This window comes from Mycolicibacterium frederiksbergense, from assembly GCF_012223425.1.
Classification (GTDB): domain Bacteria; phylum Actinomycetota; class Actinomycetes; order Mycobacteriales; family Mycobacteriaceae; genus Mycobacterium; species Mycobacterium frederiksbergense.
Genome location: NZ_CP038799.1, coordinates 4,912,390 through 5,027,732 on the forward strand (window position 1 = coordinate 4,912,390; position 115,343 = coordinate 5,027,732).

Consider the following 115,343-nt stretch of genomic DNA (forward strand, 5'->3'; position numbering starts at 1 on the left):
GCCAGTAGTAGGACACGACGATCGCCGCGGTCGCCTGCGCAGGCGTGAACTTGGACAGCCTGGTGCGGATGAGCAAGAAGATGAAGGCGACCAGACCGCCGATGACGTGCAGTCCGTGGAAGCCGGTGGCCAGATAGAACACCGACCCGTAGGCACTGCCCGGGATGGTGGTGCCGTGCTCGACGAGGTGGACGTACTCGTAAGCCTGGCCGAGGACGAAGAACAGTCCCATCAGGAAGGTGATGACGTACCACCGGCGCAGGCCGAACACGTCGCCCCGCTCGGCGGCGAACACGCCCATCTGACAGGTGAAGGAGGAGGCGATCAGCACCGCGGTCACCGGTACCGCGAGCCACAAGTTCAGCTCGGTCGGCTCGGGCGGCCAGGCCCCTTGGGCCTGCGCACGCGCGGTGAAGTACATCGCGAACAGACCAGCAAAGAACATCAGCTCACTGGAAAGCCACACAATGGTGCCGACACTGACCATGTTCGGTCTGTTCAGCGAATGTACGCGGGAGGTAATCGCGGTCCCCGAGGTCCCAACAGCGCTCGTCACAGGTGCAAGTATGACGCTTTGTAGTTGATCAACACCACCCGGGTTCGTAATTGAGTTGAAACGTGTCTTGGTATGCAGTCGTGACAGGCTCCGGACGGTGGGTGTGCGGGCGATAGCATCACGGCGTGTCATCCGCTCAGAGCGCATCCGAGAGTCCGTTCACCTGGCCGCTGATCCTCGGCCGTCTGACCACCCACCGGGATCTGGAGCGTGGTCAATCGGCGTGGGCCATGGACCAGATCATGACCGGTTCGGCGACGCCGGCGCAGATCTCCGGCTTCGCGGTGGCGATGCGGATGAAGCGCCCGACGTCGGCGGAGGTCACCGAGCTCGCCGACACCATGCTCAAACACGCCCGCCGGATTCCCGACAGTGCGGTCGGCGCCGACGCCGTCGACATCGTGGGAACCGGGGGCGACGGGTCCAACACGGTGAACCTGTCGACGATGGCCTCGATCGTCACCGCGGCGGCCGGGGTGCCGGTGTTCAAGCACGGCAACCGGGCGGCGTCCTCGCTGTCCGGCGGAGCGGACACCCTGGAGGCGCTCGGGGTGCGCATCGATCTCGGGCCCGAGGAGGTTGCGCGCAGTGTCGCCGAGGTCGGTATCGCCTTTGCGTTCGCGCCGCAGTTCCATCCCTCCTACCGGCACGCCTCGGTGGTCCGTCGCGAGATCGGCGTGCCGACCGTGTTCAACCTGCTCGGTCCGCTGACCAATCCGGCGGCACCGCGGGCCGGTCTGTTCGGCTGTGCCTGGGGGGATCTGGCCGAGGTGATGGCCGGGGTGTTCGCCGCCCGCGGCGCCAGCGCCCTGGTGGTGCACGGTGACGACGGTCTGGACGAACTCACCACCACGACCACCAGCACCATCTGGCGGGTGCAGGCCGGCACGGTCGAGCGCCTCACCCTCGATCCCGCGGCCTTCGGGTTCCGGCGGGCCGATCTGAGCGAACTCGTCGGCGGTGACGCCGAGGCCAACGCCGCCTCGGTGCGGGCGGTGCTCAGCGGCGCCAAGGGGCCGGTGCGGGACGCGGTGGTACTCAACGCCGCCGGCGCGATGGTCGCCCATGCCGGACTCTCCGGTGACGCGCAGTGGGTGCCCGCGTGGCAGTCCGGTCTGGCGCGTGCGGTCGAGGCCATCGATTCCGGTGCCGCAGAACGACTTCTGGCGAACTGGGTGCGGTTCACCCAGAAGGCTGCCGGCTGACTCAGACAGCTCTGGCGTGGGCGCGCCGGGGTTTGTGCACGCCGTACCGATCGTCCAGATCATCTGTGTGGGTGTCTGGCTGCGCGGCGGCCAGGCGCGCCGAACGCGCGGTGGCGGCCCAGTCGGACCACCGGGCCGCCGACCCGATCGGGCTGGCGTACCCGCTGGGGCAACTCACCACCCGGACGCCGGGCCCGGCCAGCCACCGGGTGATCAACGCCGTCTCCTCCACCAGGGCGCCGCCGAGTGGGGCCGTTTGCGGCAGGATCGACTGTGCCGCAAGGGTTATGGCGTCGACGACGGGCATGGGCGGCACCCCGCGGCGTGCGCACCCGGCCGAGGCCAGCTGTCCGTGCCGGATCACGGCCAGCTCCCAGCCGCCGAGCCCGTCGGGCCGCGCCGCGATCAGCTCGTCGACCGCGGCCAGCGCTTGGAGCCGCTGACCACGCCACGTCGTCTCCACGGCGGCCGCGGCGTGATCGCGCAGCCGGGCGGCGGTCTCATAACGGTGCAGGCTCGCCAACGCCTCGATCTGGCTCAGCACGGTGCCGAACGCGGCGCTGTCCACACCGTCGAGCAGATCGGCCGCCCGCTGCGCTGCGCCCGCGTACTGGGCCATATCGGCGCCACGGGTCGCCGGGCATCCGGAGAGCTCGCGTTCCTCGCAGGCGTGGCGCGCGCTGCGGGCCAGCCGCGTGCTGCAGGTTCGTACGCCGGTGCCGCGGGCCAGCACGTCGACGGTCGTGACGGCGTCCGCGCGGGAGGTGAACGGTCCGATCGCGCGCGGACTGCGCGGGGACCGCACCACCGAGAAGCGCGGGAACGCCTCCTCGGTGAGGGTGATCCACCACCACCGGCGCGGGAACTTGGACCGGCGGTTGTACGGCGGGGCATGCGCGGCCAGCAGCCGCAATTCGCGCACCCCGGCCTCCAGCTCGTGCGCACACTCGACATGGTCGACCCGGGTGGCCAGCGCCACCATCTCCTTCATCCGGGTGCGTGGGTCGGCCCCGGTGAAGTACTGGCCGACCCGGCGGCGCAGATTCACCGCGGTGCCGATGTAGAGCACCTCATCGGCGGGTCCGCGGAACAGGTACACGCCCGGCCGGGACGGCACACCGTCGGCCAGGTGGCGCTTGCGACGCTGCGGGGCGGTGGCGTCGGGCAGGTAGGCGCGCAACTCGGGATAGGTGCGCACCCCCTGGTTCCCGACGCGCTCGATGAGCCCGTGCAGCACATCGACGGTCGCGCGGGCGTCGTCGAGTGCCCGGTGGTTCGGGGTGGTGGTGGCCGAGAACAACCGCGCCAGGGCCGAGAGCTTCACGCTGGGCGCCTCGTCACGGGTCAGCACCCGCCGTGCCAGCCGCACCGTGCACAGCACCGGTGGGCGCGGCCAGGTGATGCCCAGTCGCTGCGCCGCGGCCCGCAGGAACCCGATGTCGAATCCCGCATTGTGGGCGACCAGCACCGCGCCCCGGGAGAACTCCAGGAACGCGGGCAGCACGGCGTCGATGCGCGGTGCGTCATGGACCATCGCCGAGGTGATGCCGGTCAGCGAGACGATCTGCGGCGGAATGCTGCGGCCCGGATCGACGAGGGTGGCCAGTTCGCCGAGCACCTCACCGCCGCGGATCTTGACCGCGCCGATCTCGGTGATTGCATCATGGTCGTCGCCGCCGGGAGTGCTGGCGGTGGCGCGGCCGCCGGTGGTCTCCAGGTCCACCACCACGAAGGTGGTGTCGGCCAGCAGCAGATCGGCCATCGGATCCACATCGGCAAAGCTGAGCTGCTGCACACCGGTGACGGTAGGCCCCGACCCTGACAAGCCGGGCCAGCGTGTCGTCGCTCGGCGGGCGTGTCGGTACCCGTCGTTACGGTGCGAAACATGAATCAAGGCCCGATGAACGAACGTGCGATGGAAGAGCCCGATCACGCGCTGGACACCGGCTCGGTGGTGATCGACTGTGATGACTGCGCGGTGCGCGGTCCGGGCTGCCAGGATTGCGTGGTGAGTGTTCTGCTCGGCGTGCCGGAGACTTTGCTGGACGACGAGCGTGAAGCACTCGCGGTGCTCGCCGAGGTCGGGCTGGCGCCCCGGTTACGGCTCGTTCCGATCCATCGGCATGAGCGCCCGGATGGTAGAACTGGTGTGGCGTGAGGACACGCGAGTGACCTCCGGCAACGCCGGTAAGTCCGAATTTAATCCCGGTCGCCTGTTAGGTTCACGTCTTCCGTTGGACAAGCCCGATGCCGTTTCGTAACCTATTCGAGACCTAACAGAAGTTCGTCGCGGCTGAATCGCAGTTGTAAGGACGCAATATCTTGAGGCCTGATCGCACACACCGACGTAAGAGTGGCGTCCGGCGACCCCTGATCGGTGCGTTAGCGGCCCTGACCGTGTTCGGCGGGATCCTCGCCTCCGGCGTGCAGGCCGACCCGGCCGACGATGCACTGGCAAAGCTGAACGAGTTGTCGCATCAGGCCGAGATCGCCACCGAGAACATGCACGCCGCCCAGCTCGATCTCGACACCAAGCTGGTCGCGCAGCGTGCCGCCGAAGAAAAGCACGCCGCCGATATCGCGGCGGTCGAGGCGGCCAAGGCCGATCTCGCAAAATTCCAGACCTCCGTCGACAAGATCGCCGCCGCCCAGTACATGGGCGGCCGCACCGATGGCCTGGATTCCATGCTCACCGCGAGCTCGCCGCAGGTGCTGATCGATCAGCTGGCCGTGCAGCGCGTGATGGCTACCGAGATGTCGGCGCAGATGCAGAACTTCCGGAACACCAACGTGCGGGCCGCGCAGGCCGAATCGGCCTCGGCCCAGTCCGCCGCCAACGCCAAGACCGCCGCCGAGCAGGCCGCCGCGGTGCGTGCGGACCTGCAATCCAAGCAAAGCAAGCTGCAGGTCGAGATCGCCGTCGTCAAGTCGCAGTACGAGGTGCTGACCCCGGCCCAGCGCGAGGCGCTGGCCGCCATCCCGCCGGTGCCGGCTTCGGTCCCGGTGCCGGCTCCGGAGGCTTTGCCGAACAACGACCCCGGCGTGCTGGCCGCCCCGCCCGCAGGTATCCCGCCGGGCGATGTCGCGCCGCCGCCCGCCGCCGCACCCGGCTCGGGCCCGGCCGTGGTGGCCGTGCAGGCCGCACTGACCCGGATCGGTTCGCCCTATTCGTGGGGTGCCGAAGGCCCCGGCGCGTTCGACTGCTCCGGTCTGGTGAAGTGGGCCTTCCAGCAGGCCGGTGTCTCGCTGCCGCACTCCAGCTACGCGCAGGCCGCCGGTGGCCAGGCGGTCTCGACCGATCAGATGCAGCCCGGCGACGTCGTGTCCTACTACTCGGACGCCTCGCACGTCGGCATCTACATCGGTGACGGCATGATGGTGCACGCCTCCACCTTCGGCAAGCCCGTGGTGGTGGCCCCGGTCAACAACGCACCGATCTACAACGTGCGTCGGTACTGAGACACGCACTGTGCGGCGCGCTGACCGCCGCGGTCCTGTTGTCCGGGTGCCAGGCTGAATCACCGCCTGCGCCGCCGGAACCGAGTCCGACGTCGAGTACTGCCGCGACGACCAGCATCTCGCTGCCCGACGGGCGCACCGCGCAGTTGCGCGGGCTCGGCGGTGTGCGCAGCGCGCCGATGATCGAGCGGATCGGCGCCGAACTGCCCGGCGCGGCCGCCGCCGTCACCGCGTTCTGGGGCCCGGACTGGCCGCGCGAGATCGTGGTCGTGGTGACCGAATCCGACGAACAGTTCCGGGTACTGGCCCACGGCAGCCCCGATATCGCCGCGGCCACCACCGCCGACGGCATGGTATTCGCGCCGGGCGCGGCAGCCATGAGTGACACCGCGCTACGGATCGTGGTGCGCCACGAACTGTTCCACTACGCGGCCCGCCCGCACACGGTCGCCGATGCGCCGCTCTGGGTCACCGAGGGTGTCGCCGACTACGTCGGCCGGCCGGCGCCGGGCCCACCCGGGCCCGCACAGGCCGATCTGCTCGCCCGGTTGCCCGAGGACGCCGACCTGCAGACCGAGGGACCGGCACGCTCGCTGGCCTACGACCGGGCCTGGTGGTTCAGCCGCTACGTGGCGCAGCGGTACGGCCCTCAGACATTGCGTGCGCTGTATCTGCGGGCATGCGGTCCCGGCCATCCCGACCCGGCCACCGCCGTTCGCGAGACACTGCACGCGGACCTCGATGAGGTGCTGGCGCAGTGGCGCCGGTGGATGACCGGATAGCGTTGCCGGTCGGTATCGGCGGTGCCGGTAGTGAGGAGAACGATGACACGGGTGTTGTTGGTGACCAACGACTTCCCCCCGCGCCGCGGCGGCATCCAGTCGTACCTGGAGGCCTTCGTCGGGGAACTGACCGCGACGGGTGGCCACGAGCTGACCGTGTACGCGCCCTCGTGGAAGGGCGCCGCTGATTACGACAAGGCGGCCGCCGAGGCATCTGGCTACCGGGTGGTGCGACACCACAGCACCCTGATGGTGCCCGAGCCGACGGTCGCGGGCCGGATGCGCGCCCTGATCGCCGAGCACGGCATCGAGACGGTGTGGTTCGGCGCGGCCGCCCCGCTGGCGTTGCTGTCACCGCTGGCCCGGCGTGCCGGGGCGACCCGGGTGGTGGCCAGCACGCACGGCCATGAGGTCGGCTGGTCGATGTTGCCGCTGGCGCGCAATGCGCTGCGCCGCATCGGCGACGACGCCGACGTCGTCACCTATGTCAGCGGCTATACCCGGGGCCGGTTCGCATCGGCATTCGGCCCGCGGGCGCGCCTGGAGCGACTGTCACCCGGGGTCGACATCGACCGCTTCGCGCCCGATACCGTCTCGCGTGCGCAACTACGCGCCCGCTACGGGCTGGGGGACCGGCCGGTGGTGTTGTGCCTGTCCCGGCTGGTACCGCGCAAGGGCCAGGACATGTTGATCCGCGCGTTCGGCCGGATCCGGCGGCGGGTGCCCGGCGCGGCCCTGGTGATCGTAGGCGGTGGACCGTATCGGGAGAACCTGGAGAAGCTCGCGCAGCGTTCGGGCGTCGCCGACGATGTGCTGTTCACCGGCGCCGTCCCCGGCGCGGAGCTACCGGCCCACCACGCCATGGCCGATGTCTTCGCCATGCCATGCCGCACCCGCGGCGCGGGTCTGGACGTCGAGGGCCTGGGCATCGTGTTCCTGGAGGCCTCGGCATCCGGCGTGCCGGTGGTGGCGGGCCGCTCCGGCGGCGCCCCGGAGACGGTGCGAGACGGTGAGACCGGTTGGGTGGTCGACGGCACCGATGTCGACGCCATCGCCACGGCGGTCAGCGATCTGCTCGCCGACCCCGCCACCGCCACCCGGATGGGGGCGGCGGGGCGGGACTGGGTCGTGCAGAACTGGCAGTGGCGTACCCAGGGCACGCGACTGCAGCGACTGCTGACACCCTGATGCCAGGGGATCAGGCGTAGATCGCCGCGATCTGGTCGGCGAACTTCTCGGCGACCACCTTGCGCTTGACCTTCAGCGTCGGCGTCAGCTCACCGGTGTCCTCGGTGAAGTCGACCGGCAGGATCCGGAACGTGCGGATCGCCTCGGCCTTGGACACCGCCTGGTTGGCCTCCTTGACCGCCAGCTCGACCTCGCCCTTCAGCTCCGGGTCTTCGGTCAGATCCGCCACCGACGCCGACTCGGCCTTGCCGTTGCGCTGTTTCCAGCCGACGAAGGCCTCGGGGTCGATGGTGATCAGCGCGGCGATGAACGGCTGAGCGTCGCCGACCGCCATCGCCTGGCTGATCAGCGGATGCGCGCGCAGCCGGTCCTCCAGCACGGCCGGGGCGACGTTCTTGCCGCCCGCGGTGACGATGATCTCCTTCTTGCGGCCGATGATCGTCAGGAAACCGTCGGCATCGATCGCGCCGAGGTCGCCGGTGTGGAACCAACCGTCGGTGAACGCATCCGCGGTGGCCTGTTCGTTGCGCCAGTAGCCGCCGAACACCACACCGCCGCGCAGCAGCAGCTCATCATCATCGGCGAGCCGCATGCTGTTGCCGGGCAACAACTTTCCGACCGAACCGACCTTGACCGCGCCCACCTGGTTGGCGGTGACGGCGGCGCTGCTCTCGGTCAGTCCGTAGCCCTCGTAGATGGTCAGTCCGACCCCGCGGTAGAAGTGCCCGAGCCGGGCACCCAGCGGTGCGCCACCGGAGATCGCGGCACGGCAGTTGCCGCCGAGCGCGGCCCGCAGCTTGCCATAGACCAGCTTGTCGAACAGCGCGTGCTTGAGCTTCAGGACCAGACCGGGGCCGTTCCCGTCCTGAGCCTTGCTGAACTCGATGGCGGTGTCGGCGGCGATCTCGAAGATGCGGCCCTTGCCGTCGTTGCGCGCGTTCTGCTCGGCGGTGTTGTACACCTTCTCGAAGACCCGCGGCACCGACACCACCAGCGTCGGTTTGAACACCCCGAGGGCGGGCACCAGGTTCTTGATGTCGCTGGTGAAGCCGAGGGTGACCTTGTTGGCGAACGCGCCGATGGTGATCGCCCGGGCCAGCACGTGCGCCAGGGGCAGAAACACCAGCAGCCGCTCACCCTTGCGCAGCAGCGTCGGGAAGGCCGCCTTGGCGCCGCGGATCTCGTAGAGCAGGTTGGAATGGGTGAGCTGGCAGCCCTTGGGCAGGCCGGTGGTGCCCGAGGTGTAGATCAGCGTCGCGGGATCGGTCGACTTGATGGCCCCGACCCGGGCTTCGAGGGCAGCGGCGTCCTTGGTCTGCCCGGCCTTGGCCAGCACGTCGAGGGCGGGCTCGGCAGTGCTGCTCTCGATGCGCAGCACCGCACGCACGTCGGGCAGCTGGTCGGTCAGTTGTTCGACCCGGTCGGCGTGGGCATCGGTCTCGGCGATCACCAGGACCGCGCCCGAATCGTTGAGCACGTGCCGGATCTGCTCGGGGGCCGATGTCTCGTAGATCGGGACGGTGACGGCGCCGATAGACAGGATCGCGAAGTCGAAGATCGGCCATTCGTAGCGGGTTGCCGACAGGAGGGCGACCCGGTCGCCGGCCTGAACGCCGTGGGCGATCAAACCCAAAGCCGCCGAACGGATCTGGGCTGCCGCCTGGGCGCAGGTGACATCGGTCCAGGCGCCGTCGACCAGACGCTGGAAGATCACCTGGTCGGGATCCTCGCGTTCATGTGCATAGACCGAGCTGACGACGGTGTCATACTCGGCGATCTCGAACGATGCCGGAACGGTGAACTCACGCACGATCTTGGCCCCTCGGGTCCTGGTTACGGGTTACTGGCGAGTAAGCCTAATAGGCCGCACGTCGGCCAGGTCACAGTGTTGCCTTTCGGATGTGTGAAGCTATTGGGCGATGAACAGCGTGCAGATCGCCGATGAGACCTTTGTGTGCGCCGACCCGGCCGATGTCGGGCGGGCTGTCGCCGACCCGGCCAGCTGGCGGCGCTGGTGGCCTGATCTGCGGCTCACGGTGGTCGAGGATCGGGGTCCGGCAGGCCAGCGCTGGACCGTGGCGGGCGGTGTGACCGGCACCATGGAGGTGTGGCTGGAGACGATGATGGACGGCGTCATCCTGCACTACTTCCTGCATGCCGAGCCGTCCGGTGGCCGCGCGCAGCTCGATCTGGCAAAGCTCAACCACAGCCGCCGGGTGGCGGGCAAGAGGATGGCCTTCGAGATCAAGACCCGCCTGGAGGCGCAGCGCCCCGTGGGGGTCTCCCGCCTGGCCTGATGCGATCGGCGTGCGACGGGGAGCCGGGCCTGGTGCGGTGAGGGTAGATTTCTGGGCGTGGCGGAGAAGACGGCGCAGACGATTTACATCGAGGCTGATCCCTCGACGGTGATGGACGTGATCGCCGATATCGGCTCTTACCCGGAATGGGTGGCCGAATACAAGGAAACCGAGGTGCTCGACACCGACGGCGCGGGGAACCCGAAGACGGCCCGGCTGGTGCTGGACGCCGCGGTGCTCAAGGACACGATGGTGCTGTCCTATGTCTGGCCCGCCGACCGTCAGTCCGTCACCTGGACTCTGGTCTCCAGTTCTCTGTTGAAGGCGCTGCAGGGCGCGTATCGGTTGTCGCCCAAGGGTTCCGGTACTGATGTGACCTATGAACTCTCCGTCGACCTGGTCATCCCGATGATCGGGCTGCTCAAGCGCAAGGCGGAACGCCGGCTCACCGACACCGCGCTGAAGGATCTCAAGAAGCGAGTCGAGGTGCAGTGATCTGAGTGCGGAGAATTCACCCGCGCCCGCCCGGGTCAGCCTGTTCGTCGGCAAGGGTGGGGTAGGCAAGTCCACGTTGGCCACCGCCACCGCTGTGCGTCATGCGCGCAGCGGTCTGCGGGTGCTCATCGTGTCCACCGACCAGGCCCATTCCACCGGCGATGTGCTGGGTGTCAGCATCGTCCCGACGGGGCGGCGCGAGCCGACCAGGGTGCTGGCCGACCTGGACACCGGGACCGGCGACGGCGGGGGCGGTTTCCTGGACGCGCTGGCCCTGGACACCCTGGCGCTGCTGGAGACACGCTGGCGTGACATCGCCGGTGTCTTGGAGCAGAAGTACCCGCTGTCAGATCTGGGAACCGTTGCTCCTGAAGAGCTTTCGGCGCTACCCGGCGTCCAGGAGGTGCTCGGGCTGCATGAGGTCGGCGAGCTCGCAGACTCCGGCCAATGGGACCACGTGGTGGTGGACTGCGCCTCTACCGCCGATGCGTTGCGGATGCTCACCCTGCCCGCGACCTTCGGCCTCTACCTGGAGCGGGCCTGGCCGCGGCACCGCCGCCTCGCGCAGCCGGCCGCCGACCCGGCCTCGGCCGCCGCGGTGATGTGGGTGGAGCGGATCGCCGACGGCACCGAGAGCCTGTCGGCGCTGCTTGCCGACGCCTCGCGGGTGAGCGCGCATCTGGTGCTCACGGCCGAGCGGGTGGTCGCCGCCGAGGCGGCCCGTACCCTCGGCTCGCTGGCGCTGATGGGCGTGCCCGTCGCCGAGCTGCTGGTCAACCAGATTCTGGTGCAGGACGATTCATTCGAGTATCGGAACCTGCCGGCCCACCCGGCATTCGACTGGTATTCCGAGCGGATCGCCGAGCAGCAGGCAGTGCTCGACGAGCTGGACGCGGCCATCGGCGATGTGAAGCTGGTGCTGGTGCCGCATCTGGCGGGAGAGCCGATCGGACCCAAGGCGCTCGGGGAACTCCTGGATGCCGCCCGGCTGCGGGACGGATCGCCGCCGCCCGGGCCACTGCGCCCGGTGGTGGATCGCGAATCCGGAACCGGCCTCGATACGGTGTACCGGATGCGGATAGAGTTGCCGCAGGTCGACCCCGGTGCGTTGACACTCGGCCGGGTCGACGATGACCTCATCATCGGCTCCGGCGGCATGCGGCGGCGGGTTCGATTGGCCTCGGTGCTGCGCCGCTGCAGCGTGATCGGCGCGCAGTTCCGGGGCGGGGAGTTGACGGTACGTTTCAGACCGAATCCGGAGGTGTGGCCGAAGTGAGCGGGCAACACTCCGACATCCCGCCGGAACTGCGGCAACTGGCCCAGGCGATCCTGGACAAGCTCGATCCGGCGGTGCGGCTGGCGGCCGCACGTGCCGGCGCCGAGGGTGCCGGGCCCGGGCCGTGTCAGCAGGTGTGGTGCCCGGTCTGCGCGCTGGCCGCGCTGGTGAACGGCGAACAGCATCCGCTGCTGTCGGTGATCGCCGAGCACAGCGTGGCGCTGCTGACGGTGGTCCGCGCGATGGTCGGCGATCCGGAGCCGCCCCCACCACCTCCGCCGCCGCCCGCCGAGGGCGATCGGCCGCCCAACGGATTCAGCCGCTACGAGCAGATCCCGGTGACGTTGGACGACTGACGGATCACGTGTGGTCGCACTCACGCAGCCTGGGTACAGTTGTCCCCGTCCGGCCCGGTCTCGGAACCGGGCGACGTTGCAGGAGGGTCCATGTGGTTCTGGTTCTACAAGTACATCTTGATGGGCCCGTTGCTGTCGCTGCTGGGTCGGCCGAAAGTGCAAGGGCTGGAATATGTTCCGGATTCCGGTGCGGTGATCCTGGCCAGTAATCACCTGGCCGTCGCGGACAGCTTCTATTTGCCGCTGGTGCTCAAGCGCCGCATCACCTTCCTGGCTAAGGCCGAGTACTTCACCGGCACCGGCCTCAAGGGCAAGCTGACCAAGTTCTTCTACTCCTCGACCGGCCAGGTGCCGATCGACCGCACCGATGCCGACTCCGCGCTCGCTGCGCTGACGACGGCACAGCGAATTCTCGGCGAGGGCAAATTGCTCGGGATGTACCCCGAGGGAACCCGTTCGCCGGACGGCCGGCTGTACAAGGGCAAGACCGGCCTGGCCCGGGTCGCCCTGGAGAGCGGTGTCCCGGTGATTCCCGTCGCGATGATCGGGACCAACGTCGTCAACCCGCCCGGCAGCAAGATGTGGCATTTCGGCCGCGTCGAGGTCCGTTTCGGCAAGCCGATGGATTTCAGCCGGTTCGAGGGATTGGCCGGTAACCGGTTCATCGAGCGCGCCGTCATCGACGAGGTGATGTACGAGCTGATGCGTCTCGGTGGTCAGGAGTACGTCGACCTGTACGCCGCCGATCTCAAGCTGGCGGCCGAAGAGGCCAAGGCCCCGGCCGCGGTCACCGCGAAGGCCGGTTAGGGCGTCTTCGCCGCGGGCAGCGGGTCAGCGGGTTGGTCGCCCTCGACGGCGGCCGCCGCCGCGGGCACGGTGCCCGCCGCGATGATCACCGCGAGCGCCCACCACAGGTACGAGCCGCCGGCCAGTCGGCGCCACAGTGCGGCCGCGGTCTCCTGATGCTCGGGCATCAGGGTGATCGGCGTCCAGATCGTCAGCGCCAGACCCGCCAGGCCGGCCAGCTCCAGCACCAGATGGTGACGGCGCAGTCCCACCACCACGGTCACCACCACGGTGGGCAGCGCCCATACCCAGTGATGTGACCACGACACCGGGGACACCACGAGGCCGAACATCGCCACGCAGATCACCGCCAGCACCGCCTCGTCGCTCTCGGGGCCGGCGCGCAGCAGTCGCAGCACCGCCCAGACGGTGAGCCCCAGCACCGCGAAGCACAACACGACCCACAGCCCGAAGCGGGCGTCCTCACCGGCGCCGAGCCGGGCCAGCATGCCGGAGATGTTCTGGTTGGTGTTCAGGGTGGCGGACCCGATGCGGTCGGTGTCGCGCAACGTCTCGAACCAGTACACCCAGGAGTCGCGCCAGGCCAGGGCGAACCCGAGCAGGGTGGCTGCCAGCGCCGAGGCCGTGGTCACCAGCAGCGCCCGCACATCGCGGCGCAGCAGGAAATACAGCAGGAAGACCGCCGGTGTCAGCTTGACGGCGATGGCCAGGCCCAGCAGCAGGCCGCGCGGCCACGGTGTGCGGCGCGGCACGCAGTCGGCGATCACCAGGGTCATCAGCACCACGTTGATCTGGCCGAACTCGAAGTTGGCCCGGATCGGTTCCACGAAGATCACCGCGGGGGCCACCAGCGCGGCGGCCAGCCAGCCGCGGCGCGCCCAGGCCGGCGTCCGCAACGACGACGTGTCCCACACCCGCAGCCGGGTCAGCACGATGTGCGTCGAGACGATGAGCAGCACCAGGGTGGTCAGGGTGATCGCGGCGCCGGCCGCGGGCAGTGACAGCCAGGCGAACGGGGCGAACGCGACGGCGGCCAGCGGGGGATAGGTGAACGGCAGGTCCAGCCCGGCCTGGGTCTGGAAGACGGTGGCGTCGTTGTAGAGTTCCGTGCCGTCCAGCCAGGCGCGTCCACCCATCCGGTACACGTCGATATCGATGCGATAGATGGCGTGGCCGAGCAGTCGCCACCCCGCCCAGGCCAGCAAGCCCAGCGTGGCCAGCTGGAACAGCCGCCACAGCAGCACATGGCCGGGCCCGGCCCGCCCGATGGCAGATGGCCCAGCCGGCCCGTCGGGCGTCCACCGAATCCTCATTTCGCCGACCAGCCTATCGGGGGCCGGCGACGCGATGGACGGCACACGGCGGCCGATGCCGCAGAGCCGGTACCGACCGGCGTATCTTCTCGACCGTGCATCTGAACGTCCAGCTGGACTTCATCACCGGGGACCGCCTACCACTACTGTGCTGCCTGATCGCTTTCATCCTGACGTTCTTCGTGACCCGTCTGATCGTCCGCTACATCCGCAGCCACCCCGGCACCGACGCGCCGCGCAAATGGTGGCAACCGCGCAACATGTCCGTCGGCGGCGGCGTTCACCTGCACCATGTGGTGATCGGCGTCGTGCTGGTGATGGTGTCCGGGGTGGCCATGGTGACGCTGGCGGTCAGCGGAGGGGTCGCGGAGTTCACGGTCGCCGCAATCTTTTTCGGTATCGGGGCGGCATTGGTGCTCGACGAGTTCGCGCTGATCCTGCACCTGCAGGACGTGTATTGGGCCGAGGACGGCCGGACCTCGGTGGACGCGGTGTTCGTGGCGATCGCCGTGGCGGGCCTGCTCATCCTCGGGTTCAACCCGCTGTCCTTCTTCGATATCAACATCTGGCGGGCCGATGACACCCTGGCGGCCCGAGCGCTGGTCATCGTGCTGGCGGTGCTGACGCTGGCGCTGGCGGTGGTGGTGCTGCTCAAGGGCAAGGTGTGGACCGGTCTGGTGGGGATGTTCATCACCCCGTTGCTGTTCATCGGCGCGCTGCGGCTGTCCCGGCCGCACGCGCCGTGGGCCCGCTGGCGCTACACGACGCGACCCCGCAAGATGCACACGGCGCTGGAACGGGAACGCAGGTTGCGCCGGCCGGTGGTGCAGGCGAAGTTATGGGTGCAGCACGTGGTCGCCGGCGAACCGCACTTCCCGGACGATGCCAAGGTCAACGAGGAACTGGACCGCGAGATCCATGCCGCGCCGGCACCGCCCGCCCCCAGCCAGGGAGTTGCTTGATCCATGCGCTTTTTCTATGACACCGAATTCATCGACAACGGTCGCACCATCGAGCTCATCTCGATCGGGGTGGCCGCCGAGGACGGCCGCGAGTATTACGCGGTGTCCAACGAATTCCCGCCGGAGCAGGCGGGCAAGTGGGTCCGCACCCATGTGCTGCCGAAACTCCCGCCGCCGTCATCGCAACTGTGGCGCTCACGCAGGCAGATCCGGGAGGACCTGGAGGAGTTCTTCGGCATCGACGGTGACGAGGCGATCGAACTGTGGGCCTGGGTGGCGGCCTATGACCATGTGGTGCTGTGCCAACTGTGGGGGCCGATGACCAGCCTGCCGCCGCAGATCCCCCGGTTCACCCGGGAGCTGCGGCAGTACTGGGAGGAGCGCGGCAGCCCGCGGATGCCGCCGCGCCCCCGCGACACCCACGACGCACTCGTCGACGCCAAGCACAACCTGCGGCGCTTCCAGATCATGACCGAGAACGACGACGACTACGCCCGGTGGGCCGCCGGTCGCTGATGGCTACCATGGAGCGGTGAACTGGACCGTCGACGTGCCCATCGACCAGCTGCCCGCGCTCCCGCCACTGCCCGAGGACCTGCGCCAGCGCCTCGATTCCGCACTGGCCAAGCCGGCGCTGCAGCAGCCCAGCTGGGATGCCGGTCAGGCCAAGGCGATGCGCACGGTGCTGGAGAGCGTCCCGCCGGTGACGGTGCCCTCGGAGGTCGAGAAGCTCAAGACCCAGCTCGCCGCCGTCGCCCGGGGTGAGGCGTTCCTGCTGCAGGGCGGCGACTGCGCCGAGACGTTCGTGGACAACACCGAACCGCATATCCGCGCCAACATCCGGACCCTGCTGCAGATGGCCGTGGTGCTGACCTACGGCGCCAGCATGCCGGTGGTCAAGGTGGCCCGGATCGCGGGCCAGTACGCCAAGCCACGCTCCTCGGACACCGACGCGCTGGGCCTGAAGTCCTACCGCGGCGACATGATCAACGGGTTCGCCCCCGACGACGCCGTCCGCCAGCACGACCCGTCCCGATTGGTACGTGCGTACGCGAATGCCAGTGCCGCGATGAACCTCGTTCGTGCGCTGACCTCCTCGGGGATGGCGTCGCTGCAGGCGGTGCACGACTGGAATCGCGAGTTCGTGCGTACCTCGCCCGCCGGGGCCCGGTACGAGGCGCTGGCCGGTGAGATCGACCGCGGGCTGCGCTTCATGACGGCGTGCGGGGTCAACGACCGCAACCTGGACACCGCCGAGATCTACGCCAGCCACGAGGCGCTGGTGCTCGACTACGAGCGCGCGATGCTGCGGATGGACTCCGGTGCCGCGCCGGACTCGACCGACGAGCCCAAGCTCTACGACCTGTCCGCGCACTACCTGTGGATCGGTGAGCGCACCCGGCAGATCGACGGCGCCCATGTGGCGCTGGCCGAGGTGATCTCCAACCCGATCGGTATCAAGATCGGCCCGACCACCTCGCCGGAGCTGGCCGTCGAATACGTGGAACGGCTGGACCCCCGCAACGAACCGGGCCGGCTGACCCTGATCAGCCGGATGGGCAACGGCAAGGTGCGCGACGTGCTGCCGGCCATCATCGAGAAGGTGCAGGCCTCCGGGCATCAGGTGATCTGGCAGTGCGACCCGATGCACGGCAACACCCACGAGTCCTCGACCGGCTACAAGACCCGGCACTTCGACCGCATCGTCGACGAGGTGCAGGGATTCTTCGAGGTGCACCACGCGCTGGGCACCCACCCGGGCGGTATCCATGTCGAGATCACCGGTGAGAACGTCACCGAATGTCTCGGTGGCGCACAGGACATCTCCGATTCCGATCTGGCCGGCCGCTACGAGACGGCCTGCGATCCGCGGCTGAACACCCAGCAGTCCCTGGAGCTGGCGTTCCTGGTCGCGGAGATGCTGCGCGGTTAGTCAGATCGGATCCGGCGGGCCGGCGCGGAGCGACCCGGGGTCAGATGAGGTTGGGCAGATTGTTGCCCAGCGTCCAGGCGCCCATCGCCAGCAGTCCGGCCAGGATGAGCACGATGACCACCCAGGCCGCCAGCACCCGCTTGCTGCGCTGCCGGGCCCAGTGGAAATGCTCGAGTTCTATATCGGCGAATTGGCCTGTGACGGAGTGATATTCGGCTTCGTCTCGCAGGGGGTCGGCCGGCATCGGTAGTTCGGCCGGCGTGAACACCCTGGTGTCGCGGCGCGGGTCCGGCTGGCGGACCGTCTCGGTGCTGCGGTCCTGCAGCATCCGGCTGTGGAATTCGGTGGCGGCGCGGTGCTGGGCCGACTGGTTCGGTGCCGGAACCCGGAATGCGGGCAGCCCGAGTTCGTCGATCACCTCGCCCAGCGCATCGCCCAGTTCCGCGGCGTCGGCGAACCGGGCGGCCGGGTCGCGTTCGGTGGCCCGGCGGATCAGTTCGTCGAACTGTGCGGGCACCCCGGCGATGGCCGAACTCGGCGGCGGCACATCGTTGTCCATCCGCTGGTAGGCCACCGACAGCGCGGTGTCCCCGGTGAACGGGGTGCGCCCGGTGAGCAGTTCGTAGGCCAGGATGCCCACCGCGTACACATCGCTGCGGGGGTCCGCATCGCCGGAGCCGACCTGCTCGGGGGACAGGTACGCGGCGGTGCCGAGAATGACGCTGGTAGAGGTGATTCCGGCCTCGGCGACGGCCCGCACCAGGCCGAAATCGGCGATCTTGACCTCGCCGTCATCGGAGATCAGCACGTTCTCCGGTTTCACATCGCGGTGCACCAGCCCCGCGGCGTGTGCGACGGCCAGCCCCTTGCAGATCGGCGTCATCACCGCGGCGACCGCGTGCGGCGGCATCGGCCCGCGTTCGCGCAGCAGCTCACGCAGGGTGCCCCCATCGACCAGTTCCATCACCAGAAACGGCGGCTCGTCGCCGGGGGCTCCGCCGCCCTGGTCGTACACCGCCACCAGGCCGTCACCCTTGAGCCGCGCCACCGCCTTGGCCTCGCGCTGGAACCGGGTGAGGAACTGGACATCCCCGGAATAGCGCGAGTCCATCACCTTGAGCGCGACCGGCCGGTCCAGCCGGGTGTCCAGGCCGCGGTACACCGTGGACATCCCGCCGGTGGCGATCACGGCGTCGACCCGGTAGCGCCCTTCCAGCGCGGCGCCGATGAGCGGGTCGGCTCGCTGGTAGGTCTCCATCGAAGTCATGGTACGGATCTCGATGACTCCGCTTAGAATCTGTGCGGTGAGCATCCCGGCGGCCAAAGACATCCTCGACCCCGACGAAATCGTCCTCGAACTGGCCGAGGTGTCGAAGCTTCTCGGCGTCTCGGTCACCAAGGTGCATCAGCATCTGCGCGACGGTCACCTGATGGCGGTGCGCCGCAATGGCTCCCTCGTCGTGCCGAAGGTGTTCTTCGACGAGAAGGGCGCCGTGGTCAAGCCCCTTGCGGGTCTGCTCGTGGTCCTCAAGGACGGCGGTTTCGACGTCACCGAGGCGATGCGCTGGTTGTTCACCCCGGATCCATCGTTGACGCTGAGCCGGGACGGCAGCACCGAACGCCTGGAGAACGCCAGGCCGGTGGACGCGTTGCGTTCCCATCAGGCCCGCGAGGTGCTGCGGCGCGCGCAGGCTATGGCCTACTGACCGGGCACCGGTCGTGGCCTACTGACCGGATGCCGGTCGCTACTGACCGGATGCCGGTCGCTACTGACCGCAGGTTCCTCGGGGGCCCGCGACAGCGAGTACCAGGCCGCCACCGCACACGCCGTGGCCAGCGCCACGTGAATCCACGAGTACATGCCGTGCGAGCCGTCGGGTTTGAAGATCACCATGATCCATGTCGAGAAGCCGGCGATCAGCGCGATCGCGGCGCGGCTCTGCCACAGCGTCGAGAGCACCGCCAGCGGCCAGGTGTAGTACCAGGGCAGCGCGGCGGGTACGAACAGCACCACCACGCCGAGCGCCAGGGTGATACCGGTCAGCGCATCGCGGTCGGTGTGCCGGAAACGCCACCACAACAACGGAAGTGAGATCGCGATGATCGCGATTCCGATGATGCGGGTGACTTCGAGCACCGCGTAGAAATTGACCGGCATGACCAGTCCGCCGACGGCGTTGATCAGGTTGGCCGTCGCGGTGGGCAGGGTGAGCCAGTTGATGATCTTCACCGAACCGGCCAGTGCGGTCAGCCAACCCAGGCCGACCCCGGCCAGCAGGGACAGCACGGCGAACACCGCCCCGAAGATCGCCACCGACGCCGCGGTCGCGAAGGCGAAGGCCGGCACCGGACGGTACCCGCGGGTGTCGCGCAGTCGCCGCATCCAGACCCACACCATGAACGGTAGGGCGATACCCGCGGTCGCCTTGACCGCGACCGCGGTGGCGATGAAACCCACCCCGATGATCGGTCTTCCACCGAAGGTCAGCGCGATGGCGGCCATCATCAGCCCGACCATCAGCATCTCGTTGTGCACGCCCCCCATGAGGTGGATGATCACCAGCGGATTCAGCACGCAGATCCATAGGGCCGCAGCCGAGTTGGCGCCGATATGGCGAGCGATCCGGGGCGTCGCCCAGATCAGCAGGGCCAGCCCCGGCAGCATGCACAGCCGCAGCAGCATGGTGCCCTCGACGACATTGTTGCCGACGATCATCGTGACGAACTTCGCCACCAGGATGAACGCCGGTCCGTACGGGGCGGTGGTGGTGGTCCAGATCGGGCTCACATCGTCGAGCAGCGAGTTCTGGTTCTCGATCGGGCCCACGACGTAGGGGTCGAAACCGTCCCGTAGCAGTGCGCCCTGGGCCAGATAGGAATAGGTGTCGCGGCTGAAGACCGGCGCGCTCAGCAGCAGCGGCGCCAACCAGAAGCCGGTGGTCGCCAGCATCGTGTACTGGCTCGCGGTGCCATCGACGACGCGCCGGCCCAGCCACATCCAGGCCAGCAGCATCAGCGCGACACCGCCCCACAGCAGGACCGAGGACAGCACCAGGCCGTGGCCGAATCGCAGCCAGGACATGTGCAGGGACTCCAGCAGCGGATCGTGCAGGCGGGTGCTGCCCGCGCCGAGACCGCCGGCGGTGATCAGCGCGGCGCCGAGAAAACCCAGCCGGGCCGGCCGCGCCTCGGGCGATGCGGCGAAGACCAGCAGGCGGGAAAGCTGCGTGCGCAGACCACGTCTCGTGGACTCGACCGATGCCGGGGTGGTCATCTCCTCAGGCGGACCGGTTCGACGCCAGACTGGCCAGCTCGGCGAGGCCGATCTTGGCCTGCGGATCGATCTGGGCCTCGTTGAGCGTCTCGATGGCGCGGCGGTTCAGCATTTCGATGCGGCTCTCCACGGCGGCCAGCGCACCGACCGATTCGATGGCCATGCACACCTCTTTGACGGCCACGTCGGTCAACTCGGTGCCGATCGACTCGCGCAGCAGCTTCGCCGCCGCCGGGTCGCTGCGTTCGGCGAGTTCGACCGCCTCGGCCAACAACACCGTGCGCTTGCCGGAACGCAGGTCGTCACCGGACGGCTTCCCGGTGACCTGCGGATCGCCGAAAACGCCGAGCACGTCATCGCGCAGCTGGAAGGCGACGCCGAGGTCGGTGCCGATCTGGTGGAACACGGCCTGCACATCGGGCCGGTCGGCCGCGGCGGCCGCTCCGAGCTGCAGTGGGCGCGAGACCGTGTAGGAGGCGGTCTTGTAGGTGTTGACGTTCATCGCCGACGCCACCGAGTCCGCACCGCTGGATTCCGCCACGATGTCGAGGTATTGCCCGCCCAGGACCTCGGTGCGGATATCGGCCCACACCTTGTGCACCCGGACGTGTGCGTCGGCGGGCAGGTCGGCGGTCGCGACGATGTCATCGGCCCACACCAGGGACAGGTCACCGAGCAGGATCGCGGCCGACAGGCCGAACTGCTCGGACGAGCCGAGCCAGCTGTTGGTGCGGTGCCGGTCGGCGAAATGCCGGTGCACGGTCGGAAGTCCGCGGCGGGTCGCCGAGGCATCGATGACGTCGTCGTGGGCCAGCGCGCAGGCGTGCAGCAGTTCCAGCGCGGAGAAGAGCCGCAGGGCCTGTGCGTCGGACTGCCTGTCTTCGCCGGCCACCGCGCGCCAGCCCCAGTAGGCGAAGGCGGGTCGCACGCGTTTGCCGCCGCGGAGGACGAATTCTTCGAGGGCCGCCGTCAGCTCGGCGTACTCGGGACCGATGTAGGCGGAATCGCGTCGGCGTTCGGCCAGATACTGCCGAAGCTGCTCGACGACGGCGTTCACCAACTCGGCGGCCGACGGTGCCGCTGTGTACACGCTCAGCGGTCGCCCCTTTCTGATCCCGATTTGCTCCCCCGAGCGTCTTCAGCGTAGAGCGTCGCCGGTGCCCCATGGCAGTCAGGCACGCCTACAACCACGCAATTATGCGGTCGTCAGGCCAAATGTGCGCGGTGGCCCGTGTCAGTCGGCGCCGATCTTCGGGGACTGGTCGCGGCTCACCCAGGCGACCGAGGCGAGGATGCCCGCCACGATCAGCGATCCGACGCCCAGCCAGATCGCCGCACCGGTGAACGATCGCGCGCTGGGATCGGTATAGCGGGCCTGGGCGTTCATCGTGGTCACGACGCCGGGCTTGAGCTTCCATTCGACGACGTCGCTGGATATCTGGTCGCCATTGGTGGAGGTCACCTCGCCGGGAAAGGAAACACTCAGCGAGACGTCGGCCTCGGGGTCGCTCACCGAGGTGAGGTCCACCCGTCCCTCCAGGATCACCAGGTTGCCGGCGCGCCGCAGGGAGATGTCCACCCCGGCGGCGTCACGGTTCATGTTCGCCAGCTGCGGCAACTCGGCGAAGGTCAGGTCGGAGAACACCGCCTGGGAGCCGACGTAATCGCCGCGCTCGTACCGCGAGACCGCCACCTTGTTGCTGAACGGCAAGGAGTTCAGCAACTGCGGCCCCTTGTCATCGTCGTCGCGCGGGATGGCGGCGGCGACGATCTGACCGGACACCCGGTCATCGGGGGACACCGTGATCGAGGCGCGTACCCGGACACATCCGACGGCCAGCGGGACGAGGATCAACAGCAGCAGGACCAGGGCGGGAAGCCGGTGGCGGCGGGGGCGCGCATGCACCTGGCAATCGTGCCAGACCCGGTCAGTCCAGGGGCAGCGACCGGCCAAGGATGGCGAAGGCCCGGGGGTCGCCGGCGAAGTGGTAGTCGCGGATCACATCGCCGAACCCGAGTCTGCGGTACAGCCGCCAGGCCCGGTTGGCCTCACCGTTGATCTCCGGTGTGGACAGCAGCACGTGTGCCTCGGTGCGCCCGGCGAGCAGCCGGCGGGCCAGCGCCTCACCGAGGCCGTGCCCCTGGGCGCGTGGGTGGATGTGCAGTTCGGTGAGCTCGAAATAGTCTCCGAGCAGCGCCTCTGCCCGCTCCGGATCGGTGCCGATGCGGCGCAGGCCATGCACGACCTGTTGTTGCCACCATTGATCGGGTGCCCCGCTGTAGCCGTAAGCGACGCCGAGCAGTTCGGCGCCGTCGAGCGCTGCGACGGCTTTCCAGCCCACCCTGCGCGTGTGCTCCAGCCACATCGACGCACGCTGCTCTTCGGTGCCGCGCGGATAGTGCATCGCCTCGACGTAGACGCTCAGCGCCTCGGGTAGCCGCCGGCGCATCACATCGGCCGAGAGATCCACCAGATATGTCGGCAACGGGTGTCCTTCGCGGTCTTGTTCGGTGCGCACGGTCGGGGTTCATTATCGGGCCCCGGATCGGGGTTGTGGTCGCGCGGGTGAGGTGATGACCGACTTTGGTGCCGTACGTCATACAATCGTGTACCAAGTAGGTGGTACGGCTCAGATTGACCTCGTATCATGGACATCAGACGTCCGTGATCGCGGGCGCACCACACACGTTGATGACACGGTTCCGGATTCACCGGGCCAGGGCGCGGACAAGGAGGGACGGATGCCACTCTCCGATCATGAGCAGCGCATGCTCGACCAGATCGAAAGCGCGCTCTATGCCGAGGACCCCAAATTCGCTTCCAGCGTTCGGGGCGGCAATCTGCGGGCCCCCTCGGCGCGGCGTCGGTTACAGGGTGTCGCACTCTTCATCGTCGGCCTGGCGATGCTGGTGTCCGGTGTCGCCATCAATGCGACCTGGATCGGTGGTCTGCCGATCCTCTCCGTCATCGGCTTCATCGTGATGTTCGGTGGCGTGGTGTTCGCGATCACCGGCTCGCGGGCGTCGGGTTCGGCCGACAAGTCGGCGCCGTCCCCGGGTGCGGCACGGCCGAAGCGCGGTAAGAGCACCGGCGGATCGTTCACCAGTCGCATGGAGGACCGCTTCCGTCGTCGGTTCGACGAGTAGCGGCCCACCCACTTCTCCCCACCGGGGTAGCTCCGTCTCGGAGCTGCCCCGTTTTTTTGTGCTCGTGGGCGCCCGGAAACATCGGCGTGTCGGACCGGGCAGGGCGCTGTACCCACAATCTCCCCACCGCTCCCGACCTGTGGCCACGCCGCCGGTGGGTGCGCATTGAGCTGCGGTTTCACAGTCTTCGGCGGGTGCCGTACCGATCCGAGGGGTGGGGCAGGAGGTGACTTCTGATCCGTAAGTGGGGCGTGGGGATAACTGGGTGGCAGCAAATGGAGCTAAGTGGGGGATTGTGGGGTAAAGTGGCGGACAACGGAGCAACCGGAGCTCCGCCAAGCGGGCAGAAGCGACTCGGGATCCAGCCGAGTGGTGGGAGGTGGCGAGATGTTTCTCGGTACCTACACGCCCAAGCTCGACGACAAGGGGCGGCTCACACTGCCCGCCAAGTTCCGCGATGCACTGGCAGGAGGGTTGATGGTCACCAAAAGTCAAGATCACAGCCTGGCCGTGTACCCACGGACGGAGTTCGAAAAGCTGGCTGAAAAGGCGATGCTGGCATCGCGCAGCGACCCTCAGGCCCGCGCTTATGTGCGGAACCTGGCGGCCGGTGCCGATGAGCAACATCCCGATGCGCAGGGCCGGATCACCCTGTCGGCCGAACACCGCCGGTACGCCAACCTGTCCAAGGAATGCGTGGTGACGGGTTCACTCGGTCACCTGGAGATCTGGGACGCCCAGGCTTGGCAGCAGTACCAGGAGACCCACGAAGAGACCTTCTCCGCGGCCAGCGATGACACTCTTCGCGACATCATCTGACCATCCTGTCCGTGCAACGCGGCCTCTGTCCGAACCGGCCCTGGCGTACTTCCCCGACGCCAGGTCCGCACCCTCGGACAGGGACCCCGTTGCAGGGGCGCCCCTTCGTAACAGGGGAGCCGCAGTGCCAGACGATCCCGATCATGGCCACGTCCCCGTCCTCCTCGACCGCTGCGTCGAGCTACTGAGGCCGGCGCTGACCCGTCACCACCCTGACGGCACCGGAGCCGTCCTGGTCGATGCGACCCTGGGCGCCGGCGGGCACACCGAACGCTTCCTCACCGAACTGCCCGGGCTGCATGTCGTCGGTCTGGACCGCGACCCCGATGCGTTGCGCATCGCCACCGAACGGCTGGCGCCCTTCGGCGACCGCTTCCGGTTCGTCCGCACCCGCTACGACGGCTACTGGGCCGACCGGGACGAGAACGCCATCGACGGAGTGCTTTTCGATCTCGGTGTCTCCTCGATGCAACTGGACCTGATCGATCGGGGCTTCTCCTACGCACACGACGCCCCGCTGGATATGCGGATGGATCCCGACGCCGAGCTCACCGCGGCCGACATCCTCAACACCTATGACGAGCGGGCGCTCACCAGGGTGCTCCGTGAGTACGGTGAAGAACGGTTCGCCAGCCGGATCGCCTCCCGCGTTGTCAAACGTCGTGCGCGCCAACCGCTGAACAGCACCGCCGAACTGGTGGAGCTGCTCTACGAGGCGATTCCGGCCGCCACCCGGCGAACCGGTGGACACCCGGCCAAGCGCACCTTCCAGGCGCTGCGGATCGCGGTCAACGCCGAACTCGATTCGCTGCGCGACGCCTTGCCGGCCTCGCTGGCGGCGTTGTCCGGCGGTGGGCGCATCGTCGTGATGGCCTACCAGTCCCTGGAGGACAAGATCGTCAAGGGCCTGTTCGCGGCCGCCACCGCATCGCGCACGCCGCCCGGGCTTCCGGTCGAATTACCTGGGTATGAGGCCGAATTCGTAACACTGACCCGCGGTGCCGAACAGGCCGACGCCGACGAGATCGAGCGGAACCCGCGAAGCGCCTCGGTGCGGTTGCGGGCATTGGAAAAGGTTGCCGGAAAGGATGACTCATGAAGGGTAAGCGACCCGCACCGGTGCCCCGCGCCGACGAGCGTCGACGCGGCAACCCCCAGCGTGCCCGGGCCCGGCAGGCAGAAGCGCCGGCACGTAAGCGCCGCGGCGCACCCGAACAACGTCCGCAGCGGCCGGCGCCGAAGAGCACCCCGATGCGGCGTCCCGTCGACGCGCCCGCACGGCCCAAGAACGCCAGCCAGGCCAAGGCCCGCGCCAAGGCGCGGAAGGCCAAGGCCCCCAAAGTCATCCGTCCGCCACTGCGCGAACGGCTGATCACCCGGCTGTCCGAGATCGAGTTCAACCCACGGACCCTCGCGGCGCGGGTGCCGTTCGTGGTGCTGGTCATCGGTGCACTCGGTATCGGGCTCGGCGTCACGCTGTGGCTGTCCACCGATGCCGCCGAACGCTCCTATCAGCTGGGGCACGCACGCCAGCTGAACCAGGCGCTGGCCCAGCAGAAAGAGGCCCTGGAACGCGACGTGCTGGAGGCGCAGGCCCCGCCGGCGCTGGCCGAGGCCGCCCGCGAACTGGGCATGATCCCGTCCCGTGACACCGCGCACCTTGTGCAGGACCAGACCGGCGCGTGGATGGTGGTGGGCACACCCAAGCCGGCCGAAGGCGTACCGCCCCCACCACTGAACTCCCCGTTGCCGGACGAGACCCCGGTGACCGAACGGCCGGCGCGTCCCGCCGCCGACGCACCGCCGGCGCCCCGGGTCGTGGATCCGCGTGAGGTTGTGGTGCGGGTACCGCCGCGGGAGCAGACTCCGGTCCCCGCGACGCCGCTGACCGCACCGGTCGCGCCGCTGGCCGCACCGGTCGCGCCGCTGGCCGCCCCGGCTGATCCTGCGGTGCTGCCGCCGGCCGCCGTCCTGCCACCCGCTGCGCCGCCCGTGGACGGTCTTCCGCACCTGGCCGCTCCGGCACAGCCGGCTCAGCCCGGTCCGGTTGGCGGCATCGAAAACGTCGGGCCCGCACCGGTTGAGGCCCCGGCCCCGGTCGAGGTCCCGCTGGTACCCGAAGTTCCCGTCGCATGAGCCGCAAGTCGCAGGAACACGCCGCCACCGACCGGCGTATCCGTCGCCCCGAGCCCCAGACCGGTGTGCGCAGTTCGTCCTTCGTGTTCCGGCACCGGGCGGGCAACGTCGTCATCTTTCTGGTCCTCGTGGTCGCCGCGGCGCAGCTGTTCAACCTGCAGATCTCCAATGCCGCCGGATTGCGCGCGGAGGCCGCCAGTCAGCTCAAGGTGACCGATGTGCAGAAAGCGGTGCGCGGCAGCATCGTCGACCGCAACGACGACAAGCTCGCCTTCACCATCGAGGCGCGGGCGCTGACCTTCCAGCCCGTCAAGGTGCGCAAGCAGCTGGAGGAGGAGAAGGCCAAGGATCCTGACGAGCCGGATCCGGACACCCGGCTGCGGGAGATCGCCACCGAGATCGCGACCCGGCTGAATAACCGGCCCGACGTGTCGACCCTGCTGAAGAAGCTCAAGAGCAAGGAATCCTTCACCTATCTGGCCCGCGCCGTGGACCCGGCCGTCGCCGAGGCCATCATGGCCAAGTTCCCCGAGGTGGGCTCCGAACGTCAGGACATCCGCCAGTACCCGGGCGGTTCGCTGGCCGCCAACATCGTCGGCGGAATCGATTGGGACGGACACGGTCTGCTGGGGCTGGAAGACTCGATGGACGCCAAACTGGCCGGCACCGACGGCTCAGTCACCTATGACCGCGGTTCCGACGGCGTGATGATCCCGGGCAGCATGCGCAACCGCCACGAGGCGGTCGACGGTTCCACCGTGCAGCTCACTCTCGACGACGACATCCAGTTCTACGTCCAGCAGCAGGTCCAGCAGGCCAAGGACGTCTCGGGCGCGGGAAATGTCTCCGCCGTGGTCCTGGACGCCAAAACCGGTAAGGTGCTGGCGATGTCGAACGACAACACGTTCGACCCCTCGCAGGACATCGGCAGGCAGGGCACCCGGCAGATGGGCAACCCCGCCGTCGCCTCACCCTTCGAGCCGGGCTCGGTGAACAAGATCGTCACCGCCGCAACGGCCATCGAGATGGGACTGACCAATCCCGACGAGGTGCTGTCCGTCCCGGGCTCCATCGACATGGGCGGGGTGACCGTCAAGGACGCCTGGAACCACGGCGTCGACCAGTACACCACCACCGGCGTCTTCGGGAAGTCCTCCAACGTCGGCACCCTGATGCTGGCACAGCGCGTCGGGCCCGAGAAGTTCGCCGAGATGCTCACCAAGTTCGGTCTGGGCGAGCGCACCGGCGTCGGGTTGCCGGGGGAGAGCGCCGGACTGGTGCCACCGATCGATCAGTGGTCGGGCAGCTCGTTCGCCAACCTGCCCATCGGGCAGGGTCTGTCGATGACCCTGCTGCAGATGGCGGGGATGTACCAGGCCATCGCCAACGACGGTGTGCGCATCCCGCCGCGGGTCGTCAAGGCCATCGTCGCCGCCGACGGCACCCGTACCCCCGAGGAAGCGCCGGAAGGCATCCGGGTGGTCTCCCCGGAGACCGCGGTGGCGGTGCGCAACATGCTGCGCGCCACCGTGCAGCGCGACCCGCGCGGCGTGCAGCAGGGCACCGGCTGGCAGGCGGCCGTCGAGGGCTACCAGATCGCCGGGAAGACCGGAACCGCCCAGCAGATCAACCCCAACTGCGGCTGCTACTACGACGACCACTACTGGATCACGTTCGCCGGGCTGGCTCCCTCGGATGATCCGCGCTACGTGATCGGCATCATGGCCGACAATCCGCGCCGCACCGCCGACGGACAGCCGGGCACCACCGTGGCCCCGCTGTTCCACAACATCGCGGCCTGGTTGCTGCAGCGCGAGAACGTGCCGCTGTCCGCCGATCCCGGTCCGCCGCTCACGCTGCAGGCCACCTGAGCGGCGTCCCAGGCCTCGACAGGCAGCCCGGTACTGTGTCAACGCCATGAAACTGCGTCCCTCCCAACCTCTCGGTGAGCTGCTCGGACCGCTGGCCGAGCGGATCGGGGTGCCCATCCATTGCCGGACGGGGGTCAGCGCGCACACCCGGGTCACCGGTGTGACGCTGCGCAGTCAGGACGTCCGGCCCGGGGATCTGTTCGCCGCGCTGCCGGGTGCGTCCGCGCACGGAGCCCGGTTCGCCGCCGACGCCGTGGCCGCCGGCGCGCTGGCCGTGCTGACCGATCCGGCCGGCGCCGACCAGCTGCCCGCCGATCTGGACGCGGCCGTGCTGGTGCATCCCGAACCGCGCGCGGTGCTCGGCGCGCTGGCCGCCCACGTCTACGGCCATCCGTCCCGGACGCTGCGCGTCATCGGTGTCACCGGCACGTCCGGCAAGACGACCACCACGTATCTGATCGAGGCGGGCCTGCGGGCCGCGGGCCGGACCGCGGGGCTGATCGGCACCGTCGGCATCCGCATCGACGGACGTGACGAGCCCAGCTCGCTGACCACCCCGGAGGCCCCCGATCTGCAGGCGCTGCTGGCGGTGATGGTGGAGCTCGGGGTGGACACCGTGGTGATGGAGGTGTCCAGCCATGCACTGACGCTGGGGCGGGTGGACGGGACGGTCTTCGAGGCCGGCGGATTCACCAATCTCTCCCGTGACCACCTCGACTTCCATCCGACGATGGAGGACTATCTGGACGCCAAGGCCCGGCTGTTCGAACCGGATTCGCCCACCCATGCCGCACGCGCGGTGGTCTGCGTCGACGACGACTGGGGCCGCCGGATCGCGGAGCGGTCCACCTCGCCGGTGCGGGTCAGCGCGGGCGGTGCGGACGCCGACTGGGGGATCGACGCGGTGCGCGCGGTCGGGCGGGGCGGCCAGGAGTTCGTCGCCGTCGACCCCGCCGGGGTCCACCACACGCTGCAGATCGGGCTGCCGGGGCGCTACAACATCGCCAACGCGCTGCTCGCGGTCGCGCTGCTCGACGTGGTCGGGGTGTCACCGGAGCAGGGCGCGCCCGGTCTGCGTGGCGCCGCGGTGCCGGGCCGGCTGGAGACCATCGACCGCGGTCAGGATTTCCTGGCGCTCGTCGACTACGCCCACAAGCCGGGCGCGCTGGAAGCGGTGCTGCAGACACTGCGGGATCAGGAGTCCGGCGCCCGTATCGCCGTCGTGATCGGCGCCGGCGGTAACCGCGACGTCGGCAAACGGGAACCGATGGGCCGGGTCGCCGCTGCACTGGCCGACCTCGTCGTCGTCACCGATGACAATCCGCGTGACGAGGACCCGGCGGCGATCCGCGCCGCCGTGCTGGCCGGGGCGGCCGGGCAGGTCGGGGAGGTGGTCGAGATCGGGGATCGCCGCGCCGCCATCGACTACGCCGTGGCCTGGGCACGCACCGGGGATGTGGTGTTGATCGCCGGGAAGGGGCACGAGTCGGGGCAGACCAGCCGTGGCGTCACCCGCCCGTTCGACGACCGGGTGGAGCTCGCCGACGCACTGACCGCCCGCGGGCGCACCCGATGATCGCGCTGACGCTGGCCCGGGTTGCCGAGATCGTCGGTGGGGAACTGACCGATATCACCCCCGCAGAGGCCGCAACGGTCCGCATCACCGGCACCGTCGAGTTCGACTCGCGGGCGGTGACCCCCGGTGGGCTGTTCCTGGCCCTGCCGGGCGCCCGCTCCGATGGCCACGACTTCGCGGCCGGGGCCATCGCTTCGGGGGCGGTGGCCGTGCTGGCCGCGCGCCCGGTCGGCGTGCCCGCGATCGTGGTGCCCGCGGTCGCGGCCGCCGATACCGCGTCGGGCGCGCTGGAACACGATGACGCCGCAGGGTCCGGTGCCGCGGTGCTGGCCGCGCTGGCCAAGCTCGCCGCCGCGGTGGCCGCCGAGTTGGTGGCCGGGGGCCTGCGCATCATCGGGGTCACCGGGTCGTCGGGCAAGACCTCGACCAAGGATCTGCTGGCCGCGGTGCTGGCACCGCTCGGCGAGGTGGTGGCCCCGCCGGGTTCGTTCAACAATGAGCTCGGCCACCCGTGGACCGTGTTGCGGTGCACCACCGACACCGACTTCCTGATCCTGGAGATGTCGGCGCGCCATCCCGGCAACATCGCTGCACTGGCCTCCATCGCGACCCCGTCCATCGGTGTGGTGCTCAACGTCGGCACCGCCCATCTCGGTGAGTTCGGCTCACGGGAGATCATCGCGGCCACCAAATCGGAGCTGCCGCAAGCCGTTCCGTCCTCCGGCGTGGTGGTGCTGAACGCGGATGATTCGGCGGTCGCCGCGATGGCCGACAAGACCGCGGCGCGGGTGGTGCGGGTATCACGCAGCAGCGGTGCCGACGTCTGGTCGGCCGACGAGCGTCTCGACGAGCTGGCGCGCCCGCGCTTCACGTTGCATGCCGGCGACGGTGCGGTCGACATCGCGCTGGCGGTGCACGGCGAACATCAGGTGTCCAATGCGCTGTGCGCCGCGGCGGTCGCGCTCGAATGCGGGGCGACGCTGCAGCAGGTGGCCGACGCGCTGGCCGCGGCCGGTCCGGTGTCGGCGCGCCGGATGCATGTCAGCACCCGCGCCGACGGCGTCACCATCATCAACGACGCCTACAACGCCAACCCGGATTCGATGATGGCCGGGCTGAAGGCGCTGGCCTGGATGGCGCGTGAGTCCGTCGCGAGGACAGGCCGGAAACGCCGTAGCTGGGCCGTCCTGGGTGAGATGGGCGAGCTCGGGGATGACGCGATATCCGAACACGATCGCATCGGCAGGTTCGCCGTGCGCTTAGATGTGTCTCGTCTGGTTGTCGTGGGAACCGGGAGACCGATGAGCGCCATGCTCCAGGGGGCGGTGATGGAAGGCTCGTGGGGCAGTGAAGCGGTGCTGGTTCCCGACGCCGACGCCGCGCTGGATGTGCTGAGGGCCGAACTGGCCGAGGGAGACGTTGTACTTGTGAAGGCCTCGAACGCCGCCGGACTCGGTGCGCTCGCCGATCTGCTCGCCGGGCAGGGGGATCGGTAGCGGTGAAGCAGGTCCTGTTCGCGGTCGCGATCGCGCTGGCGGTCTCGATCATCCTGACGCCCGTGCTGATCCGGCTGTTCACCAAGCAGGGGTTCGGCCAGGAGATCCGTGAGGACGGCCCGCCCAGTCACCAGAAGAAACGCGGCACGCCGTCGATGGGCGGCGTCGCGATCATCACCGGCATCTGGGCGGGATACCTGGGCACCCACCTGGTGGGACTGGCGTTCAACGGTGAGGGTCCGTCCGCGTCCGGCCTGCTGGTTCTCGGGCTGGCGACCGCGCTGGCGATCGTCGGCTTCATCGACGACTCGATCAAGATCCGCCGGTCCCGCAACCTGGGCCTGAACAAGACCGCCAAGACCGTCGGACAGCTGACCGCGGCGGTGCTGTTCGGCGTACTCGTGCTGCAGTTCAGCAATGCCGAGGGGCTGACGCCGGGCAGCGCCCAGCTGTCCTACGTGCGCGAGATCGCCACCGTCACGCTGGCCCCCCTGGTGTTCGTGCTGTTCGTGGTCGTGCTCGTCAGCGCGTGGTCCAACGCGGTCAATCTCACCGACGGACTGGACGGCCTTGCTGCCGGCGCGATGGCGATGGTCAGCGCCGCCTACGTGCTCATCACGTTCTGGCAGTACCGCAACGCGTGCGCGACCAGCCCCGGACTCGGCTGCTACAACGTGCGTGATCCGCTGGATCTGGCGTTGGTGGCCGCCGCGACCGCGGGTGCCTGCATCGGCTTTCTGTGGTGGAACGCGGCCCCGGCCAAGATCTTCATGGGCGATACCGGATCGTTGGCGCTGGGCGGCATCATCGCCGGCCTGTCGGTGACCAGCCGCACCGAGATCCTGGCTGTGGTGCTGGGTGCCCTCTTCGTCGCCGAGGTGACCTCGGTGGTGGTGCAGATCCTGGCTTTCCGCACGACCGGGCGTCGGGTGTTCAGGATGGCGCCGTTCCATCACCACTTCGAGTTGGTGGGCTGGGCGGAGACCACGGTGATCATCCGGTTCTGGCTGCTCACCGCGATCGCGTGTGGTCTGGGCGTCGCACTGTTCTATGGCGAGTGGCTTTCCATCGTCGGCGCTTAGGCGTCTCGTCGGCGCGTAGGCGCCGCGGCGGCGTTTCGCCGAGACCCGCGCAATGGCTGCTTTTGTGGCCGTCACAGCGACCGCTTTGCGTTTCTCGGATTAGCTGACCACCGTCGATCGGACCGTTACCGCGACACGCCCCAGATATCCGCGCCGTCCGGCGCGGGACGGGGGAGGATTCTGGGGTGCAGGGGACTAGTGGGGCTGGCGTGACGCCTGTGACTCTTGTGAGCGGCGGGTGAACAATCTTCTGACCGCGGCGCGGTCGCGGTTGCGCCGTCCCGGCAAGTCCGGTGCCGATGAGGCCGCCGCCAAGAAACCCGCCACCATCGCGGCGACCGAACAGCCACGCAGCCGCTTCGGTGTCTGGCTCAGCCGGCCGATGACATCGTTCCACCTGATCATCGCGGTGGCATCCATCCTGGTGACGCTCGGACTGATCATGGTGCTCTCCGCATCGGGGGTCTACTCCTATGACGCCGGCGGCTCGCCGTGGACGGTGTTCCTGAAGCAGGTGGTCTGGACTCTCGTCGGTCTGGTGGCCTTCTATATCGCGCTGCGGATGCCGATCCGGATCATGCGCAAGCTGGCGTTCCCCGCCTTCGCGTTCACCATCGTCCTGCTGGTCCTGGTGCTGGTCCCCGGAATCGGCAAGATCGCCAACGGTTCCCGCGGCTGGTTCGTGTTCGGCGGGTTCTCCATGCAGCCCTCGGAGCTGGCCAAGATGGCCTTCGCCGTCTGGGGCGCACACCTGCTGGCCGCCCGCCGGATGGAGCAGGCCACGCTGCGCCAGATGCTGGTGCCCCTGTTGCCCGCGGCGGCGCTGGCGCTGACGCTGATCTTCATGCAGCCCGACCTCGGGCAGTCGGTGTCGCTGAGCATCATCCTGCTCGGCCTGCTCTGGTATGCGGGTCTGCCGCTGAAGTTGTTCGTGAGCACGGTGTCCGGCGCGGTGATCGCCGCCGGCATCCTCGCGGTGTCCGCCGGGTACCGATCGGCGCGTGTGCAGTCCTGGCTCAACCCGATGGCCGATGCCCAGGGCTCGGGATATCAGGCCCGGCAGGCGCGCTATGCGCTGGCCAACGGCGGGTTGTTCGGTGACGGCCTGGGCCAGGGCACCGCCAAGTACAACTATCTGCCCAACGCCCACAACGACTTCATCTTCGCCATCATCGGCGAAGAGCTCGGCTATATCGGTGCCGCCGGGGTGCTGTGTCTGTTCGGCCTGTTCGCCTACACCGGTATGCGGATCGCCCGCCGCTCTGCCGATCCGTTCCTGCGCCTGCTCACCGCGACGGTGACAATGTGGGTGATCGGACAGGCCTTCATCAACGTCGGCTACGTGGTGGGTCTGCTGCCGGTGACCGGGCTGCAGCTGCCACTCATCTCCGCCGGCGGAACATCGACCGCGACAACGATGCTCATCCTCGGCGTGATCACCAACGCGGCCAGACACGAACCCGAGGCGGTGGCCGCGCTGCGGGCCGGCCGCGATGACCGGGTCAACCGGCTGCTGCGACTGCCGCCGCCGGTGCCGTACGTGCCCAGCCGCCTCGAAGTGGCCCGCGACCGGCTGCGCACCAAGGAAGGTAAGACACCCGGCAAGGCCGTCAAGAAGGCACCGCCGAAGTCGCCCCCCAGGGCCGCCGCGAAGGCTTCGGGGAAGGCCGTCGCCAAGGCCTCCTCGAAGGCCTCCTCGAAGGCCAAGGCCAAGCAGCCCCGAAAGGCCCCGGCGGCCGATGCACGCCGAACTGCCCAGCCGGGCGAACGGACGGCACGGCGCGCAGGGCATCATGGAGAGGGCCGAAACGGCCGCCAGGGGCGAGGCCAACAGGGCCGTGCCCGGTCATTGGAAGGTCAGCGTTACGGGTGAGCACGATATCGGTCGTTCTGGCGGGGGGCGGCACGGCGGGACACGTCGAACCCGCGATGGCCGTGGCCGATGCACTGACCGAATTGGACCCACAGGTACGGATCACCGCGCTGGGCACTGCGCGCGGCCTGGAAACCCGCCTGGTCCCTGAGCGCGGCTACGACCTGCAGCTCATCACCCCGGTGCCACTGCCGCGCAAGCCTTCGGCGGATCTGCTCCGGTTGCCGCTGCGGGTGCGCACCGCGGTCCGGCAGACCAGGGCCGTGTTCGACTCCGTGCACGTCGACGTCGTGATCGGGTTCGGCGGGTACGTCTCGGTTCCCGCCTATCTGGCGGCGCGGCCCGGCTTGCGCCGGTCGCGGGTGCCGGTGGTGATCCACGAGGCCAACGCCAGCGCCGGCTGGGCCAACCGGTTGGGTGCGCGTTCCGCGCAGCGCGTGCTGGCCGCGACACCCGATCCCGGGCTGGGGCATGTCGAGGTGGTCGGGGTGCCGGTGCGCGCGAGCATCACCTCGCTGGACCGCGCCGCGCTGCGCGCGCAGGCGCGTGCCGCGTTCGGATTCGACGAGGACGCCCGCGTGCTGCTGGTGTTCGGCGGATCCCAAGGCGCGCAGTCGATCAACCGCGCGGTATCCGGTGCGGCGGGAGCGCTTGCCGCCAAGGGTATTTCGGTGCTGCACGCGCACGGGCCGAAGAACACCCTGGACCTGCCCGAGCCCTCGGGGCCGCCCTATGTCGCGGTGCCCTACCTGGACCGGATGGACCTGGCCTACGCCGCCGCCGACCTGGCCATCTGCCGATCGGGTGCGATGACGGTGGCCGAGGTCAGCGCGATCGGACTGCCCGCCGTCTACGTGCCGTTGCCCATCGGCAACGGCGAACAACGGCTGAATGCGCTGCCGGTGGTCGACGCCGGCGGCGGACTCCTGATCGACGACGCCGACCTGTCACCGTCGTTGATCGCCGACACCGTGGCCTCGGTGCTGGCCGATGCCGATCGCCTGCAGCAGATGACGGCGGCCGCCGCACTGGCCGGGCATCGCGACGCCGCCCGCCGGGTGGCCGAGGTGGCGCTCGAGGTGGCGCGGCAGTATCGCGCGGACCGGAAGTCAGTGCGGTGAAGGGCCTACCGCCGGAGTTGCAGCGCGTGCACATGGTGGGCATCGGTGGCGCCGGGATGTCCGGTATCGCCCGCATCCTGCTCGATCGCGGCGGGCTGGTCTCGGGTTCGGATGCCAAGGAGTCCCGCGGTGTGGCCGCGCTGCGGGCCCGGGGCGCCGAGATCCGGATCGGGCACGACGGCTCGGCGCTCGACATGCTCGACGGTGGCCCGACCGCGGTGGTCACCACGCACGCGGCCATCCCGAAGACCAACCCCGAACTCGTCGAGGCCCGCCGCCGGGGTATCCCGGTGATCCTGCGCCCGGTGGTGCTGGCCAAGCTGATGGCCGGGGACACCACCCTGATGGTCACCGGTACGGCCGGTAAGACGACCACCACGTCGATGTTGATCGTGGCGTTGCAGCACAGCGGATTCGATCCCTCGTTCGCGGTCGGCGGGGATCTCGGCGCGGCCGGGACCAACGCGCACCACGGCAGTGGCCCCTACTTCGTCGCCGAGGCCGACGAGAGCGACGGCTCGCTGGTGCAGTATCAGCCCGATATCGCCGTGGTGACCAATATCGAGGCCGACCATCTCGACTTCTTCGGAAGTGAGCAGGCCTACGTCGCGGTGTTCGACGCATTCATGGAGCGCCTGACGCCCGGGGGCGCCCTGGTGGTCTGCGTGGATGATCCTGGCGCCGCCGCGCTCGCCGAACGCACTGCGGCGCTGGGCATCCGGGTGCTGCGCTACGGGAGTGCCGGTCAGCCTGAGCTCGCCGGTGCCCTGCTGGATTGGGAGCAGCACGGCACCAGCGCGGTGGCGACCGTGCAGCTGGCGGGGGAGGCCGGCCCGCGCACCATGCGGTTGTCGGTGCCCGGCCGGCACATGGCGCTCAATGCGCTGGCCGCACTGCTGGCCGCGATCCAGGCCGGCGCTCCGGCCGACGTCGTCCTCGACGCCTTGGCCGAATTCGAGGGTGTGCGCCGCCGGTTCGAACTGGTGGGTGTGGCGGCGGAGGTCAAGGTCTTCGACGATTACGCGCATCACCCCACGAAGGTGTCGGCCGCGTTATCTGCGGTGCGTGCGCTGGCCGCCGAATCACATGGCCGTGCCATCGTCGTCTTCCAGCCGCATCTGTATTCGCGCACACAAACTTTCGCGCGCGAGTTCGGTACCGCGCTGAGCGCGGCCGACGAGGTGTTCGTGCTGGATGTCTTCGCGGCGCGTGAGCAGCCGATCGCCGGGATCAGCGGGCGCAGCATTGCCGAGCATGTCAGCGTGCCGGTGCACTACGTGCCGGATTTCTCGGCGGTCGCCGAACAGGTGGCGGCCTCCGCCGGACCGGGTGACGTGGTGGTGACGATGGGCGCCGGCGATGTCACCCTGCTGGGCCGCGAGATCCTGGACGCCGTGAGCGCGCGTGCCGACCGGGCGGCGCGGTAGATGACCGGCCCGGCCGACGAGCGGGACGAGCCCGAGACCATGGCGGCGGCCGCACACGCCGCCGAGGAAGCGGCGGCGGCCGCCGAGGACCCGCAGCCTGCGCAGGACGTCGGCGCGCCCGAAGCGGACGCCGCGGCCGAAGACGCCGCGGCGGAAGAGGATTTCGAAGGGCCGCGTCGCCGCGCCCGGCGGGAACGCGAGGAACGGCGCATCGCGCAGGCACGCGCCCAGGCCATCGAACAGAACCGCCGCGAAGCCAAGCGCCGCGCCTTCGGCCACACCGAGGAGGCGCCGGCACCCAACCGACGCGGGGTGATCCGCGGACTGAAGGTGCTGATGTGGTCGGCACTGCTGGCGGTGCTGGCCGTCGGTGCGGGCCTGTTGCTGTATTTCACGCCGATCATGTCGGCGCGGGCGACGGTGATCACCGGTTTGACGGCCATCACCGAGGACGAGATCCGGCAGGCCGCGGCCGTGCCGTCCGGCACACCGCTGCTGCAGATCAACACCGACACGGTGGCCGAGCGGGTGGCCTCCATCCGCCGGGTGGCCAGCGTCCGGGTCCAGCGCGAGTACCCGTCGACGCTGCGCATCACCGTCGAGGAGCGGATCCCGTTGGTGGTCAAGGACTATCCGGATGGCCCGCACCTGTTCGACAAGGACGGCGTCGATTTCGTGACCGCGCCGCCGCCACCCGGCCTGCCCTATATCGACACCGAGACACCGGGCCCGAATGATCCGGCGACCCAGGCGGCGCTCGAGGTGCTCACCTCATTGCCGCCGGAGGTGTCGGGTCAGGTGAGCCGGGTCGAGGCGCCCTCGGTGGCGGCCATCACACTGATCCTGTTCGACGGCCGGAAAGTGGTGTGGGGCACCACCGACCGCACCCAGGAGAAGGCGCTCAAGCTGGCCGCGCTACTTACCCAGCCCGGGCAGACCTACGACGTCTCCAGCCCGGATCTGCCGACGGTCAAGTAGGACACCGCGCGCAGGCGCCGCGAAGACACCGCGCGCCGAAGCGAGAAATTGTCGCGCCGTGTCGGCGCGCCTGCGGGGTTCCTGCGCCGGGTCGCCCTACCGTTCTGGTTGCGCGGAACTACTTGACATAACTCTAAGCCTATGGTTGAGGTTGAGGGTTTCGCTCACCGACATCGACATTCAGGTCAGGAAAGGGCGATCCGCGATGACCCCCCCGCATAACTACCTCGCCGTTATCAAGGTGGTCGGCATCGGCGGCGGCGGCGTGAACGCCGTCAACCGGATGATCGAGCACGGACTCAAAGGCGTCGAGTTCATCGCCATCAACACCGACGCGCAGGCGTTGCTGATGAGCGATGCCGACGTCAAGCTCGACGTCGGTCGTGATTCGACCCGCGGCCTGGGCGCCGGCGCCGACCCGGAGGTCGGCCGCAAGGCCGCCGAGGACGCCAAGGACGATATCGAGGAACTGATCCGCGGCGCGGATATGGTCTTCGTCACCGCAGGCGAGGGTGGCGGCACCGGCACCGGTGGCGCACCGGTGGTGGCCAGCATCGCCCGCAAGATGGGTGCGTTGACGGTCGGTGTCGTGACGCGGCCGTTCTCCTTCGAGGGCAAGCGCCGGTCCAACCAGGCCGAGACCGGCATCACCGCGCTGCGGGAAAGCTGCGACACGTTGATCGTCATCCCGAACGATCGGCTGCTGCAGATGGGCGACGCGGCGGTCTCGCTGATGGATGCCTTCCGCAGTGCCGACGAGGTGCTTCTCAACGGCGTCCAGGGCATCACCGACCTGATCACCACTCCCGGCCTGATCAACGTCGACTTCGCCGACGTCAAGGGTGTCATGAGCGGCGCGGGCACCGCGCTGATGGGCATCGGTTCGGCCCGCGGCGACGGACGCGCGCTCAAGGCCGCCGAGATCGCCATCAACTCACCGCTGCTGGAGGCCTCGATGGAGGGCGCGCAGGGCGTGCTGCTGTCGGTCGCCGGTGGCAGTGACCTGGGCCTGTTCGAGATCAACGAGGCCGCCTCGCTGGTGCAGGAGGCCGCGCATGCCGAGGCCAACATCATCTTCGGCACCGTGATCGACGATTCGCTGGGCGACGAGGTGCGGGTCACCGTGATCGCCGCCGGTTTCGACACCTCCGGCCCGAGCCGCAAACCCGTTGTGGGGGAGGGCGCGCCCTCTGTCGCCGCCGGTTCGGCGGGCAAGGTCAGGTCCAGCGTGTTCGAGCCGGCCGACGCCATGTCGGTGCCGGCTCACACCAACGGAGCGACCGTCCGGATCGGTGGTCCGGACGACGGCGGCATCTCCGACGACGACGTCGACGTGCCGCCGTTCATGCGCCACTGATCCGTCGTGCCGGTTCGGGTTCGGCGCGTGACCACCACCCGTGCGGGTGGGGTATCGGCACCGCCCTTCGACACCTTCAATCTCGGTGACCATGTCGGCGATGATCCGGTCGCGGTGGCCGCCAACCGGAGACGGCTGGCCTCATCGATCGGCCTGGCCGAGGACGCCGTGGTCTGGATGAACCAGGTGCACTCGGCCAATGTCGCGGTCGTCGAGGGTCCGCAGGGCGCCGCCGTCGACCAGACCGATGCGTTGGTGAGCACCACCCGCGGTCTGGCGCTGGCGGTGGTGACCGCGGACTGTGTCCCGGTGCTGCTGGCCGACGCGCGGGCCGGGGTCATCGGCGCCGCCCATGCGGGCCGGGTGGGTGCCCAGATCGGCATCGTGCCCCGCACTGTGGAGGAAATGGTGAAGGTGGGTGCGTCCGTCGCCGATATCTCCGTGCTGCTGGGCCCGGCGGTGAGCGGCCGCAACTATGAGGTACCCGCGGAAATGGTCGACGAGGTGGACGCCGTGCTGCCGGGCAGCCGGTGCCGGACCGCCAGGGGCACCCCGGGCCTGGATATCCGCGCCGGAATTGCGCGACAGCTGGCGGCATTGGGTGTGAAGTCCGTTGACATCGATCCCCGCTGCACCGTCGAGGACGCCGCGCTGTTCAGCCATCGGCGTGATGCTCCGACCGGACGGCTGGCGTCATTGGTGTGGATGGAATGAGCACCCACCGCGACGTGGAACTGGCCGGAGCGCTGGCCGCGGTACGGACCCGGTTGGCACGTGCCGCCGAGGCCGCCGGCCGGCCGGTGCGGGAAATCGAACTGCTGCCGATCACGAAGTTCTTTCCCGCCTCCGATGTCGTGATCCTGCGGCGGTTGGGCTGTACCGAGTTCGGTGAGTCGCGCGAGCAGGAGGCCGCCAGGAAGGTGGCCGACGTCCGGTCCGCGTTTCCGGGCGACGAGATCCGCTGGCACATGGTCGGCCACATCCAGCGGAACAAGGCGCGCGCCATTGCCCGCTGGGCCTACGCCGCGCATTCGGTGGACAGTGCCCGGCTGATCGCCGCCCTCGGGGGAGGCGCCGAGCAGGAGCTGGACGCGGGCGGGCGTACCCGACCGCTGCGGGTCTATCTGCAGATCAGCCTCGACGGCGATCCCGATCGCGGCGGGGTGGATGTGAACAAGCCGGACCTGATCGACGAGCTATGTGCCGCAACACATGCCATCGACGCACTGGAGTTCGCCGGGTTGATGGGCATCCCGCCGCTGAGCTGGGATGCCGAGGATGCGTTCGCGCGGCTGCAGGCCGAACGCGACCGGGTGCAGCGGTCGTTCACTCAGCGGCTGGGGCTGTCGGCGGGCATGTCGGGAGATATGGAGACGGCGGTGCGATATGGATCCACGTGTGTGCGTGTCGGAACCGCGTTGATGGGTCAACGTCCTCTAACGTCACCCTGAGTAGTCACTCCAGTCACATCTTCATCACAGACAACACAGACACAAGTCGTTAAAGGGGCAGGCGATGAGCACTCTGCACAAGGTCAAGGCCTACTTCGGTATGGCGCCGATGGACGATTACGACGACGAGTACTACGACGACGAGCGTGGGCCGCGTGCGTACCCGCGACGCGCCGCCGAAGAGCGTTTCGAGGACGAGGGTTACGGCCGCGAGCCCCGGGCGTTCGACGACCGGATTCCGGCCCGCGAGTACGACGACGTCCCCGGCGCGTACCGCGGCGGCTACGGTGACGCCCCGCGCTTCGAGGGTCGGCTGCGCACGCCCCGCGAGTTCGACCGCCCGGCGCCGCGCTTCGCGGGTGCTCCCACCCGCGGCGCGCTCGCCATGGAACCGCGACGGATGGCCGAGCTGTTCGAGGCCGGCAGCCCGCTGGCCAAGATCACCACGCTGCGCCCCAAGGATTACAGCGAGGCGCGCACCATCGGTGAGCGTTTCCGTGACGGCACCCCGGTGATCATGGACCTGGTGTCGATGGACAACGCGGACGCCAAGCGACTGGTCGATTTCGCCGCCGGCCTCGCGTTCGCGCTGCGCGGATCCTTCGACAAGGTCGCCACCAAGGTGTTCCTGCTCTCACCGGCCGATATCGACGTCAGCGCCGACGAGCGCCGCCGGATCGCCGAGGCCGGTTTCTACTCCTACCAGTAGGGCCTCGGCCTACTACGGCATTGCGCCACCCAGTCCGTTCCGGTCCGCCAGGTAGGCTGACGTCCTGGGATCGCATGCTTGTCCCACCTGCTCGAATGTCCCTATACCTGCCCGTCTGTGTATGCAGTAGTGAGGTCGGCTCAGTTGTCGATGGTCTTTCAAATCCTGGGTTTTGTGCTGTTCGTCTTCTGGCTGTTGCTCATCGCCCGGGTCGTTGTCGAATTCATCCGGTCGTTCAGTCGCGACTGGCAGCCCAGCGGTGCCACGGTGGTGGTGCTGGAACTCATCCTCAGCGTCACCGATCCGCCGGTGAAACTGCTGCGCCGGATCATCCCGCAGCTCACCATCGGCGCGGTGCGATTCGACCTGTCGATCATGGTGTTGTTGCTGGTCGCGTTCATCGGCATGCAGCTGGCATTCGGTGCCGCAGCCAGCGCCACCATCTGAGCGGAATCGTCACCGCGGGTCACTGTCGAACATTGAAATTCGCTCTTATTTATGAACCTCAAGTGCAACCGTAGAGTCTGCTGTGACAGGATGGACGCCAGTTACTTCTACTGACGCTCTACACTTCGAAACCGGTTGACGGTCCAGACTTCAAGGGGGCAGACAATGCCGCTCACTCCAGCCGACGTTCACAACGTCGCATTCAGTAAGCCGCCGATCGGCAAGCGCGGCTACAACGAGGACGAGGTAGACGCCTTCCTCGACCTGGTCGAGAACGAGCTGACCAGGCTCATCGAGGAGAATGCCGACCTGCGTCAGCGGGTGTCCGAGCTCGACTCGGAGCTTGCCGGTGCGCGTTCCGGTGGCGGGATCCAGGCGACGCAGACGATCCCGCCCTACCAGGCCCCGCAGCCGGAGCCCGAGCCCGAGCCGGTCCAGCCGGTGTACGAGGCGCCCGCGCCGGTGGCACCCGTGGTGCAGCAAGCCCCGGTCTCCGAGGATTCGCATCTGCGGGCGGCCAAGGTGCTCAGCCTGGCCCAGGACACCGCGGACCGCCTGACCGGTACGGCCAAGGCCGAGTCGGACAAGCTGCTCGCCGATGCCCGCGCCGAGGCCGACGCCCTGGTCAGTGAGGCGCGCAGCACCGCCGAGACGACCGTCGCCGACGCCCGCGCCAAGGCCGACGCCCTGCTGTCTGATGCCCAGACCCGCTCCGAGACGCAGCTGCGTCAGGCGCAGGAGAAGGCCGATGCCCTGCAGGCCGACGCCGAGCGCAAGCACTCCGAGATCATGGGCACCATCAACCAGCAGCGCACCGTGCTGGAGGGCCGACTCGAGCAGCTGCGCACCTTCGAACGCGAGTACCGCACCCGCCTCAAGACCTACCTGGAGTCTCAGCTCGAAGAGCTGGGCCAGCGCGGTTCCGCGGCACCGGTCGATTCCGCTGCCGGTAACGAGGGCGGCGGCTTCAACCAGTTCAACCGGGGTAACAACTGACCGGCCCAGCACCGGCTAAGTTCGTCGCATGCTGATCATTGCGCTCGTTCTCGCTGTCATCGGTCTGGTCGCCCTGGTGGCCGCCGTCGTCACCAGCAACGAGCTGATCGCCTGGGTGTGCATCGGTGCCAGCGTCATCGGCGTGCTGTTGCTCATCGCCGATGCGCTGCGTTCCCGGCGCGACGGTGACCCCGACGTGGATGCCGCCGACGCGGACGAGGACGAGCAGGGTGTCCAGGATTACCCCGAGGAGCCGGAAATGACCGAGTCCGAGCCGATGGCGTCCGATCCGGCCGAGTCCGACACGGCCGCGTCGGAACCCGAGGTCGCCGGCGTGACCGACACCGAGGATGCCGCCGACGACACGTCCGGCGGCTCGGTCGAGATCTCGCCCGACCCCGAGGAAACCCCGAAGAGCTAGGGGCGCCGGGCCAGCAGCGCACGCACTTCGTCGTCGCTGGTCTGGGTGAAATCGGCGTAGGCCTGCCCGACCGCCCGGAAGTCCGGCGGTTCGTCCAGGCACACCAACTCGTCGGCCTCACGGCCGACCAGGCGGGTCGCGGTGCGTGAAGCCACCGGGACCGCCACCACCACGCGCGCAGCTCCCAGGGCCCGAACGGCCCGGATCGCGGCGAGCATGCTCGCGCCGGTGGCGATGCCGTCGTCGACCAGGATCGCGGTGCGCCCGGCCAGTTCCGGGGACTCCCCGACACCGTATGCCGCCTCGCGGCGGCGCAACTCCAGGCGCTCGCGCTCGATGACCTCGCGCAGCTGGTCTTCGGTGACCGCCTGGCTGCGGATCACATCCTCGTTGCGTACCACCGTGCCGCCGGTGGCCAGCGCCCCCATCGCCAGTTCGGGCCAGTGCGGCAGGCCGAGCTTGCGGACCAGAAAGGCATGGAACACCAGGCCGAGCGCGGCCGCGACCTCCCAGCCGACCGGGACGCCGCCGCGCGCCAGCCCCAGCACCACCGTTCCCGCCGCGCCACGATGGTGCGCCAACCCGGACGCCAGCACCCGGCCGGCTTCCCGGCGGTTCAGAAAGCCGGCGGCCGTTTCTCCCATACGATCCGGGGTACCCCCGGGCCGGGCGGGACCAACCAAGGGCGGACACCAATGGGCATCGAGTACGACAGCATCGTCGACCATCCGATCGACGAGGTCTTCGCCTGGCACACCAGGCCCGGGGCCATGCGACGGCTGGTGCCACCCTGGCAGCCGATGACGGTGATCGCCGAGACCGACTCGCTGGCCGACGGCCAGGCGGTGCTCGGGCTGCCCGGCGGGCTGCGCTGGGTGGCCCAGCATGAGCCTGCGGAGTTCGATCCACCGCACCGATTCGTCGACACCCTGGCCGCCGACGGTCCGGCATCCTGGCCGGCGCGGGTGATCGGCACGTGGCGGCACACCCACGAGTACGCCGAGGCGGGCACCGGCACCCGGGTGTATGACCGCATCGACGCGGTGGTTCCGGCGGCGGCGTTGCGGCCGATGTTCGTCTACCGGCACACCCAGCTGGCCGAGGATCTCGACGCGCACCGCGTGGCCGGCCTGGCGCCGATGGTGATCGCGGTGACCGGCGCCGGCGGTCTGGTCGGCGATGCCCTGACCGCGTTCCTGAGCACCGGTGGCCATCGTGTCATCCGGCTGGTGCGCGGCGCCCCGACGGGTTCCGATGAGCGCCAGTGGGATCCCCACAACCCCGCACCGGACCTGCTGGCGGGCGTGGATGCCGTCGTGCATCTGGCCGGGGCCTCGATTGCGGGACGGTTCACCGATGCGCACCGCGCCGCGATCCGGGACAGCCGGATCGGGCCCACCCGCAAGCTCGCCGAGGTCGCCGCACATGTCGCCGACGGCCCCAAGATCTTCGTCAGCGCCTCGGCCGTCGGCTATTACGGCTACGAGCGCGGGGACTCGCTGCTCACCGAGGACGCCACGATGGGCGGCGGGTTCCTCGCCGACGTGGTGGCCGACTGGGAGGCCGCGACCGAACCCGCCGCGGCCGCAGGCCTACGCGTGGTCAACGTCCGCACCGGTGTGGTCCAGTCCGCCCGTGGCGGCACCCTGCGACTGCTGCGCCCACTGTTCGCCGCCGGTCTTGGCGGCCGACTGGGCAGCGGAACGCAATGGCTGTCCTGGATCGGCATCGACGATCTACTCGACGTGTATCACCGTGCGCTGTACGACGCCCGGTTGGCGGGACCGGTGAACGCGGTGGCGCCAGAACCGGTGCGCAACAACGACTACACCGCCGCACTGGGCAGGGTGCTGCATCGGCCGACGCTGCTGCCGGTACCGTCCTTCGGTCCGAAGCTACTGCTGGGCGCCCAAGGCGCCCGGGAACTCGCCGAGGCCGATCAGCGGGTGGTGCCGGCCAAGCTGGCCGGGTTGGGCCATACCTTCCGTCGCCCCGTCATCGACGCGGCGCTCGCTCACGAACTGGGGCACGGCTGACGCGCCGTATATGCCAGGAAGCCCTGTACCAGGCGCCTGATCCGCCGGGCCGCATCATCATGTAATTCGGCTGTGCGCGAACGTAACTCATCGTGGGTGCAGCCGCCCAGGGTGGCCTCGCCGGCTTCGCGGTCATCGTCGAGCCAGAGTTCGAGCAGCGCCGGATCCAGTTCGGGATGGAACTGCAGCGCCACCGACCGACCGAGAGTGAAGGCCTGCGAAGTGCCCGGTGTCCGTCCGATCTCGGTGGCGCCCGGCGGCAGCGTCCAGCGGTCGAAATGCCATTCGAACCACGGGCCGTCCGGGATCAGCTCGTGGCGATCGGATTCCAATTCATACCAGCCGATCTCGGGGGTTTCCGAACGGAAGACGCTGCCGCCGAAGGCCTGCGCCAGGAGTTGCCCGCCGAAGCAGACGCCGAGGGTCGGGATGCCGGCGGCCGCGGCCTGGCGGACCAGTTCGGTCTCCGCGCCCACCCAGGTGGCCCTGAGGGCTTCGTCGTACACCGGCCAGCGTGCCCCCAGCGGCACGATGACGTCAAAGCCGGTGGGGTCGGGAAAGTCGACGGCGACGGCCGGGTCGGCGGTCCGTGACGACGGCACGACCTCGAAGGTGTGCACGTCGTAGCCGGCGTCGGTGAACGCCTCGCCGAGCATCGCCTCGGTCGCGATGGGGTCGTTGTAGAGGAAAAGAACTGTGGGGGCCACCGGACAAATCTACTTCGGCGCGCCCGGCGGTGTCGGGGGAGCGTCGTCGGGGGCCAGTTCCGCCCCGACCGCACGGAACAGCGCCTCGGCCGCGTTCGGATAATCGCCGGTGTCGTCGAAGGCCTCGGGCAGATAGGTGACCGCGATCGCGACGGCGATCTTCTTCGCCGGCAGGTACGCCGCGACCCCGGACTGGCCGGCGAACAACGGGTTCTGCAGCAGCCAGCCACCGGAGATGACGATGCCGACACCGTAGGTATAGCCCTCGGTCTGCGGTGCGCAGGTGGGGCAGCCCGGTAGGGCGAAGGTTCTACCGCGCAGGTCCGGTGCGGTCATCGTCTGATACGACTCGCGGGTCAGCAGCGTGCCCGAACCGATGGCGGCGGCGCCGGCCTCCATATCGTAGATGTTCGTGGTCTGCACGGCGCCGCGGGTGATCGTCCAGGACGGGTTCCAGAAGGTGGACTCCTCGTAAAAGGCTGTGCCGCTGGGGATGCCGAGCGTTTCGCGGCGTTCCGAGGTGAATGCGTGCAAGGTCGGCGCGGGTACCTCGGCGGTGAACGAGTTGGCGGTGCTGGTCAGTCCCAGCGGGCCCAACACCTCGTCGGCCAGCAGGTCGGCCATATCGCGGCCGGTGGCCTTCTCCAGCGCCAGCCCGAGTAGTACGTAATTGGTGTGGGCGTAGTTCCAGTTGGTGCCCGACGGATAGTACAGCGGCTTGGCGGTCGCGAATCGCAGTAGCTCCTCGGGCGCCCACTGTCGGAAAGGGTTGTCGTAGAACGCTTTCTGAAACTCCTCGTTGCCGATCACATAGTCGGCGTACCCGGAGGTCATCCGGGCGAGCTGGCCCAGGGTCACCCGATCGGCGTGCGGGGTGTCGGGCAGCCATGTCGAGAGTTTGTCGTCGAGGCTGACCGTGCCGCGCTCGACCAGCTTCAGCAGCACGGTGGCCACATAGGAGATCGCCACCGCACCGTTGCGGAAGTGCATGGCTTCGGTGGCGGGCACACCCGTCATGGATTCACCGAAAGCGCGGGTCAGCACCTCCTGACCATTCTCGGTGACCCGGATCAGAACGGCCTTGAGGTGCCCACGTGTCATTGCCTCGTCGACGATGCGGGCCACCGCATCGGCCTGACCGGGATCGGTGCGGCTTTGAGGTCGGCCGGCTCCGGTCGAGCACCCGGCCAGCACCACAAGGGTGAGCAGCACCGCAAGCGCACGCCGGATACTCATGGGTGCCTCAACCCGCGGTGCGGTAGCGGCGCTCCGGCCGGCCCACGCCGTACTGCAGACGGAGTTCCAGCGCGCCGGCGGCCAGATAGTGCTCCAGGTAGCGGCGGGCGCTGACCCGGGAGATCCCGACCAGATCGGCACATTCGGCGGCCGAGACCTCGTCGGCCGCACGTACCGCGTCGAGCACCAGGCGCCCGGTCTCGGCGCCGAGCCCCTTCGGTAGGACCTCGGGCGCGGCGGCCGTCGCGGGGCCGCCGAAAAGTGCGTCGATCATCGACTGGTCCGCCCCGCCGTCGGCGGCCAGCGCGTCGGCCCGGGCGGCGAAGGCGGTCAGCTTGGCCTGCAACTGGTCGAACTCGAAGGGTTTGATCAGATAGTCGGCCGCACCGCCGTCCAGGGCGCCGCGGACGGTGTCCAGCTCACGGGCCGCGGTGATCATGATGACGCCGACGTGATCGCCTTCGGCGCGCAACCTGTGCAGTACCTCCAGGCCCGTCATATCGGGCAGGTACACATCCAGCAGGATCAGGTGCGGCTGGTGGGCCGCTGCCGCCGCGAGCGCCTCAGTGCCGCTGCGGGCCACCGCGACCGGCTGGAAACCCTCGATTCGCTGCACGAACCGGCGGTGGATCTCGGCCACCATGAAATCGTCGTCGACGATCAGCACATCACGCACGGGCTGACTCGCTGCTTCCCCGGCGCTGCCCTCGCCCGGCCGCCAGCGCCGACTCCGGTAGCCGAACCACGAACGACGCACCACCGCCGGGCGCGTCGTCGATCCGGGCGTGCCCGCCGTGCTGGGCTGTCACCAGCCGCACCAGGGCCAGCCCGATCCCTCTTTTCTCGGCGGGCCCACCCGCACCCTCGGATTTCGAGGTGACACCGCGGGCGAACACCAGTTCCCGACGTTCAGGTGGCACACCCGGACCGGAATCGGTGACCGCCATCAGCAGGCCGTCGGTGTCATCGACGTGCACGGTCACCTGGGCGCGCTCGGAGCCCATCGAGACGTCGACGGCATTGTCGATCAGATTGCCCAGCACGGTGATCGCATCGGTGGCCAGCGCCGGCGGCAGCGCGCGCAGGTGACTGTCGGTGTGCAGGCTCAGCGTCACCCCGCTCTCGGCGGCCAGCGATGTCTTGGCGATCAGCAGGGCCGCCACCGCAGGGTCGGAAACCCGTTGGGTGACAGCATCGTTGAGCTCGGCGCGGCGCCGCGTCAGGGTGCCCACCAGATCGTGCACCGCGTCGAACTCGCCCAGCTGGACCAGGCCGGAGATGGTGTGCAACTGATTGGCGAACTCATGGGTCTGGGCCCGCAGGGTGTCGGTGACACTGCGGTGCGAGGACAACTGCGCCTGCAGGGCCGCCAGTTCGGTGCTGTCACGCATCGTGGTCACGGTACCGATACGCCGGCCCTGGCTGCTGGCCGCGCGCCGATTCAGCGCCAGTACCCGGCTGCGGGTGGCGATCACGACATCGTTCTCACCTTCCCCGGAGAGCAGGAAGTCCACCACCGCCTGCTCGAGGCCGACGGCGTCGGCGCGTCGGCCGACGCTGTCGGTGCCGATCTCCAGCAGTTCCTGCGCGCTGTCGTTGAGCACCGTGATCACCCCGTCGGGGTTCACCGCCACCACCCCCTCACGGATGCTGTGCAGCAAGGCCTCCCGATGATCGGCCAGGCCGGCGATCTCGGTGACCTCCAACCCGCGGGTGTGCCGTTTGATGCGGCGCGACAGCAACCAGGAGGCCGCCAGCCCGAGCACGGCACCCAGACCCAGATAGACCAGCAGCCGTTCGCCGGCGCCGCTGAACAGCTGCCATACCGAGGGATAGCCCTCGCTGACCGAGGCGATCGCGAGCACCTCGCCGTCACTGGACAGGATCGGGACCTGCCCGATGAGGCTGTGCACGCCCGCCACGTCGGCGTCACCGAACCACGCCCGGCCCTCGTCGGCCCGGCTCGGACCCAGATCGGTCTGCACTCCGATGCGGGAGGGGTCCGTAGAAGCCCGCACCGTGCCGTCGGGGCCGAGGATCTCGGCGACGCTCGCACCCGACAGCGCCACCGCACGGTCGACGTCGGCGGCCAGGTACTTCTCGGCGAACGGATCGGAGAAACGGTCGCGCACGATCGGCGTCGAGGCCATGTTCTCGGCGACGGCGATCATCCGCAGGCCGCGGACCTCGCGGAACTCGCTGGTCGACTGCGCCACCGATACCGCCGCGACGGCAACGAGCACCACCGCGACGACGACCAGCTGAAACACCAGGAACTGCCCGGCGAGGCTGCGGCTCCAGCTCGTGTTCTTAATGACCACTACTTCCTTTGCGTCCATATCAGTGACCTGAGTCACTACTGGGTCCAGTATTGCTGAGCATCACAAACAAGTGATTGGGGACGACATGTTCAAACGGGGTCGGGTGACCACAGGCGTGGTCATCGCCGTGATCGCCGCGCTGCTACTTTCCGCGTGCGGAGTCACCCGCGGCGAGGAGACCGGGCTGCACCGCCTGCGCATGATGGTGCCCAACAGCCCCGGTGGAGGTTACGACCTCACGGCGCGCACCGCGGTCAAGATCATGGAGGACGACGAGATCACCGGTCGCGTCGAGGTGTTCAACGTGATCGGCGCCGGTGGCACCGTCGCGATGGCGCGCCTGATGAACGAGCGGGGCAACGGCGACCTGATGATGATGATGGGCCTCGGCGTGGTCGGCGCGGTCTTCACCAACGGCTCGACCGCGCGCGCCTCGGATGCCACTGCGCTGGCCAAGGTCGTCGAGGAGCAGGAAGGCATCCTGGTGCCCGCCGACTCACCGTTCCAGACGGTGCAGGATTTCGTCGACGCGTGGAAGGCCGATCCGGCCAAGGTCACCGTCGGCGGGGGATCCAACCCCGGCGGCCCGGACCACCTGTTCCCGATGGAGACCGCCAAGGCGGTCGGCCTGGACCCGACCAAGGTCAACTTCATCTCCTATGACGGTGGCGGCGATCTGCTGACTGCTCTGCTGGGCAACAAGATCGCGGCCGGCACGTCAGGCCTGGGCGAATACGTCGACCAGATCGAGGCCGGCCAGGTGCGGGTGCTCGCGGTGTCCGGGGAAGAGCGGGTCGAAGGTGTCGATGCACCGACGCTCAAGGAGGCAGGCATCGACCTGACCTTCACCAACTGGCGCGGAGTCCTGGCCCCGCCCGGGATTTCCGAGGACGACCGGGCGGCGATGGTCAAGATCCTGGAAGAGCTGCACGCAACCGACGCATGGAAGGAGGCGCTGGTGAAGAACGGTTGGACGGATGCCTTCATGACCGGCACCGCATTCGAGGAGTTCCTCGACGAGCAGGATCGACGGGTCGAGACGACGCTGACGGATCTGGGGCTGGTGTGAGTACCGAATTGGACACGGCCGAGAAGTCCCGGCCCGATTACGCGCAGTACGTCGTCTGTGCGGTGATGGTCGCCGTCGGCGCCTTCCTGCTCTATGACGCGCTCACCATGCCGGGCGGATACGCCGAGGTGGATCCCGTTGGGCCGCGCTTCTTTCCGATCGTCATCGGCGCGGGGCTGCTGGTGATGTCCGTCGTCCTGGCCATCGCGATCCCGCGTGGTCTGAAGGGTGAGGCCGATGCCGGTGAGGACATCGACCCGGATATGCCCAGTGACTGGCGCACCGTCGGGCTGCTGGTCGGCCTGTTCGTCATGCTCATCGTCCTGGTGAATCCGCTCGGGTGGGCGATCACGAGCGCGCTGTTCTTCGCCGGGTGCGCCACCGTGCTGGGCAGCAGGCATTACGTGCGCAATATCGCGATCGGTGTGGTACTGGCGCTGGTCAGTTTCTACGCGTTCTACTCCGGGCTCGGAATCCCGCTGCCCGCAGGAATTTTGGATGGGATTCTGTAGATGAACAACTTCGACTGGCTCATGCAGGGGTTCGCCGAGGCGGCCACCCCGATGAACCTGCTGTATGCCGTGATCGGCGTGTTGCTGGGCACCGCGGTCGGCGTGCTGCCCGGTATCGGTCCGGCGATGACGGTGGCGCTGCTGCTGCCGATCACCTACAACGTCAGCCCGAGCGCAGCGTTCATCATGTTCGCCGGCATCTTCTACGGCGGCATGTACGGCGGGTCGACCACCTCGATCCTGCTGAACACGCCGGGTGAATCGTCCTCGGTGATCACCGCGCTAGAGGGCAACAAGATGGCCAAGGCCGGCCGGGCCGCGCAGGCACTGGCCACCGCGGCCATCGGGTCCTTCGTGGCGGGCGCCATCGGTACGGCGCTGCTGGCCGCATTCGCGCCGGCGATCTCCCGGTTCGCGGTCACCCTCGGGGCACCGTCCTACCTGGCGATCATGCTGTTCGCCCTCGTCGCGGTGACCGCGGTGCTGGGGTCTTCCAAGATGCGCGGCGTGATCTCGCTGCTGCTGGGTCTTGCGATCGGCATCGTCGGCATCGACTCACTGACCGGACAACCGCGCGCCACCTTCGGTCTGCCCTTGCTGGCCGACGGCATCGATATCGTCGTCATCGCGGTGGCGGTGTTCGCGCTCGGTGAGGCGCTGTGGGTTGCGGCGCATCTGCGGCGCCGTCCGGCCGATGTCATACCGGTTGGCCGGCCGTGGATGGGCAAGGAGGACTGGAAGCGGTCCTGGAAGCCATGGCTGCGTGGCACCGCCTACGGGTTCCCGTTCGGTGCGCTGCCCGCCGGCGGCGCGGAGCTGCCGACGTTCCTGAGCTACATCACCGAGAAGAAGCTGAGCAAGCATCCCGAGCAGTTCGGCAAGGGTGCCATCGAGGGTGTCGCCGGGCCGGAAGCGGCCAACAATGCCTCGGCCGCAGGCACTCTGGTGCCGATGCTGTCGCTGGGTCTGCCGACCAACGCGACTGCGGCGGTGATGCTGACCGCGTTCGTTTCCTACGGTATCCAGCCCGGTCCGACGCTGTTCGACAAGGAACCGCTGCTCATCTGGACGCTGATCGCGAGCCTGTTCATCGGTAACTTCCTGCTGCTGGCGCTGAACCTGCCGCTGGCGCCGCTGTGGGCCAAACTGCTGCGCACGCCGCGGCCGTATCTGTATGCGGGCATTCTGTTCTTCGCCGCGCTCGGCGCGTTCGCCGTCAACCTGCAGCCGCTGGATCTGTTGTTGCTGTTGATCTTCGGATTGATGGGCCTGATGATGCGACGGTTCGGGCTCCCGGTGCTGCCGTTGATCATCGGGGTGATTCTCGGGCCGCGTATCGAACGGCAACTGCGGCAGAGCCTGCAGCTCGGCGGCGGCGACTGGGGCAACCTGTTCACCGAGCCGGTCGCGGTCGTCACCTATGTGCTGATGGCACTGCTGCTGCTCGCACCGCTGGTGCTGCGGCTGTTCAACCGCAGCGAGGAGAGTCTGTTGATTGTCGAGGACGACAAGGACCAGAAAGCGAAGGCGTCCCAATCATGACGATCGTCATCGGATACACCGCCGACCAGTTCGGGCATGCGGCTCTCGAACACGGGATCGCAGAGGCGAAGCTGCGCAACACCAGTCTGCTGGTGATCAATTCGACCTCGGGGGAGTCCTATGTCGACTCGCGTTTCGCCGATGCGACCCAGGTGCACGATGTGGAAGCCCGGTTGGCCGAATGCGGGGTTCCGTTCGAGCTCGCCCAACCGGTAGGCGTGGACGCCGTCGAGGAGCTGCTGACGGCGATGGACCGCCCGGAGGCCGAGTTGCTCGTTGTCGGCATCCGGCACCGCAGTCCGGTGGGCAAGCTGCTGCTGGGCAGTGTCGCGCAGAAGCTGATCCTGGAGTGCCCGAAACCCGTTCTGGCGGTTAAACCTTCCGAGTTCTGACCTCATCGGTCATCGTCCTCTCCGTCGGCTTGTGGTGGGAGGAGTTCTTCGGGGTGGAAGTGGTGGTTGAGGGTGTCGCCGCCGGTGTTCATCAGTGGTGGTGGGTGCCAGTGCACGCGGCCGGTGACGGGGTCGATGGTGTTGGTCCAGCCCAGTTCGGCGAGCAGGTTGTCCGGTGCGCAGCCCAGTCCGAGGTCGGGTGCGTCGGTGAGTCCGCCGTTGTTCCAGCTGGGGTTGGCGTGGTGGGCTTGGCAGCGACATGCTGCTTGGGTGCAGCCGGGTCGGGTGCAGCCGCGGTCGCGGTGGTAGAGCAGCAGGCGTTGGGCTTTGGTGGCCAGGCGTTTGGAGCGGCCCATGTAGAGCGGTTCGGCGGTGTGGTGCCGGTAGACGATCAGGTAGTGGTGGGCGTGTTCGGCCAGCCGGATCAGATCGCGCATGGGCATCAGGGTGCCCGCTCCGGTGACCGCGATCCCGGCAGCGGCTTCGAGTTCTTTGAGGGTGGTGGAGACGACCACGGAGACGGGTAGGCCGTTGTGCTGGCCGAGCTTCTTGGACATCAGGGTGTCGCGTAGGACGGCTTTGAGGGCGTCGTGGTTGCGTTGGGACTGGGTGCGGGGGTCGCGCAGGAATTCGTCGAGGTCCCACGTGGGCGGCGACTCGGTGCCCCCGGGCACCTCCGGCTCGGTCTCGGTCTCGGGCTCGGTCTCAACCTCCGATTCGGCCTCTGCCGATCCGGCCTCTACCTCTGCTTCTGTCTCTGTCTCACCCTCGAACCCGCACTCAACCTCGGATTCGAAGTCGAACTCGGGTTCGGTGTCGGGTTCGGTGTCGGGTTCAACGGGGTCATCCTCGAGCGGATTGGGGTCCGGATTCTGTTGGGGCTGAACATCGTCGGGGTTGTTGATCCCGGGGCGTGCCCAGACGTCCAGGATGGTGCGTAGGTAGGCGGCGAACTCCGCATCCACCCAACCCGACACTTTGGCCATGCCGTCGACGTCCTGGGCGCTGATGCTCAGCCCGCGCCGGTGCGGTGCCAGGTCGGGGCCATCACCGTCAGGGTTGAGCAGAGCCAGCGCGTGATCGGCGGCCTTCTGCAACGTTTCGGGGGTATTGGTGGTCGCGATGTCGACCAGCGTGGCTTCCAGCTGCCCGCGCGCGGTGGCGTCCAGACGAGCCGAGGCCTTGTTCAGCGTGGTCCGGATGATGGCGATATGCCCGCTGGTGATCATCCCGGCGGCCAACGCGGCCGCGCACGCCACCAGCACCGGTTCCAGGACCTCACCGGTCATGGTGTGCCGGGGCCCGAGGTCGCGGGCCGCGGTGATGCGCCGTCCGGCTTCGGTGGCGCTGAGGCGGTCGCGGGTGGCCAGCACATCGGTCCAGGTTTTCCCGCCGATCTCATGCGGGGTGGCCCGGTCCATCAGGGCGGCTAGGATCCGGTGATCGACCGCGGTATCGGCGCGGGCCTGCTGCTCACGCTCGGACAACAGTTCCAGCAACTCGGCGGTGTCGAACATCGTGAAATCGGCGTCCAGCAGCGCTTTGACCGACGCGGCGCGGTCGGACAGTGCGTGTTGCACCGCTTCCCGACCGCCGGCCACATCACTGTTCATGACTCGAACATACGTGCGACCACCGACAAATCCGCCCAGAAAAGTGACCGGTGTGATCAATGGGTCCAAAGAAATTACTGAGACTGGCCTGCCGCTCGAAAGTCGCTGACAGCCGGGCGATTTCATGACCATCCTGCTGACGCGACCGCGGTGTTCCGGGCGGGCGCTAGGGTTCGTCCATGAGCAATCCGGATCTCACCGAAGCCACCGCCACCGCGGGAGCCGCCATCGAACAAGCGGTGGCCGTCTTCATGCTGCATCCCCAGACATATGGCGAGAGTGTCGCCGCCGGCTATCAGAATCCGCTGGCCGGATACGTGGCCGGGCGTGGTGGCGTGCTGGGCGAGGTCACCGGTGCGACCGTCAGCGCGGTGTTCGCGGTCTTCGAACCCACCGGCCTGTCGGCCATGTGGGACGAAGGTGTCGCGGTGCATGGCGCCGCCGGTGCGTCCCAAGTGTATTGGCAACAGGCCGCCGAGTTCGGTCGCGCGTATCTGGCCGGTGCGGACGGGCTGGACCGTATCGCAGCGCTGGGGGAGAAGCTCATTGCGACGGCGCCGACCGCGGCGTCGCCGTTGTTCGCGGGCTGGCGGGCCATGCCGCTGGCCGACGACGCGCCCGCCCGCGCATTGCAGGTGATGTTCGTGTTGCGGGAGCTGCGGGCCGGACTGCACTTCAATGCGCTCAGTCTCTCTGGTATCACTCCCATCGAGGCGCACATGCTCAACAAGGGCCCACGGTACGCGGCCATGTTCGGCTGGCCTGAGCCGTTCCCCGACGGCGCGGACAAAAAGGACCGCTACGCCGAGATCGAGCAGGCCACCAATCGCCGGATGGCCGAACTGGTTGGCGCCGCGCTGGATCTGGGCGAGGCGGCTGAGTTGGCGGACCTGACCACGGCGGCACTGGCCACCTTGAAGGCGAACGTCCCGCGTTGACCGGTCCGTCACGCTGGCGATTCGGACCGACTGGTTAACCTGACGCATGCCCGCGGAAATCGCGATCCACTTCTTCCTTCAGCTCACCGTCATTCTCGCCGCATGCAAGCTGGCCGGACTGGCCGCTCAACGGGTGGGGCAGCCGCAGGTCGTCGGCGAGATGATCGCCGGCGTCGTGCTGGGTCCCTCGCTCCTGGGACGGATGGCCCCCGATCTGCAGAGCCATCTGTTCCCCACCGGCACGCCGAACCTGGTCCTCTACACCGCGGCGCAGCTCGGGCTGGTGCTCTATATGTTCATCATCGGGCTGAACTTCGACGTCGATCACGTCCGGCAGCGGGCCGGAACCGCCGCCGCAGTGTCCATCACCGGCACGGTCGCACCATTGTTCGTCGGTGCGCTGGCGGCCATACCGCTACTGGGCGCCGGCGGATTCTTCGGTGACGGCGTCAACCTCGGGATGGCGATGATGTTCCTCGGGGCCTCGATCGCGATCACCGCCTTCCCCATGCTCGCCCGGATCATCTTCGAAAAGAAGCTGACCGGAACCTCTTTGGGTACCCTGGCGCTGGCGTGCGGCGCGACCGCAGATGCCATCTCATGGTGCATCCTGGCGGCCGTGCTGGCCATCCACCGGAACAGCCCGATGCTCGCCGTCATCGCGATCGGTGGCGGTCTGCTCTACACCCTGGTGCTGCTGACCATCGGTCGCCGCGGCCTGAGTCCGTTGGGCAGGATGACCGAAGAGAACCAGGGCGTCTCGCCGTCGATGCTCAGTACCGTGCTGATCCTGTTGATGGCCTGCGCATGGTTCACCGACATCATCGGCATCTACGCGATCTTCGGCGCCTTCCTGCTCGGCGTGGCGATGCCCTCGGGATTCTTCGCCGCCAATCTCACCGACAAACTGGAGCCACTCACCACCAAGCTGCTGCTGCCGCTGTTCTTCGTCTATTCGGGTCTGAACACGCAGATCGGGCTGGTGAACACCCCGGCGCTGTGGGCGGTCACTCTCGGTCTCATCGTCGTCGCCGTCGTGGGGAAGGGCGTGGCGTGCGCGGTGGCGGCGCGGCTGAGCAAGGTGCCCATGCGCGAGTCGGTGGCGCTGGGTGCGCTGATGAATGCGCGCGGACTCATCGAGCTCATACTCCTCAACATCGGGCTCGAAGCCGGGATCATCACCCCCACCCTGTTCACCATCCTGGTGATCGTGGCGGTGGTGACCACCCTCATGACGTCACCGATCTTCGAAGCGGTGTACGGCCGTCACCAGCGTGTTGCCGAGAGTGTGTAGCGCGGGTTGCTGTTCTGCCCCCTGTCGTTTCACGGCTGAACCCCGCCCATTGTGGGTATGTTGAATTTATGCGGCCCCAACTCTCGCGACTCGACGCGCAGGCCCGGGCGGCCCTCGCGCGCAAGATCAGAAGCCAGCTGCCCGCGGCCGATGCTCCAACGACCGACCACGATGTGGCGATCGCCGGCGGCGGCATCGCGGCCATGGCGCTTGCGCTGGAAATCAGGCAGGCGCGTCCACAGACGCGCATCCTGCTGATCGAGCCGAACACCCATCCGGTCTCGGAGATCACCCATACCGTCGGCGAATCGACGGTTGAGGTGTCCGCTCACTATCTGCGTGATCGCCTTGGCCTCGGTGAGCACCTGCAGGCGGCGCACATTCGCAAGATGGGCCTGCGAATGTTCTTCTCGCACGAACACAACAGCGATATCGCGTCCCGAATGGAGTTGGGCGGCTCGTCGTTCGTTCCGCTGGTCACTTATCAGATAGATCGGGGGCGGTTGGAGAACGAGCTGCACACCCGTTGTCTGGCAGCGGGTATCGCCATCCGGCGTGGTCGCGTGGCCTCCGTCGCCCTCGGTCATGACGGCACGTCGCACACGGTGTCTGTCCAGGCCGATGAAGAACGCATGGACACCACGGCCCGGTGGGTGGTCGACGCGTCCGGACGGAACCGGATGCTGCCGCGGCAACTGAACCTCAAACAGCCCAACGAGCACCACTGCAACGCGGCATGGCTGCGGGTGGCCACCGAGATCGACGTCAACGGCTGGAGCGACGCCCCCGACTTCCACAGCCGTCTTGTCGAGGGTAACCGGGCCATGTCGACGAACCATCTGATGGGGGAGGGCTACTGGGTCTGGCTGATCCGACTGGGCTCCGGAGCCACCAGCGTCGGCATCGTCGCCGACCCTGCGCTGCATCCGTTCGACGGGTTCAATACGTTGCCCAAGGCGATGGCGTGGCTGCGTGCACACGAACCGCAGTGTGCTGCGGTGCTGGCCGAGCACGAGCACCAGATCAGGGACTTCCGGGTGATGAAGAAGTACAGCCACGGCGCCACCAAGATCTTCGACGGTGCCGACCGCTGGTGCCTCACCGGAGACGCCGGTGTGTTCCTCGACCCGCTGTACTCGTCCGGTCTGGACCTCGTGGCGATCGGCAACGGCCTGATCACCGACATGATCGTCCGCGACCTGGGCGGCGAAGACGTGCTGGCACGTGCACAGGTCAGCGACACACTGTTCCGGTCACTCACCGAGATGTGGCTCGCGGTGTATCAGGACCAGTACGTACTGATGGGGACGCCCGCGGTGATGTCGGCGAAGGTCGTCTGGGACATCGCCTTCTACTGGGGTTTCATCGGCCTGCTCTATATGAATGATCGGTTCGTTCGCATCGCGGATGACCCGGAGTTCGTGCCTCAACTGGAAGGCCTCATCGCGCTGAGCAATCGGGTTCAGCGCTTCTTCCGCGAATGGGCCGCGTTGGAGGGCCGTGGGCCCGAGGCCGAGAAGGCCACGGTGCCCTTCCTGGACCTGTACGCGCCCCTGAACTTCATGGTGTCGCTGCACACCGCGATGGTGGAACCCAGCCCGGATTTCGGTGCTCAGTTCGACACCAATGCTCGGTTGCTACACCAGATTGCGGGTCAGCTCGTCGAGACGGTGCTGGCGGCAAAAGCCGTGGTGTTCGAGGACGACGAGGCCGTGCGCCAGGTGCAGACCTGGCAACGCGATCCGTTGCTACGCGAATTGCGGGCAATCTACCGCCGGGATCAGGAGACCGCCCCGATCAGCGCTGACTGGATCGTCACCGGATCGGCGGTCCTGCAGCCGAACTGAACCCGACGCCAGACGCACGAAATTCATCAGTCCGGGATCCCATCCATTGTCGCTGCGGCTACGAATACCTCGCGAAGTGTGTAGCGCGACGAGAAAGTGCCGATGCCAGTGACCGAATCACTGCCCATAGACCGTGAACCGCTGGCGATAGTCGGGATCGGATGTCGATTCCCCGGCGGTGCCGATTCGGCGCAGGCCTTCTGGCGGCTGCTGTGCGACGAGGTCGATGCCACCGGTGACGTTCCTGCGTCACGGTGGGATGCGGCGCGCTACCACGACCCGAACCCGGCGAAGATGGGCAAGGTCGTCACACGCCGGGGCGGGTTCCTGTCCGAGATCGATCAGTTCGATCCCCAGTTCTTCGGCATCTCGCCGCGCGAGGCCCATTCCCTGGACCCCAGCAGCGCCTTCTGCTGGAGGCCACCTGGGAGGCGTTCGAAGACGGGGGGATACCCGCCGATCGGCTGGCTGGTACCGACGTCGGCGTGTTCATCGGCGGCTTCACGCTGGACTATCAACTCCTGCAGAACCAGGGCCGCAGCAGTCGCTACCGGTTCAAGGCCCATTCGGCCACCGGGATGATGATGACCATGCTGGCGAACCGCATCTCCCATGCGTTCGACTTCCGCGGTCCGAGCATGACGATCGATACGGCCTGCTCGAGCTCGCTGGTCGCCGTGCACCTTGCGGCGCAGAGTATCTGGAATGGCGAGTGTGCAGTGGCGCTCGCCGGCGGTGTGAACATCATGGGCGGTCCCAATACCGCGATCGCCGAATCGAGAAGCGGATTCCTCAGCCCCGAGGGGCGGAGCAAGGCCCTTCTCCGATTCGGCGGACGGGTATGCACGGGGTGAGGGCGGCGCAGTCGTCATCATCAAATCGCTCGCGCAGGCGCTGACCGACGGCGACGACGTCTACGCGCAGATTCTCGGGACCGCCGTCTCGCAGGACGGGCACACCGACGGAATCACGGTGCCGCGTGAAGAAGCTCAGGAAGCCGCGATCCGAACGGCGCTGCGGCGCGCCGGCGTCACACCCACCCAGGTCGGGTATGTGGAAGCGCATGGGACGGGTACGCCGGTCGGTGATCCCATCGAGATGCGGGCGTTGGCACACGCACTCACATCAGACCGTTCGGCCACGCAGCCCCTGCTGATCGGTTCTGTCAAGACGAATATCGGTCACCTCGAAGCCGGGGCCGGAGTGGCCGGGCTGATCAAGGCGGCGCTGGTCGCCAAACACGCATATGTCCCGGCCAACCTGCATCTGCAGAACCCGACCACGCACGTCTCGGTCGCTGAACTCAAACTCGACATCCCCTCCGCGGGAAGGCCCTTCCCCGAGACCGGTCGTCGGGTGGTCGGGGTCAACTCGTTCGGATTCGGGGGCACCAATGCCCACGTGGTCCTGGCCGAACCCCCGGTCGCGCGGCGGGAGACCGCAGCAGACACCGAGGCCCTGCCGCTGACCGTGCTGCCGATATCGGGGCGCAGCGAGCAGGCGCTCATTGCGTCGGCCGCTCGGTTGGCCGACCACCTGGACAGCCATCCCGACATCACGCTGCCCGACCTCGGCTACACCCTGGCCCGGCGGCGGGCGCACCTCAGCCATCGGCACACGCTGATCGCCGAAGACATCGCCGATGCGCGTGAACAATTGCGTGCCGTCGGCAACGGCGGTGAGATCACGACCGGTCGAACCGCATCCACCGCGCCCAAAGTGGCCTTCGTCTGCACCGGCATGGGTCCGCAGTGGTGGCAGATGTGCCGGGGATTGCTGGACGTGTTCCCGGTCTTCACCGCGAGCATCCTGCGCAGCTCGCGAGAATTGTCGAAGTACGCGGACTGGTCGCTGATCGAGGAACTGCGACGTGATGAATCCGCTTCCCGGATGGGTGACACCGAATTCGCCCAGCCGGCCAACTTCGCGATCCAGGTCGCCCTGGCCGAACAGCTCGCCCACTTCGGGATCACACCGGACGCCGTGATCGGCCACAGCGCAGGTGAAGTCGCGGCCCACCACCTCGCCGGGCTGCTCTCTTTCGAGCAGGCCATCGAGGTGGTCCATCACCGCAGCCGACTGCAACAGCGCACCAGTGGGCAGGGCCGGATGCTGGCCGTCGGCCTGGACGCCGAAACCCTCATGCAGACTCTCGACGAGAAGATGATCGACGAATTCGGTCGACGGGTGTCGATCGCCGCCATCAACAGTCCTGCGGCGGTCACCGTCGCAGGCGACGGTGATGTCCTGGAAGACATTGCCCGCCAATTGGATGAGGCGCAGATCTTCAACCGGTACCTCACGGTGAAGGTCCCGTACCACACCCACTACATGGACGCGATCAAGGACGAGCTCTACGGCGCCCTCTCGGGTCTGTCGTCGAAGTCCGCTGAGCTGCCGCTCTATTCGACGGTCACCGGTGAACTGTTGACCCGCTATGACGCCGGCGCGGCCTACTGGTGGCAGAACACCCGGGCCACCGTTCTCTTCGAACCCGCGCTGCGCCGGATGCTCGACGATGGTTACACCCATTTCATCGAGCTCGGACCGCACCCGGTGCTGGCCGCATCCATCTTGGAGATCGCCGGAACGCAGCGGGTCTCGGTGACGGCCACGCAGCGGCGCGAGGACGACGACGTTCGTGCGCTGTTGAACTGTGTCGGCGTTCTGCACAACGCGGGCCACGATATCGCCTGGGACTGCGTGCATCCCCGCGGCGACGCTCGGTTGCTGAAAATTCCGAGCTATCCGTGGCAGACCAAACGCTTCTGGTACGACAATTACGAAATCGACGAGACGTTGTTCTACCGGCCGGTGCATCCGCTGCTCGGCCAGCCCATCCGCGGGGTACATCCGACCTGGGAAGCCGAGATCAGCACCGCCACCCTCGAATTCCTCGCCGATCACCGGGTTCAGGGCAGCGTGGTCGTTCCCGGAGCGGTGTACGTCGAGATGGCGCTGGCCGCAGCCAGGGAAACCTACGGATCCGACCACAGCATCGACAATCTGGTGCTGCACCGTGCCGTCATCCTGGACGACACGTGCGATCCCATCATCAGGACCACCCTGAACAAGGACGACGGCACACTGGAATTCGCGTCCTTCACGGTCACTTCGGACGGTGATCTCAAGTGGGCTATCACCGCGACCGCCGAACTCGGCACACTTGCGGCGCCGACCGATCCGGGCGGTGTGCAGGAGGTGGGCCCGCGCGCCGAGATGGACGGTGAGCAGTTCTACCGCCGCACGAGTGACCTCGGATTCGACTACGGCGATGCGTTCCGGGCGGTCTCCGGTGTGACAGCCGGTCACGACTGGGCGGTCGCCGAGCTGACGATACCCGCCCGGGTCGCCGCGGAGGTCGGGCAATACCGCTTCCACCCCGCACTCATCGACGGGGCCTTCCAAACCCTTTTCGGCGCACCGTTCTCCGGGCAAGAGGAGAACGAGGACCCCTACCTACCCACCCGCATACGGCACTGCGCCGTCTATGGGCCGCCTGCTGCGGACATGAGGGTGCAGGTGCGCGTGGTCTCGGCAACCAGAGATGCGGTCGAATGCGATATCTCGATCACCGATGACCGGGGTGGTGTGCTCGCCGTGTTCGACGGGTTCACGGTGCAATCGTTGAGCTCGTCTTCCAGGATGTCGGTCGAGCACATCGACAAGGGACTGTACGAGTTGCAGTGGTCCGAGATGGCCGACACCGCAACGGACACCGTCGCCGGGTCCGACGTCGAAGCCCTGTGCTGGCTGGTGCTGGCCGACGATTCCGGTGTCGGAAAGGCGCTCGCCGACGACATGCGGTCACGCGGTCACCGCGTCGACACCGTGCAGTACCCGGCTGACGGCGTCGACTGGAACGCGCTGATCGACGGACTCACCACCGGTGAGCGCGGACTTGCCGGCATCATCGATTGCTGGCCGTTGGACATGTCGGCGGACAACGGCGACTCCGACGACATCGGCCCATTCACCGTTCTTCGACTGGTGAAGGCGTTGGCCGAGTTGAGGGCCGGGAACCCGAGACTCTTTCTGGTGACCGCCAACTCGCAGGCAGCACCCGGCACCACGCTGACCGGCGCGGACCAGGCCTCGATATGGGGTCTGGGCCGCGTCATCGGCCACCAGGAGTTCTCCACATACTGGGGCGGCCTCATCGATATCGACAGCGTCGACAACCAGGTGGAGATCGCGAAGCGAATCTCCGACCATGTGCTCGGTGACGGCAGCGAAGATCAGATCGCGATCCGGGGAGCCACGACGTTCGTCCCTCGACTCCGGCTGTGCAAGGACCTGACCTACCCGTTCCCCACCAAGCTTTCCGCCGATGCGACGTACGTCGTCACCGGCGGGGCCGGAGCGCTGGGCAGGGTCGTGGCCACCTACCTCGCCGAACGCGGTGCACGCCACATCACCCTGCTCGGGCGGACTCCCGTCCCGCCGAGATCCCAATGGGCCGAGCTGGTCGATGGTGATCGGCACTTCGAGACCGTCACCGCACTCCGGATGATCGAGCGGCTCGGTGCTCATATCGAAACGGCCAGTGTCGATGTCACGGTTGCCGATGACGTCACCTCGTGGCTGGCCGACCATCTTTCGCGCGGCGGGCGGCCGGTGCGTGGAATCGTGCACGCCGCCGGTGCGGTGAGCGACCAACTGCTGATCAACATGCGCGAAGAGGACTACGCGAAGGTGACCGCACCGAAGATCACCGGTGCCAGGGTGCTTCACCATGCCTTCGAGGGGCAGAATCTGGACTTCTTCGTCATGTTCGGTTCCGCCGGTTCGACCATCGCTGCCCCTGGGCAGGGAAATTACGCGGCCGCCAACGCCTTTCTCGATGCCTACGCGTACCAGCTTCGCGGGCAGGGACTTCCGGCCCTCACGATCGGTTGGGGGCCATGGTCGGTCGGAATGGTCGAAGAGCTCAAGCTGGAGAAGGTGTACGCGCAGCGGGGGATCGAGCTCATCACGCCCGCCGTCGGCGCTCGAATCCTCGATAGGCTGATCAAGCAGACCGTGCCCAGTGTCGTGGCGATCACCGTTGATTGGAGCCGGGCCCGCCAGGCAGCAATGGGCGGGCCGCTGCCGGCGATGTTCGGCGAACTCGAATCCGTCGACACGGGCGCGGCGCAGGACGCCTCGGGATCGTCGATCCTCGACGTGCTCGCCGCGACCCCGGAGACCGGTCGCGCCGCTCTCATCTCCGAGCGTGTCCTGGAGGTCGTGGCCGACGTGTTCGACTGCGGCGTGGCCGATATCGACACCGGTGCCATGCTCGACGACATCGGTCTGGATTCGATGATGGCGATGGAGTTCCGGGTGCGCATCAACGTGACCTTCTCGATCGATGTCCCCGTGCTGGAGATACTGCGTGGTGTCAGCGTGAACTCGCTGTCCGACCGGATCCTCACCGAGTTGGAGGCGATTCACGGTGATGCGCCCGCCTCGGACGAGTCGGCGGCCGACGACCAGCCAGATGTGGACGATGACGATGTCGACGTCTTGCTGGACGATCTGTCCGAATCAGAACTGCGAGCGCTGCTGGCGGAGATCGAGGCCGACGGCGCACAACCGGATGCCGGAAGACTCCAGTCGTGAGTGGTGCGGCCCCCTCCCGGGCTGTCCAGGTGCGGGGTCTGTCCAAGTCGTACGGAACACTGCGTGCGGTCGACGATCTCGACCTCGATGTCGAATACGGGGAGATCTTTTCGATTCTCGGGCCGAATGGCGCGGGCAAGTCGACGACCGTCGAGATCCTCGAGGGAAACCGCAGGCGTGATGCGGGGCAGGTGAGCGTGCTCGGAGCAGACCCGGGCACGGCGGGCAGACAGTGGCGCGCACGGATCGGCATCGTTCTCCAAGAGGTCAGTGATGCCGGGATGCTCACCGTGGGTGAAACCGTGCAGATGTTCGGTAGTTGTTACGGTGCGGCCAGGGAACCGGCGGAGGTGCTCGATCTCGTCGGTCTCGCATCGGTCGTCGAGGCGAGGGTCGGGACACTGTCGGGCGGTCAGCGCCGGCGCCTCGATGTCGCCCTCGGCATCGTGGGCCGGCCCGAGTTGCTGTTCCTGGACGAACCGACCACCGGATTCGACCCCGAAGCCCGGCAACAGTTCTGGGAACTCATCAGGCTGCTGGCGGCAGACGGCACGACGATCTTGATGACGACGCACTACCTCGAAGAGGCGGCCGCACTGGCAGACCGGGTCGCCGTCGTCGCCGGCGGGGCGGTGGTCGCGGTCGACTCGCCTGCCCGGCTGATCGAACATGTCGACACCGCTGCGACTGTCCGGTGGATGGAGGGCGGCCGGGAGCGGGTGGAACGGACAGCAGCACCCACCGAATTGATCCGCCGCCTCAGCAGCGGTGGCGCCGAACTGGATCGCCTGACGGTGACGCGCCCGACCCTCGAAGACGCCTATCTACAGCTGATCGGGCATTCGTGAGCACCGCCGGGCAGCACACCCGCACGCCGCTCCCGTCGGTGCTGCGCATCGGGTGGTCCCGGGTGGTCCCGGAACTGAAGATGTTCTACCGCAGACCCGAGCAGGTGGTGTTGACCTTCACGATGCCGGCCGTGATCTGTCTGCTGCTGGGGTCCATATTCTCGGCGGAGTTGCCCTACGGCAACGTCAGCACCGGCGCGGTGATCGCCGCCAGCATGCTCGCCTACGGCATCCTTTCGACGTCTTTCGTGAACTTGGGCATCAGTATCGCCGCTGATCGGGAGACCGGGGCCCTGCGCCGCCTGCACGGAACGCCGACGACGGCAACGTCCTACTTCATCGGCAAGATCATGTTGGTGTTCGTGGTCAGTCTGGCCGAGGCGGTGCTGCTGCTGGCGGTGGGTGTGCTCGCGTTCGGACTTCGGCTGCCCACAGACGTTTTCGGGTGGTTCACCCTGACCTGGGTGTTCCTGCTGGGCGTCATCAGCTGTTCGTTGCTCGGCGTGCTGATCAGCAACGTCGCAAGCAGTGCGGTATCGGCCGCCGCCATGACCAACGGTCCCGCGGTCGGTCTGCAGTTCGTGTCGGGAACCTACGTCCCGATCATGGTGCTCCCGACGTGGATGCTGGTGATCGGCTCGTTGTTCCCGGTCAAATGGATGGCGCAGGGTTTCCGATCGGTGCTGCTGCCACCCGAAATGGCCGCCATCGAACCGGCAGGCAGCTGGGAGCACTGGCGGATCTTCTTCGTGCTGGCGGCATGGAGCATCGGGGGGCTGATCGGTTGCCTCACCGTCTTCCGCTGGTCGGAATCACGCTGACCTGCTTGCGAACTGATCGCGGATGAAGGCGAGTAATCTCCGGCTCGCCGGTGTGGCGGCCGTCGGTGACCACGCGAGTGCGATCTCGCGCCGGTAGCTGCTCGGGGACAGTGCGATCTCTACGATGTCCGGTGCGCTGCGTTCGTCGTGGGGGAGCAGCGCGATGCCGAGTCCGCGGCCGATCAGCTCGTGCATGGTGGCGAACTCGGTGAGCTCGACGGCGATCTTCGGGGTGAAACCGGCTTCTGCGCACCAGCTCTCGGTCAGTTGGCGCAGGTTATAGCTCATCGGGTTCGCGATGAACGCTTCGTCGTGCAGCTCTTTGAGGCGCAACCTCTTGCGTCCCGCAAGACGGTGCCGCACCGGCAGTACGGCGAGGATCGACTGCGCCCCGATCACCTGGTGGCGCACCTCATCCGACGCCGGGATCATCACCGCCACGTCGAGCTCACCCGACTTGAGATCGGAGGTCAACTGCGTCCCGTGTGCCTGTTTGATCTGCAACCGGATCCCGGGTGCGCGACGACGGAACTCCGCGATCAGGGTCGGCAACCGGCCCGAGCCCATGGTCAGCGGGAAGCCGAATCGCACGGTGCCGTGCTGCGCGTCCGCCTCTCCGGCGATGGCCTCCACCGCTGCTTCCAGGGCGTGCAGCGGGCCTCGGGCCCGATCCACCAGCCGGACGGCGGCCGGTGTCAGTCGCACCGTGCGGCCGTCCTGGATGAGCAGGCGAAGCCCGAGCGTCTTCTCCAGGGCGTGGATCCGCCTGCTCATCGACGACTGGGGGATGCCGAGACTGTCGGCGGCCCGCGTCATGTGAGCCTCATGCGCCGCCAACTCGTCCAGGGCGCGCAGCTGCGGTGCGAGCTCGCCCATCCAACGATCCATATACGGATCATAATCACCTGAACATTCATTGGACGGATCAAAGCTGCGGGCTCATGGTGGATTCATGAATGAGCATCAAGCAGTCGACATCGTCCTCATCGGCGGCGGCATCATGTCCGCGACCCTCGGCGCCATGCTTGCGGTGCAGGAGCGCACGCGGCGGATCGTCATCATCGAACGCGCCGACGACGTGGCCACCGAGAGCAGCCAGGCCTGGAACAACGCCGGCACGGGCCATTCCGGCTTCTGCGAGCTCAACTACATGCCCGACCCCACCGACGGCGCCGCAGCGATCGGGATCGCCGAGCAGTTTCAGTTGTCCCGGAGGTGGTGGGACCGACTTGCGGCCCAGGGGCTGCTGGATCAGAGCACCTTTCTGCACACCGCGGCGCACATGGACGTGGTGTTCGGCGACCGAGATATCGCCTACCTACGCCGGCGATTCGAGACGCTGCACCGCGATCCGATGTTCGCTCACCTGGAGTACAGCGAGGACCCGGCCACCATCGCGGGCTGGGCGCCACTGGTGATGGAAGGCCGTGCAGCGGATGAGCGGGTCGCGGCGACCCGGCATCCTGGCGGCACCGATATCGACTTCGGCGTGCTGACATCCGCTCTGGTGCGGATCATCACCGATCGGGGAGGCCGGCTGCTGCTGCGCCACGATGTACGGGCCGTGGCGCGGGCGGCCGATGGATCCTGGCGGGTTTCCGGCCGGAATGCCGAGGGTGTCTTCGACGTACGGGCACCGGTGGTTTTCGTCGGGGCCGGCGGGAATGCCCTGCGGCTGCTGCAGCGTGCGAAGATCCCGGAGGTCCGCGGCTACGGAGTGCTGCCGGTGGGCGCGGCCTTCCTGCGCTGTTCGGACCCATACGTCGTAGCCCGGCACGACGCCAAGGTGTACGGGCAGGCCCCGACCGGGGCACCGCCGATGTCGGTGCCGCACCTGGACAAGCGAGTCGTCGACGGCGACGGTCACCTGATGTTCGGTCCGTACGCCACGTTCAGCACCAAACTGCTCAAGCACGGCCGCCGCACCGACTTCTTCACCACGCTGCGTTGGCACAACGTGGCCGTGCTCGCAACCGCGGTGTGGTCGAACCTGGCGCTGGTGCGGTATCTCATCGGCCAGTTGCTCGCGGGGCGCCGGCGACGGCATGCGCATCTGCGGCGGTACTACCCGAACGCGGATCCGGGGCAGTGGGAGCTGATCACCGCGGGGCAGCGAGCCCAGCTGGTCACCCCGGACGCCCGGCATCGGGGAGTGCTGCGCTCGGGTACCGAATTGGTGGTATCGGCTGACGGCACAATCGCAGGGTTGCTCGGAGCCTCGCCAGGAGCGTCCACGGCAGTGCCGATCATGATCGATCTGCTGCAGCGCTGGGGTCACCGCGTCGGCACCGACCATCTGGCATCCTGAGGTCATGACGGATCCGCAGTCGTACGGGGGCGACCCGGGCAACTTCCCACCGCCGGGCTACCAGCCGCCGCCCGGCGGTGCCGGTTTCCCGCCACTCGGCCAGCCGGGTTACCCGCCGCCCCCGGGTGCGTACTTCGATCCGCTGGCCCCCTACGGGCGGCATCCCATGACCGGGGAGCCGTTTTCCGAGAAGTCCAAGGTCATCGCCGGCCTGCTGCAGCTGTTGGGGTTGTTCGGCATCCTCGGCATCGGACGCTTCTACCTGGGCTACACCGGACTGGGTGTGGCGCAGCTGCTGGTCGGCATCTTCACCTGCGGAATCGGTGCCATCATCTGGGGCATCATCGATGCAATCCTGCTGCTGACCGACAAGGTGCGCGACCCGCAAGGCCGCCCGCTGCGCGATGGCACCTGAGAGCGCGACCACCCGAGCCGGGCTGATCGGCGCCGGGGCGGCCGGCGCCGGCGCCCTGGCCTATATCGGCCTGGCCGACCCGCACCGGCCCGGGTTCCTGTTTCCCGGCTGCCCGTTCAAGGCGCTCACCGGCCTGGATTGCCCGGCGTGCGGTGGGCTGCGGATGACGCACGATCTGCTGAACGGCGATCTGACGGCCGCCGTCGTGGACAACGTCTTCCTCCTGGTGGCGTTGCCGGCGTTGGCGGTGTGGCTGGTGGTGCGGTGGCGGCGCGGCCTGACGCTCATGCCGATGGCGGCCACCGTCACGGTCGTCGTGGCCGCGGTGGCATGGACCGTGGTCCGCAACTGGCCGGGGTTCCCGCTGGTCCCCACCGTTCTCACCGGCTGAATATCGCCGGGAAGTAACACGTTCTCGCTGATACACTGCAGCTTCGGGCCGATGCAGTCCCTCCTATCGTCACGGAGACTGCGGAGGTAGATTCGCTTGCTGTTCTCGGCACTTCCCAAGGCCCAAGGCTTATACGACCCGGACAACGAATCGGATTCCTGTGGCGTCGCCATGATCGCCGATATCGGGGGTCGACGCTCACACGGCATCGTCTCGGACGGACTCACCGCGTTGGAGCACCTGGAGCATCGCGGCGCGGCCGGCGCCGAGCCGAACAGCGGCGACGGCGCCGGAATCCTGATCCAGCTGCCGGTGGAGTTGTTCGCCGCAGTCGTCGATTTCGAGCTTCCGCAGCCAAATGCAGACGGCGCCAACACCTTCGCCGCCGGAATCTGTTTCCTGCCGCAGGATCCGGTCGCCCGCGCCGCCGAGTGCGCACGAATCGAGGCCATCGCCGCCGAGGAGCACCTGGCGGTCCTGGGCTGGCGCGAGCTGCCGATCGATCCCGGCGGCGCCGAAGTGGGTGCCACCGCGGTGGGCTGTATGCCTTATATGGCACAGCTTTTCGTCACCGCTTCCGGCGGCTGCGGCGGCATCGACCTGGACCGCCGGGTGTATCCGTTGCGCAAGCGGGCCGAACAGGGTGCGGTCTACTTCCCGTCGCTGTCCAGTCGAACCATCGCCTACAAGGGCATGCTCACCACGATGCAGCTGCCGCAGTTCTTTCCGGATCTGCGCGACGATCGCTGCATGAGTGCCATCGCCATCGTGCACAGCCGCTTCTCCACGAACACCTTCCCGTCGTGGCCGCTGGCGCATCCATTCCGGTTCGTGGCGCACAACGGGGAAATCAACACCGTCCGTGGCAACCGCAACAGGATGCATGCCCGCGAAGCCAAGTTGAGCAGCTCACTCATCCCCGGTGAACTGAGCCGCCTTTCGCCGATCTGCCCCAAGGACGGGTCGGACTCCGCGTCGTTCGATCAGGTACTGGAGCTGCTGCACCTGGGTGGCCGCAGCCTGCCGCACGCGGTGCTGATGATGATCCCGGAGGCCTGGGAGAACAACGCCACCATGGACCCGGCGCGGCGCGCGTTCTGGCAGTTCCATGCCTCGCTGATGGAGCCGTGGGACGGCCCCGCGTGTGTGACCTTCACCGATGGCACCGTCGTCGGTGCGGTTTTGGACCGCAACGGATTACGGCCCGGCCGCTGGTGGCGCACCATCGACAACCGCATCATCCTGGCCAGTGAGAGCGGCGTGCTCGACGTGCCCAGCGCCGAGGTGGTGGCCAAAGGGCGCCTCGAGCCCGGCAAGATGTTCCTGATCGACACCGCCGCAGGTCGCATCGTCTCCGATGACGAGATCAAGGACGAACTCGCCGGTGCGCACGCCTACGGCGAATGGCTGCATGCCGGGTTGCTCGATCTCAAGACCCTGCCGGATCGCGTTCGCGTGCAACCCAATCACGAATCGGTGGTGCGCAGGCAGGTGTCGTTCGGCTACACCGAGGAAGAACTGCGGGTGTTGCTGACGCCGATGGCGGCATCCGGGGCCGAACCGCTGGGCTCGATGGGCACCGACACTCCGATCGCGGTGATGTCGCAACGATCCCGGCTGCTCTACGACTATTTCGTCGAACTGTTCGCCCAGGTCACCAACCCCCCGCTGGATGCCATCCGCGAAGCCGTCGTCACCTCCATGAGTCGGGTGATGGGCCCCGAGGAGAACCTGTTGGAGCCGACAGCGGCATCGTGTCGCCAGATCAGGCTCGGCTGGCCGGTGCTCGACAACGACGATCTCAACAAGATCGTGCACGTCAACGACGACGGCGAGCAGCCCGGCCTGCGCACCGCCGTGCTGCGCGCCCTCTACGACGTGGAACGCGGTGGGGAAGGCCTCGCCGAGGCGCTGGAGGAGCTGCGGATCCGCGCGTGCGAGGCAATCGCGAAAGGCGCTCGTACGCTGGTGATCTCGGATCGCGACTCCGACCACACCAGGGCTCCGATACCGTCGCTGCTGGCCGTCTCCGCGGTGCACCACCACCTGGTGCACACCAAGGAACGCACCGGTGTCGGGCTGGTGGTGGAAAGCGGTGATGCCCGCGAGGTGCACCATATTGCGATGCTGATCGGTTTCGGCGCCGCAGCGGTCAACCCGTACCTGGCCTTCGAATCGATCGAGGACCTGATCCGCGAAGGGGAGCTCACCGGTATCGAGCCGGCCACCGCGGTGCGCAACTACCTCACCGCGCTCGGCAAGGGCGTGATGAAGGTGATGAGCAAGATGGGTATCTCGACGGTGTCCTCCTACACCGGCGCCCAGGCGTTCGAGGCGATCGGGCTGGACCGCGCCGTCATCGACGAGTACTTCACCGGCACGCCGATGCAACTCGGCGGTATCGGCCTGGACGTGCTGGCCCAGGAGGTCAGGTTCCGGCACCGGCGCGCCTATCCCGAAAACCCCACCGAACGGGCGTACCGGCGGTTGTCGGTCGGCGGGGAGTACCAGTTCCGCCGCGATGGCGAGCTGCACCTGTTCACCCCGGAAGTGGTCTTCCTGCTGCAGCATTCGACCCGCACCGGACGCCACGACGTCTTCGCCAAGTACTCCGAGGAGGTCAACCGGCTCTCCCGTGAGGGTGGCGCGCTGCGCGGGCTGTTCGGCTTCAAGACCGGAATGCGCGCACCCGTGCCGCTCGAGGAAGTCGAATCGGCGGAAGCGATCGTGACGCGGTTCAACACCGGCGCCATGAGCTACGGCTCGATCTCGGCCGAGGCGCACGAGACGATGGCCATGGCGATGAACAAGCTTGGCGGACGCTCGAACTCCGGTGAGGGCGGCGAGGATGCCGACCGGCTGTATGACCCCAAACGGCGCAGCGCCGTGAAGCAGGTGGCGTCCGGACGGTTCGGCGTGACCAGCGACTACCTGGTGAATGCCACCGATATCCAGATCAAGATGGCCCAAGGCGCCAAACCTGGTGAGGGTGGCCAGCTTCCGGGGTACAAGGTGTATCCCAATATCGCCAAGACCCGGCATTCCACTCCCGGAGTGGGTTTGATCTCACCGCCACCGCATCACGACATCTACTCGATCGAAGATCTGGCGCAGCTGATCCACGACCTGAAGAACGCCAACGACAAGGCCCGTATCCACGTCAAGCTGGTCAGCTCGGTGGGTGTCGGTACGGTGGCCGCGGGCGTCTCGAAGGCACACGCCGACGTCGTGCTGATCTCCGGGTATGACGGCGGTACCGGCGCGGCGCCGCTGACCTCGCTCAAGCACGCCGGGGCACCGTGGGAGATCGGACTGGCCGACACCCAGCAGACACTGATGCTCAACGGCTTACGTGACCGCATCACCGTGCAGTGCGATGGCGGGATGCGCACCGCCCGCGATGTCATGGTCGCTGCATTGCTGGGGGCCGAGGAGTACGGATTCGCGACCGCGCCTCTGGTGGTCGCGGGCTGCATCATGATGCGGGTCTGCCACCTGGACACCTGCCCGGTCGGGGTGGCCACCCAGAATCCGGAACTGCGCGCGCGGTTCAACGGCAAACCCGAGTTCGTGGAGAACTTCTTCCAGTTCATCGCCGAGGACATCCGGACGATGCTCGCCGAACTCGGCTTCCGCAGCCTCGACGAGGCGATCGGGCGGGTGGAGATGCTCGACACCGCCGAAGGTGTCGCGCACTGGAAGAGTCACGGCCTCGACCTCAGCCCGATCTTCGCGGTCCCGACGGATGCGCACGGCGCCGAGATCACCGAGCGCCGCAGGTTGCGCGATCAGGATCACGGTCTGGCCCAGGCGCTGGACCAGACGCTGGTGGCGCTCGCCGACGGCGCTCTGGAGGACGCTCACCCGGTCCGGCTGGAACTGCCGGTGCGCAATGTGAACCGCACGGTGGGCACGCTGTTGGGTTCGGAGGTGACCCGCCGCTACGGTGCCGACGGTCTGCCCGATGACACCATCCATGTCACGCTGACCGGTTCGGCCGGGCAGTCGCTGGGCGCATTCCTGCCCCCAGGTGTCACCCTGGACCTGATCGGCGACGCCAACGACTATGTGGGCAAGGGCCTTTCGGGTGGACGCGTCATCGTCCGACCGCCCGATGATGTGCTGTTCCTGCCCGAGGACAACGTCATCGCCGGTAACACCCTGCTGTTCGGGGCCACCTCCGGCGAGGTCTTTCTGCGCGGACGGGTCGGGGAACGCTTCTGCGCCCGCAACTCCGGTGCGCTGGCCGTCGTCGAAGGCTGCGGCGACCACGCCTGCGAATACATGACCGGTGGGCGGGTGGTGGTGCTCGGCGACACCGGACGCAATATGGCGGCCGGGATGTCGGGCGGTATCGCCTTCGTGCTCGGCCTCGATCCGGCGAAGGTGAACACCGAGATGGTGGATCTGCAGCGCCTCGATCCCGAGGACCTGACCTGGCTGCATGACGTGGTGGCGCGGCACGCGCAGGCCACCGGGAGCACCGTTGCGGGCTCGCTACTGGCGGACTGGCCGCGCCGCAGCGCGCAGTTCACCAAGATCATGCCGACCGATTACGAGCGGGTGCTGCGCGCCACCCGGATGGCGAAGGCCGAAGGGCGAGACGTGGACACCGCGATCATGGAGGCCAGCCGTGGCTGATCCGAACGGTTTTCTGAGGGTTCGCAAGCTGGACGCGGCCAAGCGGCCGGTCGACGAGCGGGTCGGCGACTGGCATGAGGTGTATGAGAGCCAGGATCCGCACGAGCGGGCCGGCGAGGTCTCCCAGCAGGCCCGCCGCTGCATGGATTGTGGAATCCCGTTCTGCCACTCGGGAACTGCGGGTTGCCCGCTGGGCAATCTGATACCGGAGTGGAACGACCTGGTGCGCCGCGGGCGGTGGGACGCAGCCAGCGACCGCCTGCACGCCACCAACAACTTCCCGGAGTTCACCGGCAGGCTCTGTCCGGCTCCGTGCGAGGCGGCCTGCGTGCTGTCGATCGCCGAGGAGACCACAGGCGGCAGCGTCACCATCAAACGGATCGAACAGTCCATCGTCGACCACGCCTGGATGACGGGTTCGGTGGAGCCGCAGCCGCCGGCCATCGCGTCGGGACGCAGTGTGGCCGTGGTGGGTTCGGGCCCGGCCGGGCTGGCTGCCGCCCAGCAGCTCACCCGGGCCGGACACCACGTCACCGTCTACGAACGGGACAACCGCATCGGCGGGCTGATGCGCTACGGCATCCCGGAGTACAAGCTGGAGAAAGCGACCCTGAACCAGCGGCTGTCCCAGATGCGCGCCGAGGGAACGCGTTTCGTCACCGAGTGCGAGGTCGGCGTCGATCTCTCGATCGAGGCGCTGCGGGCCCAGCACGACGCCATCGTGCTGGCCGTCGGTGCGCTGAAGGGGAGGGACAACGACGTCGAGGGACGCGATCTCAACGGTGTGCATCTGGCGATGGAGCATCTGGTACCCGCCAACAAGGAATGCGAGGGTGACGGCCCCGCCGAGCTGACCGCCGCCGGCAAGCACGTCGTCATCATCGGTGGCGGCGACACCGGCGCTGACTGCCTGGGCACCGCGCACCGGCAGGGCGCCATCTCGGTGACCCAGCTGGACTACAACCCGGCACCGCCGGAGGCGCGCGACGACGAGCGTTCGCCGTGGCCCACCTGGCCGCTGCTGCTGCGCACCTCGCCGGCGCACGCCGAGGGCGGGGCTCGGCACTTCGAGGTGGCCGTGCAGCGGTTCCTCGGCGACGACCAGGGCAACGTGCGGGCCATGCAGATCGCCGAGGTCAAGGTCGAGCGGGACGGTCTCGGCCGCCGCGTGATCACCCCGGTCGGGGATCCCATCGAATTGCCGTGTGACCTGGCGCTGCTGGCCATCGGGTTCGAGGGTGTCGAGGAGATGGCGCTGCTGGACGGTCTCGGGCTGCGGCGCAACGGCCGCGGCACGCTGTCCTGCGGATCGGACTGGCAGACCGAGGAGCCCGGAGTCTTCGTGTGCGGCGACGCGCACCGGGGCGCGTCGCTGATCGTCTGGGCCATCGCCGAGGGCCGCAGCGCCGCCCACGCCGTGGACGCCTACCTCATGGGGGACTCGGACCTGCCGGCACCCGTGCGGCCCGGTGCCCTCCCTCTGGCCGTCATCTGAATCGATTAACGACTATGCTCATGCGACGTGAATAGACGCGGAAAGATCGTCTGTACCCTCGGCCCGGCAACCTCCACCGATGAGTCGGTACGTGCCCTGGTCGAGGCGGGCATGGACGTCGCACGACTGAACTTCAGCCACGGCGATTACGCCGACCACGAGGAGTCCTACCGGCGTGTCCGGGCGGCCTCCGATTCCACCGGTCGGGCCGTCGGCATCCTCGCTGACCTGCAGGGACCCAAGATCCGGCTGGGGCGCTTCGCCGACGGCCCCACGGTGTGGAAGAACGGCGAGACCATCCGCATCACCGTCGAGGACTGCGCGGGCACCCACGACCGGGTGAGCACCACCTACAAGCGACTGGCCAAGGACGCCACGCCCGGCGACCGGGTCCTGGTCGACGACGGCAACGTCGGTCTCGTCGTCGAACACATCGACGGTGACGACGTGGTGTGCACCGTCACCGAGGGCGGCAAGGTCAGTAACAACAAGGGTATGTCGCTGCCCGGGATGAACGTCTCGGCGCCCGCGCTGTCGGAGAAGGACATCGAGGACCTGGAGTTCGCGCTGCGGCTCGGCGTCGACCTGGTCGCGCTCTCGTTCGTGCGCTCGCCCGCCGATGTCGAGCTGGTCCACGAGGTCATGGACCGGGTGGGTCGCCGGGTCCCGGTGATCGCCAAGATGGAAAAGCCCGAGGCGATCGAGAACCTCGAGGCGATCGTGCTGGCCTTCGACGCCATCATGGTGGCCCGTGGTGACCTGGGCGTCGAGCTGCCGCTCGAAGAGGTGCCGCTGGTGCAGAAGCGCGCCATCCAGATGGCGCGGGAGAACGCCAAGCCGGTGATCGTCGCCACCCAGATGCTGGAGTCGATGATCGAGAACTCGCGTCCCACCCGTGCGGAGGCCTCCGATGTGGCCAACGCGGTGCTCGACGGCGCCGACGCGGTGATGCTGTCCGGTGAGACATCGGTGGGCAAGTTCGCGCTCGAAGCGGTGCGGACCATGGGTCGCATCCTGTCGGCGGTCGAGGGGAACTCCACCGAGGCGCCGCCGCTGACCCACGTGCCGCGCACCAAGCGCGGCGTCATCTCCTATGCCGCCCGCGATATCGGCGAGCGGTTGGAGGCCAAGGCGCTGGTCGCGTTCACCCAGTCCGGTGACACCGTGCGCCGGTTGGCCCGGCTGCACACCCCGCTGCCGCTGCTGGCGTTCACCGCGCTCCCCGAGGTGCGCAGTCAGCTGGCGTTGACCTGGGGCACCGAGACGTTCATCGTGCCGCACATCGACACCACCGACGGCATGATCCGGCAGGTCGATCAGTCGTTGCTGGACCTGGGCCGCTACAAGCGCGGTGACCTGGTGGTCATCGTCGCAGGCGCGCCGCCTGGCACAGTAGGCTCGACCAACCTGATCCATGTGCACCGGATCGGCGAGGACGACCACTAAGAGACCGGAGCCAGACTTGTCGGCGGAGCATCTGCAGGAACTGCTGACGGTTCTCGATCTCACCCGGGTCGGCGAGGATGCGTTCACCGGCACGCATCCGAGCCGCAACCCGGTACGCACCTTCGGTGGCCAGATGATGGCGCAGGCCTTCGTGGCGGCGAGTCGCACGGTGCCCGACAACCTGCCGCCGAGCACGTTGTCGATGCATTTCATCGCCGGTGGTGACACCGAGAAAGACCTCGAGTTCGAGGTGGTTCGCCTGCGCGACGAACGGCGGTTCGCCAACCGCAGGGTGGACGTCACTCAGGACGGCGTGCTGCTGGGCACCGCGCTGGTCTCGCATCTTGCCGGTGGCCGTGGGCTTGAGCACAATATCGCCGCACCGCAGGTACCCGCCCCGGCCGCGCTGCCCACCATCGATGAACTGCTGGTGGGCTACGAGGAGACGGTGCCGCACTTCGTCAGTGCCCTGCGGCCCATCCAGTGGCGCTACACCAACGACCCGGCCTGGGTGATGCGCGACAAGGGCGCTCAGCTCGACCACAACCGGGTGTGGCTGACCGCCGACGGTCCGATGCCCGATGACCCGGTGCTGCATGCCGGCGCCCTGGTCTACTCCTCGGACACCACGGTGCTCGATTCGATCATCACCACGCACGGCCTGTCCTGGGGTTTCGACCGGATCTTCGCGGTGACCATGAACCACACGGTGTGGTTTCACCGACCGATCCGCTTCGACGAGTGGGTGCTGTACTCGACGTCGTCGCCGGTGGCTGCCGACTCGCGCGGACTGGGCGGCGGACACTTCTTCAATGAGCGCGGCGAGGCGCTGGCGACGGTGATGCAGGAAGGGATCGTCAAGTATTTCCCGGCGCGTTAGCCGCCGGAAAGACCGTAGTCCCGCTCGACCCGCTCGCGGAAGGTGTTCTCGCACTGTCCCTGTGCGGTGCGGTCGGTGCCGGCCTGCTCCATGCACCTGACGTAGTCGCCCATGCCGGCCTCGGTGAAGAAGCCGATCCAGATCGGGACGAAGGCCACCCCGACGATGACGGCCAGTGCGCCCAAACCGATCCCGGCGTTCGCGATCGGGCCGTTGTCGGCCTCGCCGCGCGCCGCCCGGCCACGCCCGGCGAATCCCAGCACCACCGCGATCGAGCCGCCGATGACAGCGCCGACGATGCTCCACGAGAACAGCAGCGCCAGCATGGCCAGCACCAGTGCCCAGGAACCCAGCTGGTTGCGGGGGCCGGTCGGCGGATGGCCGGGGTACGGCGGATGGTGCGCGGGATAGGGCGCGTGCGGCGCAGGGTACGGCCCTGGGGAGCTCATGGCGGTCCAGACTACCGGGCTGGGCCTTTCTCCGAGCCGAGCCGGATCGCCGGGCACTCCAGTGCGGCGGGCAGATGATGGGTGGCGACGACGACGGTCCGGTCGGCGGCCAGCAAGCCTCCTGGGGTGAGCAACTCGGTGATGAGGCGATCGCTGTCGGCGGCGTCGAGATGCTCGGTCGGCTCGTCGAGCAGCAGGATGGGGAAGTCGGAGATGAGCGCTCTGGCCAGCAGCAGGCGCCGGCGCTGCCCTGCCGAGACGGCGGCCGCTCCGCCGGTCAGCATGGTCGACAGCCCGTCGGGCAACCCGGCCAGCCACCCGCCCAGCCCGACATCGCCGAGCGCCGCGGTGAGCTGCCCGTCGGTGGCATCTCCGCGTCCCACCAACAGGTTGTCCCGCACCGTGGTGTCGAACAGGTGGGCATCCTCGGCGAATAATGCTGCGGTCAGCGGGCTCTCGGGATAGCCGGCGGCGATGGACATCAGCAGGGTGGTCTTCCCGCATCCGCTCGGCCCGAGCACGGCGAGCCGGTCACCGGGGGACAGGTTCACCCGGCCGATGTCGGGCCGGTGCCGGGTGGGCGACACCGGCGCGGTCAGGTCGGTGAGCATGCGTGCGGCGATCCGGGAGCGCACCAGCTGAGCGGCGGCGGCGGGCAACGCCGCGGTTGCCTCGAATGCCGACAGCGGCACCAGCATCAGGATGGCCAGGGACATCGGGCTGGTGTGTCCGGCGATCATGATCCCGACGATGACGGCGCCGAGCACCGAGATTCCGACCGCAGCCGTCGACACCGCACCCGCGGCCGCGGCGGGTGTCGCCGCGCGGTCCTGAGCACGCCCCAGTTCATGGTGCTCCCGGGCAGATTCGGCGATCACCTCATCGAGGCGACCCGCCACCCGCAGTTCGGCCGCATGCTCCAGCGCCTGCACGGTCGCGGTGTCGCGGGCGCTGTGGTGCCGGGCCGCCAGCGCTTCGGTGGCGACGGTGGCCCGTGCCGACAGCCACGGTGCGGCCACGCCGGCCAGTAGCAGACAGACCGCCAGGATCACCGCCGCCGCCGGTGAGATGACCGCGATGATGATGACCGCCGCGCCGGAGAGCACCGTGGCCACGGCCATCGGCAGGATGGCGCGCACCAGCACATCGGCGAGGTCGTCGACCGAGGCGCCGACCCTGGCCACCAGATCGCCGCTGTGCCAACGCATCGCGGTCTCGGGCGGTACGTCGATCAGCCTGCGGTACAGGCCGACACGGGTCATACCCGCGGCGCGTAACGCGGTGTCGTGGATGGCAAGTCGTTCGCAGTAACTGAACACCCCGCGGGAGATGCCGAGGGCCCGGACCGCCACGACGGCCACCGTCAGATCGAGCACCGGCGGCATCTGCCAGGCTCGGGTGATCAGCCAGGCCGCGACGGTGGCCAGCGCCAACGCGCTGCCGAGCGCGAGGGTGCCGAACAGCACCGCGAGCAACAGGCGGGCGGCGCGGGGCTGCAGGAGCAGCCACATCTCACGGAGAGACATGTGCACCGTCCAACCGCACGACATCGTCGCCGATGGCGAGTACCGGTCTGCGGTGGCCGACCACCACGACGGTCGCACCGGCCGCGGCCCGGGCCGAGATCGCCGACAGCACGCGTGCTTCCGCGTCATCGTCGAGGTGCGCGGTCGGCTCGTCGAGGAGCAGCACCGGCGCGTCGGACCCCAGCGCCCGCGCCAGCCCGAGGCGCTGGCGTTGCCCCAGGGACAGTCCGGTGCCGCCGCGCCCGATGACCTCGTCGAGGCCGTTGGGCAGGGTGGCCAGCACCTCGTCGAACGCCGCGGCCCGGCAGGCGGCGTCGATATCGGCCAACGGGCCGAACATCTCCAGATTGCTGCGTACGGTGCCCGGCAGCAGCGCCGGGCGCTGCGGGAGCCACGAGACCCGGTGCCACCACTGCGCCAGGTCGATATCGGCGATGTCGATGCCATTGATGAGAACCCGGCCCGAGGTGGGTTCGGTCAGCCCCAGCACGGCGGCCACCGCGGTGCTCTTCCCGGCGCCGTTGGGTCCGGTGAGCACGGTGACGCGGCCGGGCTCCATGGTGGTACTCAGGCCCTCGGGTGCCAGGCCGTCCCGCCCGGCGACCGACAGCCCCTGCACCCGGATCGTGATGGCCGCGGCAGCGGGCGCGATGGTTCCGTGCGCCGGCGGGGGTTGCGAGTCGAGCAGTGTCAGTGCGGCCTCGGCGGCGGCCTTGCCGTCCTGGGCGGCGTGGAACTGCACGCCGACCCTGCGCAACGGCCAGAACACCTCCGGGGCCAGTAGCAGCGCCGTCAGCGCCGCGACCAGCGTCATCTCCCCGAACACCAGCCGCAGGCCCACGTTGACCGCGACCAGGGCGACACCGAGGGTGGCGATCAGCTCGAGCACCGCCGCCGACAGGAAGGCGATACGCAGTGTTTCCATCGCCGACCGACGATGGGCGGCACTCAGTTCCGAGATGCGGTGCGCGGGACCGGACGCCCTGCCGAGCGACCGCAGGGTCGGTATCCCGGCGACGAGGTCGAGCAACCGGGACTGCAGGGTGGTCATGGCGGTCAGCGCGGCGGCAGACCGGTCGGCCGTCAGGCGTCCGATGAGCACCATGAACAACGGGATGAGCGGCAGGGCAACGGCCACCACGGCGGCGGCCTGCAGATCGGTGACGGCGAGCACCACGACGGTTGCGGGGGTGAGAATCCCGGCCGAGATGACCGCGGGCAGGTAGCCGGTGAAGTACGGCCGCAGCCCGTCCAGGCCACGGGTGACCACCACGGTGGCCTCGTCGCGGACCTCCTGCAGACGCTGCGGCGGCAGCGCGGTCACCGCGCGCAGCACCTTCGTGGACAACTCTGCGATCACCGCGGTGGCCGCTCGCTGGCTCAGTCCGGCCTGAAGGCGTTGTGCGACAACCCGCGCCGCCCACACCACGGCCAGCAGTGTCAGTTCGGTGGTCCAGTGCCCGAGCGTGCGGGTGCCGGGGTCGGTGATGACCCCCGCGACCACCCGGGCCAGCACACACGCGCCCGCGATGGTGGCCGCGCTGATCACCGCGCCGTACAGCACCGCCGCGGCGAGGTAGCGGCGCATTCCCGGGGTGGTGTCGAATCTCACGGTATCCGCGGGGACAACCCCGCGGGGTCCGGTATCCGTTCGGCCGAGATGCGTTGCCGGAACACCCAGTACGTCCAGCCCTGGTAGACGAGAACCAGCGGGGTGACCAGGACCGCGGCCCAGGTCATGATCTTCAGCGTGTAGTCCGAGGAGGACGCGTTGTCGATGTTAAGGCTCCAGGCCGGGTCGAGCGATGACGGGATGAGGTTCGGGTACAGGCAGCCGAAGATCAGTACCACCACGGCGATCACCACGGCGGCGGTGGAACTGAACGCCAGGCCGTCACCGCCGTCGGTGAACACCAGCATGACGACGCTCAGCTGACACACCACCGCGAACCCGAGCACCAGCCAGGTCCAGTGGGTGCCGTACGCCACCTGCGTCCACAGCCCGAAGACGAGCAGCGCCGCGGTCACCGGCAGCGCCAGTCGGCGCGAGTAGCGGCGGGCGTCGGTACGCACTGCGCCTTCGGTTTTCAGTGTCACGAACACCGCGCCGTGCAGCAGGAACAGTCCGCACGTCGACAGCCCGCCCAGGATTGTGTACGGGTTGAGCACATCGCCGAACCCCAGCGAGATCTGTTGCTCGGCGTCCACCGGCAGGCCGCGCAGCAACGCCGCGAAGGTCACGCCCCAGAGCACCGCGGGCACCCAGGATCCGACCGCGATGGCGATATCGGCCCGGCGGCGCCACGTCGGATCGTTGACCTTGCCGCGCCATTCGATGGCGCAGACCCGCACGATCATCGCCACCAGAATGGCCAGCAACGGGAAGTACAGGCCGGAGAACAGGGTGGCGTACATCGCCGGGAACGCGGCGAACATGGCGCCGCCGGCGGTGATCAGCCACACCTCGTTGCCGTCCCAGACCGGGCCGATGGTGTTGAGCACCGCGCGCCGCTGCTTCTCGGGGTCCCGGGATGCGGCGGCGGCGCTGCGGCCGAAAATGGCCATCAGCATCCCGACCCCGAAGTCGAACCCCTCCAACACCAGGAAGCCGACGAACAGCACTGCCAGCGTGACAAACCAGAAGATCTGAAGGTCCATGGTGCGCCTCCTAGTACGCGAACGAGAGCGGTGCGACCTCGTCCTCGCCGGGCGGGCTCGGTGGGATGGGTTCGGTGTCGTGCTCGAGCGGTCCTTCGACGACATAGCGCCGGATCAACCAGAACCAGATCACCGCCAGCACCGCGTAGATCGCGGTGAAGATGATCAGTGAGGTCAGCACCGTGCCCGCGGAATGATTCGATACACCTTGGGACACGGTGAGGCGCAGCACCGGATCGCCGGTCGGGTTGGGGGCGACCACCCACGGCTGGCGGCCCATCTCGGTGAACACCCAGCCGGCGCTGTTGGCCAGGAACGGAGTCGGCAGGGTCGCCAGCGCGAACACGGCGAACCAGCGCTGCCGGGGGATCCGGCCGCCGCGGGTGAGCCACAGGGCGGTCATCGCGAATAGCATTGGCACCGCGAGGAAGCCGATCATCGCCCGGAACGACCAGTAGGTGACGAACAGGTTGGGGCGGTAGTCGCCGGGGCCGAACTTCTGCTCGTATTCGGCCTGCAGGTCCTGTACGCCCTGCAACTCGACGCCGCTGAACTTGCCCTCGGCCAGGAACGGCAGCACGTAGGGCACCTCGATCAGGTGCGTGACGCTGTCGCAGTTGTTGTGCGTGCCGACGGTGAGGATGGAGAAATCGGGGTCGGTCTCGGTGTGGCACAACGATTCGGCCGAGGCCATCTTCATCGGCTGCTGCTGGAACATCAGCTTGCCCTGGACGTCGCCGGTGTAGGCCAGTGCGGCCGCGGAGACGAACGCGACCAGGCAACCCAGGATGGCGGCCGGACGGTGCATGGTCCTGGCGTCGGGATTGTCGGGGTCGCGCACCATCCACCACGCGCAGATACCCGCGACGAATGTTCCGGCCACCAGGAACGCACCGGCCACCGCATGTGGGAAGGCCGCCAGCGCAGTGTTGTTGGTGAACAATTCGACGATGCTGGTCAGTTCGGCGCGCCCGGTCTCCGGGTTGTACCGCGCACCGACCGGGTGCTGCATGAAGGAGTTCGCGGCGATGATGAAGAACGCCGAGGCGTTGACGGCGAGCGCGACGATCCAGATGCAGGCCAGGTGCACCAGCCGGGGGAGCCGGGTCCAGCCGAAGATCCACAGGCCCAGGAAGGTCGATTCGAAGAAGAACGCGACCAGGCCCTCCATGGCCAGCGGTGCGCCGAAGACGTCACCGACGAATCGCGAGTACTCGCTCCAGTTCATCCCGAACTGAAATTCCTGGACGATGCCGGTGGCCACGCCGAGCGCGAAGTTGATCAGGAAGAGCTTGCCGAAGAACCTGGTCAGCCGGTACCAGGCGGTGTTGTCGGTGATGACCCATAGCGTCTGGAACACCGCGATCAGCGGCGCCAGGCCGATCGTGAGCGGCACGAAGATGAAGTGGTAGACGGTGGTGATTCCGAACTGCCACCGTGCGACGTCGAGCGCTTCCATGTGCACCAACTTCTCGGCTGCGGGTCGAGCTCCATTGCTCGGCTACGACAGAGTGTAGTAGTTCCCCCATCCGCATGCAGGAATCGTGGCGCGGATTACTCAGCTGGTCGGTGCGGCCACCGCGGGCGCCGGTGGCTCGGTGGGCGGTGCCTCCGGCGCTGCGGGCGCGAGCTTCCTGGAGGCCGACCGGATGCCGAACGCCGTGACAACCTCCATGACGCCGATGATGATCAACGAGAATCCGGCGACCAAGGTCAGCGTTCCGAGCGATTCGAACGGCGCCGCCAGCACGATGATGCCGGCGATCAAGCTGATCACGCCGACGAAGATGTTCCACGCCCGACCCGGCAGCGTCGGGTCGCTGATCGCCGACATGGCCGTGGCCACGCCCCGGAAGACGAAGCCGACACCGACCCAGATGGCCAGCAGCAATACCGCATCGGTGATCCGAATCAATGCGAGCGCCCCGAGAACGACGGATGCGGCGCCGCTGATGAACAGCAGCACCCGGCCGCCGGTCGACACCTTGAGGCTGAACGCCAGCACGATCTGCGAGATGCCGGTCACCAGCAGGTAGGCGCCGAAGAAGATGGCGGCCACCAGAATGGTCTTGCCCGGCCACACGACCACGGCGATGCCGAGGGCAACGGCGAGCAGACCCGAGACCAGGGTCGCCTTCCACAGTTGCGGCAACAGGGTTGGGGCAGCAGCGGTTTGCATGGGGTGAGTGTCGCACAGGACGGGGTCCGCCGGTCCGTAATCTGAGCCGCTTCGAGATGCCGGGCAGGCCCGCGGCGGTGCGAAACCGCCCGCGACAGTAGCCATGTCCACCCTGGAGGTACTGATTCCGCAGGCCCGAAGGGTGCGCCGCAGTCACGGCAATTTGATGAGGACTGTCGCGTTCTCCTGCTTGGACGTTACGGCTCCACTACTGTTCCGTTACCGGCGCTGCGCGCCGGGCCATCGGTCGTTAACGTCCTTGGCTGGAGATGTCGACAGACGAGACTGCGACAACTCATACAAGAAAGTAGAGGGATACCGTGTTCTCTGGAATCCAGGACCGGACCAAGCTCTGGCGCATCGCGGCCGTGTTCGTCGCGACCGGTGCCCTGACGCTGTCCGGCTGTTCGAACTCGGAGCCGAGCGGTGGTGAAGAGTCGCCGACCGCGGCCGCGCCGGCCGACAAGGTGGAGGAAATCGCGAACACCGTCCCGGAAGCGATCAAGGCTTCGGGCAAACTGATCATCGGCGTGAACATCCCGTACGCGCCCAACGAGTTCAAGGACGAAACCGGCAAGATCGTCGGATTCGACGTCGACCTGATGAACGCGGTCGCCGGAACGCTCGGGCTGACCCCGGAGTACCGCGAGTCCGACTTCTCCAAGATCATCCCGTCCATCCAGGGCGGAACCTTCAACGTCGGCATGTCGTCGTTCACCGACAGCAAAGAGCGTGAGGAGCAGGTCGACTTCGTCACCTACTTCTCCGCAGGCACCCTGTGGGCCCAGCCGGCGGGCGGTGCCATCGACCCGGAGAACGCGTGCGGGAAGAAGGTCGCGGTGCAGGCGACCACCGTGCAGGAGACCGAGGAGCTTCCCGCCCGGAACGTGAAGTGCACCGAAGCGGGCCAGCCGCCCATCGAGATCATTCCGTTCGACAGCCAGGACGCGGCCACCAACGCCGTCGTGTTGGGGCAGGCGGACGCCATGTCGGCCGATTCGCCGGTGACGCTGTACGCGATCAAGCAGACCAACGGCAAGCTGGAGCAGGCCGGCGAGACCTTCGATTCCGCGCCGTACGGCTGGCCGGTGGAGAAGGAATCCCCGCTGGCGCAGTCCCTGCTGCAGGCACTCGAGCATCTGATCGAGTCCGGCAAGTACAAGGAGATCGCCGCGAACTGGGGTCTGGAAGAAGGCATGATCGACAAGCCGGTGATCAACGGCGCGGTTTCCTAGGGGAATTCGACACCTATGAGTGATGCCGGTTCGCCGCCACCGTCCGATCCGGTGGAATCCACCCCACCGCAAGCCATCGACGCAGTCCCGCTGCGCCATCCCTGGAGGTGGGTGGCGGCAACCGTCATCATCATCGTGGTCGGCCTCTTTCTCTATGGAGCGGCCACCAACCCGGCATACGGCTGGTCCACGTTCGCCGAGTATCTGTTCAACGAGCGGATTCTGCTCGGCGTGTTCAACACCCTGCAGCTGACCGTCTATTCGATGGTCATCGGTGTCGTGCTCGGCGTGATCCTCACGGTGATGCGGCTGTCGGCGAACCCGGTGCTCAGTTCCGTCGCATGGGTGTTCCTGTGGATCTTCCGCGGCACGCCGGTCTATGTGCAGCTGGTGTTCTGGGGGCTGATGCCGACGATCTATCAGAAGATCCAGTTGGGGGTGCCGTTCGGCCCGTCGTTCTTCGAGATCGACCTGCAGAGCCTGTCGTTCCCGTTCGCGCTGGCGGTCATCGGCCTGGCACTCAACGAAGCGGCCTATATGGCCGAGATCGTCCGCGCCGGCATCCTGTCGGTGCCCGAGGGGCAGCTGGAAGCATCCACGGCGTTGGGTATGTCCTGGGGGCTGGCGATGCGCCGTACCGTGCTGCCGCAGGCGATGCGGGTCATCATCCCGCCCACCGGCAATGAGCTGATCAGCCTGCTCAAGACCACGTCACTGGTGACTGCGGTGCCCTACGCATTGGACGTCTACGGCATCGCCACCCGCGAGATCGCCGCCCGCATCTTCGAACCGGTGCCACTGCTCTTGGTCGCCGCCACCTGGTACCTGGTCATCACCAGCGTGCTGATGGTCGGCCAGTTCTACCTGGAGCGTCACTTCTCCCGGGGCGTGTCGCGCAAGCTGACCACCAAGCAACTCGAGGCGCTGGCGAAGGCGCAGATGGATACCCTGCCGTGACGACACCGGAGAAGGCCGCTCAACCCATGGTGAAGGCCGAACTGGTCTGCAAGGACTTCGGGGCCCTCAAGGTGCTCAAGGGCATCACGCTGGAGGTGCAGAAGGGTCAGGTGCTGGTACTCGTCGGGCCCTCGGGCTCCGGCAAGTCGACGTTCCTGCGCTGTATCAATCACCTCGAAACCGTCAGCGCCGGTCGGCTCTACGTCGACGGCGCGCTCGTCGGCTACAACGAGCGCGGCGGCAAGCTGTACGAGATGAAGCCCCGTGAGGTCGCCAAGCAGCGTCGCGACGTGGGCATGGTGTTCCAGCATTTCAACCTTTTCCCGCACCGGACCGCGCTGGGCAATGTGGTCGAGGCGCCGACCCAGGTGAAACGCGTCAACAAGAAACAGATGATCGAGCGGGGGATGGATCTGCTCGATCAGGTCGGACTGGCGGACAAGGCCACCGCCTACCCGGCCCAGCTGTCCGGCGGGCAGCAGCAGCGGGTCGCGATCGCGCGCGCGCTGGCCATGAGTCCCAAGCTGATGCTGTTCGACGAGCCGACCTCCGCGCTGGATCCCGAACTGGTGGGCGAGGTGCTCGCGGTGATGCAGAAGCTCGCCTCCGAGGGCATGACGATGGTGGTGGTGACACACGAGATGGGCTTCGCGCGCGAGGTCGCCGACGAACTGGTGTTCATGGACGGCGGAGTGGTCGTCGAACGCGGGGACCCCGTCGACATCATGGGCAACCCGCAGCACGAGCGGACGAAAGCCTTTCTGTCCAAGGTCATGTAGGCCGTGTCCGCACACCCGCCGGTCGACCCGGCCGCCCCGCTGTGGCGGGCCGCGCAGGTGTTCCGGCTGCTCAGTTGGGGCTATGCGGTGTACTTCCAGGCGTCGAAGAACGCCGAGTTGGATCGTCCGGTGCTCGGCTGGGTGCTCGTCGGCGTCCTGACCGTGTGGACCCTCGCCTGCGGTGTGGCATACCTGCAGGGATTCGGCCGGCGCCGGGGATGGGTGCTCGCCGAGGCCGCGATGGTGGTCGCGCTGATGGCCAGCACCCTGCTCGTCGCGTCGGAACAGTGGGTGCTGGCCAACCAGTCCTGGCCGACGACGCTGTGGGCGACCAACGCGGTGGTGTCGGCGGCGATCCTGGCCGGCCCGGTGGCGGGGATGGGCATGGGGCTGGCGGTGATGGCCACCGCCGCCGCCCTCAAGGGCGCCATCGCGGTGGACCTGGTGCGCAGCCCGACGATCCTCATCGAGCTCAGCGTCGGACTGGCCATCGGGATGGCCGCGAACACCGCGCGGCGTGCCCACGCGGAGGTGGAAAGAGCGGCGCGGCTGAGCGCGGCGCTGGCCGAGCGCGAACGGCTGTCCCGGCACGTGCACGACGGGGTGATGCAGGTGCTGGCGATGGTGGCCCGGCGTGGTCGTGAGATAGGCGGGGAGACAGCGCAATTGGCAGAGGCGGCCGGCGAGCAGGAACGCGCGTTGCGTCGTCTGCTCAGCGCGGTGGACGTCGAACCGGATATGGCGGCCGCCGCCGACGGTGATCTGGGGTTGTTGTTGCGCAGGCATGCCACCGATCGGGTATCGGTGAGTGTTCCCGCGGCCGCGGTCTACCTGGATCCGGTGGTGGCCGCCGAAATCGAGGCCGCGACGATCAATGCGCTGACCAATGTCGAGCGCCATGCCGGTCCCGGGGCCCGGGCCTACGTGCTGTTGGAGGATCTCGGTGACGAGGTGGTGGTCAGCATTCGTGACGACGGGCCGGGGATACCCGCGGGCAGACTCGAGGCCGCGATCGGTGAGGGACGGGTGGGCGTGAGCAAATCCATCCAGGGTCGGCTCGCGGCGCTGGGCGGGCGCGCGGAACTGACCGCTCCGGCCGGTGGGGGCACCGAATGGGAATTCACGGTGCCGCGATGAGCGACCCGGCGACCACGGTGATGGTGGTCGATGACCATCCCATCTGGCGAGACGCGGTGGCACGCGATCTCGCCGAGGCCGGTTTCGAGGTGGTGGCCACCGCCGATGGCGTCGGGTCGGCTCGCCGACGGGCCGAGGTCGTGCAACCGGGCGTGGTGGTGATGGACATGCAGTTGGCCGACGGTACCGGCGCGCAGGCGACCGTCGAGGTGCTGGCGGTGTCCCCGTCCTCGCGGATCCTGGTGCTCTCGGCGTCGGATGAGCGTGCCGACGTGCTCGAGGCGGTGAAGGCCGGCGCCACCGGGTACCTGGTCAAGAGCGCCTCCAAAACTGAACTGGGCGAGGCGGTCCGGTCCACCGCGGCCGGTCGGGCCGTGTTCACCCCTGGCCTGGCCGGGCTGGTGCTGGGGGAGTACCGGCGCATCGCCCAGCAGCCCGGCACGGTCCGGGCCGGAACTCCGGTGCCGAGTCTGACCGAGCGGGAGACCGAGATCCTGCGCCATGTGGCGAAGGGCCTGACCGCCAAACAGATCGCCGAGCGGCTGTCGTTGAGCCACCGCACGGTGGAGAACCACGTACAGGCCACCTTCCGCAAGCTCCAGGTCGCCAACCGGGTCGAGGCGACCCGCTACGCCATCGAACACGGACTCGACCGAGACACCGATACCTAGAGCACGGGCCCCGCGTGCCGGCCGAGTAGTCCTACTCATCCGTTCGGTGCCCGTCATGGGCGACGATGACAGGCATGACCGAACCACAGCAGGTGCTCGCGCGGCTGTCCGCCGACTTCGCGACGATGTCACAGCAGTTGACCCGCGCCTCGGCCGAACTGACGCAGCTGGCCGCCACACTGGGCGGCGCCGCCCCGGCGCCCGCTCAGCCCGCGGCGCAGCCGCTGCCGTGGACCTACGCGCAGTATCAGCAGTACTACGCCCAATACCCACAAGCCCAGTACCCACAAGCCCAGTACCCACAGGCCCAGTACCCACAGTACGCCCACTATCAGCACGCGCCGGCCGCCCAGCCGGTGGCCGCCGGGATTCCGGAGTCGGCGGTGCCGCCGGCGACCGCGGCTCCCTCCGATTCCGAGGCGCCGCAACAGCCCTCGCAGAACTGGATCGGCAAGGCGTTGGCCGCCGCCGGGGTGGCGGTGACTCTGATCGGCGTCGTGCTGCTGGTGGTGCTCGCCGCTCAGGCCGGTCTGCTGGCCCCGCCCGTGCGGGTGGCCGCCGGTGCGGTGCTGGCCGGGGGCCTGATCGCGGGCGCACTCTGGCTGTCCGCGCGCCCGGATGGCCGGGTCGGGGCGATCGCGTTGGCGGCCACCGGTATCGCTACCGGCTATATCGACGTCATCGCCGTCACCACCATCTACCTGTGGTTGCCTGCGGCGGCCGGACTGGTGATCTCGGCGGTGATCGCCGGCGGCGGGCTCACGCTGGCCCGCCGATGGGATTCCGAACACCTCGCCCTGCTCGTGCTGGTACCGCTGACCGTGCTGGCCCCGGTGGTCGTCGGCGACATCACGCTGCTGCTCATCGGTTTCATGCTCGCGCTCTCGGCGGCGACCCTGCCGGTGCAACTGGGCCGGGACTGGAGCTGGATGTTCGCCGCCCGTACGGCGGCGGGCAGCGGCTCGGTGCTGCTCGGTCTGATCGGCGCCGGCTTCGGATCGAGCCAGCACCCGTGGCTGGCCGGGGCCGCCGCCATCGCGGCGCTGCTGGCCATCGGTTCGGCACTGATACTGCTGCCGCACAGCGCACACCGGACCGGTCTGGCGCTGCTCGCCGCGGCAGGCGCGCTGCCCGTGCTCGGGGTGTCCGCGGCGGTCGATCGGGTGCCCGCCGCGCTCATCATCGCGGCGGTGGCGGCCGCCGTGCTCGCGGTCGTGCTGCTGGGCGCAAGCGTGCCCGGCGTGACATCGGCTGTGCGGCAGGTGTGGTCGGCGCTCTCGGCGGTCGCCGCACTGGTGGCCGTCACCGTTGCCTTCGACGGTGAGGTGGCCGGGCCGGTGCTGCTGGCGCTGGCCGTCGTGGTCGCCGTCGCCGGACGGCACAGTGTTCCCGCGCAGTGCGCGGCTCTGGGCTTCGGCGCCATCGGCGGGCTCTACTTTCTGGCGCTGGCGGCACCGCAGACACTGACCACCGCCACGGTCATGGCCACCACCGAGGCGGTCTCGGTGCTCGTGTCCAGCGTGCTGCTGACGCTGTACGCGTTGGCCCAGACCTGGTCTCTGAGCCGGCGTCGGGACGCCGATACCGGGCGTGTGCTGATGGCGGTCGCGGCGGTGGTCATCGCCTATGCGGTGACCGTCTTCACGGTGACCGCCGGCGTGCTGATCGGTGGCACGGGCGGCGGGTTCCTGGCCGGGCACATGACCGCCACGATCTGCTGGATCGTGTTGGCGGCCGGTCTGTTCGGATATGCCGCGCGGCTGCATCGGGCGGATCGCTCGGTGCCGATCGGCGGCGGTATGGCGCTAGTGGCCGCCGCCGTGGCCAAATTGTTCCTCTTCGACCTCGGCACGCTGGACGGCATCTTCCGGGTGGCGGTGTTCATCGTCGTCGGGTTGGTGCTGCTGGGTATGGGCGCCGGCTATGCCAGGCTGCTCACGCAGCAGGATCAGCAGCGACAAGAACCCTGATTCTGGAATGATTCCAGAAAATGGGTGGTTGGACTGATCATGACTACGTCAATCACAGCAGGCAAGCGCCGTACCGATACCGATGTCCAGGGCTTCCAGGCCTCGCCGGAGTTGCATGCGAGTCTGCAGCAGGTCCTGGTCGACATGATCGAACTGCACCTGCAGGGCAAGCAGGCGCATTGGAACGTCGTCGGGACCAACTTCCGCGATCTGCATCTGCAACTCGACGAAGTGGTCGATTTCGCCCGGGAGGGTAGCGACACCATCGCCGAGCGGATTCGTGCCCTACGCGCCACGCCAGACGGCCGCACCGACACCGTGGCCGCCGATACGACGCTGCCCCAGTTCCCGCCGTACGAGCACAGCACCGCCGAGGTGGTGGATCTGATCTCCACCCGGATCTACGCGACCGTCGACACCCTGCGCGGGGTACACGACGCGGTGGATGCCGAGGATCCCACCACCGCCGACATCCTGCATCAACTGATCGACGGGCTGGAGAAGCTGGGCTGGCTGATCAGTTCGGAGAACCGCAAGGTGTGATGCCGGCGGTGAGCGTGGCCGGCTTACGGCCGACGAGATACCAGGTGTGTATGGGCCCCTTGCCCTTCACGTCGACATCGCCGCGTTCCTCGAACAGATAACTGCCGTGGATGCGGTCGTAGACGTCCTGGGGCACCTGAATGCGGCCCTCCACGTCCGTGCTCTCCATCCGGGAGGCCACATTGACCGCATCACCCCACACGTCGTAGAAGAACTTGCGTGAGCCGACCACGCCGGCCACCACGGGTCCGGCCGCGATGCCGATCCGCAGCGGCACCTCACGACCCTGCTGATCGCGCAGCCCGGCGACCGCATGGGCCATGTCGAGCGCCAGGCAGGCCAAGGACTCCAGGTGATCGGTTCGGGGATTGGGCACGCCGCTGACCACCATGTAGGAATCGCCGCTGGTCTTGATCTTCTCCAGCCCGTGCCGGTCGACCAGCCGGTCGAAGTCGGTGTAGAGCTGATTGAGGAACAACACCAGGTCGGCGGGGTCGGTGTCACTGGCGCGTTTGGTGTAGCCGGCGATATCGGCGAACAGGATCGAGGCGTCGTCGTACCCGTCGGCGATGATCGAGTCGTCACGATCCTTGAGCCTGGTGGCAATGCTCTCGGGCAGGATGTTGGCGAGCAGCGCCTCGGACTTGGCAAATTCCTGCTTCAGCGCACTTTCGGCATGGTCGATCCGGCGCATCGCCGACCCCACCACGATGATCATCATCAGGCTTGCTGCGGCCACCGTGACGCCGAAGCTGATCCGCATGGCGGACTCCGAATACACCCCGGTATTGCGGGGACGAGCCATTCGAGCGCCACCGCCAGCGCGGCCCCGGACGCGGCCAGCACCGACGCGATGATCATGTGGTCGCTGCCTATCACGAGGATGATCAGGGCCGCGCCCACGAAGAAGTAGAACTGCAGACCGCTGTCGGTGCCGAGCTGGCTGCAGACATAGACGGTGAAGAGGTACGCGGCGACGACGAACGCCGTCGCGGCGACCAGCGGGCCGAATCGGTAGAGCAGCGGAGTGGCCATGAAAACCGCTGCGCTGGCGAGATTTATCACCCCGATATGCGGTACTTCCGGTATCAGGATCATCTCCGCAATGCCGTAGATAGCCACGATTCCGGCCGCAATCCGGGTGCTGATGATCAGCGTTGCCCGTCGCCTACTGGCCGCATCCGAGTAGTCCCGACGCCCTTCCGGAAGGTCGGGCAGGCACCCGCGGGGCCCCGTGACAGCCACCAACGGAGCGTACCTCCGGAGGCCGGGGCCGAAGGGCTCGATTTGGTGGATCTGCGCGCGCGACGGGCAGCGCTTGTCCAAAAATTGACGGATGTGTCATGTCCACCGTTCGGTGGACAGGGCGACATATTAGCTAACGATTGCGTCAATATTCGCTAACCACACCTCCGGCGTGTCGTGATCTTGAACCGCCGGCGCGAAATCCGTGCTCCCGTCAGCAAACTGCTGTGACTCAGGTCACAGACCGGTCTCGGTTGGATCCCGATCTTGTTCCGGCATTTCTTTGCCAGTTCCGCATTGAACCGTCTCAATTCGAATTGTGCAGTCCATGACACGAGTTTGCTAAAAATGGCTAATAGCGCGTAACAAAATGGGCCCAAACAGTACTTTTGAGTAAGTTTCGCAATTTGCTATCGCATGGGTTAATTTCAAGCAGAGTGCGAGGTCAATGTCCGAACCTGCGCCGTTAGAGGGGAAGTCGCCATGTGGGATCAGATGCGGAAGCCCATCCGCCGAGTTGCCATCAGAGGAATGATTGCTTTGGTAGCTGCATCTCTTTTCGCGGCTACCGCGACCCAACAGGTCTTGCCACTGACCAAGCAGCGGTCATACAACGTGATGCAGGTCGCGCAGATCGACGAGGCTCCGTCCACGATCGGCATCGCCGATTCCGAGCTGTACCTCTCGGCATCTCTGGAGGAGATAAACGCCAGGTTGGACCTCATGCAGTCACTCGGGGTGACCAACGTCCGGATCATGGTGCCGTGGGCCGGCGTGCAGCCCTTGCACCCGGACACCCCGTTCGGCCTCGGCGCACCCCGGTGGGACCAGCTCGACAAGGTGGTCAATGCCGCCGCCGCGCGGGGGATGGGCATCCTCGGAGTGCTCAACTCGACCCCTATGTGGGCGACAGGCAGCACCCCGATCAACGGCCAGCCGACCGACTTCGACCGGTTCGCCGCCTTCGCGAAGTCCGTCGCGCTGCGCTACGGCGACAAGATCTCGGCCTACGAGGTATGGAACGAACCCAACTCCATCCAGTTCTGGAACACCCTCGACCCGGCCGCCTACGCGGAGATGCTGAAGAAGACCTACACCGCGCTCAAGCAGGCCGCGGCCCAGATCGGCACGGACATCACCGTCATCGGTGGCGTCATCGGTGCTGGTAAGACCTGGCCCGGATTGACCATGAACCCCGTGGACTTTGTCCGTGGGATGTACGAAGCCGGTGCCCACGGCTACTTCGACGCGCTGTCCTTCCACCCCTACAACTTCGAATGGAAGTTCTCAGTCGGGGACAGCCTGCCGTGGAAAGAGGGCATGCCGCTCTACCAGCTGAACCAGATCCGCGAAATGATGGACTCCTTCCTCGAGGAAGGCCAGGAGCAGATCAAGATCTGGATCACGGAGTACGGCCTGCCGACCAACAAGGTGTCCGACGCCACGCAAGCCGCCTTCGTCCGCGACCTCATCGAGTTCTGGCAGACCATGCAGGGTGCCGGTCCGATCTTCCTGTACACCATCAAGGATTGGCTGAACCCGCCGGCCGACAATGATGAGGCCAACCTCGGCATCTTCCGACCGGACGGCACCATGAAGCCTGTCGGGCAGGTCATCCAGGAGCTGATCGCCTTCCTGACCAAGCCACCGACCGACCCCGGCACCGACCCAGGCACGGGCCCCGGCCCGGGTCCGGGAGCGGAAGCGCCCCCTGCGAACCCATTCGCTGTCTTCCTTCAGGCGATCTCGCAGGCCATCGCCGGAATGTTCAACGTGGTGCCGAACCTTTTCACCGCCATTGGCGCGATCTTCTCCAACCTGCTCGGTGGGCTCTTCGGTATGAGTCCCTCTTCGGCGCGGACCACGGCGCTGAGCGCTAGGACCGCGAGCGCCGGGGTGGACGGGCTGCAGGAGCCCGTCGAGAGTGCCGAAGGCGTCGAGGAAGTCGTGGCCGAACCCGGCCAGGTTGTCGAAACCGGTTCTGAGGCAGTGCAATCCGTGCAGTCGGTGCAGCAGGTTCAGCAGGCCACCGGCGGGGAAGCGGTCACCGAGGAGCTGCCTGTCGCCGAGGTGCCGGTCACCGAGGAGTTGCCCGTCGTCGAGGTGCCGGTCACCGAGGAGGTCACCGAGGAGGCCCCGGTCGTGGAGGTGACCGACTCCGAGGAGACGGTGACCGCACCGGCCGAGGAGTCCACGGAATCCACCGAGACGGTGAACGAGACGGTCACCGAAGAGTCCGAGGCGACCGAGAAGCCGTTGGCCGGCAACCAGGAGGCCGCGGTCGCGGAGAGCACGGACACCGTGGGCCCAGAGGTCCGGAAGGTCGCGGTGCCCAACCTGAAGGCGCGCCAGACGCTGAGCACGCGGACACCGCGGGGACCGCGTGTCGCAGCGCGGGCCACCAGCGACAGCGGCCAGGGCGGGTCCGCGCCCACCCGCCAGCGCGCCGCGGCCGGATCACCCTCGGGTGGTGACCGCTAAGACTCGGGAGGGGGCGAGAGGATCTGCCGCTGTGGGAACTCGGACATTCCCACGGCGGCAGATCCGCGTCTGCGGTCGTACACCCGTACTGCTCGCGTCTCCTCGCACGATTCACCGATTTCACCGTGCGCTACGTACGATTTCGTCGGGTCGGATCGACTCGGCATCACCATGTTCGGTCGCTGTGGTGCCTCCGGGGCGAATGCTGCGCGGTCTGGCCGCGCGTGGAGTAGCGTCAGCCCTCCCTGGGGTTTTGGAGGTCGGGAATGAGTTCCTTGCCGACGAAAGCTGTTGGGGAGCCGGTGTCGAGCAGCCCCTAGGCGCCCTTCTCATAGGAGTCGGCCGTGCGTATTGTGGTGGATCTGAATCGGTGCCTCGGATACGCGCAATGCGTCCCGCTGGCGCCTGAGGTACTTCAGCTCAGCGGCGAGGAAGCACTGACCTACGATCCGAATCCCGATGAGTCTCAACGTCAACAGGTCGCGCGGGCGGTGGCATCATGCCCGGTGCAGGCGATCATCGCCGAGATGGATCCGCCGTCGGACCGGGTGACGCTGTGAGGTCGCTGATCGATGACATCGTCAGGACATTCAAGACCGAGGGCCGGATTGTCATAGTCGGGGCATCGCTGACCGGGCTGCGCGCCGCAGAGGCCCTGCGGGACGAGGGATTCACCGGCGCACTCACCATCATCGGCGACGAGCAGTGCGAGCCCTATGACCGCCCGCCGCTGTCCAAGCAGGTGCTCAACGGTTGGGTGCCGGCCGGGAACACCAAACTGCCTCGGTTGCGGGCCGTCGACGCCGACTGGCGGTTGGGCGTCGCGGCCACCGGACTTGATCGCGACAACCGCGAGGTGCTGCTGGCCAATGGCGACAAGGTGCCCTTTGACCGGCTGCTCATCGCCACGGGTGTCCGTTCGCGTGCCTGGTTCAACCCCGAGGAAGCGAAACTCAAGGGCCTGTTCACCCTGCGTACCAGTGACGACGCCGACGAACTGCAGCAGGCGTTGCAGGCAAGGCCCAAGCGCGTGCTGATCGTCGGCGCCGGTTTCATCGGCTCCGAGATCGCCTCGGTGTGCCGGGAACTCGGACTCGACGTGACGGTCGCGGAACGGTCCAGCGCGCCGTTGGTCGGCCCACTCGGCGGGGTGATCGGTGACATCGCAGCCAAAATGCAACGCGACGCCGGGGTGGACCTACGGACCGGGGTGGCCGTCGAGGCACTCAAAGGCGACGCCGACGGTCACGTCCGGCAGGCTCAGTTGTCGGACGGCACCCTGCTCGACGTCGACGTCGTGGTGGCATCGCTGGGATCGATCCGCAATGTCGAATGGCTGGAGGCCGCCGAGCTTGCCAGCGGATTCTGGGGAGTGGCCTGCGATGCGGGCTGTCGGGCGTTCGACATCAACGGGGTGGTGACCGACAACATCTTCGTTGCGGGCGATGTCGCGCGGGCACCGCATGTGCTCTACGAATACCAGTTCATGGCCATCGAGCATGTGGACGCTGCGGTGCTCGGCGCGCGCACCGCAGCGCACAACATGGTCAATCTCGAAAGAGCGCGTCGCCCGCACCTGCCCTTGCCGCAATTCTGGTCCGGCCAGTTCGGGGTGAACATCAAGGGCGTCGGCGTGTGCTCGTTCGGCGACGAGATCGCCTTCACCCAAGGCTCGGTCGAGGATCTGCGTTTCGCCGCCGCCTTCGGCAAGAACGGCCGGATCGTCGGTGCCATCACCTTCAATCATGGCAAGTGGCTGGAGTACTACGCGCGTCTCATCGAGCAGTCGGCGCCGTTTCCGCCCCCGCCACCGGGATATGACGCACCGGATAATGCCGCGCCGATGTCGGCTCGCTTCCCGGACCCCCGGGAGCCCACCGGCATTCCCGACGTCGTTCTCACCGGCCACGACCCGACATCGCGGGGCGCCGAATTCCGCCCCAAGCCCCGCCGCTAGGAGCGTGGGTCAGTAACACGCCTGGCGGGATGTCTGGTTGATGGTGGTGTATCAGCGATGATGGGGTATGCCTGATGATCTCGATCCGGATGGTTTGTTCGAGGTAGACCCTTCGGACAGGGTTGAACCGCATTCCGTGGCGTCAAAGGCGCCGGTGGATAAGACGTTTCGGGTGTTCGCCCCGGATCAGGACCTGTTGTTTCCGCCCTCGCTCGATGATTGGCTACCGGCTGAGCATCTGGCCCGGTTCGTCGCCGAGCTTGTTGATGAGCATCTGGACCTGTCCCGGATCCATGGCGTCTATACCGAGGTCCGTGGCGGGCCGCCGTATGACCCGCGGTTGATGGTGCGGATCCTGCTCTACGGCTACACCACCGGGGTCCGCTCCTCGCGCAAGCTGGAGGCGGCCTGTGTTGATGTGGTGGCATTTCGCTGGCTGGCCGCCGGATCGGCCCCGGATTACCGGGCGATCGCCCGGTTCCGTAAACGCCACCTCTCCGCGTTGGGGCACTTGTTCGTCCAAGCGTTGGCGTTATGCCAGGCCGCGGGCATGGTCAGCCTGGGCCGAGTCGCCCTCGACGGAACGAAAGTCCGGGCCAATGCCTCTAAACGTAAAGCGATGAGTTACGCCCGGATGACCGAGAAGGAAAAGGTCCTCGCCGGGGAGGTCTCGGCGTTGTTGGCTGAGGCCGAACGTATCGACACTGCCGAAGATAAGAAGTTCGGCAAGAACCGCCGCGGTGATGAACTACCCGAGGAACTACGGCGCCGTGAAACCCGGCTGGCGGCGATTCGGGAAGCCAAGGCCGCACTGGAAGCCGAAGCCGCCCAAGCGGCGCGTGAACACGCCGAGGCCAAAGCCCGCGAGCGCGGCGATGACGACGACACCGCCGCCGAGAAAGGGACCGCCGCCGCCGAGGAGGCGACACCGAAACCCAAGTCGCAACGCAACTTCACCGACCCTGAGTCGAAGATCATGCTCACCGGCGATGGGGCGTTCCACCAGTGCTATAACGCCCAGGCCGTGGTCGACTCCGACCATCAGGTGATCGTGGCCACCGAGTTGGGCACCAACGCCTCCGACGTCATGAACTTGATCTCGATGACCGAACAGACCCTCACCAACACCGGGCAGGTCCCCGGCCAGATGCTCGCCGATGCCGGCTACTGCTCCGCGGACAACCTCGATAAGGCAACGCAATTCACCGCCACCCACGGCACCGAGTTCTTCATCGCCACCGGCCGCCGCCGCCGCGACGAACCGACCCCGGCACCGCCGCGCGGGCGGATCCCCAACAACGCAACCGGCAAGCAGCGGATGGCCCGCAAGCTCACCACGAAGAAAGGCCACGCGGTCTATGCCCGCCGCAAAGCGATCGTCGAACCGGTGTTCGGTCAAATGTCGACCCTGCAGAACGCCAAAGCGCTACTGCTGCGCGGGTTGGACCAAGCCCGCGGGGAATGGCTACTTCTGGCTGCCTGCCACAACCTGCGAAAATTGCACGGCCACATCGGAATTACCGGACTCACCGCCCTGCCAGCCTAACGGGGCATCCGCTGGCCGCCCCAGTTGCCGACACACGACTCATCGGGGCACGTCTACACCGAACATCCACTCAGAACGCCGCAGACCCCGCAATACCATCTCTACCCAGACTCGACGCCACACACCCGCTCGAAGCCTTACCGACCCACGCTCCTAGCCCGTCGCTCCAGATAGGAAGTCCCATGACCACCGCTGCAGCGAGCGCCTGGACCGAGGCGATGAAGTACGAGAACCGGCACGATCCCTACCGGTTCTTCGACGAGCTGCGCAAGACTCCGGTCGTCCAGGTGGCCGACAAGGTCTACGTCGTCACCGGTTACCGCGAGCTGCTCCAACTCGCTCACGACCCGCACGTCAGCTCCGATATCTCGAAGAGCCCGATCAGCGCACAACCTGCACAGCCCGATATGGGTGCCGAACACATGCAGGCCTATGGCCGCGAAGCCAGCCTGATCGTGTCGGACCCGGCCAAACATGACAGGCAGCGCAGGCAGGTGATGCGGCACTTCGCCCCGCCGCACTCACCACACGTCATCCCGAACATGGCCGCCGGTATCCAAGCGCTCTGCGACGAATCGTTGAACCGGATAGATGCCAAGGGCGACAAGTGTTTCGATGTCGTCGATGACTACGCCTATCCGGTTCCGGTCGCGGTGATCTGCCAGATCCTAGGTGTGCCGTTGAAAGATGAGCCGACCTTTCACGGCTGGATCTTCGATTTCATGGCCGGCGCGGATATGGGGCCGGATGCCGCGACCGAGGAGGGACAGGCCCGCAAGCGCAAGGGGCAGGAGAGCACCGCGGCGCTGACGGCGTACATGGCGGCCCTGATCGAAGGCTTCCTGACCGAACCCCAGGATTGCGTGCTGTCGAAGCTGGTGAACGACAAGGACGGTCCCGACGGGCCGATGACACCGCGGGAAGCTGCGGCCAACGCGATGCTGCTGCTGATCGCCGGCCACGACTCGACGGTCAACACCATCGCGCACTGCGTGCTCCTGCTGCTACGCAACCCCGAGTCGATCGAACTTCTCCGTGACAAAACCGAATTGATCCCGAAGGCGATCGAAGAGGTACTGCGGCTGCAGTCGGCGGTGCAGTTCTTCCCCAGCCGCAGCGTGACCGCCGATATCGCAGTGGGCGGCACCACAATCCCGGCGGGCTCGGCGGTACATCTGCTCTACGGTGCAGCGAATCGGGATCCTCACCGGTTCCCCGATCCGGAGAAGTTCGACATCCAGCGTCCGGACAACCAGCATGTCGGCTGGGGTCGTGGGGTGCACAGTTGCGTCGGGGGTCCGCTGGCCCGCCTGGAAGTGAACATCGCCTTGGAGACGTTCCTGCGGCGCGTGGAAAACCCGCGGTTGGTCGTGGACCCGCCGCCGTACCGGGTGAATCAGGTGTTCCGCGGTCCGTTACACCTCGAAATCGAATTCGACCGCATCACGAACTCCTTGTGAAGGCGTTTCAATTCGTCGAATGGCAACGGCCCGGCCAACTTCGGGATGTTCCGGTACCGGAACCGGGGCCGGGCGAGGTGCTGGTGAAGGTCAGTGGGGCCGGTGCCTGCCATTCCGACCTGCACCTGTTGGAGGCGCCCGCCCAAGTGTTCGCATTACCGTTCACGCTCGGTCACGAGAATGCCGGGTGGGTCGAGAAGATGAGTTCCGGCGCAGCGGGATTCGCGGTCGGCGACCCGGTGATCGTCTACGGTCCGTGGGGTTGCGGGTTGTGTATGAACTGCCGGGTGGGCATGGAGAACTATTGTCAGACGCCCGGAAAGCCCAGCCCCGGAGGGCTCGGCGGCACCGACGGCGGCATGGCGGAGTACCTGCTGGTGCCCGCGACCCGCTACCTGATTTCCCTCGGCGAGCTCGACCCGCGTGAAGCGGCGCCGCTGTCGGATGCCGGACTGACCAGCTATCACGCCGTCAAGCGGTCCTTGCACCTGCTCGGCCCAGGATCCACCGCGGTCGTGATCGGTGCCGGCGGACTGGGGCAGATGGCGATCCAGGTGCTGCGCGCGCTGGCCGGCGCGACAACCATCGTCGTGGTGGACACGTCCGAGGACAAGCTGAAGATCGCCAGGAGTCTCGGCGCCGATGCCACGCTGATCTCCGGTGACGCCGCCGTCACGGCCATCATGGACATCACCCGGGGCCTGGGCGCGGAGCTGGTGCTGGACTTCGTCGGGGTCGACGCGACGCTCGGCATGGCCGCCCGCGTCGCGCGGGTACTGGGCCATCTGACCATCGTCGGGGTCGGTAACGCGGCGCTACCGGTCAACTTCCACAGCCCACCCCACGAATGCTCGGTGGCCGCGCCGTTCTGGGGTTCGATCCCCGAACTGATCGAGGTCATCGCGCTCGCGCGGAGCGGGAAGATCAGCATGCTGGTCGAGCATTTCCCGCTGGACGAGGCGGGGCACGCCTATGACCTGTTGCATCACGGCGAGATCACAGGCCGCGCGGTCATCACGCCGAACGATTGACAGCGTGATGCGACCGGCCGGAAGCGGCGTTGATCACCGCGTGAGCGGCAGCGTGACCTCCACGATCAGACCGCCGTCTGGGCGCGAGCTGGCCTGCACCTGCCCCCCATGGGCGTTGGCGACCGATCGCACGATGGACAGGCCCAGTCCGGTGCCGCCGACGGTCGTGGCCGTTCGTGTCAGCCGGCGGAACGGTTCGAACAGCCCTTCCACCTCGGCCGGGCCCACCGCGGGCCCGCTGTTCTGCACGGAAAGCAGGGCCAGTCCGTCGCGGACGCTCACGCTGAGATCCACCCATCCGGCCTCGACGTTATAGCGGATCGCGTTGTCGAGGAGGTTACCGATCAGTCGTTCGAGCAGCGCGGGATCACCGCGAACAGCGCAGGGATCCAGGCTGATTCGCAGCACGATGCCGGCACTCTGGGCCGTTGGCTGGGCGGTCCGAAGCGCACGACGGGCAATCTTGGCGAGATCGACACGCTCGTGTGTCTGCAGTTGCTGATCGCTGCCGGCCAAGACCAGCAGGCCGTCGATGAGACGCTCCTGGCGCTGATTCACCGCGAGCAGCGTCTCGCCGAGTCTGCGGGTCGAGTCCGGGGTGGCGGGATCCTCCAATGCGACCTCGATGAGGGTGCGGTTGATGGTCAATGGCGTGCGCAGTTCGTGGGATGCGTTGGCCACGAAGCGGTGCTGGCTGTCGAACGCGCGGTCAAGGCGTTCGAGCATGGCATCGAAGGTATCGGCGAGTTCCTTGATTTCGTCGTCAGGTCCGTGCAGCGCTATCCGCTCATGCAGGCTGCGCCCGGCGACGCGTCGGGCGGTGGCCGTGACCTCTTGCAGTGGGCGCAGTGCCCGGCCCGCCAGCAGCCAACCCGCGCCGCAGGCGAGCACGCTGACCATGATCAGAGCGGTCAGTGACCAGCGCAGCATGCCGTGCATGAGCGCCTGCCGCTGCTGCTCGGCTTGATTGGTCACCATGGTCAGCAGATTGTCCAGACGCGGGAAACTGCGTCCTCCGCGCTGCTCGGCGAAGTCGCGGATGGTTGCCTGCAGAGCCGCGCCGGGGCGATGGTCCAGCGACTGTTCGAGATAGAAGTAGATCAGCCCGATCAACAGGGCGCCGGCCAGGAACAGCGCGCCGGCGTAGAGCACGGTGAGACGGGTCCGGATCTTCATCGCAGCCGGTACCCGACGCCGGGCTCGGTGTCGATCACCGAAGGGTCTCCGAGCTTGCGACGCACCATCATGATCGTGTATCGCACCACACCGGTGAACGGGTCGGCGTGCTCATCCCATGCTTTCTCCAGCAGCCGCTCGGCCGACACCACTCCGCCGTCGGCGAACAACAGTTCGGCGAGCACAGAAAACTCCTTGCGTGACAGTGCTATTGGCACACCGTCGCGGGTCACCGTGCGTTGATGGGGATCGAGTCGGATGCCGCCACGCTGCAAGACGGGTGGACTTGCAGCGCGTGATCGCCGGGCGAGCGCCTGAACGCGCGCAACCAGTTCGGCGAACGCGAACGGTTTGTAGAGGTAGTCGTCCGCACCCAGGCCGAGGCCGGCGACCCGGTCCGCCACCGTCCCCGCGGCCGTGAGCATCAGGATGCGAGCGGCTCCTCCGCCTTCGGCCAGCCTGGCGCAGACGGTGTCGCCGGACAGCACCGGCAGATCGCGGTCGAGTATCACGACGTCGTAGTCGTTGACGGTGGCGTATTCCAGCGCCATGGCTCCGTCGTAGACCACGTCGACTGCCATGGCATGCCTGCGCAGACCGTCGGCGACGGCGTCGGCGAGGAGGCGTTCGTCCTCCACCACGAGTATTCGCACCCCACCATGGTGCCTGCGGGCACGTTTGGTCGCCGTGAGGTTGTTGCGTTCGGCGACGGCGCCCCGTCGGGGGAGACGGGGCACGCGTCGCCGCACCGGTCTAGTAGTTGTGGCAGGTTTCGGCGATCCGGTTCAGTTTCGCCACCGTCTCCTGGCCTTCCGGGGTGGACCTGCGCCTCTCGACGGCCGCGCGGACATCCGGGTTGCGGTCGAGGAACCCCTGAACCCGGTCACGGCGCTCGGGAACCGGAAGTGCCAGCAGTTCTTGCACTTTCGACTGCGCCTCGGGCCGGCTGTGCAAACGGTCCGCCAACTGCGGGGCCTCGGCCTGTAGCGCGGCATCGACTTGCTGGTAGCTGCAGGTGGTTTCGATCAGCTTGCCGGAAGGTTCGGCGGCCGCCGAGGAGGCGAGCGCCAAGGTGGCTGCGGCTGCCGCGGTGAACCCGGCGAGCACGCGTACTGCGGGGTGGGAAAACGTCATATCTGTCGGTTTCTTTCGGGTCGGGATGGGCGTGCACTTCACGTCCTCGGACCATTGGAGCAACAGTGGTGTTTGGCGCATGTGAGGTCGAGCGCCCCTGCGCCGGCGCGACAGCGTGATCGGTGACGGTAATTTGAGGGCGTACGTGCCCGGTGGTGATAGCCGTTGTCCCCGAGAGGAAGAACTGTTGCGTCGGTGGATCGTGGTGGGGCCCTTCAGTGTCGTCCTGCTGTTGGCGGCCTGTTTTGCGACATACGGCCTTTCCCGTTCCCGCACCTACCAATTGACCGGTGATCTGGTCAGTCGGGTGGCCACTGCCGAGAAGGTGGTTGCATTGACCTTCGATGACGGACCGGGCGACTCGACGCCTGAGATTCTGGACATGCTGGCCGCGGCCGGCGTCTCGGCGACGTTCTATCTCAATGGTGCCGACGTGGACCGTCACCCGGAGTACGGAGCGGCGATCGCACGGGCCGGGCACGAGATCGGCAACCACACCTATACCCACCGTCGCATGATGTTCGTGGCACCGGGCACCGGGCACCGGGCACCGGGCACCGGGCACCGGGCACCGTCGCGAGGGAAGTCGAGACAACCGACGCCGCGATCGCGCGAACTGGGTACCGAGGTCCCATCACGTTCAGGCCTCCGTATGGCAAGAAACTATGGACCCTGCCCCACTATCTGGCGGAACGTGAGCGCACCACCGTGATGTGGGACGTGGCGCCGGACTCGGCCGGCGCTCCGGACATTGGGCGGATCGTCGACGTGACCACGGCGAACGTTCGCCCAGGATCGATCGTGCTGCTGCATGTCATGATGCCGAGCCGGTCCGCGTCCAGGGCCGCAGTGCCGCGGATCATCGAACGACTCCGGGCCGAGGGATACCGATTCGTGACGGTGAGCGAACTGCTGTCCTACCGGCCGTAGCGGCACGGCCCACTCTGGTGCCTGTGGTGCCCTCGGTGAGATTCGAACTCACACTGCACGGGTTTTGAATCCGTTTCCTCTGCCAGTTGGGATACGAGGGCGCGAGCCCCCACCTTAGTAGATGCGTGCAGTCACCCTTCCCGGCAGGCACTGTTAACCCCAAGCTCGCCCCGGGACCACAAAGGCGCGACAATGTGCGTCATGACCGACGCTCCTGCACCCCGCCGCGTGCTCATCGCCGAAGATGAGGCGCTCATCCGAATGGACCTGGCAGAGATGCTGGGTGAGGAAGGCTATGAAGTAGTCGGGCAGGCCGGAGACGGTCAGGAAGCGGTCGATCTCGCGGAAAGCCTGAAACCGGATCTGGTGATCATGGACGTCAAGATGCCCCGCCGGGACGGCATCGATGCGGCATCGGAGATCGCCACCAAGCGCATCGCGCCGATCGTCATTCTGACCGCCTTCAGCCAGCGCGAACTGGTCGAACGCGCCCGCGATGCGGGTGCGATGGCCTACCTGGTCAAGCCGTTCTCCATCACCGATCTGATCCCGGCCATCGAGGTCGCGGTCAGCCGGTTCGGTGAGATCGCGGCCCTGGAGCACGAGGTCGCGAACCTGTCGGATCGGCTGGAGACGCGCAAGCTGGTCGAGCGGGCGAAGGGTTTGCTGCAGGCCAACCAGGGGATGACCGAGCCCGAGGCGTTCAAGTGGATTCAGCGTGCGGCGATGGACCGCCGCACCACGATGAAGCGGGTGGCCGAGGTGGTGCTCGAGACTCTCGACACGCCGACCGAGGATGCCACCGGCGCCGAGAAATGAGCGTCCTGACCGCCTCTGCCGGTTAAGTCTGCGTTTCCGGCGGCTTCGTTTGACCGGCTAACCCGGCTGATCTGCGCAACGCGTCGCTCAACATGGCGCGACGGAGCCCCGGAATGGTTATGGTTTTCCGCGAAGCATCCCCGTCCCGGTCGTCCCGACCGGAACGAAGGTGCCGACCTGAAAACGGAACCGGAGGTGAGACGTGCGCGGTCACGTGGCACGCAAGGCATTTGCTCTCGGAGGCGCGGGCCTGATGGCCCTGGCGATTGCCGGCTGCAGTCAGAGCACGCCCGAAGAAGAGGCGTCCCAGACGAACCTCAAGATCGTGGAAAAGGTGCAGATCGACGAGAACGGCGCCGAGGTTGCGGCGGCCGAGGGCGCTGCACCCGCCGATCCGGCCGGTGACGGCAACGCCACCTGCCCGCCGGTGTCGATCGCCATGGCCGGTGCCCTCAACGGACCCGATGCCGCGCTCGGCATCAACATCAAGAACGGCGTACAGCTGGCCATCGATCAGCACAACGAGGCCAATCCGGGCTGCCAGGTGCAGCTCAAGCCGTTCGACACCGAGGGCGACCCGCAGAAGGCCTCCAACATCGCCCCGCGGATCGTCGAGGACCAGTACACGATCGGCCTGGTCGGACCGGCTTTCTCCGGTGAGACCAAGGCCACCGGTGGTGTCTTCGACCAGGCCGGCCTCGCTGCCGTCACAGCCTCGGCCACCAATGTGACACTGTCGGAGAACGGTTGGAGGACCTTCTTCCGCGGACTGGCCAACGACGGCGTGCAGGGCCCGTCCGTCGCCAACTACCTGAAGAACAATCTGGGCCATCAGAAGATCTGCGTGGTCGATGACAGCACCGATTACGGTCTGGGGCTGGCCACCGCGGTGCGCGACACCCTGGGCCCCGTGGCCGATCCCGCCTGCAACATCTCGGTGAAGAAGGGCGACAAGGACTTCTCCGCTGCGGTCACCCAGATCAATGGCGCGGCACCGGAATCGGTCTTCTTCAGTGGCTACTACGCCGAGGCCGCGCCGCTGGTTCAGCAGCTGCGTGACGGTGGCTTCGAGGGCGTGTTCGCCAGCGCCGACGGCACGAAGGATCCCGAGTTCGTCAAGCAGGCGGGCGAATCGTCCAAGGGTGCGGTGCTGGCCTGCCCGTGCGGCCCGGCCACCGGGTCGTTCGCCGAGGAGTACACCGCGAAATTCAACACCGAGCCCGGCACGTACAGCGCCGAGGGCTATGACCTGGGCACCATCCTGCTCAAGGGCATCGACTCCGGCGCGATCACCCGCCCCGCGTTGCTGGATTTCGTGCGCAACTACCAGGGCCAGGGTGTGGCCCGCGAATACCAGTGGACTCCGGAAGGTGAGCTCACCACGACGCTCATCTGGATCTACGACGTTCAGTAACAGCTGAGACGAAAGCGCGTCCGAGAGCGCATGCCTCGGACGCGCTTTCGTCTTCACACCACTGCCGCAGCAACCGTCATCGCGTCAGCGAGGAGCTCACCACCGGATGAACCTGGCCGCCAACATCAACTTCAATGTCGGGGCATTGTTCGACAGCTTCTGGCAGTTGACGATCGACGGCCTGTCCTGGGGCGCGATCTACGCCCTGGTCGCCGTCGGTTACACCCTGGTCTTCGGCGTGCTGCGGCTGATCAACTTCGCGCACTCCGAGATCTTCATGCTCGGCATGTTCGGCGCCTACTTCGCGCTGGACATCCTGATGGGCTTCACACCGAGCGGCAACGCCTACAACAAGGGCGTCGCGCTGACCATCCTCTACTTGGGCTTCGCGATGCTGTTCGCGATGCTGGTGTCCGGCGGCGCCGCGGTCGGCCTGGAATTCATCGCCTACCGCCCGCTGCGTAAACGCAACGCCAAGGCGCTGACCTTCCTGATCACCGCGATCGGCATGTCCTTTGTGCTGCAGCAGTTCGTGCTGTTCATCCTGCCCAAGCTGATACCGGGCTACGGTGGCCCGAACGCCCAGCAGCCCATCGTGTTGGTGCAACCGAAGACCCAGTTCGAACTGTTCGGTGTCGCGATCTCCAACACGACGATCGTCATCATCGGGTCGGCACTGGTGCTCGCGCTGCTCACCGATGTGGCACTCAACCGCACCAAACTCGGCCGCGGTGTCCGCGCGGTCGCCCAGGACGCGAACACCGCGACGCTGATGGGGGTGTCCCGTGAGCGCGTCATCATGACGACCTTCCTCATCGGCGGCCTGCTCGCCGGTGCCGCGGCGCTGCTGTACACCCTGAAGGTGCCCCAGGGCATCATCTACTCGGGCGGATTTCTCTTGGGTATCAAGGCCTTCTCCGCCGCGGTGCTCGGCGGTATCGGCAACCTGCGCGGTGCGCTGCTCGGCGGTCTGCTGCTCGGCGTGATGGAGAATTACGGTCAGGCGGTATTCGGCACCCAGTGGCGTGACGTCGTCGCGTTCGTCCTGCTGGTCCTGGTGCTGTTGGTCAGACCGACCGGCATCTTGGGCGAGAGCCTCGGGAAGGCGCGCGCATGACTACTTCTACCGGCCCGGCCACCCGTTGGGCGAAGGTCATGGACTGGTGGGACGGCCTGACCCGAGCCCAGAAATGGGTATTCGGCGTCGTGCTGTTCGCGGGGATCGCGCTCTCGCCGCTGTTCACACCGGCGTTTCTGGACACCCCGGGAATCAGCTTCGGTGGCACCATGGCCCAGTTCGCGATGGTCGCCATCATCGCGATCGGCCTCAATGTCGTTGTCGGCCAAGCCGGTCTGCTCGACTTGGGTTATGTCGGCTTCTACGCCGTCGGCGCCTACACGGTCGCCCTGCTGACCAGCCCGGAAAGTCCGTGGAACCAGATGGGGGCGTCGGGTTTCTTCAGCACCCCGTGGGCTTGGCTGTCCTGCGTGCCGATCGCGATGGCGGTCACCGCGTTGAGCGGCCTGATCCTCGGCACCCCGACGCTGCGCCTGCGTGGTGACTATCTGGCCATCGTCACCTTGGGGTTCGGCGAGATCATCCGCCTGCTCGCCGACAACCTGGCCGATGTCACCAACGGCCCGCGTGGCCTCAATGAGGTTGCCTTCCCGCACTTCTTGGAAAGCGAGCAACATCCCGAGGGTGTGTTCTCGGTGTCCAACTCCGCCGGGGACGCCAACTACGGAACCTGGTGGTTCTGGCTGGGTCTCATTCTGATCGTCGGCATCCTGCTACTCGTCGGCAACCTGGAACGCAGCCGGGTGGGGCGCGCCTGGATAGCGGTCCGCGAGGACGAGGACGCTGCGGAAGTGATGGGCGTCAACGCGTTCAAGTTCAAACTGTGGGCATTCACCATCGGCGCGGCCATCGGTGGTCTTTCCGGTGCGCTGTACGCCGGTCAGGTGCAATACGTTGCGCCGCCGACGTTCAACATCATCAACTCGATGCTGTTCCTGTGCGCGGTGGTGCTCGGCGGTCAGGGCAACAAGCTCGGTGTGATCCTCGGCGCGTTCATCATCGTGTACCTGCCGAACCGGCTGCTCGGTGTGCACTTCGCCGGCATCGACATGGGCAATCTGAAGTACCTGTTCTTCGGGCTCGCACTGGTGGTGTTGATGATCTTTCGGCCCCAGGGCCTGTTCCCGGCCCGGCAGCATCTGCTCACCTATGCCAAAGCCGCGCGTGAGCTGTTGCGGAGCAAGCCGAAAGATACGGAGCCGGTGAAATGACCGACGCCGAGAGCTTCGAGAATGTCGCCGAGATCGCCGGCGTGCACCGCGAGATCACGGTCGATGAGGGCGAAGTCCTGCTGCAGACCAACGATCTCACCGTCCAGTTCGGCGGTCTGACGGCCCTGGATGCGGTGTCGTTCAACATCAAACGCGGAGAGATCCTCGGGCTGATCGGGCCCAACGGGGCCGGCAAGACCACCTGCTTCAACGCGATCACCGGTGTGTACCGGCCCAGTTCGGGTTCCGTCACGTTCGACGGGTCACCGATCGGGCGGATCAAACGGCATCAGATCACCCGGCTCGGGATTGCCCGCACCTTCCAGAACATCCGGCTGTTCGGTGAGATGACCGCGCTGGAGAACGTCATGGTGGGCACCGATGCGAGGCATCACACCTCGGTGCCGGGTGCGCTGTTCCGGTCATCGCGGCATCGTCGTGAAGAGAAGTCGGCCATCGAGAGGTCGGCTGCGCTTCTGCATTTCGTCGGTATCGCGCACCGTGGCGAGGAGAAGGCCAAGAACCTGCCCTATGGCGACCAGCGCCGCCTGGAGATCGCTCGGGCGCTGGCCACCGAACCCAAGCTGCTGTGCCTGGACGAACCCGCGGCCGGATTCAACCCGAGCGAGAAGTCGGCGCTGATCGACCTGATCCGCAAGATCCGCGATGACGGCTACACGGTGCTGCTCATCGAACATGACATGCGCCTGGTGATGGGGGTGACCGACCGGATCGTGGTGCTGGAGTTCGGTCGCAAGATCGCCGACGGTCTGCCGGCCGAAATCCGCGAGGACCCCAAGGTCATCGCCGCATATCTGGGGGTCCCCGATGACGAACTCGCCTGAGGCCGCCGAGCGTCCGGTGCTGTTGGAGGTGCGGGACATCGTCGTGCACTACGGCAGAATCCGGGCACTGCACGGTGTTTCGCTGGTGGTGCACGAAGGTGAGCTGGTCACTCTGCTGGGCTCCAACGGCGCCGGGAAGACCACCATGATGCGGGCCATCTCGGGACTGCTGCCGCTCACATCGGGTTCGGTGTGGTTCGACGGCAAGGACATCGGCAAGGTCAAGGCGCATCGGCGGGTGTCCGACGGACTGATCCAGGCCCCCGAGGGACGCGGCGTCTTTCCCGGCATGACCATCATCGAGAACCTCGAAATGGGTTGCTATGGAAGGAAATTTGCCTCCAAGGCCGAGCATGACGAGAAGCTCGACTGGGTGCTGACCACCTTCCCGCGACTCGCGGAGCGCCGCAACCAGGTCGGTGGCACTTTGTCCGGTGGCGAGCAGCAGATGCTGGCCATCGGCCGCGCGCTGATGGCGCGACCGAAGGTGCTGCTGCTCGATGAACCCTCGATGGGTCTGGCGCCCATGGTGATCTCGCAGATCTTCCGCATCATCTCCGAGATCAACAGCCAGGGCACCACGGTGCTGCTGGTGGAACAGAACGCGCAGCAGGCGCTCAGCAGATCCGACCGGGCCTACATCCTGGAGACCGGCGAGGTCACCCGCACCGGCGTGGCAGCCGATCTGCTCAAGGACGACAGCATTCGGGCCGCTTACCTCGGCGTGGCCTGACCGGGCCGCCCTGCCCGCGAGCGTGTCTGCTCCCCGACACGCCGTCGCCCGGAAGTAGTTCACGCACGCTCACTTCACGAGATGCGGAAGCGCTTCATCCGCGACGTCGCCCCCGACGCGAACTCGACGCGACTGCGCGGCACGCCCAGATGCTTGGCGAGCAGGGCGACGACCGCGTCGTTGGCCTTGCCCTCGACCGCCCGCTCGCGTACGTAGATCGTCAACGCGCCGTCCGGTCCCGCCTCGACCAACGGGCCCTTCTTGCTGCCGGGCTTGACCCGCACTGAGACGACCTCTGTCATCGGCCCATTGAACCGAAAGGTCCGCGCTACCGGGCGACGATCACCGAGGAGCCGTGGCCGAAGAGGCCTTGGTTGGCGGTGATGCCGACGGTGGCGTTGTCGACCTGGCGGCCGGTGGCCTGGCCTTTGAGTTGCCAGGACAGTTCGCAGACCTGGGCGATGGCCTGGGCGGGGATGGCTTCGCCGAAGGAGGCCAGGCCGCCGGAGGCGTTGACCGGGATGCGGCCGCCGAGGGTGGTGGCACCGGAGCGCAGCAGCTGTTCGGCTTCGCCCTTGGCGCACAGGCCCAGGTGCTCATACCAGTCGAGTTCCAGGGCGGTGGACAGGTCGTAGACCTCGGCCAGGGACAGGTCTTCGGGGCCGATGCCGGCTTCGGCGTAGGCGGCGTCGAGGATCTGGTCTTTGAACACCCGCTCGGGTCCGGGCACCACGGCGGTGGAGTCGGTGGCGATATCGGGCAGTTCGGGCAGATGCTGGGGGTATTGCGGCGATTGCAGGCTGACCGCGCGTACCGAGGGCACGCCGGCCACGCTGCCGAGGTGTTTTTCGGTGAAGGCTTTGGAGGCCACGATGAGGGCGGCGGCGCCGTCGGAGGTGGCGCAGATGTCGAGCAGGCGCAGCGGGTCGGAGACCACGGGGGAGGCCAGCACGTCCTCGACGGTGGCTTCTTTGCGGTAGCGGGCATTGGGGTTGTTGAGGCCGTGGCGGGCGTTTTTGACTTTGACGTGGGCGAAGTCGTCGACGGTGGCGCCGTAGAGGTCCATGCGTCGGCGGGCGAGGAGGGCGAAGTAGACGGTGTTGGTGGCGCCGATGAGGTGGAAGCGTTGCCAGTCGGGGTCGTTTTTGCGTTCGCCGCCGACGGGGGCGAAGAAGCCTTTGGGGGTGGTGTCGGCGCCGATGACCAGGGCGACGTCGCAGAATCCGGCCAGGATCTGGGCGCGTGCGGATTGCAGGGCTTGGGAGCCCGAGGCGCAGGCGGCGTAGCTGGAGGTGACGGGTACGCCGTTCCAGCCGAGTTTTTGGGCGAAGGTGGCGCCGGCGACGAAGCCGGGGTAGCCGTTGCGGATGGTGTCCGCGCCGGCGACGAGTTGGATTTGGCGCCAGTCCAGTCCGGCTTCGGCCAGGGCGGCGCGGGCGGCGACGACGCCGTATTCGGTGAAGTCGCGGCCCCATTTGCCCCAGGGGTGCATCCCGGCGCCCAGGATGTAGACCGGTTCCGGACTCATTTTGCGATCCTCCAGGCGTGGGTGGTGCGGACGACGCCCGCGTCATCGGTGTAGAGCGCCATCGTGGTCAGTTCCATCTCCATGCCGACTGTGAGGTCGGCGGCCAGGGTGCCTTCGACGACCTTGCCCAGCACGATGAGGCCTTCTTCTTCGAGTGCGACGGCGGCGACGGCGAACGGTTCGAACGGATCCGGGGACGGGTACGGCGGGGGCGGGGCGTAGCGGTTCTCGGTGTAGCTCCACACCGTGCCGCGCCGGGACAGCGGGACCAGTGCCAGCGTGTCGCTGTCACAGGCCGGGTTGGGGCAGTTGGTTTCCCGCGGCGGGAACACATAGGTGGCGCACGCGGTGCACTTGCCGCCGATCAGATGGGTGTCACCGGAGTCATCGGTGGCGAACCACCCTGCGAACGCGGGTTCTGTGGTTGCTGCTGGCACGGGGGTCAGACTACCCATTCCGAGGGTAAAACTGAAACGTGTTGCAGTTTGGCCGTGGCGCGCGAATCGAGTGTCGGCCCGCGTGCCACATTCTTCGGCGATCGCGGACACGAGCAGAACTCGCTCGGACCAGAGGACGGGGCGGCGGGCGGGATGAACTCCCCGACAGCGTCGCCCGCCTGTCGGGGTGGGTGCCTAGAGTTGGGTGCGTGAGCCCCGCCAAGACTGCCGCCGAGGCATCCGAGAAGAAGCCCGGCACTGACGAGAAACCCACGTTGATGCTGCTGGACGGCAACTCGCTGGCCTTCCGTGCGTTCTACGCGCTGCCCGCGGAGAACTTCAAGACCCAGGGCGGTCTGACCACCAACGCCGTGTACGGGTTCACCGCCATGCTCATCAACCTGTTGCGCGATGAGCAGCCCAGTCACATCGCCGCCGCCTTCGATGTGTCCCGGCAGACCTTCCGCAAGGAGAAGTACCCCGAGTACAAGGAGGGGCGGTCGGCGACCCCGGACGAGTTCCGCGGCCAGATCGACATCACCAAGGAGGTGCTGGGCGCACTCGGCATCACGGTGCTCGCCGAGCAAGGTTTCGAGGCCGATGACATCATCGCCACGCTCGCGACCCAGGCCGAGGCCGGCGGCTACCGGGTGCTGGTGGTGACCGGCGACCGGGATTCGCTGCAGTTGGTCAGCAGCGATGTCACCGTGCTGTACCCGGTCAAGGGGGTCAGCGAGTTGACCCGCTTCACCCCGGATGCCGTGCAGGCGAAGTACGGCCTCACCCCGGAGCAGTACCCGGATTTCGCGGCGCTGCGCGGCGACCCGAGCGACAACCTGCCGGGCATCCCGGGCGTGGGGGAGAAGACCGCGACCAAGTGGATCGTCGAGCACGGCTCGCTGCAGGCTCTGGTCGACAACGTCGACACCGTCAAGGGCAAGGTCGGTGATGCGTTGCGCGCCAACCTGTCGTCGGTGGTGCTCAACCGCGAGCTCACCGAGTTGGTGAAGAATGTGCCGCTGCCGCAGACCCCCGACACGCTGCGCATGCTGCCGTGGGACCGGGACCACATCCACCGGTTGTTCGACGACCTGGAGTTCCGGGTGCTGCGCGACCGGCTGTTCGACACCCTCGCCTCGGCCGACCCGGAGGTGGAGCAGGGTTTCGACGTGCGCGGCGGCGCGCTGCAACCCGGCGAACTCGCCGCGTGGCTGTCCGAACACAGCCTGGGTAACCGATTCGGCGTCGCGGTCGTCGGCACCCACCTGGCCTTCGACGGGGATGCGACGGCGCTGGCCATCGTCGCCAACGACGGCGACGGCCGGTATATCGACACCGCGACCCTGCAACCCGACGACGAGGCCGCGCTGGCGTCCTGGCTGGCCGATCCCGGCCCGCCCAAGGCGCTGCACGAAGCCAAACTGGCCATGCATGATCTGGAGGGCCGCGGCTGGAAGCTCGCCGGGGTCACGTCGGACACCGCGCTGGCGGCCTATCTGGTACGGCCGGGGCAGCGCAGTTTCGCCCTCGACGACCTGTCGCTGCGCTACCTCAAGCGTGAGCTGAGGGCGGATAACCCTGAGCAGCAGCAGCTTTCACTGTTGGATGACAACGACGGCGTCGACGAGCAGGCCGTGCAGGCGGTGCTGCTGCGGGCCGGGGCGGTGATGGATCTCGCTGACGCGCTGGACGAGGAGCTGGCCCGCATCGACTCGTCCTCGTTGCTGCACCGGATGGAACTTCCGGTGCAGCGGGTGCTCGCCGAGCTCGAAAGCACCGGCATCGCAGTCGATGTGGCCTTCCTGAAGGAGCTGCAGAGCGAATTCGGGGATCTGATCCGCGATGCCGCCGAGGCCGCCTACGGGGTCATCGGCAAGCAGATCAATCTCGGCTCGCCCAAGCAGCTCCAGGTGGTGCTCTTCGACGAGTTGGAGATGCCGAAAACCAAGAAGACCAAGACCGGGTACACCACCGATGCCGATGCGCTGCAGGGCCTTTTCGACAAGACCGGGCACCCGTTCCTGCAGCATCTGCTGGCACATCGGGATGCCACCCGGCTCAAGGTCACCGTCGATGGCCTGCTGAACTCGGTGGCCTCGGACGGCCGTATCCACACCACCTTCAACCAGACCATCGCCGCCACCGGGCGGCTGTCGTCGACCGAGCCCAACCTGCAGAACATCCCGATCCGCACCGAGGCGGGCCGGCGCATCCGCGATGGGTTTGTGGTGGGTGCGGGGTACGCCGAACTGATGACGGCGGACTACAGCCAGATCGAGATGCGCATCATGGCGCACCTGTCCCGCGACGAGGGCCTCATCGAGGCCTTCAACACCGGGGAGGACCTGCACTCATTCGTGGCGTCGCGGGCGTTCGATGTGCCGATCGACGAGGTCAACGCCGAACTGCGTCGCCGCGTGAAGGCGATGTCCTACGGCTTGGCCTACGGCCTGAGTGCCTACGGGTTGTCGGCTCAGCTGAAGATCAGCACCGAAGAGGCCAAGAATCAGATGGAGCAGTACTTCGACCGTTTCGGTGGCATCCGCGACTACCTGCGCGATGTGGTCGACCAGGCCCGCAAGGACGGTTACACCTCAACGGTTCTCGGTCGCCGCCGCTATCTGCCCGAGCTGGACAGCAGCAACCGCAATGTCCGTGAGGCCGCCGAACGCGCGGCGCTCAACGCCCCCATTCAGGGCAGTGCCGCCGACATCATCAAGGTCGCGATGATCAACGTCGACGAGGCGATCAAGGCCGCCGGCCTGCAGTCGCGCATGCTGCTGCAGGTGCACGACGAACTGCTGTTCGAGGTGGCCGAGGGGGAGCGCGACACCCTCGAAGCCCTGGTGCGCGAGCACATGGGTAACGCCTACCCGCTCGATGTGCCGCTGGAGGTGTCGGTGGGCTACGGGCGCAGCTGGGACGCCGCGGCGCACTAGCGCCGCGCACGATCCGGGCGCACAGGCCTGATGACCGACACCAGCGATCAGCAGATCCGGTTTCTGGCACGCCTCGGTGCCGCCATGTGCGCGGCCAACTACCCGGTGA

General features: G+C 67.6%; 103 protein-coding genes, 1 tRNA gene and 2 pseudogenes (2 of these 106 only partly in view). 75 read left to right on the forward strand and 31 right to left on the reverse strand.

Features of this window, described 5'->3' with window-relative positions; genetic code table 11:
* Nucleotides 1–556, reverse strand: the 5' portion of a protein-coding gene (gene ctaE / locus EXE63_RS26795) for an aa3-type cytochrome oxidase subunit III (RefSeq protein WP_168144446.1). 56 nt of this gene lie to the left of the window's left edge; 556 of the gene's 612 nt are visible here — the first part of the coding sequence; the start codon lies at nucleotides 554–556; the stop codon falls past the left edge of the window.
* Nucleotides 557–681: 125 nt separating this feature from the next.
* Here ctaE and trpD point away from each other — a divergent pair, with 125 nt between their 5' ends.
* Complete coding sequence (gene trpD, locus EXE63_RS26800) at nucleotides 682–1,761, forward strand: anthranilate phosphoribosyltransferase (RefSeq protein WP_168144447.1); 1,080 nt, start codon at nucleotides 682–684, stop codon at nucleotides 1,759–1,761.
* Nucleotide 1,762: 1 nt separating this feature from the next.
* On the opposite strand, the gene EXE63_RS26805 is transcribed toward trpD, so the two are convergent.
* Nucleotides 1,763–3,556, reverse strand: coding sequence for a DEDD exonuclease domain-containing protein (locus EXE63_RS26805; RefSeq protein WP_168144448.1), 1,794 nt, complete (start codon nucleotides 3,554–3,556; stop codon nucleotides 1,763–1,765).
* Between the two features lie 90 nt (nucleotides 3,557–3,646).
* Here EXE63_RS26805 and EXE63_RS26810 point away from each other — a divergent pair, with 90 nt between their 5' ends.
* The 4 genes from EXE63_RS26810 to EXE63_RS26825 all read left to right on the forward strand — a co-directional run bounded on the left by EXE63_RS26810 (nucleotide 3,647) and on the right by EXE63_RS26825 (nucleotide 7,190).
* On the forward strand, nucleotides 3,647–3,919 hold the full coding sequence (locus EXE63_RS26810; protein ID WP_372513080.1) for a hypothetical protein: 273 nt from the start codon (nucleotides 3,647–3,649) through the stop codon (nucleotides 3,917–3,919).
* A 164-nt stretch (nucleotides 3,920–4,083) separates the two neighbouring features.
* Complete coding sequence (gene ripC / locus EXE63_RS26815) at nucleotides 4,084–5,220, forward strand: peptidoglycan hydrolase RipC (RefSeq protein ID WP_168144449.1); 1,137 nt, start codon at nucleotides 4,084–4,086, stop codon at nucleotides 5,218–5,220.
* A gap of 38 nt (nucleotides 5,221–5,258) precedes the next feature.
* Nucleotides 5,259–6,002: a peptidase gene (locus tag EXE63_RS26820; RefSeq protein ID WP_210000032.1), complete on the forward strand. Its 744-nt coding sequence runs from the start codon at nucleotides 5,259–5,261 to the stop codon at nucleotides 6,000–6,002.
* 42 nt (nucleotides 6,003–6,044) lie between these two features.
* Nucleotides 6,045–7,190, forward strand: coding sequence for a glycosyltransferase family 4 protein (locus tag EXE63_RS26825; protein ID WP_168144450.1), 1,146 nt, complete (start codon nucleotides 6,045–6,047; stop codon nucleotides 7,188–7,190).
* A 10-nt stretch (nucleotides 7,191–7,200) separates the two neighbouring features.
* On the opposite strand, the gene EXE63_RS26830 is transcribed toward EXE63_RS26825, so the two are convergent.
* On the reverse strand, nucleotides 7,201–9,000 hold the full coding sequence (locus tag EXE63_RS26830; protein ID WP_168144451.1) for an AMP-dependent synthetase/ligase: 1,800 nt from the start codon (nucleotides 8,998–9,000) through the stop codon (nucleotides 7,201–7,203).
* A gap of 109 nt (nucleotides 9,001–9,109) precedes the next feature.
* On the opposite strand from EXE63_RS26830, the gene EXE63_RS26835 reads away from it, so the two are divergent.
* From EXE63_RS26835 to EXE63_RS26855, 5 genes are all read left to right on the forward strand, one after another.
* Nucleotides 9,110–9,487: an SRPBCC family protein gene (locus tag EXE63_RS26835; RefSeq protein WP_168144452.1), complete on the forward strand. Its 378-nt coding sequence runs from the start codon at nucleotides 9,110–9,112 to the stop codon at nucleotides 9,485–9,487.
* A gap of 57 nt (nucleotides 9,488–9,544) precedes the next feature.
* Nucleotides 9,545–9,982 (forward strand): SRPBCC family protein, encoded by a 438-nt coding sequence (locus EXE63_RS26840; RefSeq protein ID WP_168144453.1) that lies wholly within the window; start codon nucleotides 9,545–9,547, stop codon nucleotides 9,980–9,982.
* A gap of 1 nt (nucleotide 9,983) precedes the next feature.
* Nucleotides 9,984–11,258 (forward strand): ArsA family ATPase, encoded by a 1,275-nt coding sequence (locus EXE63_RS26845; RefSeq protein WP_168145795.1) that lies wholly within the window; start codon nucleotides 9,984–9,986, stop codon nucleotides 11,256–11,258.
* Complete coding sequence (locus tag EXE63_RS26850; protein ID WP_168144454.1) at nucleotides 11,255–11,614, forward strand: hypothetical protein; 360 nt, start codon at nucleotides 11,255–11,257, stop codon at nucleotides 11,612–11,614. Before EXE63_RS26845 ends, EXE63_RS26850 begins: the two co-directional genes overlap by 4 nt.
* A gap of 90 nt (nucleotides 11,615–11,704) precedes the next feature.
* Complete coding sequence (locus EXE63_RS26855; protein ID WP_168144455.1) at nucleotides 11,705–12,421, forward strand: lysophospholipid acyltransferase family protein; 717 nt, start codon at nucleotides 11,705–11,707, stop codon at nucleotides 12,419–12,421.
* Here the strand turns inward: EXE63_RS26855 and EXE63_RS26860 are convergent.
* Nucleotides 12,418–13,734 carry a glycosyltransferase 87 family protein gene (locus EXE63_RS26860; protein WP_168144456.1) on the reverse strand — a complete coding sequence of 439 codons (1,317 nt, stop codon included), beginning with the start codon at nucleotides 13,732–13,734 and terminating at the stop codon, nucleotides 12,418–12,420. The two genes, EXE63_RS26855 and EXE63_RS26860, sit on opposite strands and share 4 nt — an antisense overlap.
* A 95-nt stretch (nucleotides 13,735–13,829) precedes the next feature.
* Between EXE63_RS26860 and EXE63_RS26865 the strand changes: the two genes are divergently transcribed.
* Genes EXE63_RS26865 through EXE63_RS26875 form a run of 3 tightly spaced genes read left to right on the forward strand, consistent with a single transcriptional unit; the run spans nucleotide 13,830 to nucleotide 16,629 of the window.
* The gene (locus tag EXE63_RS26865; RefSeq protein ID WP_168144457.1) at nucleotides 13,830–14,696 is read left to right on the forward strand and encodes a hypothetical protein; all 867 of its coding nucleotides are present in this window, start codon (nucleotides 13,830–13,832) and stop codon (nucleotides 14,694–14,696) included.
* Between the two features lie 3 nt (nucleotides 14,697–14,699).
* The gene (locus tag EXE63_RS26870) at nucleotides 14,700–15,212 is read left to right on the forward strand and encodes a polyadenylate-specific 3'-exoribonuclease AS (RefSeq protein ID WP_105365624.1); all 513 of its coding nucleotides are present in this window, start codon (nucleotides 14,700–14,702) and stop codon (nucleotides 15,210–15,212) included.
* 16 nt (nucleotides 15,213–15,228) lie between these two features.
* A complete protein-coding gene (locus tag EXE63_RS26875; RefSeq protein ID WP_168144458.1) occupies nucleotides 15,229–16,629 on the forward strand; it encodes a class II 3-deoxy-7-phosphoheptulonate synthase in 1,401 nt (466 codons plus the stop codon).
* A 40-nt stretch (nucleotides 16,630–16,669) separates the two neighbouring features.
* Here the strand turns inward: EXE63_RS26875 and EXE63_RS26880 are convergent, their stop codons facing one another.
* Nucleotides 16,670–17,896 carry a protein kinase domain-containing protein gene (locus tag EXE63_RS26880; protein ID WP_168144459.1) on the reverse strand — a complete coding sequence of 409 codons (1,227 nt, stop codon included), beginning with the start codon at nucleotides 17,894–17,896 and terminating at the stop codon, nucleotides 16,670–16,672.
* A 37-nt stretch (nucleotides 17,897–17,933) separates the two neighbouring features.
* On the opposite strand from EXE63_RS26880, the gene EXE63_RS26885 reads away from it, so the two are divergent.
* Nucleotides 17,934–18,335: an Rv2175c family DNA-binding protein gene (locus EXE63_RS26885; RefSeq protein WP_264056590.1), complete on the forward strand. Its 402-nt coding sequence runs from the start codon at nucleotides 17,934–17,936 to the stop codon at nucleotides 18,333–18,335.
* Here the strand turns inward: EXE63_RS26885 and EXE63_RS26890 are convergent.
* The 4 genes from EXE63_RS26890 to EXE63_RS26905 form a co-directional block, all read right to left on the reverse strand.
* Nucleotides 18,329–19,903: an alpha-(1->6)-mannopyranosyltransferase A gene (locus tag EXE63_RS26890; protein ID WP_234904283.1), complete on the reverse strand. Its 1,575-nt coding sequence runs from the start codon at nucleotides 19,901–19,903 to the stop codon at nucleotides 18,329–18,331. The genes EXE63_RS26885 and EXE63_RS26890 overlap by 7 nt on opposite strands.
* A 4-nt stretch (nucleotides 19,904–19,907) precedes the next feature.
* The gene (gene idsA2, locus EXE63_RS26895; protein WP_168144461.1) at nucleotides 19,908–20,993 is read right to left on the reverse strand and encodes a bifunctional (2E,6E)-farnesyl/geranyl diphosphate synthase; all 1,086 of its coding nucleotides are present in this window, start codon (nucleotides 20,991–20,993) and stop codon (nucleotides 19,908–19,910) included.
* A 144-nt stretch (nucleotides 20,994–21,137) separates the two neighbouring features.
* Complete coding sequence (locus EXE63_RS26900) at nucleotides 21,138–21,809, reverse strand: LppM family (lipo)protein (protein ID WP_168144462.1); 672 nt, start codon at nucleotides 21,807–21,809, stop codon at nucleotides 21,138–21,140.
* Between the two features lie 22 nt (nucleotides 21,810–21,831).
* Nucleotides 21,832–22,389, reverse strand: coding sequence for a GNAT family N-acetyltransferase (locus tag EXE63_RS26905; protein ID WP_168145796.1), 558 nt, complete (start codon nucleotides 22,387–22,389; stop codon nucleotides 21,832–21,834).
* Nucleotides 22,390–22,645: 256 nt separating this feature from the next.
* On the opposite strand from EXE63_RS26905, the gene EXE63_RS26910 reads away from it, so the two are divergent.
* From EXE63_RS26910 to EXE63_RS27000, 19 genes are all read left to right on the forward strand, one after another.
* On the forward strand, nucleotides 22,646–23,050 hold the full coding sequence (locus tag EXE63_RS26910) for an SCO2097 family morphological protein (protein WP_168144463.1): 405 nt from the start codon (nucleotides 22,646–22,648) through the stop codon (nucleotides 23,048–23,050).
* A 387-nt stretch (nucleotides 23,051–23,437) separates the two neighbouring features.
* A complete protein-coding gene (gene mraZ / locus EXE63_RS26915; protein WP_105365631.1) occupies nucleotides 23,438–23,869 on the forward strand; it encodes a division/cell wall cluster transcriptional repressor MraZ in 432 nt (143 codons plus the stop codon).
* Nucleotides 23,844–24,968: a 16S rRNA (cytosine(1402)-N(4))-methyltransferase RsmH gene (gene rsmH, locus EXE63_RS26920; protein ID WP_168144464.1), complete on the forward strand. Its 1,125-nt coding sequence runs from the start codon at nucleotides 23,844–23,846 to the stop codon at nucleotides 24,966–24,968. Before mraZ ends, rsmH begins: the two co-directional genes overlap by 26 nt.
* A complete protein-coding gene (gene ftsL, locus EXE63_RS26925; RefSeq protein ID WP_234904284.1) occupies nucleotides 24,965–26,005 on the forward strand; it encodes a cell division protein FtsL in 1,041 nt (346 codons plus the stop codon). The genes rsmH and ftsL overlap by 4 nt, the downstream gene beginning before the upstream one ends.
* Nucleotides 26,002–27,876, forward strand: a complete 1,875-nt coding sequence (locus tag EXE63_RS26930; RefSeq protein WP_168144465.1) for a peptidoglycan D,D-transpeptidase FtsI family protein — start codon at nucleotides 26,002–26,004, stop codon at nucleotides 27,874–27,876. Before ftsL ends, EXE63_RS26930 begins: the two co-directional genes overlap by 4 nt.
* A gap of 46 nt (nucleotides 27,877–27,922) precedes the next feature.
* On the forward strand, nucleotides 27,923–29,452 hold the full coding sequence (locus EXE63_RS26935; protein WP_168144466.1) for a UDP-N-acetylmuramoyl-L-alanyl-D-glutamate--2,6-diaminopimelate ligase: 1,530 nt from the start codon (nucleotides 27,923–27,925) through the stop codon (nucleotides 29,450–29,452).
* Complete coding sequence (locus tag EXE63_RS26940) at nucleotides 29,449–30,948, forward strand: UDP-N-acetylmuramoyl-tripeptide--D-alanyl-D-alanine ligase (RefSeq protein WP_168144467.1); 1,500 nt, start codon at nucleotides 29,449–29,451, stop codon at nucleotides 30,946–30,948. Before EXE63_RS26935 ends, EXE63_RS26940 begins: the two co-directional genes overlap by 4 nt.
* Before the next feature lie 2 nt (nucleotides 30,949–30,950).
* Nucleotides 30,951–32,030: a phospho-N-acetylmuramoyl-pentapeptide-transferase gene (gene mraY, locus EXE63_RS26945; RefSeq protein WP_168144468.1), complete on the forward strand. Its 1,080-nt coding sequence runs from the start codon at nucleotides 30,951–30,953 to the stop codon at nucleotides 32,028–32,030.
* Between the two features lie 238 nt (nucleotides 32,031–32,268).
* Nucleotides 32,269–33,903 carry a putative lipid II flippase FtsW gene (gene ftsW, locus EXE63_RS26950; protein WP_234904285.1) on the forward strand — a complete coding sequence of 545 codons (1,635 nt, stop codon included), beginning with the start codon at nucleotides 32,269–32,271 and terminating at the stop codon, nucleotides 33,901–33,903.
* Nucleotides 33,904–33,959: 56 nt separating this feature from the next.
* The gene (gene murG / locus EXE63_RS26955) at nucleotides 33,960–35,024 is read left to right on the forward strand and encodes an undecaprenyldiphospho-muramoylpentapeptide beta-N-acetylglucosaminyltransferase (RefSeq protein WP_234904654.1); all 1,065 of its coding nucleotides are present in this window, start codon (nucleotides 33,960–33,962) and stop codon (nucleotides 35,022–35,024) included.
* Nucleotides 35,025–35,056: 32 nt separating this feature from the next.
* Nucleotides 35,057–36,451: a UDP-N-acetylmuramate--L-alanine ligase gene (gene murC / locus EXE63_RS26960; RefSeq protein WP_234904655.1), complete on the forward strand. Its 1,395-nt coding sequence runs from the start codon at nucleotides 35,057–35,059 to the stop codon at nucleotides 36,449–36,451.
* Entirely contained in the window at nucleotides 36,452–37,429 is a 978-nt protein-coding gene (locus EXE63_RS26965; RefSeq protein ID WP_210000035.1) for a cell division protein FtsQ/DivIB, read from the forward strand. It abuts the gene before it with no gap.
* 205 nt (nucleotides 37,430–37,634) lie between these two features.
* Nucleotides 37,635–38,786, forward strand: coding sequence for a cell division protein FtsZ (ftsZ, locus tag EXE63_RS26970; protein WP_168144470.1), 1,152 nt, complete (start codon nucleotides 37,635–37,637; stop codon nucleotides 38,784–38,786).
* Nucleotides 38,787–38,792: 6 nt separating this feature from the next.
* Complete coding sequence (gene pgeF / locus EXE63_RS26975; RefSeq protein WP_168144471.1) at nucleotides 38,793–39,500, forward strand: peptidoglycan editing factor PgeF; 708 nt, start codon at nucleotides 38,793–38,795, stop codon at nucleotides 39,498–39,500.
* Nucleotides 39,497–40,237, forward strand: a complete 741-nt coding sequence (locus tag EXE63_RS26980; protein ID WP_210000039.1) for a YggS family pyridoxal phosphate-dependent enzyme — start codon at nucleotides 39,497–39,499, stop codon at nucleotides 40,235–40,237. The genes pgeF and EXE63_RS26980 overlap by 4 nt, the downstream gene beginning before the upstream one ends.
* A gap of 64 nt (nucleotides 40,238–40,301) precedes the next feature.
* Nucleotides 40,302–40,946, forward strand: a complete 645-nt coding sequence (locus EXE63_RS26985; protein ID WP_168144473.1) for a cell division protein SepF — start codon at nucleotides 40,302–40,304, stop codon at nucleotides 40,944–40,946.
* 144 nt (nucleotides 40,947–41,090) lie between these two features.
* On the forward strand, nucleotides 41,091–41,393 hold the full coding sequence (locus tag EXE63_RS26990) for a YggT family protein (protein WP_105365643.1): 303 nt from the start codon (nucleotides 41,091–41,093) through the stop codon (nucleotides 41,391–41,393).
* 165 nt (nucleotides 41,394–41,558) lie between these two features.
* A complete protein-coding gene (gene wag31, locus EXE63_RS26995) occupies nucleotides 41,559–42,389 on the forward strand; it encodes a DivIVA-like cell division protein Wag31 (protein ID WP_168144474.1) in 831 nt (276 codons plus the stop codon).
* A 28-nt stretch (nucleotides 42,390–42,417) separates the two neighbouring features.
* Nucleotides 42,418–42,810 carry a cytochrome d ubiquinol oxidase subunit II gene (locus EXE63_RS27000; protein ID WP_168144475.1) on the forward strand — a complete coding sequence of 131 codons (393 nt, stop codon included), beginning with the start codon at nucleotides 42,418–42,420 and terminating at the stop codon, nucleotides 42,808–42,810.
* Here the strand turns inward: EXE63_RS27000 and EXE63_RS27005 are convergent.
* Nucleotides 42,807–43,454 carry a phosphoribosyltransferase gene (locus EXE63_RS27005; RefSeq protein ID WP_210000042.1) on the reverse strand — a complete coding sequence of 216 codons (648 nt, stop codon included), beginning with the start codon at nucleotides 43,452–43,454 and terminating at the stop codon, nucleotides 42,807–42,809. The genes EXE63_RS27000 and EXE63_RS27005 overlap by 4 nt on opposite strands.
* A gap of 51 nt (nucleotides 43,455–43,505) precedes the next feature.
* Here EXE63_RS27005 and EXE63_RS27010 point away from each other — a divergent pair, with 51 nt between their 5' ends.
* Complete coding sequence (locus EXE63_RS27010; protein WP_168144477.1) at nucleotides 43,506–44,846, forward strand: TIGR01777 family oxidoreductase; 1,341 nt, start codon at nucleotides 43,506–43,508, stop codon at nucleotides 44,844–44,846.
* On the opposite strand, the gene EXE63_RS27015 is transcribed toward EXE63_RS27010, so the two are convergent.
* From EXE63_RS27015 to EXE63_RS27030, 4 genes are read right to left on the reverse strand one after another with little or no spacing between them, the layout of a single operon-like run.
* Nucleotides 44,825–45,553, reverse strand: coding sequence for a type 1 glutamine amidotransferase (locus EXE63_RS27015; protein WP_168144478.1), 729 nt, complete (start codon nucleotides 45,551–45,553; stop codon nucleotides 44,825–44,827). The genes EXE63_RS27010 and EXE63_RS27015 overlap by 22 nt on opposite strands.
* Before the next feature lie 9 nt (nucleotides 45,554–45,562).
* Nucleotides 45,563–46,789: a serine hydrolase domain-containing protein gene (locus tag EXE63_RS27020; protein ID WP_168144479.1), complete on the reverse strand. Its 1,227-nt coding sequence runs from the start codon at nucleotides 46,787–46,789 to the stop codon at nucleotides 45,563–45,565.
* 7 nt (nucleotides 46,790–46,796) lie between these two features.
* Nucleotides 46,797–47,465 (reverse strand): response regulator, encoded by a 669-nt coding sequence (locus EXE63_RS27025; protein WP_168144480.1) that lies wholly within the window; start codon nucleotides 47,463–47,465, stop codon nucleotides 46,797–46,799.
* A complete protein-coding gene (locus tag EXE63_RS27030; RefSeq protein ID WP_168144481.1) occupies nucleotides 47,458–49,128 on the reverse strand; it encodes a sensor histidine kinase in 1,671 nt (556 codons plus the stop codon). The genes EXE63_RS27025 and EXE63_RS27030 overlap by 8 nt, the downstream gene beginning before the upstream one ends.
* Before the next feature lie 67 nt (nucleotides 49,129–49,195).
* Between EXE63_RS27030 and EXE63_RS27035 the strand changes: the two genes are divergently transcribed.
* The 4 genes from EXE63_RS27035 to EXE63_RS27050 all read left to right on the forward strand — a co-directional run bounded on the left by EXE63_RS27035 (nucleotide 49,196) and on the right by EXE63_RS27050 (nucleotide 52,625).
* On the forward strand, nucleotides 49,196–50,179 hold the full coding sequence (locus EXE63_RS27035; protein ID WP_168144482.1) for a Bug family tripartite tricarboxylate transporter substrate binding protein: 984 nt from the start codon (nucleotides 49,196–49,198) through the stop codon (nucleotides 50,177–50,179).
* 65 nt (nucleotides 50,180–50,244) lie between these two features.
* Nucleotides 50,245–50,691 (forward strand): tripartite tricarboxylate transporter TctB family protein, encoded by a 447-nt coding sequence (locus EXE63_RS27040; RefSeq protein WP_234904656.1) that lies wholly within the window; start codon nucleotides 50,245–50,247, stop codon nucleotides 50,689–50,691.
* Nucleotides 50,692–52,233, forward strand: a complete 1,542-nt coding sequence (locus tag EXE63_RS27045) for a tripartite tricarboxylate transporter permease (protein ID WP_168144484.1) — start codon at nucleotides 50,692–50,694, stop codon at nucleotides 52,231–52,233. It begins immediately after the preceding gene.
* Complete coding sequence (locus EXE63_RS27050) at nucleotides 52,230–52,625, forward strand: universal stress protein (protein ID WP_168144485.1); 396 nt, start codon at nucleotides 52,230–52,232, stop codon at nucleotides 52,623–52,625. The genes EXE63_RS27045 and EXE63_RS27050 overlap by 4 nt, the downstream gene beginning before the upstream one ends.
* Before the next feature lie 2 nt (nucleotides 52,626–52,627).
* Here the strand turns inward: EXE63_RS27050 and EXE63_RS27055 are convergent, their stop codons facing one another.
* Nucleotides 52,628–54,238: an HNH endonuclease signature motif containing protein gene (locus EXE63_RS27055; protein ID WP_168144486.1), complete on the reverse strand. Its 1,611-nt coding sequence runs from the start codon at nucleotides 54,236–54,238 to the stop codon at nucleotides 52,628–52,630.
* Nucleotides 54,239–54,417: 179 nt separating this feature from the next.
* On the opposite strand from EXE63_RS27055, the gene EXE63_RS27060 reads away from it, so the two are divergent.
* The 7 genes and pseudogenes from EXE63_RS27060 to EXE63_RS27085 all read left to right on the forward strand — a co-directional run bounded on the left by EXE63_RS27060 (nucleotide 54,418) and on the right by EXE63_RS27085 (nucleotide 65,590).
* Nucleotides 54,418–55,176 carry an SCO6745 family protein gene (locus tag EXE63_RS27060; protein ID WP_168144487.1) on the forward strand — a complete coding sequence of 253 codons (759 nt, stop codon included), beginning with the start codon at nucleotides 54,418–54,420 and terminating at the stop codon, nucleotides 55,174–55,176.
* Between the two features lie 46 nt (nucleotides 55,177–55,222).
* Nucleotides 55,223–56,470: a cation:proton antiporter domain-containing protein gene (locus tag EXE63_RS27065; RefSeq protein WP_168144488.1), complete on the forward strand. Its 1,248-nt coding sequence runs from the start codon at nucleotides 55,223–55,225 to the stop codon at nucleotides 56,468–56,470.
* Nucleotides 56,471–56,538: 68 nt separating this feature from the next.
* Nucleotides 56,539–58,317: an NAD(P)/FAD-dependent oxidoreductase gene (locus EXE63_RS27070; protein ID WP_168144489.1), complete on the forward strand. Its 1,779-nt coding sequence runs from the start codon at nucleotides 56,539–56,541 to the stop codon at nucleotides 58,315–58,317.
* A gap of 102 nt (nucleotides 58,318–58,419) precedes the next feature.
* A pseudogene (locus EXE63_RS33145) lies at nucleotides 58,420–59,171 on the forward strand (beta-ketoacyl synthase N-terminal-like domain-containing protein).
* 118 nt (nucleotides 59,172–59,289) lie between these two features.
* Complete coding sequence (locus tag EXE63_RS27075; RefSeq protein WP_234904286.1) at nucleotides 59,290–63,921, forward strand: type I polyketide synthase; 4,632 nt, start codon at nucleotides 59,290–59,292, stop codon at nucleotides 63,919–63,921.
* Nucleotides 63,918–64,769, forward strand: a complete 852-nt coding sequence (locus EXE63_RS27080) for an ABC transporter ATP-binding protein (RefSeq protein ID WP_168144490.1) — start codon at nucleotides 63,918–63,920, stop codon at nucleotides 64,767–64,769. Before EXE63_RS27075 ends, EXE63_RS27080 begins: the two co-directional genes overlap by 4 nt.
* Nucleotides 64,766–65,590: an ABC transporter permease gene (locus tag EXE63_RS27085; RefSeq protein ID WP_168144491.1), complete on the forward strand. Its 825-nt coding sequence runs from the start codon at nucleotides 64,766–64,768 to the stop codon at nucleotides 65,588–65,590. Before EXE63_RS27080 ends, EXE63_RS27085 begins: the two co-directional genes overlap by 4 nt.
* Here the strand turns inward: EXE63_RS27085 and EXE63_RS27090 are convergent.
* The gene (locus EXE63_RS27090; protein WP_168144492.1) at nucleotides 65,582–66,478 is read right to left on the reverse strand and encodes a LysR family transcriptional regulator; all 897 of its coding nucleotides are present in this window, start codon (nucleotides 66,476–66,478) and stop codon (nucleotides 65,582–65,584) included. The two genes, EXE63_RS27085 and EXE63_RS27090, sit on opposite strands and share 9 nt — an antisense overlap.
* 64 nt (nucleotides 66,479–66,542) lie before the next feature.
* Between EXE63_RS27090 and EXE63_RS27095 the strand changes: the two genes are divergently transcribed.
* The 7 genes from EXE63_RS27095 (at nucleotide 66,543) to EXE63_RS27125 (ending at nucleotide 77,166) form a co-directional block, all read left to right on the forward strand.
* Nucleotides 66,543–67,898, forward strand: a complete 1,356-nt coding sequence (locus EXE63_RS27095) for a malate:quinone oxidoreductase (protein ID WP_168144493.1) — start codon at nucleotides 66,543–66,545, stop codon at nucleotides 67,896–67,898.
* Between the two features lie 4 nt (nucleotides 67,899–67,902).
* Entirely contained in the window at nucleotides 67,903–68,313 is a 411-nt protein-coding gene (locus tag EXE63_RS27100) for an NINE protein (RefSeq protein ID WP_168144494.1), read from the forward strand.
* On the forward strand, nucleotides 68,303–68,704 hold the full coding sequence (locus EXE63_RS27105) for a DUF2752 domain-containing protein (RefSeq protein WP_168144495.1): 402 nt from the start codon (nucleotides 68,303–68,305) through the stop codon (nucleotides 68,702–68,704). Before EXE63_RS27100 ends, EXE63_RS27105 begins: the two co-directional genes overlap by 11 nt.
* A gap of 96 nt (nucleotides 68,705–68,800) precedes the next feature.
* Entirely contained in the window at nucleotides 68,801–73,345 is a 4,545-nt protein-coding gene (gene gltB, locus EXE63_RS27110; RefSeq protein ID WP_168144496.1) for a glutamate synthase large subunit, read from the forward strand.
* Nucleotides 73,338–74,840 (forward strand): glutamate synthase subunit beta, encoded by a 1,503-nt coding sequence (locus tag EXE63_RS27115; protein WP_168144497.1) that lies wholly within the window; start codon nucleotides 73,338–73,340, stop codon nucleotides 74,838–74,840. The genes gltB and EXE63_RS27115 overlap by 8 nt, the downstream gene beginning before the upstream one ends.
* A 27-nt stretch (nucleotides 74,841–74,867) precedes the next feature.
* Nucleotides 74,868–76,286 (forward strand): pyruvate kinase, encoded by a 1,419-nt coding sequence (gene pyk, locus EXE63_RS27120; RefSeq protein WP_168144498.1) that lies wholly within the window; start codon nucleotides 74,868–74,870, stop codon nucleotides 76,284–76,286.
* Between the two features lie 16 nt (nucleotides 76,287–76,302).
* Nucleotides 76,303–77,166 carry an acyl-CoA thioesterase gene (locus EXE63_RS27125; RefSeq protein ID WP_234904287.1) on the forward strand — a complete coding sequence of 288 codons (864 nt, stop codon included), beginning with the start codon at nucleotides 76,303–76,305 and terminating at the stop codon, nucleotides 77,164–77,166.
* Here EXE63_RS27125 and EXE63_RS27130 read toward each other — a convergent pair.
* From EXE63_RS27130 to EXE63_RS27155, 6 genes are all read right to left on the reverse strand, one after another.
* Nucleotides 77,163–77,615 (reverse strand): DUF4190 domain-containing protein, encoded by a 453-nt coding sequence (locus EXE63_RS27130; RefSeq protein ID WP_168144500.1) that lies wholly within the window; start codon nucleotides 77,613–77,615, stop codon nucleotides 77,163–77,165. The genes EXE63_RS27125 and EXE63_RS27130 overlap by 4 nt on opposite strands.
* Before the next feature lie 11 nt (nucleotides 77,616–77,626).
* Entirely contained in the window at nucleotides 77,627–79,141 is a 1,515-nt protein-coding gene (locus EXE63_RS27135; protein WP_234904288.1) for an ATP-binding cassette domain-containing protein, read from the reverse strand.
* Nucleotides 79,128–80,729: a thiol reductant ABC exporter subunit CydD gene (gene cydD / locus EXE63_RS27140; RefSeq protein WP_168145800.1), complete on the reverse strand. Its 1,602-nt coding sequence runs from the start codon at nucleotides 80,727–80,729 to the stop codon at nucleotides 79,128–79,130. Before cydD ends, EXE63_RS27135 begins: the two co-directional genes overlap by 14 nt.
* A 20-nt stretch (nucleotides 80,730–80,749) precedes the next feature.
* On the reverse strand, nucleotides 80,750–81,799 hold the full coding sequence (gene cydB / locus EXE63_RS27145; protein WP_168144501.1) for a cytochrome d ubiquinol oxidase subunit II: 1,050 nt from the start codon (nucleotides 81,797–81,799) through the stop codon (nucleotides 80,750–80,752).
* A gap of 10 nt (nucleotides 81,800–81,809) precedes the next feature.
* Complete coding sequence (locus EXE63_RS27150; protein ID WP_168144502.1) at nucleotides 81,810–83,258, reverse strand: cytochrome ubiquinol oxidase subunit I; 1,449 nt, start codon at nucleotides 83,256–83,258, stop codon at nucleotides 81,810–81,812.
* Between the two features lie 99 nt (nucleotides 83,259–83,357).
* The gene (locus EXE63_RS27155) at nucleotides 83,358–83,978 is read right to left on the reverse strand and encodes an HdeD family acid-resistance protein (RefSeq protein WP_210000044.1); all 621 of its coding nucleotides are present in this window, start codon (nucleotides 83,976–83,978) and stop codon (nucleotides 83,358–83,360) included.
* A 320-nt stretch (nucleotides 83,979–84,298) separates the two neighbouring features.
* Between EXE63_RS27155 and EXE63_RS27160 the strand changes: the two genes are divergently transcribed.
* The 7 genes from EXE63_RS27160 to EXE63_RS27190 all read left to right on the forward strand — a co-directional run bounded on the left by EXE63_RS27160 (nucleotide 84,299) and on the right by EXE63_RS27190 (nucleotide 91,270).
* Nucleotides 84,299–85,213 carry an ABC transporter substrate-binding protein gene (locus EXE63_RS27160; protein WP_168144503.1) on the forward strand — a complete coding sequence of 305 codons (915 nt, stop codon included), beginning with the start codon at nucleotides 84,299–84,301 and terminating at the stop codon, nucleotides 85,211–85,213.
* Nucleotides 85,214–85,228: 15 nt separating this feature from the next.
* Nucleotides 85,229–86,170, forward strand: coding sequence for an amino acid ABC transporter permease (locus tag EXE63_RS27165; protein ID WP_168144504.1), 942 nt, complete (start codon nucleotides 85,229–85,231; stop codon nucleotides 86,168–86,170).
* 26 nt (nucleotides 86,171–86,196) lie between these two features.
* Nucleotides 86,197–86,949: an amino acid ABC transporter ATP-binding protein gene (locus EXE63_RS27170; protein WP_168145803.1), complete on the forward strand. Its 753-nt coding sequence runs from the start codon at nucleotides 86,197–86,199 to the stop codon at nucleotides 86,947–86,949.
* 3 nt (nucleotides 86,950–86,952) lie between these two features.
* On the forward strand, nucleotides 86,953–88,086 hold the full coding sequence (gene macS / locus EXE63_RS27175; RefSeq protein ID WP_234904289.1) for a MacS family sensor histidine kinase: 1,134 nt from the start codon (nucleotides 86,953–86,955) through the stop codon (nucleotides 88,084–88,086).
* Nucleotides 88,083–88,757 (forward strand): LuxR C-terminal-related transcriptional regulator, encoded by a 675-nt coding sequence (locus EXE63_RS27180; protein ID WP_168144505.1) that lies wholly within the window; start codon nucleotides 88,083–88,085, stop codon nucleotides 88,755–88,757. Before macS ends, EXE63_RS27180 begins: the two co-directional genes overlap by 4 nt.
* A gap of 74 nt (nucleotides 88,758–88,831) precedes the next feature.
* Entirely contained in the window at nucleotides 88,832–90,727 is a 1,896-nt protein-coding gene (locus tag EXE63_RS27185) for a DUF2339 domain-containing protein (RefSeq protein ID WP_168144506.1), read from the forward strand.
* A gap of 39 nt (nucleotides 90,728–90,766) precedes the next feature.
* Complete coding sequence (locus tag EXE63_RS27190) at nucleotides 90,767–91,270, forward strand: Dps family protein (RefSeq protein ID WP_168144507.1); 504 nt, start codon at nucleotides 90,767–90,769, stop codon at nucleotides 91,268–91,270.
* Here the strand turns inward: EXE63_RS27190 and EXE63_RS27195 are convergent.
* Complete coding sequence (locus EXE63_RS27195) at nucleotides 91,245–91,991, reverse strand: adenylate/guanylate cyclase domain-containing protein (protein ID WP_366515349.1); 747 nt, start codon at nucleotides 91,989–91,991, stop codon at nucleotides 91,245–91,247. The two genes, EXE63_RS27190 and EXE63_RS27195, sit on opposite strands and share 26 nt — an antisense overlap.
* Nucleotides 91,980–92,515: pseudogene (locus EXE63_RS33525) on the reverse strand (adenylate/guanylate cyclase domain-containing protein); the annotation flags it as partial. The gene EXE63_RS27195 and the pseudogene EXE63_RS33525, both read right to left, overlap by 12 nt.
* Nucleotides 92,516–93,100: 585 nt before the next feature.
* Between EXE63_RS33525 and EXE63_RS27200 the strand changes: the two are divergent.
* The 6 genes from EXE63_RS27200 to EXE63_RS27225 all read left to right on the forward strand — a co-directional run bounded on the left by EXE63_RS27200 (nucleotide 93,101) and on the right by EXE63_RS27225 (nucleotide 100,990).
* Nucleotides 93,101–94,996: a cellulase family glycosylhydrolase gene (locus EXE63_RS27200; protein WP_168144508.1), complete on the forward strand. Its 1,896-nt coding sequence runs from the start codon at nucleotides 93,101–93,103 to the stop codon at nucleotides 94,994–94,996.
* Between the two features lie 344 nt (nucleotides 94,997–95,340).
* Nucleotides 95,341–95,556, forward strand: coding sequence for a ferredoxin (locus EXE63_RS27205; protein WP_168144509.1), 216 nt, complete (start codon nucleotides 95,341–95,343; stop codon nucleotides 95,554–95,556).
* Entirely contained in the window at nucleotides 95,553–96,953 is a 1,401-nt protein-coding gene (locus tag EXE63_RS27210) for an NAD(P)/FAD-dependent oxidoreductase (RefSeq protein WP_234904290.1), read from the forward strand. Before EXE63_RS27205 ends, EXE63_RS27210 begins: the two co-directional genes overlap by 4 nt.
* Before the next feature lie 154 nt (nucleotides 96,954–97,107).
* A complete protein-coding gene (locus tag EXE63_RS27215; RefSeq protein ID WP_436277479.1) occupies nucleotides 97,108–98,499 on the forward strand; it encodes an IS1182 family transposase in 1,392 nt (463 codons plus the stop codon).
* Between the two features lie 182 nt (nucleotides 98,500–98,681).
* Nucleotides 98,682–99,959 (forward strand): cytochrome P450, encoded by a 1,278-nt coding sequence (locus EXE63_RS27220; RefSeq protein WP_168144511.1) that lies wholly within the window; start codon nucleotides 98,682–98,684, stop codon nucleotides 99,957–99,959.
* On the forward strand, nucleotides 99,956–100,990 hold the full coding sequence (locus tag EXE63_RS27225; RefSeq protein WP_168144512.1) for an NAD(P)-dependent alcohol dehydrogenase: 1,035 nt from the start codon (nucleotides 99,956–99,958) through the stop codon (nucleotides 100,988–100,990). Before EXE63_RS27220 ends, EXE63_RS27225 begins: the two co-directional genes overlap by 4 nt.
* 33 nt (nucleotides 100,991–101,023) lie before the next feature.
* On the opposite strand, the gene EXE63_RS27230 is transcribed toward EXE63_RS27225, so the two are convergent.
* The 3 genes from EXE63_RS27230 to EXE63_RS27240 all read right to left on the reverse strand — a co-directional run bounded on the left by EXE63_RS27230 (nucleotide 101,024) and on the right by EXE63_RS27240 (nucleotide 103,300).
* On the reverse strand, nucleotides 101,024–102,166 hold the full coding sequence (locus EXE63_RS27230) for a sensor histidine kinase (protein ID WP_168144513.1): 1,143 nt from the start codon (nucleotides 102,164–102,166) through the stop codon (nucleotides 101,024–101,026).
* The gene (locus tag EXE63_RS27235; RefSeq protein ID WP_168145805.1) at nucleotides 102,163–102,819 is read right to left on the reverse strand and encodes a response regulator transcription factor; all 657 of its coding nucleotides are present in this window, start codon (nucleotides 102,817–102,819) and stop codon (nucleotides 102,163–102,165) included. Before EXE63_RS27235 ends, EXE63_RS27230 begins: the two co-directional genes overlap by 4 nt.
* Before the next feature lie 100 nt (nucleotides 102,820–102,919).
* A complete protein-coding gene (locus EXE63_RS27240) occupies nucleotides 102,920–103,300 on the reverse strand; it encodes a hemophore-related protein (protein WP_168144514.1) in 381 nt (126 codons plus the stop codon).
* 115 nt (nucleotides 103,301–103,415) lie between these two features.
* Here EXE63_RS27240 and EXE63_RS33530 point away from each other — a divergent pair, with 115 nt between their 5' ends.
* Nucleotides 103,416–104,012, forward strand: coding sequence for a polysaccharide deacetylase family protein (locus tag EXE63_RS33530; protein ID WP_366515298.1), 597 nt, complete (start codon nucleotides 103,416–103,418; stop codon nucleotides 104,010–104,012).
* Complete coding sequence (locus EXE63_RS33535; RefSeq protein ID WP_366515299.1) at nucleotides 104,009–104,230, forward strand: polysaccharide deacetylase family protein; 222 nt, start codon at nucleotides 104,009–104,011, stop codon at nucleotides 104,228–104,230. The genes EXE63_RS33530 and EXE63_RS33535 overlap by 4 nt, the downstream gene beginning before the upstream one ends.
* Nucleotides 104,231–104,254: 24 nt before the next feature.
* Here the strand turns inward: EXE63_RS33535 and EXE63_RS27250 are convergent.
* A tRNA-Leu gene (locus EXE63_RS27250) sits at nucleotides 104,255–104,331 on the reverse strand.
* A gap of 100 nt (nucleotides 104,332–104,431) precedes the next feature.
* Here EXE63_RS27250 and EXE63_RS27255 point away from each other — a divergent pair.
* The 6 genes from EXE63_RS27255 to EXE63_RS27280 all read left to right on the forward strand — a co-directional run bounded on the left by EXE63_RS27255 (nucleotide 104,432) and on the right by EXE63_RS27280 (nucleotide 110,330).
* Nucleotides 104,432–105,049, forward strand: a complete 618-nt coding sequence (locus tag EXE63_RS27255; protein WP_210000047.1) for a two-component system response regulator PdtaR — start codon at nucleotides 104,432–104,434, stop codon at nucleotides 105,047–105,049.
* Between the two features lie 202 nt (nucleotides 105,050–105,251).
* Entirely contained in the window at nucleotides 105,252–106,463 is a 1,212-nt protein-coding gene (locus EXE63_RS27260) for a branched-chain amino acid ABC transporter substrate-binding protein (protein WP_168144516.1), read from the forward strand.
* Between the two features lie 106 nt (nucleotides 106,464–106,569).
* The gene (locus tag EXE63_RS27265; RefSeq protein WP_168144517.1) at nucleotides 106,570–107,580 is read left to right on the forward strand and encodes a branched-chain amino acid ABC transporter permease; all 1,011 of its coding nucleotides are present in this window, start codon (nucleotides 106,570–106,572) and stop codon (nucleotides 107,578–107,580) included.
* A 38-nt stretch (nucleotides 107,581–107,618) separates the two neighbouring features.
* Entirely contained in the window at nucleotides 107,619–108,752 is a 1,134-nt protein-coding gene (locus tag EXE63_RS27270; RefSeq protein ID WP_210000910.1) for a branched-chain amino acid ABC transporter permease, read from the forward strand.
* Nucleotides 108,749–109,597, forward strand: coding sequence for an ABC transporter ATP-binding protein (locus EXE63_RS27275; RefSeq protein WP_168144519.1), 849 nt, complete (start codon nucleotides 108,749–108,751; stop codon nucleotides 109,595–109,597). The genes EXE63_RS27270 and EXE63_RS27275 overlap by 4 nt, the downstream gene beginning before the upstream one ends.
* Complete coding sequence (locus tag EXE63_RS27280; RefSeq protein ID WP_168144520.1) at nucleotides 109,581–110,330, forward strand: ABC transporter ATP-binding protein; 750 nt, start codon at nucleotides 109,581–109,583, stop codon at nucleotides 110,328–110,330. The genes EXE63_RS27275 and EXE63_RS27280 overlap by 17 nt, the downstream gene beginning before the upstream one ends.
* A gap of 74 nt (nucleotides 110,331–110,404) precedes the next feature.
* Here the strand turns inward: EXE63_RS27280 and EXE63_RS27285 are convergent, their stop codons facing one another.
* From EXE63_RS27285 to EXE63_RS27295, 3 genes are read right to left on the reverse strand one after another with little or no spacing between them, the layout of a single operon-like run.
* Entirely contained in the window at nucleotides 110,405–110,632 is a 228-nt protein-coding gene (locus tag EXE63_RS27285) for a DUF167 domain-containing protein (protein WP_168144521.1), read from the reverse strand.
* A 26-nt stretch (nucleotides 110,633–110,658) separates the two neighbouring features.
* Nucleotides 110,659–111,858, reverse strand: a complete 1,200-nt coding sequence (locus tag EXE63_RS27290) for a lipid-transfer protein (protein WP_168144522.1) — start codon at nucleotides 111,856–111,858, stop codon at nucleotides 110,659–110,661.
* Complete coding sequence (locus tag EXE63_RS27295) at nucleotides 111,855–112,295, reverse strand: Zn-ribbon domain-containing OB-fold protein (RefSeq protein WP_234904291.1); 441 nt, start codon at nucleotides 112,293–112,295, stop codon at nucleotides 111,855–111,857. Before EXE63_RS27295 ends, EXE63_RS27290 begins: the two co-directional genes overlap by 4 nt.
* 209 nt (nucleotides 112,296–112,504) lie before the next feature.
* Between EXE63_RS27295 and polA the strand changes: the two genes are divergently transcribed.
* Nucleotides 112,505–115,234 (forward strand): DNA polymerase I, encoded by a 2,730-nt coding sequence (gene polA / locus EXE63_RS27300; protein WP_168144524.1) that lies wholly within the window; start codon nucleotides 112,505–112,507, stop codon nucleotides 115,232–115,234.
* A 30-nt stretch (nucleotides 115,235–115,264) separates the two neighbouring features.
* Nucleotides 115,265–115,343 carry the beginning of a threonine/serine exporter family protein gene (locus EXE63_RS27305; RefSeq protein ID WP_168144525.1) on the forward strand. The gene runs 1,157 nt beyond the window's last position, so the window shows 79 of its 1,236 coding nt (coding positions 1–79); its start codon is at nucleotides 115,265–115,267; its stop codon lies beyond the right edge, outside the window.

Coding starts and splice junctions, on each gene's coding strand:
- EXE63_RS26810 (WP_372513080.1), top strand. CDS start 3,647: ATGAATCAAGGCCCGATGAACGAACGTGCGATGGAAGAGCCCGATCAC.
- EXE63_RS26825 (WP_168144450.1), top strand. CDS start 6,045: ATGACACGGGTGTTGTTGGTGACCAACGACTTCCCCCCGCGCCGCGGC.
- EXE63_RS26835 (WP_168144452.1), top strand. CDS start 9,110: ATGAACAGCGTGCAGATCGCCGATGAGACCTTTGTGTGCGCCGACCCG.
- EXE63_RS26855 (WP_168144455.1), top strand. CDS start 11,705: ATGTGGTTCTGGTTCTACAAGTACATCTTGATGGGCCCGTTGCTGTCG.
- EXE63_RS26860 (WP_168144456.1), bottom strand. CDS start 13,734: ATGAGGATTCGGTGGACGCCCGACGGGCCGGCTGGGCCATCTGCCATC.
- EXE63_RS26870 (WP_105365624.1), top strand. CDS start 14,700: ATGCGCTTTTTCTATGACACCGAATTCATCGACAACGGTCGCACCATC.
- EXE63_RS26880 (WP_168144459.1), bottom strand. CDS start 17,896: ATGACTTCGATGGAGACCTACCAGCGAGCCGACCCGCTCATCGGCGCC.
- EXE63_RS26890 (WP_234904283.1), bottom strand. CDS start 19,903: ATGACCACCCCGGCATCGGTCGAGTCCACGAGACGTGGTCTGCGCACG.
- EXE63_RS26910 (WP_168144463.1), top strand. CDS start 22,646: ATGCCACTCTCCGATCATGAGCAGCGCATGCTCGACCAGATCGAAAGC.
- mraZ (WP_105365631.1), top strand. CDS start 23,438: ATGTTTCTCGGTACCTACACGCCCAAGCTCGACGACAAGGGGCGGCTC.
- rsmH (WP_168144464.1), top strand. CDS start 23,844: ATGACACTCTTCGCGACATCATCTGACCATCCTGTCCGTGCAACGCGG.
- ftsL (WP_234904284.1), top strand. CDS start 24,965: ATGAAGGGTAAGCGACCCGCACCGGTGCCCCGCGCCGACGAGCGTCGA.
- EXE63_RS26930 (WP_168144465.1), top strand. CDS start 26,002: ATGAGCCGCAAGTCGCAGGAACACGCCGCCACCGACCGGCGTATCCGT.
- EXE63_RS26935 (WP_168144466.1), top strand. CDS start 27,923: ATGAAACTGCGTCCCTCCCAACCTCTCGGTGAGCTGCTCGGACCGCTG.
- EXE63_RS26940 (WP_168144467.1), top strand. CDS start 29,449: ATGATCGCGCTGACGCTGGCCCGGGTTGCCGAGATCGTCGGTGGGGAA.
- murG (WP_234904654.1), top strand. CDS start 33,960: ATGGCCGTGGCCGATGCACTGACCGAATTGGACCCACAGGTACGGATC.
- murC (WP_234904655.1), top strand. CDS start 35,057: ATGGTGGGCATCGGTGGCGCCGGGATGTCCGGTATCGCCCGCATCCTG.
- EXE63_RS26965 (WP_210000035.1), top strand. CDS start 36,452: ATGACCGGCCCGGCCGACGAGCGGGACGAGCCCGAGACCATGGCGGCG.
- ftsZ (WP_168144470.1), top strand. CDS start 37,635: ATGACCCCCCCGCATAACTACCTCGCCGTTATCAAGGTGGTCGGCATC.
- EXE63_RS26980 (WP_210000039.1), top strand. CDS start 39,497: ATGAGCACCCACCGCGACGTGGAACTGGCCGGAGCGCTGGCCGCGGTA.
- EXE63_RS26985 (WP_168144473.1), top strand. CDS start 40,302: ATGAGCACTCTGCACAAGGTCAAGGCCTACTTCGGTATGGCGCCGATG.
- wag31 (WP_168144474.1), top strand. CDS start 41,559: ATGCCGCTCACTCCAGCCGACGTTCACAACGTCGCATTCAGTAAGCCG.
- EXE63_RS27000 (WP_168144475.1), top strand. CDS start 42,418: ATGCTGATCATTGCGCTCGTTCTCGCTGTCATCGGTCTGGTCGCCCTG.
- EXE63_RS27005 (WP_210000042.1), bottom strand. CDS start 43,454: ATGGGAGAAACGGCCGCCGGCTTTCTGAACCGCCGGGAAGCCGGCCGG.
- EXE63_RS27010 (WP_168144477.1), top strand. CDS start 43,506: ATGGGCATCGAGTACGACAGCATCGTCGACCATCCGATCGACGAGGTC.
- EXE63_RS27020 (WP_168144479.1), bottom strand. CDS start 46,789: ATGAGTATCCGGCGTGCGCTTGCGGTGCTGCTCACCCTTGTGGTGCTG.
- EXE63_RS27030 (WP_168144481.1), bottom strand. CDS start 49,128: ATGGACGCAAAGGAAGTAGTGGTCATTAAGAACACGAGCTGGAGCCGC.
- EXE63_RS27035 (WP_168144482.1), top strand. CDS start 49,196: ATGTTCAAACGGGGTCGGGTGACCACAGGCGTGGTCATCGCCGTGATC.
- EXE63_RS27040 (WP_234904656.1), top strand. CDS start 50,245: ATGGTCGCCGTCGGCGCCTTCCTGCTCTATGACGCGCTCACCATGCCG.
- EXE63_RS27045 (WP_168144484.1), top strand. CDS start 50,692: ATGAACAACTTCGACTGGCTCATGCAGGGGTTCGCCGAGGCGGCCACC.
- EXE63_RS27050 (WP_168144485.1), top strand. CDS start 52,230: ATGACGATCGTCATCGGATACACCGCCGACCAGTTCGGGCATGCGGCT.
- EXE63_RS27055 (WP_168144486.1), bottom strand. CDS start 54,238: ATGAACAGTGATGTGGCCGGCGGTCGGGAAGCGGTGCAACACGCACTG.
- EXE63_RS27060 (WP_168144487.1), top strand. CDS start 54,418: ATGAGCAATCCGGATCTCACCGAAGCCACCGCCACCGCGGGAGCCGCC.
- EXE63_RS27065 (WP_168144488.1), top strand. CDS start 55,223: ATGCCCGCGGAAATCGCGATCCACTTCTTCCTTCAGCTCACCGTCATT.
- EXE63_RS27070 (WP_168144489.1), top strand. CDS start 56,539: ATGCGGCCCCAACTCTCGCGACTCGACGCGCAGGCCCGGGCGGCCCTC.
- EXE63_RS27090 (WP_168144492.1), bottom strand. CDS start 66,478: ATGGATCGTTGGATGGGCGAGCTCGCACCGCAGCTGCGCGCCCTGGAC.
- EXE63_RS27095 (WP_168144493.1), top strand. CDS start 66,543: ATGAATGAGCATCAAGCAGTCGACATCGTCCTCATCGGCGGCGGCATC.
- EXE63_RS27100 (WP_168144494.1), top strand. CDS start 67,903: ATGACGGATCCGCAGTCGTACGGGGGCGACCCGGGCAACTTCCCACCG.
- EXE63_RS27105 (WP_168144495.1), top strand. CDS start 68,303: ATGGCACCTGAGAGCGCGACCACCCGAGCCGGGCTGATCGGCGCCGGG.
- EXE63_RS27130 (WP_168144500.1), bottom strand. CDS start 77,615: ATGAGCTCCCCAGGGCCGTACCCTGCGCCGCACGCGCCCTATCCCGCG.
- EXE63_RS27135 (WP_234904288.1), bottom strand. CDS start 79,141: ATGTCTCTCCGTGAGATGTGGCTGCTCCTGCAGCCCCGCGCCGCCCGC.
- cydD (WP_168145800.1), bottom strand. CDS start 80,729: ATGCGCCGCTACCTCGCCGCGGCGGTGCTGTACGGCGCGGTGATCAGC.
- cydB (WP_168144501.1), bottom strand. CDS start 81,799: ATGGACCTTCAGATCTTCTGGTTTGTCACGCTGGCAGTGCTGTTCGTC.
- EXE63_RS27150 (WP_168144502.1), bottom strand. CDS start 83,258: ATGGAAGCGCTCGACGTCGCACGGTGGCAGTTCGGAATCACCACCGTC.
- EXE63_RS27155 (WP_210000044.1), bottom strand. CDS start 83,978: ATGCAAACCGCTGCTGCCCCAACCCTGTTGCCGCAACTGTGGAAGGCG.
- EXE63_RS27165 (WP_168144504.1), top strand. CDS start 85,229: ATGAGTGATGCCGGTTCGCCGCCACCGTCCGATCCGGTGGAATCCACC.
- EXE63_RS27170 (WP_168145803.1), top strand. CDS start 86,197: ATGGTGAAGGCCGAACTGGTCTGCAAGGACTTCGGGGCCCTCAAGGTG.
- EXE63_RS27180 (WP_168144505.1), top strand. CDS start 88,083: ATGAGCGACCCGGCGACCACGGTGATGGTGGTCGATGACCATCCCATC.
- EXE63_RS27185 (WP_168144506.1), top strand. CDS start 88,832: ATGACCGAACCACAGCAGGTGCTCGCGCGGCTGTCCGCCGACTTCGCG.
- EXE63_RS27190 (WP_168144507.1), top strand. CDS start 90,767: ATGACTACGTCAATCACAGCAGGCAAGCGCCGTACCGATACCGATGTC.
- EXE63_RS27195 (WP_366515349.1), bottom strand. CDS start 91,991: ATGATGATCATCGTGGTGGGGTCGGCGATGCGCCGGATCGACCATGCC.
- EXE63_RS27220 (WP_168144511.1), top strand. CDS start 98,682: ATGACCACCGCTGCAGCGAGCGCCTGGACCGAGGCGATGAAGTACGAG.
- EXE63_RS27230 (WP_168144513.1), bottom strand. CDS start 102,166: ATGAAGATCCGGACCCGTCTCACCGTGCTCTACGCCGGCGCGCTGTTC.
- EXE63_RS27240 (WP_168144514.1), bottom strand. CDS start 103,300: ATGACGTTTTCCCACCCCGCAGTACGCGTGCTCGCCGGGTTCACCGCG.
- EXE63_RS27255 (WP_210000047.1), top strand. CDS start 104,432: ATGACCGACGCTCCTGCACCCCGCCGCGTGCTCATCGCCGAAGATGAG.
- EXE63_RS27265 (WP_168144517.1), top strand. CDS start 106,570: ATGAACCTGGCCGCCAACATCAACTTCAATGTCGGGGCATTGTTCGAC.
- EXE63_RS27270 (WP_210000910.1), top strand. CDS start 107,619: ATGGACTGGTGGGACGGCCTGACCCGAGCCCAGAAATGGGTATTCGGC.
- EXE63_RS27275 (WP_168144519.1), top strand. CDS start 108,749: ATGACCGACGCCGAGAGCTTCGAGAATGTCGCCGAGATCGCCGGCGTG.
- EXE63_RS27280 (WP_168144520.1), top strand. CDS start 109,581: ATGACGAACTCGCCTGAGGCCGCCGAGCGTCCGGTGCTGTTGGAGGTG.
- EXE63_RS27285 (WP_168144521.1), bottom strand. CDS start 110,632: ATGACAGAGGTCGTCTCAGTGCGGGTCAAGCCCGGCAGCAAGAAGGGC.
- EXE63_RS27290 (WP_168144522.1), bottom strand. CDS start 111,858: ATGAGTCCGGAACCGGTCTACATCCTGGGCGCCGGGATGCACCCCTGG.